The 110804-nt window shown below is 66.5% G+C and carries 112 protein-coding genes, 1 tRNA gene, 1 other RNA gene and 1 pseudogene (2 of these 115 cut by a window edge); 45 read left to right on the top strand and 70 right to left on the bottom strand.

Features of this window, described 5'->3' with window-relative positions:
• Both NMQ14_RS05670 and NMQ14_RS05665 read right to left on the bottom strand, forming a co-directional pair.
• A protein-coding gene (locus NMQ14_RS05670) for a hypothetical protein (protein ID WP_257094251.1) crosses the window boundary here: on the bottom strand, window positions 1-601 show its 5' portion. 119 nt of this gene lie to the left of the window's left edge; only the first 601 of its 720 coding nucleotides appear in the window; its start codon is at window positions 599-601; the stop codon falls past the left edge of the window.
• Between the two features lie 233 nt (window positions 602-834).
• Window positions 835-919 (bottom strand) — tRNA-Leu (locus NMQ14_RS05665).
• An 86-nt stretch (window positions 920-1005) separates the two neighbouring features.
• On the opposite strand from NMQ14_RS05665, the gene NMQ14_RS05660 reads away from it, so the two are divergent.
• The 3 genes and pseudogenes from NMQ14_RS05660 (at window position 1006) to NMQ14_RS05655 (ending at window position 4897) form a co-directional block, all read left to right on the top strand.
• The gene (locus NMQ14_RS05660) at window positions 1006-2727 is read left to right on the top strand and encodes an ABC transporter transmembrane domain-containing protein (RefSeq protein ID WP_257094521.1); all 1722 of its coding nucleotides are present in this window, start codon (window positions 1006-1008) and stop codon (window positions 2725-2727) included.
• A 247-nt stretch (window positions 2728-2974) separates the two neighbouring features.
• Window positions 2975-3466, top strand: a pseudogene (locus tag NMQ14_RS19830) (ATP-binding cassette domain-containing protein); the annotation flags it as partial.
• Window positions 3452-4897 (top strand): ABC-F family ATP-binding cassette domain-containing protein, encoded by a 1446-nt coding sequence (locus tag NMQ14_RS05655; protein ID WP_373457183.1) that lies wholly within the window; start codon window positions 3452-3454, stop codon window positions 4895-4897. The pseudogene NMQ14_RS19830 and the gene NMQ14_RS05655, both read left to right, overlap by 15 nt.
• A 10-nt stretch (window positions 4898-4907) precedes the next feature.
• On the opposite strand, the gene NMQ14_RS05650 is transcribed toward NMQ14_RS05655, so the two are convergent.
• Complete coding sequence (locus NMQ14_RS05650; protein WP_257094247.1) at window positions 4908-5423, bottom strand: antibiotic biosynthesis monooxygenase family protein; 516 nt, start codon at window positions 5421-5423, stop codon at window positions 4908-4910.
• A 200-nt stretch (window positions 5424-5623) separates the two neighbouring features.
• Between NMQ14_RS05650 and NMQ14_RS05645 the strand changes: the two genes are divergently transcribed.
• Both NMQ14_RS05645 and NMQ14_RS05640 read left to right on the top strand, forming a co-directional pair.
• Window positions 5624-6070 (top strand): DUF2141 domain-containing protein, encoded by a 447-nt coding sequence (locus NMQ14_RS05645; RefSeq protein ID WP_257094246.1) that lies wholly within the window; start codon window positions 5624-5626, stop codon window positions 6068-6070.
• An 88-nt stretch (window positions 6071-6158) separates the two neighbouring features.
• Complete coding sequence (locus tag NMQ14_RS05640) at window positions 6159-6773, top strand: TetR/AcrR family transcriptional regulator (RefSeq protein WP_257094244.1); 615 nt, start codon at window positions 6159-6161, stop codon at window positions 6771-6773.
• Window positions 6774-6784: 11 nt separating this feature from the next.
• Here the strand turns inward: NMQ14_RS05640 and NMQ14_RS05635 are convergent, their stop codons facing one another.
• From NMQ14_RS05635 to NMQ14_RS05615, 5 genes are all read right to left on the bottom strand, one after another.
• A complete protein-coding gene (locus tag NMQ14_RS05635) occupies window positions 6785-7504 on the bottom strand; it encodes a hypothetical protein (RefSeq protein WP_257094242.1) in 720 nt (239 codons plus the stop codon).
• A gap of 72 nt (window positions 7505-7576) precedes the next feature.
• Window positions 7577-8044 (bottom strand): BLUF domain-containing protein, encoded by a 468-nt coding sequence (locus tag NMQ14_RS05630; RefSeq protein WP_257094240.1) that lies wholly within the window; start codon window positions 8042-8044, stop codon window positions 7577-7579.
• A gap of 230 nt (window positions 8045-8274) precedes the next feature.
• Window positions 8275-10926: an AAA family ATPase gene (locus NMQ14_RS05625; RefSeq protein WP_257094237.1), complete on the bottom strand. Its 2652-nt coding sequence runs from the start codon at window positions 10924-10926 to the stop codon at window positions 8275-8277.
• Window positions 10923-12056, bottom strand: a complete 1134-nt coding sequence (locus NMQ14_RS05620) for a DNA repair exonuclease (protein WP_257094235.1) — start codon at window positions 12054-12056, stop codon at window positions 10923-10925. The genes NMQ14_RS05625 and NMQ14_RS05620 overlap by 4 nt, the downstream gene beginning before the upstream one ends.
• Window positions 12057-12593: 537 nt before the next feature.
• Window positions 12594-13316, bottom strand: a complete 723-nt coding sequence (locus NMQ14_RS05615) for a class I SAM-dependent methyltransferase (protein WP_257094233.1) — start codon at window positions 13314-13316, stop codon at window positions 12594-12596.
• Window positions 13317-13468: 152 nt separating this feature from the next.
• Here NMQ14_RS05615 and dksA point away from each other — a divergent pair, with 152 nt between their 5' ends.
• Complete coding sequence (dksA, locus tag NMQ14_RS05610; RefSeq protein WP_373457180.1) at window positions 13469-13918, top strand: RNA polymerase-binding protein DksA; 450 nt, start codon at window positions 13469-13471, stop codon at window positions 13916-13918.
• Window positions 13919-14076: 158 nt separating this feature from the next.
• Here the strand turns inward: dksA and infA are convergent, their stop codons facing one another.
• Window positions 14077-14340, bottom strand: coding sequence for a translation initiation factor IF-1 (infA, locus tag NMQ14_RS05605; RefSeq protein WP_069038651.1), 264 nt, complete (start codon window positions 14338-14340; stop codon window positions 14077-14079).
• 595 nt (window positions 14341-14935) lie between these two features.
• Here infA and NMQ14_RS05600 point away from each other — a divergent pair.
• Together NMQ14_RS05600 and NMQ14_RS05595 are read left to right on the top strand one after the other, a co-directional pair.
• The gene (locus NMQ14_RS05600) at window positions 14936-15667 is read left to right on the top strand and encodes a serine protease (protein WP_257094231.1); all 732 of its coding nucleotides are present in this window, start codon (window positions 14936-14938) and stop codon (window positions 15665-15667) included.
• A gap of 94 nt (window positions 15668-15761) precedes the next feature.
• Complete coding sequence (locus tag NMQ14_RS05595) at window positions 15762-16997, top strand: glycoside hydrolase family 2 TIM barrel-domain containing protein (RefSeq protein WP_257094229.1); 1236 nt, start codon at window positions 15762-15764, stop codon at window positions 16995-16997.
• 277 nt (window positions 16998-17274) lie between these two features.
• Here the strand turns inward: NMQ14_RS05595 and NMQ14_RS05590 are convergent, their stop codons facing one another.
• Window positions 17275-18300, bottom strand: a complete 1026-nt coding sequence (locus NMQ14_RS05590; protein WP_257094227.1) for a serine/threonine protein kinase — start codon at window positions 18298-18300, stop codon at window positions 17275-17277.
• An 87-nt stretch (window positions 18301-18387) separates the two neighbouring features.
• Here NMQ14_RS05590 and queE point away from each other — a divergent pair, with 87 nt between their 5' ends.
• From queE to NMQ14_RS05575, 3 genes are all read left to right on the top strand, one after another.
• On the top strand, window positions 18388-19020 hold the full coding sequence (gene queE / locus NMQ14_RS05585; RefSeq protein ID WP_257094225.1) for a 7-carboxy-7-deazaguanine synthase: 633 nt from the start codon (window positions 18388-18390) through the stop codon (window positions 19018-19020).
• Window positions 19021-19117: 97 nt separating this feature from the next.
• Entirely contained in the window at window positions 19118-19483 is a 366-nt protein-coding gene (locus NMQ14_RS05580) for a 6-carboxytetrahydropterin synthase (protein ID WP_257094223.1), read from the top strand.
• Window positions 19484-19518: 35 nt separating this feature from the next.
• The gene (locus NMQ14_RS05575) at window positions 19519-21531 is read left to right on the top strand and encodes a transglycosylase domain-containing protein (protein WP_257094221.1); all 2013 of its coding nucleotides are present in this window, start codon (window positions 19519-19521) and stop codon (window positions 21529-21531) included.
• On the opposite strand, the gene NMQ14_RS05570 is transcribed toward NMQ14_RS05575, so the two are convergent.
• Window positions 21532-22671, bottom strand: a complete 1140-nt coding sequence (locus NMQ14_RS05570) for a class I SAM-dependent methyltransferase (RefSeq protein WP_257094516.1) — start codon at window positions 22669-22671, stop codon at window positions 21532-21534.
• A gap of 83 nt (window positions 22672-22754) precedes the next feature.
• Between NMQ14_RS05570 and NMQ14_RS05565 the strand changes: the two genes are divergently transcribed.
• On the top strand, window positions 22755-23495 hold the full coding sequence (locus NMQ14_RS05565) for a pteridine reductase (protein WP_257094218.1): 741 nt from the start codon (window positions 22755-22757) through the stop codon (window positions 23493-23495).
• 100 nt (window positions 23496-23595) lie between these two features.
• Window positions 23596-24486 carry an adenylate/guanylate cyclase domain-containing protein gene (locus tag NMQ14_RS05560; protein ID WP_257094216.1) on the top strand — a complete coding sequence of 297 codons (891 nt, stop codon included), beginning with the start codon at window positions 23596-23598 and terminating at the stop codon, window positions 24484-24486.
• 21 nt (window positions 24487-24507) lie between these two features.
• Here the strand turns inward: NMQ14_RS05560 and NMQ14_RS05555 are convergent, their stop codons facing one another.
• From NMQ14_RS05555 to NMQ14_RS05440, 24 genes are all read right to left on the bottom strand, one after another.
• Window positions 24508-26892, bottom strand: coding sequence for a serine/threonine-protein kinase (locus NMQ14_RS05555; RefSeq protein ID WP_257094214.1), 2385 nt, complete (start codon window positions 26890-26892; stop codon window positions 24508-24510).
• A gap of 65 nt (window positions 26893-26957) precedes the next feature.
• Window positions 26958-27773, bottom strand: a complete 816-nt coding sequence (locus NMQ14_RS05550; RefSeq protein WP_257094212.1) for a hypothetical protein — start codon at window positions 27771-27773, stop codon at window positions 26958-26960.
• Window positions 27774-27871: 98 nt separating this feature from the next.
• Window positions 27872-28558 carry a hypothetical protein gene (locus NMQ14_RS05545; protein WP_257094209.1) on the bottom strand — a complete coding sequence of 229 codons (687 nt, stop codon included), beginning with the start codon at window positions 28556-28558 and terminating at the stop codon, window positions 27872-27874.
• 142 nt (window positions 28559-28700) lie between these two features.
• Complete coding sequence (locus tag NMQ14_RS05540; RefSeq protein WP_257094207.1) at window positions 28701-29027, bottom strand: PsiF family protein; 327 nt, start codon at window positions 29025-29027, stop codon at window positions 28701-28703.
• A gap of 103 nt (window positions 29028-29130) precedes the next feature.
• Window positions 29131-30066, bottom strand: a complete 936-nt coding sequence (gene hprK, locus NMQ14_RS05535; RefSeq protein WP_257094206.1) for an HPr(Ser) kinase/phosphatase — start codon at window positions 30064-30066, stop codon at window positions 29131-29133.
• Window positions 30035-30523: a PTS IIA-like nitrogen regulatory protein PtsN gene (gene ptsN / locus NMQ14_RS05530; protein ID WP_257078947.1), complete on the bottom strand. Its 489-nt coding sequence runs from the start codon at window positions 30521-30523 to the stop codon at window positions 30035-30037. The genes hprK and ptsN overlap by 32 nt, the downstream gene beginning before the upstream one ends.
• 121 nt (window positions 30524-30644) lie before the next feature.
• Window positions 30645-30965 (bottom strand): ribosome hibernation-promoting factor, HPF/YfiA family, encoded by a 321-nt coding sequence (hpf, locus tag NMQ14_RS05525; protein WP_069038663.1) that lies wholly within the window; start codon window positions 30963-30965, stop codon window positions 30645-30647.
• A gap of 63 nt (window positions 30966-31028) precedes the next feature.
• Window positions 31029-32465, bottom strand: a complete 1437-nt coding sequence (locus tag NMQ14_RS05520) for an RNA polymerase factor sigma-54 (RefSeq protein ID WP_257094203.1) — start codon at window positions 32463-32465, stop codon at window positions 31029-31031.
• A gap of 20 nt (window positions 32466-32485) precedes the next feature.
• Window positions 32486-33226: an LPS export ABC transporter ATP-binding protein gene (gene lptB / locus NMQ14_RS05515; RefSeq protein ID WP_257094201.1), complete on the bottom strand. Its 741-nt coding sequence runs from the start codon at window positions 33224-33226 to the stop codon at window positions 32486-32488.
• A complete protein-coding gene (recX, locus tag NMQ14_RS05510) occupies window positions 33219-33662 on the bottom strand; it encodes a recombination regulator RecX (RefSeq protein WP_257094199.1) in 444 nt (147 codons plus the stop codon). Before recX ends, lptB begins: the two co-directional genes overlap by 8 nt.
• The gene (gene recA, locus NMQ14_RS05505) at window positions 33659-34690 is read right to left on the bottom strand and encodes a recombinase RecA (protein ID WP_257094197.1); all 1032 of its coding nucleotides are present in this window, start codon (window positions 34688-34690) and stop codon (window positions 33659-33661) included. Before recA ends, recX begins: the two co-directional genes overlap by 4 nt.
• A 57-nt stretch (window positions 34691-34747) precedes the next feature.
• Window positions 34748-35242, bottom strand: coding sequence for a CinA family protein (locus NMQ14_RS05500; protein WP_257094514.1), 495 nt, complete (start codon window positions 35240-35242; stop codon window positions 34748-34750).
• Window positions 35242-35688, bottom strand: coding sequence for a phosphatidylglycerophosphatase A (locus NMQ14_RS05495; RefSeq protein WP_257094512.1), 447 nt, complete (start codon window positions 35686-35688; stop codon window positions 35242-35244). Before NMQ14_RS05495 ends, NMQ14_RS05500 begins: the two co-directional genes overlap by 1 nt.
• Before the next feature lie 58 nt (window positions 35689-35746).
• Window positions 35747-36709 (bottom strand): thiamine-phosphate kinase, encoded by a 963-nt coding sequence (gene thiL / locus NMQ14_RS05490; protein WP_257094196.1) that lies wholly within the window; start codon window positions 36707-36709, stop codon window positions 35747-35749.
• A 20-nt stretch (window positions 36710-36729) separates the two neighbouring features.
• Window positions 36730-37224: a transcription antitermination factor NusB gene (nusB, locus tag NMQ14_RS05485; protein WP_257094195.1), complete on the bottom strand. Its 495-nt coding sequence runs from the start codon at window positions 37222-37224 to the stop codon at window positions 36730-36732.
• Between the two features lie 3 nt (window positions 37225-37227).
• Window positions 37228-37701, bottom strand: a complete 474-nt coding sequence (ribH, locus tag NMQ14_RS05480; protein ID WP_069038672.1) for a 6,7-dimethyl-8-ribityllumazine synthase — start codon at window positions 37699-37701, stop codon at window positions 37228-37230.
• A gap of 20 nt (window positions 37702-37721) precedes the next feature.
• The gene (gene ribBA, locus NMQ14_RS05475) at window positions 37722-38810 is read right to left on the bottom strand and encodes a bifunctional 3,4-dihydroxy-2-butanone-4-phosphate synthase/GTP cyclohydrolase II (RefSeq protein WP_257094194.1); all 1089 of its coding nucleotides are present in this window, start codon (window positions 38808-38810) and stop codon (window positions 37722-37724) included.
• Window positions 38807-39415 carry a riboflavin synthase gene (locus NMQ14_RS05470; RefSeq protein WP_257094193.1) on the bottom strand — a complete coding sequence of 203 codons (609 nt, stop codon included), beginning with the start codon at window positions 39413-39415 and terminating at the stop codon, window positions 38807-38809. The genes ribBA and NMQ14_RS05470 overlap by 4 nt, the downstream gene beginning before the upstream one ends.
• A gap of 43 nt (window positions 39416-39458) precedes the next feature.
• Window positions 39459-41339, bottom strand: coding sequence for a protein-disulfide reductase DsbD (gene dsbD, locus NMQ14_RS05465; protein WP_373457182.1), 1881 nt, complete (start codon window positions 41337-41339; stop codon window positions 39459-39461).
• Between the two features lie 56 nt (window positions 41340-41395).
• On the bottom strand, window positions 41396-41737 hold the full coding sequence (gene cutA / locus NMQ14_RS05460; RefSeq protein ID WP_257094191.1) for a divalent-cation tolerance protein CutA: 342 nt from the start codon (window positions 41735-41737) through the stop codon (window positions 41396-41398).
• Window positions 41734-42399, bottom strand: coding sequence for an alpha/beta hydrolase (locus NMQ14_RS05455; RefSeq protein WP_257094190.1), 666 nt, complete (start codon window positions 42397-42399; stop codon window positions 41734-41736). The genes cutA and NMQ14_RS05455 overlap by 4 nt, the downstream gene beginning before the upstream one ends.
• Window positions 42399-42707: a ferredoxin gene (locus tag NMQ14_RS05450; protein WP_257094189.1), complete on the bottom strand. Its 309-nt coding sequence runs from the start codon at window positions 42705-42707 to the stop codon at window positions 42399-42401. The genes NMQ14_RS05455 and NMQ14_RS05450 overlap by 1 nt, the downstream gene beginning before the upstream one ends.
• A 54-nt stretch (window positions 42708-42761) precedes the next feature.
• A complete protein-coding gene (locus NMQ14_RS05445) occupies window positions 42762-43853 on the bottom strand; it encodes a VanZ family protein (protein WP_257094188.1) in 1092 nt (363 codons plus the stop codon).
• The gene (locus NMQ14_RS05440) at window positions 43850-44257 is read right to left on the bottom strand and encodes a YqaA family protein (RefSeq protein ID WP_257094510.1); all 408 of its coding nucleotides are present in this window, start codon (window positions 44255-44257) and stop codon (window positions 43850-43852) included. Before NMQ14_RS05440 ends, NMQ14_RS05445 begins: the two co-directional genes overlap by 4 nt.
• A gap of 116 nt (window positions 44258-44373) precedes the next feature.
• On the opposite strand from NMQ14_RS05440, the gene ilvA reads away from it, so the two are divergent.
• The 3 genes from ilvA to NMQ14_RS05425 all read left to right on the top strand — a co-directional run bounded on the left by ilvA (window position 44374) and on the right by NMQ14_RS05425 (window position 47457).
• Window positions 44374-45885, top strand: a complete 1512-nt coding sequence (gene ilvA, locus NMQ14_RS05435; protein WP_257094187.1) for a threonine ammonia-lyase, biosynthetic — start codon at window positions 44374-44376, stop codon at window positions 45883-45885.
• Window positions 45882-46850, top strand: coding sequence for a beta-propeller fold lactonase family protein (locus NMQ14_RS05430; RefSeq protein ID WP_257094186.1), 969 nt, complete (start codon window positions 45882-45884; stop codon window positions 46848-46850). Before ilvA ends, NMQ14_RS05430 begins: the two co-directional genes overlap by 4 nt.
• Window positions 46851-46929: 79 nt before the next feature.
• Window positions 46930-47457, top strand: coding sequence for an SRPBCC family protein (locus NMQ14_RS05425; RefSeq protein ID WP_257094185.1), 528 nt, complete (start codon window positions 46930-46932; stop codon window positions 47455-47457).
• Between the two features lie 55 nt (window positions 47458-47512).
• On the opposite strand, the gene NMQ14_RS05420 is transcribed toward NMQ14_RS05425, so the two are convergent.
• Window positions 47513-48097 (bottom strand): 5-formyltetrahydrofolate cyclo-ligase, encoded by a 585-nt coding sequence (locus NMQ14_RS05420; protein WP_257094184.1) that lies wholly within the window; start codon window positions 48095-48097, stop codon window positions 47513-47515.
• Between the two features lie 50 nt (window positions 48098-48147).
• Between NMQ14_RS05420 and NMQ14_RS05415 the strand changes: the two genes are divergently transcribed.
• The 3 genes from NMQ14_RS05415 (at window position 48148) to NMQ14_RS05405 (ending at window position 52436) form a co-directional block, all read left to right on the top strand.
• A complete protein-coding gene (locus tag NMQ14_RS05415) occupies window positions 48148-50115 on the top strand; it encodes a lytic transglycosylase domain-containing protein (protein ID WP_257094183.1) in 1968 nt (655 codons plus the stop codon).
• A gap of 118 nt (window positions 50116-50233) precedes the next feature.
• Window positions 50234-51190, top strand: coding sequence for a complex I NDUFA9 subunit family protein (locus tag NMQ14_RS05410; protein WP_257094182.1), 957 nt, complete (start codon window positions 50234-50236; stop codon window positions 51188-51190).
• Window position 51191: 1 nt separating this feature from the next.
• Window positions 51192-52436, top strand: coding sequence for a multifunctional CCA addition/repair protein (locus tag NMQ14_RS05405; RefSeq protein ID WP_257094181.1), 1245 nt, complete (start codon window positions 51192-51194; stop codon window positions 52434-52436).
• A gap of 4 nt (window positions 52437-52440) precedes the next feature.
• Here the strand turns inward: NMQ14_RS05405 and ruvB are convergent, their stop codons facing one another.
• The 3 genes from ruvB to NMQ14_RS05390 are packed head-to-tail and all read right to left on the bottom strand — an operon-like array spanning window position 52441 to window position 54845.
• Complete coding sequence (ruvB, locus tag NMQ14_RS05400) at window positions 52441-53511, bottom strand: Holliday junction branch migration DNA helicase RuvB (protein WP_257094180.1); 1071 nt, start codon at window positions 53509-53511, stop codon at window positions 52441-52443.
• Between the two features lie 4 nt (window positions 53512-53515).
• A complete protein-coding gene (locus NMQ14_RS05395) occupies window positions 53516-54205 on the bottom strand; it encodes a pseudouridine synthase (RefSeq protein WP_069040550.1) in 690 nt (229 codons plus the stop codon).
• 1 nt (window position 54206) lies between these two features.
• A complete protein-coding gene (locus NMQ14_RS05390; RefSeq protein ID WP_257094179.1) occupies window positions 54207-54845 on the bottom strand; it encodes an MBL fold metallo-hydrolase in 639 nt (212 codons plus the stop codon).
• 145 nt (window positions 54846-54990) lie between these two features.
• Here NMQ14_RS05390 and NMQ14_RS05385 point away from each other — a divergent pair, with 145 nt between their 5' ends.
• Together NMQ14_RS05385 and NMQ14_RS05380 are read left to right on the top strand one after the other, a co-directional pair.
• A complete protein-coding gene (locus tag NMQ14_RS05385; RefSeq protein ID WP_373457181.1) occupies window positions 54991-55704 on the top strand; it encodes a glutathione binding-like protein in 714 nt (237 codons plus the stop codon).
• Window positions 55705-55912: 208 nt separating this feature from the next.
• Window positions 55913-56119, top strand: a complete 207-nt coding sequence (locus NMQ14_RS05380; RefSeq protein WP_257094177.1) for a hypothetical protein — start codon at window positions 55913-55915, stop codon at window positions 56117-56119.
• A gap of 22 nt (window positions 56120-56141) precedes the next feature.
• Here NMQ14_RS05380 and NMQ14_RS05375 read toward each other — a convergent pair whose 3' ends face one another.
• The 4 genes from NMQ14_RS05375 to NMQ14_RS05360 form a co-directional block, all read right to left on the bottom strand.
• Window positions 56142-56528: a YchJ family protein gene (locus NMQ14_RS05375; protein WP_257094176.1), complete on the bottom strand. Its 387-nt coding sequence runs from the start codon at window positions 56526-56528 to the stop codon at window positions 56142-56144.
• Window positions 56525-56968: a glycine zipper domain-containing protein gene (locus tag NMQ14_RS05370; protein WP_257094175.1), complete on the bottom strand. Its 444-nt coding sequence runs from the start codon at window positions 56966-56968 to the stop codon at window positions 56525-56527. Before NMQ14_RS05370 ends, NMQ14_RS05375 begins: the two co-directional genes overlap by 4 nt.
• Before the next feature lie 122 nt (window positions 56969-57090).
• On the bottom strand, window positions 57091-58029 hold the full coding sequence (locus NMQ14_RS05365) for a carbohydrate kinase family protein (protein ID WP_257094174.1): 939 nt from the start codon (window positions 58027-58029) through the stop codon (window positions 57091-57093).
• A 51-nt stretch (window positions 58030-58080) separates the two neighbouring features.
• Window positions 58081-59313: a glycosyltransferase family 1 protein gene (locus tag NMQ14_RS05360; RefSeq protein WP_257094173.1), complete on the bottom strand. Its 1233-nt coding sequence runs from the start codon at window positions 59311-59313 to the stop codon at window positions 58081-58083.
• A 126-nt stretch (window positions 59314-59439) separates the two neighbouring features.
• On the opposite strand from NMQ14_RS05360, the gene NMQ14_RS05355 reads away from it, so the two are divergent.
• From NMQ14_RS05355 to NMQ14_RS05340, 4 genes are all read left to right on the top strand, one after another.
• Window positions 59440-59964, top strand: a complete 525-nt coding sequence (locus NMQ14_RS05355) for a TlpA disulfide reductase family protein (RefSeq protein WP_257094171.1) — start codon at window positions 59440-59442, stop codon at window positions 59962-59964.
• Window positions 59965-59989: 25 nt separating this feature from the next.
• Window positions 59990-61087 (top strand): transglutaminase-like domain-containing protein, encoded by a 1098-nt coding sequence (locus tag NMQ14_RS05350; RefSeq protein WP_257094168.1) that lies wholly within the window; start codon window positions 59990-59992, stop codon window positions 61085-61087.
• A 49-nt stretch (window positions 61088-61136) separates the two neighbouring features.
• Window positions 61137-62849 (top strand): ABC transporter ATP-binding protein, encoded by a 1713-nt coding sequence (locus tag NMQ14_RS05345; protein WP_257094166.1) that lies wholly within the window; start codon window positions 61137-61139, stop codon window positions 62847-62849.
• 223 nt (window positions 62850-63072) lie between these two features.
• Window positions 63073-63477 (top strand): group II truncated hemoglobin, encoded by a 405-nt coding sequence (locus tag NMQ14_RS05340; protein WP_257094164.1) that lies wholly within the window; start codon window positions 63073-63075, stop codon window positions 63475-63477.
• A 99-nt stretch (window positions 63478-63576) separates the two neighbouring features.
• Here NMQ14_RS05340 and NMQ14_RS05335 read toward each other — a convergent pair whose 3' ends face one another.
• Complete coding sequence (locus tag NMQ14_RS05335; RefSeq protein WP_257094162.1) at window positions 63577-64437, bottom strand: PEP-CTERM sorting domain-containing protein; 861 nt, start codon at window positions 64435-64437, stop codon at window positions 63577-63579.
• Between the two features lie 255 nt (window positions 64438-64692).
• On the opposite strand from NMQ14_RS05335, the gene NMQ14_RS05330 reads away from it, so the two are divergent.
• From NMQ14_RS05330 to NMQ14_RS05310, 5 genes are all read left to right on the top strand, one after another.
• Window positions 64693-65709 carry a glycosyltransferase family 2 protein gene (locus NMQ14_RS05330; protein WP_306441087.1) on the top strand — a complete coding sequence of 339 codons (1017 nt, stop codon included), beginning with the start codon at window positions 64693-64695 and terminating at the stop codon, window positions 65707-65709.
• A 2-nt stretch (window positions 65710-65711) separates the two neighbouring features.
• The gene (locus tag NMQ14_RS05325; protein ID WP_257078982.1) at window positions 65712-66095 is read left to right on the top strand and encodes a GtrA family protein; all 384 of its coding nucleotides are present in this window, start codon (window positions 65712-65714) and stop codon (window positions 66093-66095) included.
• Entirely contained in the window at window positions 66092-66871 is a 780-nt protein-coding gene (locus tag NMQ14_RS05320; protein WP_257094160.1) for a ChbG/HpnK family deacetylase, read from the top strand. Before NMQ14_RS05325 ends, NMQ14_RS05320 begins: the two co-directional genes overlap by 4 nt.
• A 180-nt stretch (window positions 66872-67051) precedes the next feature.
• A complete protein-coding gene (locus NMQ14_RS05315; RefSeq protein ID WP_257094158.1) occupies window positions 67052-68629 on the top strand; it encodes a glycosyltransferase family 39 protein in 1578 nt (525 codons plus the stop codon).
• 23 nt (window positions 68630-68652) lie between these two features.
• A complete protein-coding gene (locus tag NMQ14_RS05310; protein WP_257094156.1) occupies window positions 68653-70341 on the top strand; it encodes a CorA family divalent cation transporter in 1689 nt (562 codons plus the stop codon).
• Window positions 70342-70559: 218 nt separating this feature from the next.
• Here the strand turns inward: NMQ14_RS05310 and NMQ14_RS05305 are convergent, their stop codons facing one another.
• Window positions 70560-72572 (bottom strand): ribonuclease catalytic domain-containing protein, encoded by a 2013-nt coding sequence (locus NMQ14_RS05305; protein ID WP_257094154.1) that lies wholly within the window; start codon window positions 72570-72572, stop codon window positions 70560-70562.
• A gap of 197 nt (window positions 72573-72769) precedes the next feature.
• Here NMQ14_RS05305 and mgtE point away from each other — a divergent pair, with 197 nt between their 5' ends.
• Window positions 72770-74176 (top strand): magnesium transporter, encoded by a 1407-nt coding sequence (gene mgtE / locus NMQ14_RS05300; RefSeq protein WP_257094506.1) that lies wholly within the window; start codon window positions 72770-72772, stop codon window positions 74174-74176.
• Between the two features lie 12 nt (window positions 74177-74188).
• Window positions 74189-74716, top strand: a complete 528-nt coding sequence (locus NMQ14_RS05295; RefSeq protein ID WP_257094136.1) for a hypothetical protein — start codon at window positions 74189-74191, stop codon at window positions 74714-74716.
• 13 nt (window positions 74717-74729) lie between these two features.
• Here the strand turns inward: NMQ14_RS05295 and NMQ14_RS05290 are convergent, their stop codons facing one another.
• The 10 genes from NMQ14_RS05290 to NMQ14_RS05245 form a co-directional block, all read right to left on the bottom strand.
• On the bottom strand, window positions 74730-75545 hold the full coding sequence (locus NMQ14_RS05290; protein ID WP_257094504.1) for a sulfite exporter TauE/SafE family protein: 816 nt from the start codon (window positions 75543-75545) through the stop codon (window positions 74730-74732).
• Window positions 75546-75661: 116 nt separating this feature from the next.
• Window positions 75662-76666, bottom strand: coding sequence for a 2-dehydropantoate 2-reductase (locus tag NMQ14_RS05285; protein WP_257094134.1), 1005 nt, complete (start codon window positions 76664-76666; stop codon window positions 75662-75664).
• A 98-nt stretch (window positions 76667-76764) separates the two neighbouring features.
• Window positions 76765-78261, bottom strand: coding sequence for a tripartite tricarboxylate transporter permease (locus NMQ14_RS05280; protein ID WP_069038704.1), 1497 nt, complete (start codon window positions 78259-78261; stop codon window positions 76765-76767).
• 30 nt (window positions 78262-78291) lie between these two features.
• Window positions 78292-78801: a tripartite tricarboxylate transporter TctB family protein gene (locus NMQ14_RS05275; RefSeq protein WP_257094132.1), complete on the bottom strand. Its 510-nt coding sequence runs from the start codon at window positions 78799-78801 to the stop codon at window positions 78292-78294.
• A 105-nt stretch (window positions 78802-78906) separates the two neighbouring features.
• The gene (locus NMQ14_RS05270) at window positions 78907-79911 is read right to left on the bottom strand and encodes a tripartite tricarboxylate transporter substrate binding protein (RefSeq protein WP_257094130.1); all 1005 of its coding nucleotides are present in this window, start codon (window positions 79909-79911) and stop codon (window positions 78907-78909) included.
• A 54-nt stretch (window positions 79912-79965) separates the two neighbouring features.
• Window positions 79966-81492, bottom strand: coding sequence for an acyl--CoA ligase (locus NMQ14_RS05265; RefSeq protein WP_257094128.1), 1527 nt, complete (start codon window positions 81490-81492; stop codon window positions 79966-79968).
• Between the two features lie 332 nt (window positions 81493-81824).
• Window positions 81825-82006, bottom strand: a non-coding RNA gene (gene ssrS, locus NMQ14_RS05260) — 6S RNA.
• Between the two features lie 36 nt (window positions 82007-82042).
• Window positions 82043-82360, bottom strand: a complete 318-nt coding sequence (locus NMQ14_RS05255; protein ID WP_069038708.1) for a cell division protein ZapA — start codon at window positions 82358-82360, stop codon at window positions 82043-82045.
• Window positions 82357-82587 carry a hypothetical protein gene (locus NMQ14_RS05250; protein WP_257094126.1) on the bottom strand — a complete coding sequence of 77 codons (231 nt, stop codon included), beginning with the start codon at window positions 82585-82587 and terminating at the stop codon, window positions 82357-82359. Before NMQ14_RS05250 ends, NMQ14_RS05255 begins: the two co-directional genes overlap by 4 nt.
• Window positions 82588-82684: 97 nt before the next feature.
• Complete coding sequence (locus tag NMQ14_RS05245; RefSeq protein ID WP_257094125.1) at window positions 82685-82939, bottom strand: hypothetical protein; 255 nt, start codon at window positions 82937-82939, stop codon at window positions 82685-82687.
• 223 nt (window positions 82940-83162) lie between these two features.
• Between NMQ14_RS05245 and NMQ14_RS05240 the strand changes: the two genes are divergently transcribed.
• From NMQ14_RS05240 to NMQ14_RS05230, 3 genes are all read left to right on the top strand, one after another.
• On the top strand, window positions 83163-83735 hold the full coding sequence (locus tag NMQ14_RS05240) for a histidine phosphatase family protein (protein WP_257094502.1): 573 nt from the start codon (window positions 83163-83165) through the stop codon (window positions 83733-83735).
• A gap of 44 nt (window positions 83736-83779) precedes the next feature.
• Window positions 83780-85528 carry a lipid A export permease/ATP-binding protein MsbA gene (msbA, locus tag NMQ14_RS05235; protein WP_257094124.1) on the top strand — a complete coding sequence of 583 codons (1749 nt, stop codon included), beginning with the start codon at window positions 83780-83782 and terminating at the stop codon, window positions 85526-85528.
• A gap of 98 nt (window positions 85529-85626) precedes the next feature.
• Window positions 85627-85758 (top strand): hypothetical protein, encoded by a 132-nt coding sequence (locus tag NMQ14_RS05230; protein ID WP_257078996.1) that lies wholly within the window; start codon window positions 85627-85629, stop codon window positions 85756-85758.
• A 9-nt stretch (window positions 85759-85767) separates the two neighbouring features.
• On the opposite strand, the gene NMQ14_RS05225 is transcribed toward NMQ14_RS05230, so the two are convergent.
• From NMQ14_RS05225 to NMQ14_RS05205, 5 genes are all read right to left on the bottom strand, one after another.
• Window positions 85768-86265, bottom strand: a complete 498-nt coding sequence (locus NMQ14_RS05225; RefSeq protein ID WP_257078997.1) for a CIA30 family protein — start codon at window positions 86263-86265, stop codon at window positions 85768-85770.
• Between the two features lie 97 nt (window positions 86266-86362).
• Window positions 86363-88837 (bottom strand): FtsX-like permease family protein, encoded by a 2475-nt coding sequence (locus NMQ14_RS05220; protein WP_257094123.1) that lies wholly within the window; start codon window positions 88835-88837, stop codon window positions 86363-86365.
• On the bottom strand, window positions 88830-89516 hold the full coding sequence (locus NMQ14_RS05215; protein ID WP_257094122.1) for an ABC transporter ATP-binding protein: 687 nt from the start codon (window positions 89514-89516) through the stop codon (window positions 88830-88832). Before NMQ14_RS05215 ends, NMQ14_RS05220 begins: the two co-directional genes overlap by 8 nt.
• A gap of 30 nt (window positions 89517-89546) precedes the next feature.
• Window positions 89547-91103: an EAL domain-containing protein gene (locus NMQ14_RS05210; RefSeq protein ID WP_257094121.1), complete on the bottom strand. Its 1557-nt coding sequence runs from the start codon at window positions 91101-91103 to the stop codon at window positions 89547-89549.
• A gap of 165 nt (window positions 91104-91268) precedes the next feature.
• Window positions 91269-92183, bottom strand: a complete 915-nt coding sequence (locus NMQ14_RS05205; RefSeq protein ID WP_257094120.1) for an asparaginase — start codon at window positions 92181-92183, stop codon at window positions 91269-91271.
• 105 nt (window positions 92184-92288) lie between these two features.
• Between NMQ14_RS05205 and dbpA the strand changes: the two genes are divergently transcribed.
• Window positions 92289-93731, top strand: a complete 1443-nt coding sequence (gene dbpA / locus NMQ14_RS05200) for an ATP-dependent RNA helicase DbpA (RefSeq protein ID WP_257094119.1) — start codon at window positions 92289-92291, stop codon at window positions 93729-93731.
• Here the strand turns inward: dbpA and NMQ14_RS05195 are convergent, their stop codons facing one another.
• The 5 genes from NMQ14_RS05195 to NMQ14_RS05175 all read right to left on the bottom strand — a co-directional run bounded on the left by NMQ14_RS05195 (window position 93732) and on the right by NMQ14_RS05175 (window position 96723).
• On the bottom strand, window positions 93732-94637 hold the full coding sequence (locus NMQ14_RS05195; RefSeq protein WP_257094117.1) for a patatin-like phospholipase family protein: 906 nt from the start codon (window positions 94635-94637) through the stop codon (window positions 93732-93734).
• 5 nt (window positions 94638-94642) lie between these two features.
• Window positions 94643-95146: a M48 family metallopeptidase gene (locus tag NMQ14_RS05190; RefSeq protein WP_257094115.1), complete on the bottom strand. Its 504-nt coding sequence runs from the start codon at window positions 95144-95146 to the stop codon at window positions 94643-94645.
• Window positions 95147-95189: 43 nt separating this feature from the next.
• Window positions 95190-95762 carry a YceI family protein gene (locus NMQ14_RS05185; RefSeq protein ID WP_257094114.1) on the bottom strand — a complete coding sequence of 191 codons (573 nt, stop codon included), beginning with the start codon at window positions 95760-95762 and terminating at the stop codon, window positions 95190-95192.
• A gap of 37 nt (window positions 95763-95799) precedes the next feature.
• Window positions 95800-96384: a YceI family protein gene (locus NMQ14_RS05180; RefSeq protein WP_257094112.1), complete on the bottom strand. Its 585-nt coding sequence runs from the start codon at window positions 96382-96384 to the stop codon at window positions 95800-95802.
• 90 nt (window positions 96385-96474) lie between these two features.
• Window positions 96475-96723: an accessory factor UbiK family protein gene (locus NMQ14_RS05175; protein WP_257094110.1), complete on the bottom strand. Its 249-nt coding sequence runs from the start codon at window positions 96721-96723 to the stop codon at window positions 96475-96477.
• 365 nt (window positions 96724-97088) lie between these two features.
• Between NMQ14_RS05175 and NMQ14_RS05170 the strand changes: the two genes are divergently transcribed.
• The 5 genes from NMQ14_RS05170 to NMQ14_RS05150 all read left to right on the top strand — a co-directional run bounded on the left by NMQ14_RS05170 (window position 97089) and on the right by NMQ14_RS05150 (window position 101136).
• Window positions 97089-97886 carry a TorF family putative porin gene (locus NMQ14_RS05170; protein ID WP_257094108.1) on the top strand — a complete coding sequence of 266 codons (798 nt, stop codon included), beginning with the start codon at window positions 97089-97091 and terminating at the stop codon, window positions 97884-97886.
• Between the two features lie 37 nt (window positions 97887-97923).
• On the top strand, window positions 97924-98262 hold the full coding sequence (gene glnK, locus NMQ14_RS05165; RefSeq protein WP_069038722.1) for a P-II family nitrogen regulator: 339 nt from the start codon (window positions 97924-97926) through the stop codon (window positions 98260-98262).
• 13 nt (window positions 98263-98275) lie between these two features.
• Entirely contained in the window at window positions 98276-99790 is a 1515-nt protein-coding gene (locus NMQ14_RS05160; protein ID WP_257094106.1) for an ammonium transporter, read from the top strand.
• Window positions 99791-100000: 210 nt separating this feature from the next.
• The gene (locus NMQ14_RS05155) at window positions 100001-100189 is read left to right on the top strand and encodes a hypothetical protein (protein ID WP_257094104.1); all 189 of its coding nucleotides are present in this window, start codon (window positions 100001-100003) and stop codon (window positions 100187-100189) included.
• Between the two features lie 218 nt (window positions 100190-100407).
• On the top strand, window positions 100408-101136 hold the full coding sequence (locus NMQ14_RS05150) for a hypothetical protein (RefSeq protein ID WP_257094102.1): 729 nt from the start codon (window positions 100408-100410) through the stop codon (window positions 101134-101136).
• Window positions 101137-101139: 3 nt separating this feature from the next.
• Here the strand turns inward: NMQ14_RS05150 and NMQ14_RS05145 are convergent, their stop codons facing one another.
• From NMQ14_RS05145 to ubiB, 3 genes are all read right to left on the bottom strand, one after another.
• Window positions 101140-102642, bottom strand: a complete 1503-nt coding sequence (locus NMQ14_RS05145) for a sodium:solute symporter family protein (RefSeq protein WP_257094100.1) — start codon at window positions 102640-102642, stop codon at window positions 101140-101142.
• Window positions 102643-102743: 101 nt separating this feature from the next.
• Window positions 102744-103325: a chemotaxis protein CheC gene (locus tag NMQ14_RS05140; RefSeq protein WP_257094098.1), complete on the bottom strand. Its 582-nt coding sequence runs from the start codon at window positions 103323-103325 to the stop codon at window positions 102744-102746.
• Window positions 103326-103476: 151 nt separating this feature from the next.
• Window positions 103477-105000 (bottom strand): ubiquinone biosynthesis regulatory protein kinase UbiB, encoded by a 1524-nt coding sequence (ubiB, locus tag NMQ14_RS05135; protein WP_257094097.1) that lies wholly within the window; start codon window positions 104998-105000, stop codon window positions 103477-103479.
• Window positions 105001-105211: 211 nt separating this feature from the next.
• Here ubiB and argS point away from each other — a divergent pair, with 211 nt between their 5' ends.
• Genes argS through NMQ14_RS05115 form a run of 4 tightly spaced genes read left to right on the top strand, consistent with a single transcriptional unit; the run spans window position 105212 to window position 109029 of the window.
• Window positions 105212-106954, top strand: coding sequence for an arginine--tRNA ligase (gene argS, locus NMQ14_RS05130; protein WP_257094095.1), 1743 nt, complete (start codon window positions 105212-105214; stop codon window positions 106952-106954).
• On the top strand, window positions 106954-107553 hold the full coding sequence (locus tag NMQ14_RS05125; protein ID WP_257094092.1) for an SPOR domain-containing protein: 600 nt from the start codon (window positions 106954-106956) through the stop codon (window positions 107551-107553). Before argS ends, NMQ14_RS05125 begins: the two co-directional genes overlap by 1 nt.
• Window positions 107554-107584: 31 nt before the next feature.
• Window positions 107585-108223, top strand: coding sequence for a thiol:disulfide interchange protein DsbA/DsbL (locus tag NMQ14_RS05120; RefSeq protein ID WP_257094091.1), 639 nt, complete (start codon window positions 107585-107587; stop codon window positions 108221-108223).
• 5 nt (window positions 108224-108228) lie between these two features.
• Window positions 108229-109029: an SDR family oxidoreductase gene (locus NMQ14_RS05115; protein WP_257094089.1), complete on the top strand. Its 801-nt coding sequence runs from the start codon at window positions 108229-108231 to the stop codon at window positions 109027-109029.
• Between the two features lie 75 nt (window positions 109030-109104).
• On the opposite strand, the gene hemL is transcribed toward NMQ14_RS05115, so the two are convergent.
• Both hemL and thiE read right to left on the bottom strand, forming a co-directional pair.
• Window positions 109105-110385, bottom strand: a complete 1281-nt coding sequence (gene hemL, locus NMQ14_RS05110) for a glutamate-1-semialdehyde 2,1-aminomutase (RefSeq protein WP_257094087.1) — start codon at window positions 110383-110385, stop codon at window positions 109105-109107.
• 10 nt (window positions 110386-110395) lie between these two features.
• Window positions 110396-110804 carry the 3' portion of a thiamine phosphate synthase gene (gene thiE, locus NMQ14_RS05105; protein WP_257094086.1) on the bottom strand. It continues 194 nt past the right edge of the window, so 409 of the gene's 603 nt are visible here — the last part of the coding sequence; its start codon lies off the right edge, out of view — the gene reads right to left on this strand; it ends in the stop codon at window positions 110396-110398.

Raw genomic sequence — 110804 nt, 5'->3', positions numbered from 1 at the left:
GACTGCGCAGGCGCGTCATCAGAAGCTTCAGGCTGAGCGCACGGATATCGAGATCAACCTGGCCCTCGATCAGCTTGAGCCAGACCGGATCGGTCAGGTCGGGAATGTCGTCTGCCGGTGCGGCAGACGCGACGGACCCGGCGGGCGCCAGATCGACCTGCGGCGAAGCCGGCACCGCGATGGCGGTCTTGCCCTGATCAAGCGAGTATTTGAACTTCCACAGTTCCTGCAGCGGAATGCCGGTGATCATGCAGATGCCGTTCAGCGGCACACCTTCGTTGAACAGCGCAAACACATGCTTGGAAAGCGCCTGGGAAAACGGCATGTCAACGGCCCCCGCCCAGGGCAGCGCGCTCAGATCGGCGCCGATCGGCGCCTGCACATGCACATGGCAGCGCCAGCCCGCGAGGTCGACGTGGCGCCAGACGCGCTCGGGCCCTTCGGCCGGCTGACGCCGCACGCGGGCGAACCAGCCACGCGGCGGCTCTACGCCGACCCAGGCGTCCAGCTTGCGGGCGTCCGGATCGAAGCGAAAATCGCGTACCGTCCACGGCTCGTTCAACTGCAACAAGCGGCCCAGAAGTACTTTGTCCAACGCCATCGGTTTCTCCTCCTCCGACCGAATTCTGTCCCGGTTACATGACCGGAATCTTTTCTGTATTGAGACGGGCCCGGAATTGCGAGACGGATGGTAGCAAAGGGATGCCGCGACACGGTTTGCGCTGCAACATCGCAACCGGTGCCCGGCATGCCTGACCAGAGCGTGGATTTTCCGGCCGGGCCGACCGGAGGGTGAAACACAAGCGTCGCGAGGCGCTTGAGATACTGAATATGTGGTGCGCGGAAAGAGACTCGAACTCTTACGCCTTGCGGCACTGCCCCCTCAAGACAGCGCGTCTACCAATTTCGCCACCCGCGCACTTCGGATAGGGGCCGGAATATACAACAAAACAGCCACGACAAGGAGTCAGCAGTGTGACGGATGTACAGCGAGCGCGACAGGTGATGTTCGAAATGGTGAAACCGCATCGGGGCCGGCTGATGCTGGCCACCATCGGTCTGGTACTGGCGGCGAGCGCCGCGCTGGCGCTTGGCCAGGGTCTGCGCAGCGTGATCGACCAGGGCTTTGCGGCCGGTGACGCGCAGTGGCTGGACCGCGCGCTCGGCGGTTCGCTGCTGCTGGTCGTGCTGCTCGCGGGCGCGACCTGGCTGCGCTTCTACAATGTTTCGTGGCTGGGCGAACGGGTGTCCGCGGACCTGCGCACCCGGGTCTATGCGCATCTGCTGACGCTGCCACCGTCCTTCTTCGAAGCCGGGCGCACCGGCGAAGTCATTTCGCGACTGACCAACGACACGGCGCAGATCGAGAATGTGGTCGGATCGACGCTGTCGATCGCGCTGCGCAACATCCTGCTGCTGACCGGCGGCCTCGTGATGCTGGCGCTGACCAGCGGCCGGCTCACCCTGCTGGTGCTGGCCGGCGTGCCACTGGTGGTCGCACCCATCGTGCTGTTCGGTCGCCGGGTACGTGCGCTGTCGCGCGAGCGCCAGGCCCGGGTGGCCGACCTGGGCACCCATGTCGACGAGAGCGTGCACGCCATCCGCATTGTGCAGGCCTGCGGCCACGAAGACGCGGACCGAGATCACTTCACCGCGCTGGTCGAACGCAGTTTCGACACCGGCGTGAAACGCTATCGTCATTCGGCGCTGATGATCGTGCTCGTCATCCTGCTGGTGTTCGGCTCGGTGGCGGTCATCCTGTGGGTCGGCGGACACGATGTGCTGGAAGGCCGGCTGAGCGCCGGCGAACTGTCGGCTTTCGTGTTCTACGCGGCCATGGTGGCCAGTTCGGTCGGGGCGCTGTCGGAAGTGTGGGGCGAACTGCAGCGGGCCGCCGGTGCCACTGAACGTCTGATCGAACTGCTCGATACGCAGCCCGACATCATGGCGCCGGCGTCGCCGCGCGCGCTGCCCGCGCCGGCGCGCGGCGACATCGCATTCCGCGACGTGCGCTTCTGCTACCCAAGCCGGCCCGACACGCCGGCGCTCGACGGCTTCAGCCTCGACGTGCGTGCCGGCGAAACCGTCGCGCTGGTCGGGCCGTCAGGGGCCGGCAAGTCCACATTGTTTCAGCTCCTGCTGCGCTTCTATGACCCGCAGTCGGGCACGGTGTGCATCGACGGCGTGCCGCTCGCCGAAGCGGATCCGGCCGACCTGCGCGCGCGCATCGCACTGGTCCCCCAGGAGGCCGTCATCTTCGCCGCCAGCGTCGCCGACAACGTGCGCTATGCGCGCCCCGATGCCACGGATGCCGAGGTGCGCGCCGCCTGCGAGGCCGCCTTCGCCGACGCCTTCATCCGCGCCATGCCGGGCGGCTACGAGAGCCCGCTCGGCGAGCGCGGCGTGCGTCTGTCCGGTGGCCAGCGCCAGCGCATCGCCATCGCGCGCGCCATCCTGGCCGACCGGCCGATCCTGTTGCTGGACGAAGCCACATCGGCGCTGGATGCCGAAAGCGAGCGCATGGTGCAGGCCGCACTGGCGCCGCTGATGGCCAGCCGCACCACGCTGGTCGTGGCACACCGCCTGGCCACCGTGCAGCGCGCCGACCGCATCGTCGTGCTCGAGCACGGCCACGCGGTCGAGACCGGCACGCACGCCGAACTGCTGGCGCAGGAAGGCCTGTACGCGAAACTGGCGCGGCTGCAGTTCATCGACGACGTCGCATGACGACGTCAGGGGTCGCGACGGGGCCCCGGAAAGGGGCCGTGCGTGCCGCCTCGCCGGGCGTTCCGATTGACGGCAACCTGTACGGGCGAAGATACTTCGGTCCTTGGCGACCCGTCAGCCATGATTTCCGGTCGCTTGCCCCGTCTTTTCCGCCCCGCCACCCCTTCCCTGGTCTTGCCGCCTGTCGTTGCGGGACGTCCGCTGGAGCTTCACCCGCATGATCACACTCAGGAACGTCACCCTGCGCCGCAGCGCCAAGGTGCTGCTCGACGGCGCCACCGCCACCATCAACCCGGGCGAAAAGGTCGGTCTGGTCGGTCGCAACGGCGCCGGCAAGTCGACGCTGTTCGCGTTGCTCAACGGCACGCTGCATGAAGATTCCGGTGAATTCAACGTACCGGTGCAGTGGCGCATGGCGCAGGTCGCGCAGGACATGCCCGAAACCGACCAGCCGGCGACCGACTTCGTCATTGAGGGCGACACCGCGCTGCTCGCGGCGCAGCAGGAAGTGCATGCCGCCGAGGCGGGCGACGACGGCGAGCGCATGGCCTATGCCTACATGGCGCTGCACGATGCCGGCGCCCACGACGCTCAGGCGCGGGCCCAGTCGCTGATCCTCGGTCTGGGTTTCAAGACGACCGAACTGAACAATCCGGTGAACAGCTTTTCCGGCGGCTGGCGCATGCGCCTGCAGCTGGCGCGCGCGCTGATGTGTCCGTCCGACCTGCTGCTGCTCGACGAACCGACCAACCACCTGGATCTGGACGCGCTGGTCTGGCTGGAAAGCTGGCTGACGCGCTACGAAGGCACGCTGGTCGTCATCAGTCACGACCGCGAGTTTCTCGACGCCATCACCAATGTCACGCTGCACATCGACGCGGCGAAGCTGACCCGTTACGGCGGCAACTACAGCACCTTCGAGGACATGCGGGCACAGCAGATGGAACTGCAGCAGAACGCCTACGCCAAGCAGCAGGACAAGATCGCCCATCTGCAGAAGTTCATCGCCCGCTTCAAGGCCAAGGCGAGCAAGGCCAAGCAGGCGCAGAGCCGCGTCAAGGCGCTCGACCGCATGGAGCGGCTGGCGCCGATGCTGGCCAGCGCCGACTTCACCTTCGAATTCAAGGAACCGGCCAATCTGCCCAACCCGATGCTGGTGATGGAGAACGCCAGCTTCGGCTATCCGCCGCCGGACGACGCGCCGGCGGGCGCGCCTCCGACCACCATCGTGCGCAACGTGAACCGCACCGTGATGGCCGGCCAGCGCATTGGCATCCTCGGCGCCAATGGCCAGGGCAAATCGACCGTGGTGAAGACCATTGCGCGGGCGCTCAAGGCCACCACCGGCATGGTCAGCGAGGGCAAGGGCCTGTCGGTCGGCTATTTCGCGCAGCAGGAACTGGATGTGCTGCGGCCGCAGGACAATCCGCTCGAACACATGACGCGCATGGCGCGTGAAGGCCTGCCGGCCGGACAGAGCGGTCGCGAGCAGGACCTGCGCAACTTCCTCGGCACCTTCAATTTCAGCGGCGACATGGTGAAGCAGGCGGTCGGCACGATGAGCGGCGGCGAAAAGGCGCGCCTCGTGCTATGCATGCTGGTGTGGCAGCGCCCCAACCTGCTGCTGATGGACGAACCGACCAACCACCTCGACCTCGCCACCCGTGAAGCACTGGCGATGGCGCTGAACGAGTTCGAAGGCACGGTGATGCTGGTGAGCCACGACCGATCGCTGCTGCGCTCGGTCTGTGACGAATTCTGGCTGGTGTCGCGCGGCGGCATCGAACCGTTCGAGGGCGACCTCGACGATTACCAGCGTTACCTGCTCAATGAAGCGAAACGCGCACGCGAAGACCTGAAGGAATCACTCAAGACGCCGGCAGCCTCGGCAGCGCCAGCCGCCACAGCCGCACCCGCACCCGTACCCGCTCCGGCGGTGAAGAAAGCGCCGGTGAATCTCAAGGCGCTGAAACTCGAACTGGGCAAGCTGGAACAGGCCATCCTCGACCTGCAGAAGCGAAAGCACGGTATCGAAGCGCGTCTCACCACGTCGCTGCCGCCGCAGGAAATCGGCGAACTGGGCGTGACGCTGCAGAAGATCGACGCCGAACTCGACACGCACGAAGAGCGCTGGCTGGTGGTGTCGGAACAGATCGAATCGGCGTCGTAGCGCCACAAACTCAATCTTTCGTATAGAGGCGCTCGTTGCCCGGCCGCGCCAGCAGGTCCAGCGCCGCCGCCCAATCGCGCGGCACGTCCTTGCGGGCCATGTTCAGCCGCTTCAGCCGGACGGTCACGATCGCCGGCTCGCTTTTCGCGATGGCCTCCTGATGCACGGCCGAGCGGACGAAGCGGGCGCGCGCGGCGTCGCTGGCCCATACGCTCATCGTCCACGCCTCGTTGCCGAATACTTCGCGCCGCGCCGAATAGCCGATCAGGCCGGGCTGTGTCGCCATGCTGTCGATGACGCGGCGCGTCTGGCGGTCGAATTCATCGCGCCGGGCACCATCGACGACGATGTGCGTCAGGACCAGCACGACGGCGTCGTCCGCCTCGTCGGCGACGGCCGTATCGATGCGCGGAAACGGCGTCGACAGCGCGCACGCGCCCGCCAGTGCGGACAGGCCGGCCGCCATCAGCAGGGTGCACAGCGACAGCATGAAAGGGCGGCTTCCCGGTGGCAGGGCAGGTGACATGGCGAAACCTCGCATCAGGGTCAGGGTCGGGGTGACGTGATCGACGCCTTGGGTTGACGCCGTCTACTTCAACCTTCATTATCGGCACCGTACGTTGACAGTGTCAACTGCTGATCATCGGCAGCCATCGAATGCATCCGGCGAAGCCGCGCGCCCGATCCGCTGCCATGCCGTCATGATTCCGCTGCCGGAGGTACCTGATGTCTGTCCAGAGCATTCCATTCGCCCGCCTTGCATGGCTGCTGGCCCTGTCCGCGTTGCCGCTGAACGGAGCGGCCGCCGAAATCGTGGTGCGCGTGAGCGGCGTGACCGCAGCGAACGGCGAGATCGGCTGCGCGCTGTTCGAACGGGACACCGGTTTTCCGATGGACAACACGTCGGCACGCGCGCGCTGGCAAACCGCAGCCGCTGAAGGCGTCACCTGCCGCTTCGCCGACGTTGTGCCCGGGCGCTACGCGGTGTCGGTTGTGCACGACCTGAACGGCAACCGGCGTGTCGACACCAATCTCATCGGCCTGCCGACCGAAGCGTGGGGGGTATCGAAGGGCGTGCGTCCGACGCTGCGCGCACCCCGCTTCGACGAAGCAGCCTTCGTCGTGAAAAACAACGATGGCGACACGGTGCTCGATGTCGCCGTGGGACGATAGTCCGGCTCTTCACGCGGCTCGCCGGGGGCATGCGCGGGTGGTCCGTCGTGTTAACGTTGTCGCCGGATCATTTTGCCTCCCGGACCGGATGCCCCAGACGAAGGACGCCGCACACGCGCCGATCGCCCTGCGCGATGCCTGCATCGTGGCGGCACGCGAAGCCATTGCCGAGCACGGCATCGAACAGCTGAGCCTGCGCGATGTCGCGCGCCGGCTTGGTGTGTCGCATCAGGCCCCGTACAAGCACTACCCGAGCCGCGACCACCTGCTGGCCGAGGTCATGCGGCGCTGCTTCGAAGGCTTCGCCGCCCACCTCGACGCGCGCGGGCAGTTCGACGATCCCGGGGACGATCTCGGCGCGCTGGGTCGGCAATACCTCGATTACGCGCACCGCCATCCGCTGGAATACCGGCTGATGTTCAGCACGCCGTGGCCGGCGTCCGCCGCGCATCCCGACCTCGTGCGCGACGCCGCGCACGCCTTTGACATCCTGCGCCAGGTGCTGCGACGCTTGCATGGCGACGCGCCGCAACAGCAGGCGCTGGTCGATCTCGATGCGCTGTACATCTGGTCGTCGATGCATGGTTTGGCCGGCGTCATGACCGGCAATTGCATCGGCCAGCTCGACCTCGCCCCCGGCGTGCTTGAGCAGGCCACGCGGCATGTCATGTCACGGATCGGCAGCGGGCTGGCTGCACCCTGACGACAGCAAGGTCAGCGCAGAAGTCGGCGCTGACCCGCGCAATCCTTCCTGTAGTCCTCAAGCATCCGGTTATGCGCCTCGACGCGCTGGTCATAATCCGCATGGCGCGTATTGACCGCATCGACGCGCGCGCGCAGCGACCCAACAGCTGCGTTGTACGCCGCGACCGCTTGCCGAAGCACCTCCAGCCCACGGTTATGCGCATCAATCGCGTCGTTATGGCGCCTGACATCGGCGTTGAAGGCGTCAACTGACTGCTTGCGCGCGGCGGCCTGCCTGGCGTCCGCGGGCGGCGTCTTGATTGCCGCTTCAAGGGCCGCGTGGCGCATGTTGATCGCCGCGCCCTTGCGAGTAACCTCTGCGCCCTCTTGCACGGACGTCGCTTCAAGCGTGTCCAGCGCCTCGCGTTGCCGGGCCAGTGCGTCGATATCGGGTTTCAGTGTGGCCGCTTGATCGGTCTGCTGTCCGGCGTAGGCGGCCAGCACCTTGCGCTCGGCTTCGATGATGCGGCGCTGGCCGACACATTCGTTGAGCATGGCCGGATCGAGCGTATCAGGCGGCTCGGGCAATTCGTCAGGCGTGGCGCTGTAACGCAGCACGCTGCGGATTTCCGGAAGCCGGATCGGTTCGGCCAGGACGTCTGCCGGGGCAGGCCCTTGAGCGCAGGCGGTCAGGCAGAACAGCAGTCCCGGCAGCACCAGGAGGCAAGACAATCGGCGCAGATGGCGCATGACGCCGCAGACTTTACCAAAAACATGACAGAACGATGAAGCCTGCCACGCCTGTTTGCGGGTCTGCCTGGATCAAGCGGGATCCAGCGCACCGCCGTCGATGTGTTCCAGCAACAGGCCGAGCGCCGCGACGTTCTTCGGGTCTTCCGCGTCGTCAAGCGCATCGAGCAGTACTTCCCGGATATCGGTGCTTTCGACGAATTCCATGTCCCAATCCGGAAACAGCCGCTCGCGCACCTCTTCGTTGGCACTCAGCTCGACCACCGTATCGTGCCGCGGATCTGACCTCAGCGTCGCCATCAGCGCGGTCACACTGTCGCGCGGGCCTTCCAGCCACTGGAAGAACACCCCGCTGCCAAACACCAGCAGACCGGTGATGCCGGCCGCGGGGTTGTGCCGCCGCGCTGACGCGATGATGCGCTCGACATCGGCTATATCGACACCTTCCACCGCGCGACTGCAATAGACCACGTTGTAGAGCCGCGGAAGCAGCGGATCCAGCGTCGGCTCATCGCCACGCGAAGATTGGAAAGCGTTCATGAGGCAGGTCTTTCCGTGAATGGCCCGGCAGGCGCGAATCGCACTGCACAAAACGAAGGATAAGCTTCCCTTGGGATCAGATGCAAAAAACGAAGTTCCGACAGTCACGGGACGGGGAACTGACCCCGGGCAACGCCCTCGGGATTTGCCCGTAATCTCTGGCAAGCGCCTGCATGCTGACCAAAAAGGGGTTGCAGCGCGTCATCGGCGTCGCGCGCTGGCCCGCGAGATCACACCGCCTTCAGGGCTTCGAGCGACCGGGCCGCCACGCCCATGTCGCGCCAGTTCTCCGGGTGGCAGGTAAACAGCAGGATCTGATGCCGGGTAGCGGCATCGAACAGCACGCGCTTCATGCGCGCCAGCCGTTCATCGTCACTGTGCACCAGCGCATCGTCGAGGATGATCAGCGTCGGGCGGCCGGCTTCGCGCAGCAGGTCGGCATAGGCAAGCCGGCTGATGACGCCCATCTGTTCGCGCGCGCCGAAGCTGAATTCCTCGAAGCGTCCACCTTCCGCACCGGCGGCGCCGGTGCGCTTCAGCGCACCCGGAACCAGCTGGTCGTCGATGTCCAGATTGGCGTGCGGAAACAGCAGTTGCAGATAGCGATCGAGGTGCTTCTGCAACGGCGCCTGCAGACGGCGGGTCAGCGCGCTGCGATGACTTTTCAGCGATGTCAGCAGGTGGTCGAGCGCGGCGGCGCGGTGGCGCAGCTCGGTAGCGCGGCGCACGGCCCGTGCATGGTCGCGCGCGCGCTCGGCACGCCGCTCGTCCAGACCCTGTGCGCCAGCGGCCTGCAGTTCCACTTCGAGCCGGGTCAGTTCGTCGCGGCGCAGGCTGGCTGTGCGCTCCAGCTGCTCGGCGCTGCCACCGAAGCGTCTGATGTCCTGCTCGAGGATGTCCGGACGCACGTCACGGCACTGCGCGGTCAGCGCATCGATGTCGGCAGCCGCAGCAGCCCGGCCGGCGAGCGCTTCGTTCAGCGCACGCTGCGCGGCGGCCAGCCGTGCGGCACGCTCGGGCGCATCGAGCATGGCCTGCGCGTTGCGCAACTCGCGCCGCGCGGCGTCGACCGCGCTCTGCGCGTTGGCGGCAGCGATGTCGGCTGCGGCCAGCTGTTTCGCCGCATCCGCCGCCGAGGCGCGCGCGGCCTCCTCCTGCGACTCCGCTTCGTTGATCGACGGCAGGGCTGCGTCGTCATCGGGCTCCCCGATCAGCCGCGACAGCGACTGCTCGGCTTCGGCCAGACGGCCTTCGAGCATCGCCAGTTCGCCGCGCAACGCATCCAGGCCCTGCGGCGCGCGCGCCTTGAGCGCGGCCTCGGCGGTCTGCGCATCGGCCTGATGCTGCATATATATATGCAGGCGTGCTTCAGCCGCATCGAGCGACCCGACGCCGAGGCGGGCCAGCAACGCCGCATGACGGTCGCGCAACGCGGCTTCCTGACGGCCCAGATCGGCCAGATCGGCGCCGCCCGGGGTGATGTCGAGCCGGCCGAGGCCAGGCAGCGTCACCGCGGTCGCGTCGGTCAGCAGGCGCTCGCCCTGACCGGTCAGGCTTTCTTCACCGATCCGGATGACCCGGCCATCGTCGAGCGTGAAACGCACGCGGGTAGCGGCTGCCTCCTGCCGCAGGCGCAGCGTGCGGATGTCCTGCTGCTGGGCGCGCAGGGTGGCCAGATCGGCGCTGCGCAGCTCGGTGGCCGCCATCTGCTGGCGCGCGCTGCGCAGGCGCCCGGCTTCGGTATCGGCCTGCGCCAGCGTGGCGCGGGCGGCGTCGCGCCGGCGCGTCAATTCGTCGAGCTGGCGCGCCAGCGTGGCCCGGGTGTCGCGCTGGCGAGTGCGGTTCAGTGCCTGTCGCGCGGCGTCGTGGCGCGCCGCCGCGTCGCTGCTGCGGCGCTGCCACTGCTGCGCCGTGGCCTGTGCCGCGACCAGCCTGTCTTCTGCGGCGGTCAGTGCCGCACGGCGCTGTTCGACCTCGTTCTGCTCGGCGCCATGGCGTTCGAGCTGGCTGTGCAGCAGCGCCAGCGTGTCGTCGATGCGCCGTGCACGCTGCTGTGCGTCGCCCAGTCGCGCGCCCAGCGCCCGGGCCTCATCGAACTTGCGGCGCGCCGCCTGTTCCTGCGCGCGCAGCGCGAGCCAGGGCTTTTGTGCGTCGTCGGCCTCGTGTTCGCGGCGCAGCGCGGCGAGCCGGTCGACCTTGTTGCGGTAGGCTGCGATGTCGGCGTCCAGTGCGGCAATCTCTGCGGCAAGGCCGGCTTCGGTTTCGATGGCGTCCTTGTAGGGGCCGCGCGGCGTGGCGTTCGCCGGCGTCAGCAGTTCGTTGCGCAGCGCCTCGACCTCGTCGGTCACCGCGTCGCCGCCGCTGCTGGCCACCTCGCCCAGCGAAGTGTTCAGCGCGGTGCGCAGGTGATCGGTGGCATGCGCAACCGGGTCGCGGATGTCGTGCGCCGTGCCCTGCTGTATCCACAACAGGCCTGGAATGCCCCAGTGCTCGGCCGCACTGGCGCCGCGACCGGCATGGCGGAAGCCGAGCAGGTCGGCCAGCCGGTCTTCGGCGTCAGCGCCATCGAACTGCTGGGCGCCGCTGATCAGCGTGCAGCGCTTGCGGACGAGGAAGCTCTTGCTCAGACGGTAGGCGACGCCGCCGGTCTCGAAGTCGAGTTCGACCGTCGGCGACGCGGAGGCGTCGCCCCACGGACGCAGGTCATCGACGCTGCCCGAACGGTGACGCTCGAAGAAGGCAGCGCGGATGGCTGCGACGACGGTGCTCTTGCCGGCTTCATTCGGACCGGTGAACAGGTTGAGGCCGGGGTCCAGCCCGGCGATCTGCAGCGGCTGGCGGAACTGCCGGAACTGCTCGATGCGGATGCGCGTGAGCTTCACGAAGCAGCCCCGTTGGTGCCGCGCCGGTCACGCAGCAGGCCGGCCAGCAGCACCAGCGCATCGCGCGCCGTCTCGGCCTCGCCGTCGCCGCTGCCCTGAAGGGTGCGCAGTTCGTCGATCACGTCGCCAAGATAGCCGTCGGCCGCCAGCGCGTCGATGTCGTCTTCGGTCGGCGCAATGCGCAGCGCCGACAGGTCCGCCGTCAGGCTGCGCACCCGTCCCTGCGTCTGCGCGAGGGCATCGCGCAGACGGGCGTGTCCGGCCAGATCGGTTTCGCCATCGAGCATGAGCTGCACGACATCCGCACGATCGAAAGCGGCCAGCCGCTCGAGCAGCACATCGATGTCGCTGGCCACCTGCAGCGTCGCGCGCTCGTTGAACCAGCGATACTGTCCGGTCACCACCGGCGTCACGACCGGTTCGGCGCCGGGCGCGGCAATCTCGACGATCAGTGCCCGGCCGGAGTCATTGGCGCGGAAGCGGTCGGTTTCCGGCGTACCGCTGTACCAGGTGCGCGCATCGACCTGCCGGCAGCCGTGCCAGTCGCCGAGTGCGAGGTAGTCGAGCCGCGCCTCGGCGGCGCGCCCGGCGGCGATCGGATTCGACGAATCGATGCCGTCGGCGAGGATGCCCTGCACGCTGCCGTGCGCCAGCCCGATGCGGTGAAAGCCGGCCGGGGTGTCCGTGGCGGCGAAGACGGACGTCAGGTCGCTGTGCGTGATGCGCTGGGTCAGCGGTGCGGCCAGTACGGCCACGCGCAGGGCGTCGAACTGCACGACGCCCGGTGCGAGGCACACCATGACGTTAGGCGGGATCGCGCCCAGTCGCGCGGCGCGCGTCCACACCGATTCGCTCAGCGCGGCGTCATGGTTGCCCGGAATCATTACCCAGGGCCCGGCGTAGCCGCGCAGGCAGTTGAACAGCCGGTGGATCGTCCGCTCGGCCACGCCCTGCGCATCGAATACGTCGCCCGCCACCAGCACCATGTGCACGCCCTGCACGCTGGCCAGCTGCGCCAGCCGCTCCACCGCGGCGAAGCGCGCCTCGGCGAGCAGCGCGGCGTCATCCGGCTCGAACTGGCCGTACAGCTTGCCGATCTGCCAGTCGGCGGTGTGGAGAAGTTTCAGCAAGGTGCGAGGTCTGATGCGATGGTGGGCGGACTATACAGAACGGGTGAGCAGGACGCGGCCGCGTGGTCGTGGTAATTGTTGTGGGAGCGGGGTTGTGGGAGCCGCGGCCTCGCCGCGATCAGTGCAGCGATGGTCGATGATCAACGCGCCGATCGCGGCGAGGGCGGAGCGGGGGTTTCGGCGAGCATTGCTCGCCGCCCGCGAAGCCGGCTGGCCATGCAGGGCCAGCCGTGGAACGGAGCGGGGGTTTCGGCGAGCATTGCTCGCCGCCCGCGAAGCCGGCTGGCCATGCAGGGCCAGCCGTGGACCGGAGCGGGGGTTTCGGCGAGCAGGGCTCGCCGCCCGCGACGCCGGCTGGCCATGCAGGGCCAGCCGTGGAACGGAGCGGGGGTTTCGGCGAGCACTGCTCGCCGCCCGCAGAGCCGGCCGGCCATGCAGGGCCGGCAGTGGATCGCCGCTCCCACAAAACCTGCGCCGCTTCCACACGCCGCCGCTCCCGCAAAGACCGCTCCTGCAGGCGCTCTGCCCACAGCGATTTCAACCCGGCCGGCGGAACACGACGACGTGCTGCCACGGCAGATGGTCGATCGTGCACTCCCATTTCAGCCGGTGCACCGCGGCCTCGCGCCGCACGCGCGCTTCGCTCATCTTGTGCAGCGGCTTGATCGGAATGTCCGGATCCTCTTCCTTGAACTCGACGAACACGATCCGACCGCCCGGCTTCGTGGCGCGCACGATGCTGGCCAGCATTTCGAACGGGAACGACAGCTCGTGATAGACGTCGAGCATGACCGCCATGTCGACCACTGACGGCGGCAACTGTGCGTCATGCTCCCGGCAACGCACGGCCTCGATGTTGTCGAAGCCGTTCTCGCGCGCCAGCCGCCCTATCCTGTTCACCATCATGCCCTGCACGTCGACGGCGATGATCGTCCCGTGCGGCTTCACGGCGGGCGACATCAGCCGCGACAGATAACCGGTGCCGGCGCCGATGTCGGCAATCACCATGCCGGGCCGCAGGTCGAGCGCTTCGACCAGCAGGTCGGTACGCTCCTCGTCCAGCCGCTCCGGGCGCTCCAGCCAGTCGGCGGCCCGCCAGCCCATCACGTCGGAAATTTCGCGCCCCATGTAGAACTTGCCGGTACGGTCGAAATCGAGCGGTGGCTCGATCAGATAGCCGGGCGCACGCGGCGGGCGGGGGCGGTAGTCGGGGCGCTGCGGCGCAGCGTCGGCGCGCGCACGGGGCAGGTATCGGGACATGGCGACGAACATACCATCACGCGCCAGATACGCAGCGCACAAGCTTCGCCTTTGGCGTGTATCGTGACGGTCGCCCTGTGCGCTTCGCCGCGGCGGCGCCGGAACCGGCGTGCCGCACCTTTCATGCAGACCCCACAACGAGGAGGCAGACCATGTCGATTGCCCCCCCCATGCTTCCCCTCTCCCCGGACGAGTTGTCCGAAGCGGAGGCGGCACTGCTGGCAGCGCCCGACAGCGAATACATGTCGGCCGGCCAGCTCGACTTCTTCCGCCAGCGGCTGCGCGCCGAACGTGACGCGCTGCTGCAGTCGGCGCACGACACGACGCAGCACCTGCACGAATTCGAGCGCACGCCGGATCCGTCGGACCGCGCGTCGCTTGAAGAGGACCATTCACTGGAATTGCGCGTGCGCGACCGCGAACGCAAGCATCTGCACACGATAGACGAGGCGCTGGTACGCATCGATGACGGCACCTACGGCTGGTGCGAATTCACTGGCGACCCGATAGGCATCGCCCGCCTGCTCGCCCGCCCGACCGCCACGCTGTCGCTGGAGGCGCAGGAACTGCACGAGCGCAAGCGCAAGATGCGCGGTCGCTAGCGGTCACCTGCCAGGGCGCGATCTGCCCCGGGAAGCGGGAATCGCTCTGTCGATGCTGCGGAGCATACCGCTCCCACAGGCCACAGCTCCGACCAACGGGGTGAGGCCCGGCAGTCAGGAAGCCGGACCGCGCGGCGGGCCAGCCCGTCACCGACCGATCAATGCACCCGGCGGCGCGGCGCGGCGGCGGGGCCGCCACGACCTTCGATTTCGCGGAAGGTGATGCGGCCCTTGCTGAAGTCGTACGGCGACAGTTCAAGCGACACCTTGTCGCCGGCAAGGATGCGGATGTGGTGCTTGCGCATCTTGCCCGAGGTGTAGGCGATGATCTGGTGACCGTTCTCCAGCGTCACGCGAAAGCGCGAATCCGGCAGCACTTCGGTCACGACGCCATTCATGTCTATCAGTTCTTCTTTGGCCATGGGTGAATCTCCAGGTTGAATTGGGTGCGGGCACGCCGACCGCGCGCCGGTGCCGGGGTCTGCCGGATCGATGGCGCGCTGATCAGCGGCGGTCTGCAGGCACACTTGCCCAACAGACAGGTTGAGGCGGATCGTCCGCGCTTTGCCGCATCGAAAGGATTCAGCGCCTGCACGGTGACCGGCGGGTGAGCTCTGCGGACTGGAGCCCGGGGCAATCCCGGAGCGCTGGCGTCCTGCGGCGTCCCTGCCGCGAGTGCCGAAGCAATACACGGCCCTTGCGGGGACGCCGGTTTCAGAGGGTGAAAATCCGGTGGGAACGGAATGCGGATACAACGGGCGGTGTCATGGCCGCGCGACATTCGCCGCCGGCCGATCTACACCGCCCTGTACTATGCCCTGAATCGATGCCTTCTGCAGCGCTTTCTCTCGGATCGCCGACACGCCGCAGGCGCTGGGAGAGGCACAATAGTGTCTCACGGCAGCGCAACAGCAACGACGATGTCGCGCCGTCCCCCCAGGTTTCCTGCGTCTCATCGCACCCTGCCCGCGCCCTGCCACCTCCTGGCGCACGGCCCACTGAATGGACCTTGCCTTGATGATCGAACCCATACTGCTGACTGCCGCGCGCGTATGCACGCTCGAAGGCGCGCGCGTGCTGACCAACGCGAGCGGCTTTTTCTTCGAACGCGACGAACGCCTCTTCCTGGTCACCAGCCGCCACGTGGTGGTCGATGAGCCGAGCAAGCATTTCCCGGACAGCCTCGAGATCGAGCTGCACACCGACTCGTCCAACCTGGCTGAATCCACCGGCTTTTCGATTCCGCTGTACCGCGGCGGCAAGAGCATCTGGCGTCAGGGCCAGGACACGGCGGGCGAAATCGACGTCGCGGTGATCGAGATCGAACGCGAGGCGCTGCCCGCCAAGACGGTCTATCGCGCCTTCACGCCGGCCCATCTTGAGGTCGACGCGCGACAGATCGAGGTCGGCAGCCTGCTGCTGGTGGTCGGTTTCCCGCTCGGCTTTCACGACACGCTGCACCACATGCCGGTGGTGCGCCACGCGGTCATTGCGTCGTCGTTCGGCCTGCGCTTTCAGGGCGAAGGCTATTTTCTGACCGACGCACGCACCCATCGCGGCACCAGCGGCGCTCCGGTGGTGATGCGCGCTCCGGCGGGCAGCGTCGCCAAGGGCGATCTGCCCTGGCAGCTGCTCGGCGTGCACTCGGCCCGGCTCGACGTCGGCACACGCGACCGCAAGCTCGACGAGGCGCTCGGCCTGAACTGCGCCTGGTACGCCGACATCCTGATGACGCTGACCGAAAGCTGACCGGGCCGCCCGGGAACGCGATAGGCGGCACGGGCTCTCACCGGTGTCCGCTGCACCTCGCGGGCGGGCTGATCAGGACTTCCCGGTGCCCGGCATGACCTTGAATACCCTCTTTCGCATGACCCGCCGCCTGCTGCTGCCGCTGCTGGTGTGTGCGGGCGCACCGGCGTGGGCGACCGCGCCGGTCTGGCAGGGCGCCGCCTTCGAAGGCGACCGCGCGACGCTGGAAAAGCTCGCGCAAGCTGGCGCGAGAGTGGTGCGGGTATATCGCGAATCCGATGTGTGGGTGCTCGACGCGGCACACCGGCTGGGTATGAAGGTGGTCATGGGACTGTGGCTTGACCACCCGCGCCACGGCTTCCGGCTGGATGATCCGGCGGCGGTGCGCGCGCAGGAACAGTCGGTGCGCCGCTTCGTCACCCGGTACCGCACCCATCCGGCACTGCTGGCCTGGGGCGTCGGCAACGAGGTGGAAACCGGGGTCGCCGATCCGCAGCCGATCTGGCGGGAGGTGAACAGGCTGGCCGGCATCGTGAAGTCGCTCGACCCCGACCACCCGACGCTGATGGTGGTCGCGGACAACAGCGACGACTGGCTCGCACCGCTCGCCCGCTGTTGCGCCTCAGTGGATCTGCTCGGGCTCAACCTGTACGGCGGCTCGGTATTCCAGCTGCCCGAACGGCTGCGCCGTCTGGGTATCGTGAAGCCAGTCGTGGTGACCGAACTGGGGCCGCTGGGCCAGTGGCAGGCCGGGCGCAAGCCCTGGGGCGCGCCGGTCGAACTGACCAGCAGCCAGAAGGCCGATTTCTTCCGCGACGCGCTGGCCTTTCTGGCCGCCCAGCCACAGGTCGCGGGCGCCTTTCCTTTCCTGTGGGGGGCCAAGCAGGAACAGACCGGCACCTGGCACGGCCTGCTGCTGGCCGACGGCAGCCCGACCGCAATGACCGACGCGCTGTCCGCCGCCTGGGGCCGGCCGGTGACGCAGGCGGCACCGCTGATCCGCGGCATCGGCATCGCGGCCGACGAGTTCTCGCCCGGACAGACGATGTCGGCCGGCGTGGATGCTGCATCCTTCGACGGCTCACCACTCACCACGGTGTGGGAAGTGCGCGCAGAAGCGACCGACCTGCGCGCCGGCGGCGATCACGAAGCCGCGCCACCGCGCATCGACGTCGCGCTGCAGCAGGCCGATGCGCAGAGCGTCCGTTTCACCGCCCCGGCTGCACCCGGCGCCTACCGGCTGTTCATCACCGTGCGCGACCGGCTGGGCAAGGCAGCGACCGCGAACCTGCCGTTCCTTGTGCGTCAGCCGAACGGCGTACGTCAGTAGCGGGTGTGGGCGCTCGGCTCACGGGAGCGGAGGGCTGTGGGAGCGGCGGCCTCGCCGCGATACGGACTCTGCACCTCCACCATCACGGCACTGATCGCGACGGGGACGTCGCTCCCACAGCCCTGCGTTTGCCGCCTCGCCGTGACTCCGGGGGCGCTGCCACACTCCCTGCGCAGAAGGACTGGCCGTGGCGCTGCCCCTGTGGGAGCGGGGGTTTCGGCGAGCACTGCTCTCCGCCCGCAGAACCGCTCGCGCCGGACCGCCCCCACGAAATCGCTTAGCGCATCGCCTGCTCGAGCCACAGGGCGGGTTCTTCCATCGCGGCGACCTGTTCGCGCAATTCGAGAATGCGCGCCTCCCAGTAGCGCGGCGTGTCGAACCACGGAAAGGCGGTCGGGAACGCCGGGTCCTGCCAGCGGCGGGCGATCCAGCCACTGTGGTGGATCAGCCGCAGGGTACGCAGCGCCTCGATCAGCTGCAGCTCGCGCGAATCGAATTCGCAGAATTCCTCGTATCCCGCCAGCACCTTGCCAAGCTGTTCGGCGCGCTCCGCACGTTCGCCGGACAGCAGCATCCACAGGTCCTGGACGGCCGGCGCCATGCGGCTGTCGTCGAAATCGACAAAATGCGGCCCCTGCCCCTCGACCCACAGCATGTTGCCGATGTGGCAATCGCCGTGCGTGCGGATGCGCCGGATGGCGCCGACGCGTTCAAACGCGGCCCGCACGCCGTCGAGCGCCTGTGCGGTGATGCCGCGATAGACGCCTTCCAGCTCCGGCGGCACGAAGTGGTGGTCGAGCACGAAGGCTGCCGGCTCCTCGCCGAAGCTGGCGATGTCGAGCGACGGCCGATGGACATACGGCTGCACCGCGCCGAGTGCATGGATGCGGCCCATGAAGCGGCCGATCCATTCCAGCGTGTCGGCGCGGTCGAATTCGGGCGCCCGCCCGCCGCGGCGTGGAAACACGGCAAAGCGATAGCCGGCATGCGTCATCAGCGTGCTGCCGCACGGCAATTCGAGCGGTGCGACGACCGGAATCTCGTGTGCCGCCAGATCGAGGCAGAAGGCGTGTTCTTCCAGTATGGCGGCGTCACTCCAGCGCGCCGGGCGGTAGAACTTGGCGATCACCGGCGCACCGTCATCGACGCCGACCTGATAGACACGGTTTTCGAAGCTGTTCAGGGCCAGCAGCCGGCCGTCGACCGCGTAGCCGGCGGCTTCCAGTGCATCGAGCACGATTTCGGGGGTGAGCTCCGAGTAGGGTTGCAGCCCGGACTGCACATCGGTATCAGAATCGTTCATCGTGTCTCGTTGAATGAGGGGTGCCGCCTTGAATTCGCGGTCGGCAACCCCTACCCTAGCGCGTTTCCCGCCGCAACTGCGCTCGCTGTGACGTATCAGGTCAAGGAAATCTTCTACACGCTGCAGGGCGAGGGACTGAATGCCGGCCGGGCCGCGGTGTTCTGCCGCTTCGCCGGCTGCAATCTGTGGAGCGGCCGCGAAGCGGACCGCGCCGCTGCGCAGTGCCGCTTCTGCGACACCGACTTCGTCGGCACCGACGGCACGCTGGGCGGCCGCCACGAGCAGGCCGACACGCTGGCCGACGTGATCGCCACCTGCTGGAGCGGCGTCGGCGGCCCTCGTCTGGTCGTGCTGACCGGTGGCGAGCCGCTGCTGCAGCTCGATGCCGCGCTGATTGACGCCCTGCATGCGCGCGACTTCGAAATCGCCGTCGAAACCAATGGCACGCTGGCGGCACCCGACGGCATCGACTGGATCTGCGTCAGCCCGAAAGCCGGCAACGACGTGGTGCTGCGCCATGGCGACGAGCTGAAGGTGGTCGTGCCGCAGGCCGGGCTGGATCTTGCTGCGATGGAACGCTGGGATTTCCGGCACTTCCTGGTGCAGCCGATGGACAATGCGGCAGCAGCCGACAATCGCCGCTGGGCGATCGACTGGTGCATGCACCATCCGCGCTGGCGGCTGAGCCACCAGACACACAAGGCGCTGGGCATCCGCTGATCGACGCCGTAGCCACGGCCATCCGCTTGCGCAGCGTCCTGTGGTGAATCCATGCACCGCGTTTTCCTTCAATCCTGATTTCCCTCACCTTTCAAAGATGGTCGTCGAACTCAGTCAGCGCTTCTACTTCGAAGCCGCACACACCCTGCGCCGCAAGGTCGATACCGACAGCAGCCTGCGCATCCACGGCCACACCTATCATGCCGAAGTGATGCTGCGCGGCGAGCCCGACCCGGTCAGCGGCATGCTGGTCGATCTGGCGCTGCTGCGTGCGGCACTGGCCGGCGTGCGCGATGCGCTCGACCACCGCTTTCTGGATGAAGTCGCCGGCCTCGGCCCGGCCACACTGGAAAACCTGTGCCAGTTCATCTGGCGCGCGCTGGCGCCGCAATTGCCGCAACTGGCGCGCGTCACCGTGGAGCGTCAGGCCTCGGGCGACAAGTGCGCGCTGTGCGCGGCTTGAGTCAGCGGATATCGTGCCGCGATGCATTGCGGTGCGTGCTGTGTGCGATCAGTCTGCTCGCCGGCGCGGCTGCGCACGCGCTGGCGCCCGACTTCGACGCTGTGCGCGATGCCTGGCGCCCGTCGGAAGCGCGTCTGCTCGATCGTCACGGTGAGCCGCTGGCCGAAGTGCGGGTCGACTTCGACGAACGGCGCCTCGACTGGGTCAGCGCCCGTGCGTTGTCTCAGCCCCTGGTGCGTGCGCTGCTGGTGGCCGAGGACAAGCGCTTTCTGCAGCACGACGGCGTGGACTGGCAGGCGCTGGCCGGAGCCACCTGGGACAACCTGTGGCGCGCGCTGGAAGGCCGTCGGCCGCGCGGCGCGTCGACCCTGACCATGCAGCTGGCCGGCCTGATCGACCCGGCGCTGCGCCTGCAGGGCACCCGGCGCAGCGTCGGCCAGAAGTGGGATCAGGCAGCCGCGGCGCGCCAGATCGAGCGGCGCTGGAACAAGGCGCAGATACTCGAGGCGTATTTCAATCTGGCCCCGTTCCGCAGCGAACTGCGCGGCATCGGCGCCGCCTCGCGCGGTCTGTTCGGCAAGGATCCGGACACGGTCGATGCGGTGGAGGCAGTGCTGCTGGCCGCGCTTCTGCGCGGTCCGAATGCGTCGGCCGAGAAGGTCGCGATGCGTGCCTGCGCGGTGGCCAGGCGACTCGACCCGGCGCCGGACTGCCGCGACATCCAGACGCGTGCCGACGCCGTTCTGTCGCAGCGTTACCGCATCGAGCCGCGCTGGCAGGACGCCACCGCGCTGGCGCGCCGGCTGCTGCGCGAACCCGGCGAACAGCGCCCGACCACGCTGGACGCCCGCCTGCAGCGACGCGCCCTGCAGGCGCTGGGTGCCAACCGCGACGACACCTCCGTGGTCGTGCTCGACAACCTGACCGGTGAGGTGCGTGTCTGGGGCGGCGGGCCGGACACTGCCGACACCGTGCTGCAGCGACAGCCGGCCGGCAGCGCATTGCAGCCCTTCATGTATGGCATGGCGATCGAGCAGCGCTGGCTGACGGCGGCTTCGGTGCTCGACGACAGCCCGGCCTTCGTCACGCTGCCGCTGCCGCCAGGCTTGCCCGATGGCGAGCCGCGCGGCGCCGTCAGCGTGCGTGGCGCACTGGGCCTCGGCGCCGACATTCCTGCGCTGCGCGTGCGCGCGCTGATCGGCGACGATGCGCTGGACGCCACCCTGCAGGCGCACGGCCTGGCGGCCGTGTCGAAGGGCGGTACGCGCGCCAGTCTGATCGAGCTGGCAAATGCCTACCGCACGTTTGCCAGTGCCGGCCTGTGGAGCGCCTGGCGGCTCGAACCGGTCACTGCGGCTGACGTGCTTCCCGCGTCGCCGGCGCAACGACTGTGGTCGCCGGCCGCGGCGTGGATCGTCGGCGACCTGCTGACGGTGCGTCCGACCGAAGGCGAACCGGCGCTGCGGCCGTGGGCGGCAATGATGAATGGCCGTTCAGCCGACCGCTCGGTCTGGTGGTCGGTCGGATTCACGCGTCACTACACGGTGGCGCTGCGCGCGCAGCGACCGGTCGCCGCCACATGGCTGGCGCTGATCGACGCGCTGGACGGACCTTCGTTCGAGCCGGCGTTCGAGCGCCCGGGCGCGCCGCCTGGCGTGGAGCGGGTACGCGTGCAGTTCGAGCCGGCGATCGAACCGGCCCGCGACGAGTACTTCCTGCCCGGCACCCAGCAGGCTTTCGTCGATGCCGCCGTGCGCGACGTGGCCGGCCGACCGCGCATCGTGCTGCCGAAGAGTGGCGTGAAGCTGGTCAGCGCGGGCCTGCCGGCCGGCCGCCAGACCCTGCTGTTCGAGGCCCGTCCGCCGCTGCCGGGGCTGGTCTGGCTGATCAATGGCGAACGCCTGCCTGCGGTCGAAGGGCGCGCGCTGTGGAGCCCGCGCCCCGGCCGGCATCGGCTGGCGTTGCTCGACGCCGCCGGCCTGCAGGTCGAATCGATGGAGTTCGAGGTGCGGCTGGACGAGTCCGCTCCGCCAACCTCGGCGCCCTGATCACAGCGTATGGCTGCGATCGCCGCGCGCGAAGCCAGTGAGCGGCGATGCAATGCCGCGCGTCATGCAGATCACCTTGAACAGTTCGCCCATTTCAGCCGGCGAGGTGAGCTGGTTCACTTCTGCGTTGCGCTTCGCACGTGCCAGCGGTTCCGGTTCATCCGACAGCAGCGCAGGCAGGCCACAGTTGAGCAGGAAGCTCGCTTGCGAGGTGTAGCCGGCGAGCGACAGTCCGGCATCGAATGCGCTCTGCGCCACCGCGGTGAAGTCGACATGGGCCGTGATGTCGCACAGGCCGGGCATCCACATCGGATCGGCGTGCGCGTGGTGGCGGTAGTGGCACATCAGCGTGCCGGTGCTGCGGTCGGGATGGTAGTACTCGGCCTGCGGGAAGCCGTAGTCGATCAGCAGCAGCGCACCGCGATCGATGCGCCGCGCCCACTCGGCCACCCAGGCGCGACCGGCCAGGCCCAGTTCGGTCTCGTAGCCGGGCGGCAGGCCAAGCGCGCGCGCGGCATCGGCAATCGCGGGCGGGGCGACGCGCCAGCTCGGCACGATCTGCCCGTCACCATCGAGGACGATGCCGGCTTCCTCGATGCCCTGGACCGTGGTGCGGACGCGCTCGACCGGCAGGGCATCGAGCAGTTCGTTGCCGAACACCACACCGCTGAAGCGCTCGGGCAGCGTATCCAGCCATTCGACACGTCCCGCCAGTGCCGGCACTTCGCGCTCGATCAGCGCACGCTGGCGCGCGCGCAGATCGGCCGACAATTCCAGGATGCGGTAACTTTCGGGGGGGCAGCCGATGCGATCGAGCGCGCGCAGCAGATCGGCGGCGAGCCGGCCACTGCCGGCGCCGGCTTCCAGCAGGTGGGGCGCCGACAACTGCATCAACTCGGCAAGCTGGATCGCCAGACAGCGCCCGAACAGCGGCGACAGCTCGGGCGCGGTGACGAAATCACCGCCGCTGCCGAACTTTTGCAGCGCACCGCTGTAATAGCCGAGGCCGGGCGCATAAAGCGCGAGCGCCATGTAGCGGCTGAACGGCATCCATCCGCTGCCGGCGATTTCGGCCCCGATCAGCGCCTGCAGTCGGGCGCTGTGGCCAAGGGCATCGGCGTCGGGAGGGGGCAGATGCAGGGGCAGGGACATAGGGGCAATGGTTTGGGCGGGCTGCGCATGATGCGGCAACTGACGGGCGCGGCACAATCGGGCAGGACAACATGAACCATGAACGGGTAGTCTTGATCACCGGCGCGGCGCGACGGGTCGGCGCGCAGACCGCGCGTACCTTGCATGGTGCAGGCTGGCGGGTGGTGATCCACCATCACCGCTCCACCGGCGAGGCCCATGCGCTGGTCGAATCGCTGAATGCGCTGCGCCCCGGCAGCGCCGCCGGGCTGGCGGCCGATCTGCTGGATACCGACGGTCTGCCGCCATTGGTGACTGCGGCCACTGCGCTGTGGGGCCGGCTCGATGCGCTGGTGAACAATGCGTCGAGCTTCTTCCCGACGCAGATCGGCAGCATGACCGCGCAGGACTGGGACAGCCTGGTCGGCAGCAACTTCAAGGCGCCGCTGTTCCTGGCCCAGGCCGCCGCGCCGGAATTGCGGGCGCGCGGCGGCTGCATCGTCAACATCGCCGACATCCACGCCGAACGTCCGCTCGCCGGCTACGCGCTGTACAGCGCGTCGAAAGGTGCGCTGGCCACGCTGACGCGGGCGCTTGCGATCGAACTGGCGCCGCAGGTCAGGGTGAATGGGGTGGCGCCGGGACCGATACAATGGCCGGATGATCCGTTGTTCGACGCAACTGAACGCGCGCGCATCGTCGAACACACCCTGCTCAAACGCGAAGGCTGCCCACAGGACATTGCGCGTACGGTACGCTTCCTGATTGAGGACGCGCCGTACATCACCGGTCAGATCATCGCGGTGGATGGTGGGCGCAGCGCACATCTGTGACGCATGCGGCAGCCATCTGGATGATTGCCGCCCAAAAGCCGGACAGATCAGGCGCGCATTTGTAAAATGCGTTTACAGTCGTTCGCCACTCCGGCCACCCATGACCTCCCAACAAAAATCTCTTTGCGTGCTGTTCGCCGACGTGTCGGGCAGTACCCGACTGTACGAAAAGCTCGGGGATGCCGAGGCCCTTCGTGCCGTCGAACGTTGCCTGAACCGTATCCGACGGGTGATCGACAGCCATGGCGGAAAGGTCATCAAGACCATCGGTGACGAAGTCATGACGACGTTTCCGACCGCCGACGAAGGCATCCAGGCCGCCTGCGAAATGCAGCACCGCATCACGGACCTGCCGCCGGTATCGGGCGTCAAGCTGGCGATCCGTGTCGGCTTCCATTACGGACCGGCGATCGAGGAAAACGACGACGTATTCGGCGATACGGTCAATACCGCAGCCCGCATGGCCGGACTGGCACAGGCCGGGCAGGTGATCACGACCGCCGAAACCCTGTCGTCGCTGACCCTTTCGCTTGCCCCGGCGGTACGTGAAATCGACGCGCTGACCGTCAAGGGCAAGGCAGAGGACGTGCGGGTGTGCGAAGTGCTGTGGCAGGAAGGCGCCGACCTCACGATGAAGGCGTCGAGCACCGCACCGCTGTACGTGATGGCGCGTCTGTTCGTGAAGTACCGCGAAATGGAGCGCACGCTGGATCCGACGCAGGGCCCGCTCACGCTCGGTCGGGACATGGGCAACGAGGTGGTCATCAAGGATCAGCGGGCCTCACGCAATCATGCCCGCATCGAGCGCCGGCGCGACAAGTTCGTGCTGATCGATCAGAGCACCAACGGCACCTTCCTGCGCATCGAAGGCGAAAACGAAGTCATCCTGAAGCGCGAGGAAATGATCCTGCGCGGACACGGCACCATCGGCTTCGGCCACAGCGCGATGGAACAGGGCATCGACCTGATGCAGTTCGAGGTGCTGGGCTGACCGGCGTGCCGCCGGACGGCGTCAGATGCTGATCCGCTTCAGCAGCTCCGGATCGCGCACCACGGCCTCGCGCCTTGCCGGTGCAGCGTCCAGCAGCGCAGCCGGTGGCAGCGTTTCCAGCCGTGCAAGCACCGACGGCTCCCGGCACGCCGCCTCGAATTCCAGCGCCACCGCCTCCGGGCTGCTCGACACGATGCGCAGGCAGTTGCGGCCGAGCTTGCGCGACAAGGGCAGCAGGATGCCGGCCTGCACGTTCTGACTGGTCTCGGCCAGTCCGCCCGACATGTCGGCGTTCAGCGCGGCACCCGCCGCGTCCATGCGCAGCACTTCGGTGCCGAGCACCGCCCGCATCGACGCAATTTCGCGCAGCAGCGCCTGCGCTGTGTCCGGACCCGGAAGTCCGGCGATGTCCAGCCTGACCTTGCGACCGGCAAAGTGGAAGTGGCTCAGGAAGAAATCGCGGCTGAATTGCTCGCCGACCCGCTTTCCGATGTCGGCCAGCGCCTTTTCTTCCGACGCCCAGCTGGCACCTTCCGGAATCTCGGTATTCAGATAGACCTCTTCACCAGTCTTGCGGTCGGTGCAGCGGACGGTCCACGAGGTGAGCACCACCTTTTCTATGGTCAGTCCGGACGCCGCCAGCCTGGCGCTCAGTCGCTTGAAGCGCACTTCGCCGTCAATGCTGAAGTCGGCCACCTGCGGGCTACCCGCATCGTCGTTCCAGGTGCGGAAGCCAAAACCCTGCACATGCTGCTTCAACATGTTTTCGGCCAGCGGCGAACGCAGCGCAGGGGCGGACGGGTCACCGTCGGCCCAGCGCGATGACACGGCGACCGAAACCTTCGGATCACCGTTGTTGCGGATGAAATCGACCCGCTCGTCTTCCGACATCTGGTTCAACGACTTCTGCACCTGACGAACGCGCACTGCGGCACGCACGGTGCCTGCCATCAGACCGTCCTTGCCCAGCTCGGGCGGCGCCTCCTCGAGCACCGCCTGGATGAAATCACCGCTGCGACCCAGCAGCTTGTCCTGCAGCAGTGCGTAATGGCTGTTGACCGACTTCGGATCGACGAACAGGGCGACCGCCTTTTCCAGGATCTGGCGCCGCGCGTCGTCGCGCAGTGCGCCCGCCAGCGCAACCTGATCGTTGGCGAAGCGCGGGTCACTCGGGTCGGCCAGCCCGATGGCGCTGATCACCGTGACGCCGGGGTCGAGCGCAAGTTCCGGTGGCGCAGGCTGCGCAGGTGCCGGCACGGGCGCAGCGGCGGGCACGGCGACTTCGATGGCGGCGGTCGGCGCCGGTGCGTCGGCAGCCGGTTGCAGTGCGAACCAGACCCCTGCGCTCACGGCGACCAACGCTGCCGCAGCGATCGCGAAGGGCAGCGGTCCGCGACGCGCGGGCGTATTGACGGGGTGGGCGCGGGGCGGCGACCCGACGGCCGGCGCCCGATCGACCGGCGTTGGCGTTGGCGTTGGCGTTGGCGTTGGCGTTGGCGTAGCAAGCGTCGCATCCGCCTGCGTCACGAGCGTGGCTTCATCGTCGTCCGCCAGGTTCACGACGGTGGCGTCATCGTCGGCGGACGCGACGAGCGCCGCATCGAGTGCTGCGCGGAATGACGCGGCATCCTGAAAGCGGTCGTCCGGACGTTTGGCGAGCGCCTTGCGCACCACGGTATCGAGTCGGGCATTGACGTGAACGTTGAGCACCGAAGGCCAGGTCGGATCTTCCTTCAGCACCTTGTGCATGATGGTGGTCAGCGCGCCGGTGAAGGGCTTTTCGCCGGTCAGCAGCTGATACAGCACGACGCCTGCGGAAAACAGGTCACTGCGGCCATCGACCGTCTGCCCCATGAATTGCTCGGGCGACATGTAGGACGGCGTGCCGATGACCGTGCCGGTCTGGGTGAGATTCGACGATTCGATCCGCGCGACACCGAAGTCCGCCACCTTCACCGTGTTGTCGGCCAGCAGGATGATGTTCGCCGGCTTGATGTCGCGGTGGGTGACGCCATGGCGGTGGGCATGCCCCAATGCGTCGAGCAACTGCCCCATGAGCTGTCCGACCATGGGCAGCGGAATGCGCTCGTCGGCTTCGAACAGATCCTTCAGTTCGCGGCCCTGCACGAACTCCATCGCGATAAAGGCCGTGCCGTCTTCGGCTTCACCATACTCGTAGATGGCGACGACATTCGGGTGATTGAGCCGTCCGGCCGCCTGCGCCTCGCGTTTGAAGCGCGCGATCACCTCGTCGGCTTCGCTGCGCTCCAGCTGCTCGCGCTTGAGCGTCTTGATGGCGACCCGGCGGTCGATGACCGGGTCGCGTCCTTCGTAGACGATGCCCATGGCACCCTGACCGAGCTCGCGCAGGATGTCGTACTTGCCCAGTCTGGCTGGAAGACTCACGGTTTGTGCTCCGGCAGCGGAATGCTTGCTTGTACTTCGCGTCGCTTACTTGTACTTCGCGTCGCTTACTTGTACTTCGCGTCGATTTCCCAGACCGATTTCTGCACCAGCCGCTGCACCATGCCGTCCAGCGTGATGCCACCTTCCTGGCTGCTCGACACACCGAGTATGGAGGTGCCCTTGGCCCCGACTTCCATTTTCTCTTCGGTATAGCCCTGCGCGAGCTGTTCGGTGGTGTTTGCGTCGATGATCTTGTAGCGCATGCCGATGATCCACACGCCGGAGGCGGCGGCGGTCTCGACCGATCCGACCGCTTCGCCCGCGGCGTAGCTGCCGCGGCTGCCGCCGAGAATGCCGATGATGTTGCCGATGGCCCGGCCGCTGATGCCCTCCTTCGCGGCAGCGACCTGCTCGGCCTTCAGGATGTCAAATTTCACGACGTACTTGGTCGTCTTCAGCTTGCCCTTCTGCAGCATCTTGCGCGCCGAGTCGGGGTCGCCCATCGAGTAGGCCAGCTGGAACTCCCCCAGCAGCGGACCGAGATCGGACCGCTCGAGCACCTTGAAATTGGCCTGCGACAGTTCGAGTTCGCCGAAATCGGCGATATTGTTGGACGCGAACTTCTGCGTGAAGGTCGCGTTATTGCTCTTGATCTCTCCCGGCACGACGATGACGGTCGGCCCCTTCTTGTTCTTGTTGCTGTACTCGACAGCCTTGTACATCGCCTTGTCGGCGCTTTCGTTGGCCTTGTCGGAAGTGCTGGTACCGGCCGTCGGCGAAGCGCTCTCGAAGGTCGGTTGTGCGAAAGCCGGCGCCCCGATGCAGGCAAGTGCGACTGCGAGTGCCATCCTGTGGCGCAACATCCCGTGGTTGATAGTCATGACATCCCTTTCATTTGGTCATCCCGATCGATTGCACGCCGGTTCTGCGCCGGCTGGAGATGCTCGGGCCCCAAGGCCCTTGCCCCGGTGTGGACTGCCTATTTTCGTTTTTTCCCGCTGCTCGATGCCGCATTCGCGCAATAGCCGCCCAACAGCGTGTTCACCACGCCGTCGGCCTTTTCTTCCACCAGCGTGCCTGCCATGGCCAGCGTGTCGCTGCCCGAATACGACTCGGCCGATGCCTGGGCATCGGACAGCAACGTACCGTCGGGCTTCATCAGCGCGAAGGCGATCGTCACGTAGACCTCGGGAATGCGGACCACCGGATTCAGCATCGAGCGCGAGGCGATCGTGCCGCGCAGGATCAACTGGGCGCCCATCTTTTTCGAGGCGGCCAGCGCTGCATCGGGATCGTTGCGGAAGTAGGCGTCCACCTCCGCCTGGGCGATGTGGGCGGTGATTTCCTGCTGGGAATAGGTGCGGATGCCCTGCCTGAGCAGGCGCTTGTTGATCGAATTGAAGTGCGGGCTGTAGCGGGCCTGGCTGGCGGTGATGCCCTCGCCGGTGCGCTCGCCCATGACGATCATGATCTTCCTGCGTTTCAGTTCGTCGAGGCAGCCCGCCGGGAGCGACAGCGCGGTATGCGATGCGGCGTTGCGTTCTTCCTCGGCGCGCGCGTCTTTCTCGGCTTCATCGGAAAAACTGAATGCTGCTGCCATCGACGCGGCGGCAAAGAGCGTCACGCCACACAGCAGCCGGATGCCTCCATTGCGATAACGCAGCACGACATACCCCGACAGTCGAACACCGCCGGACTATAGCAAAAGGAAATCGCGCCGCAGCCCCTCCTTGCGGCACGATTCACGGCGGGTTGTTGCATAAGCCACAACCGCCGGTGCCGTGGTTGCGGCACCGGTAACACGGATGTCAGGCCTTGACGCATTCCGCGATGAAGGACTTTCGTTCTTCGCCCTTGAGCGCCTTGTCGGTGGCTTCGGTGCGGCACTGTTTCTTGCGCTCCTTGAGCGCGCTGGCCTCGTCTGCAGTCAGCGTCGGTTTCGCGGCAGAACCCGACGACAGGCAGCCGCTCATGAAGCTGCGGCGTTCGTCACCCTTGAGGGCCTTTTCCTTCGCTTCGGCATTGCAGGCTTTCATCTTCTCCTGCTGAGGCCCCGCGATGGCGGCAGTCGACGAGACAAGCAGCAGGACGGCTGACAGGGCAGTCAGCGCCGGGGACAAGCGGTATGCGGACATGATGTAGCTCCTCACGACAACAATGAATGAATATGCGGATCGACTAGCAAAGGCCAGTCGATCCGCATGATATTCGCATGTCATCGAACAGGGAAGTTCTGTTTCAGCCCTCGTCGCCACCGAGCGCACGACGCTGACGCTCGACGAACTCGAGCGTCGAGTCGATGCCGCGGAAGCGCAGGATCGTGACGCGTACGGCCGCTTCGACCAGCACGGCCAGATTGCGTCCGGCCGCCACCGGTATGACGACCTTGCGTATCTTCACACCGAGGATATCCATCACCTCGTTGTCGAGCGGCATGCGCGTGGCTTCAGGCAGACCGGTCACCTGCTTCTGCAGGTGCACGACCAGCTGCAGCTTCATTTTCCGCCGACAGGCGGTTTCGCCGAATACGGTGCGGATGTTCAGCACGCCCAACCCGCGGACCTCGAGAAAGTCCTTCAGCAGTTCGGGGCAGCGCCCTTCGAGCACGGTGGGTGCGATGCGCGAGATTTCCACGCAGTCATCGGCAACCAGCCCGTGACCGCGCGAAATCAGTTCGAGTGCAAGTTCGCTCTTGCCGACGCCGGAATCACCGGTGATCAGCACCCCCATGCCCAGCACGTCCATCGATACGCCGTGCAATGTGGTCTGGTCGGCCAGTTCGCGCGCGAGATAGGCGCGCACCTGGTCGATGACCGAGGCTGCACTGCGTTGCGTGGTGATCAGGGGAATGCCGTGTTCGGCGCAGCCGGCGCGGATGGTTGCCGGCGGCTGCGCGCCGTCGGCGACGATGAAGGCGGGCGGATGGGCTTCGAGCAGCGCGCCGACGATATCCTCGACCTTGCGCGGACTGACATTCTCGACCCACAGGATTTCCGGCACGCCGATGACCTGGATGCGCCGGATGTGAATGGTATTGAGATGGCCCACCAGATCGGCGGGAGACAGGCCGATCTGGTCGGCAACGATCAGTGTGTTGCCGTCGCCGCACTGCCACTGCAGGCGAAGACGGTCGCGATTGTCCTCAAACAGCCGCGCGACGCTGAGCTTCCGCATGCACCGGTTGCCAGGTGGTGAAAAGAGTGTGGATGGCAGCGGCGTCGGCTGCCTGAAGCAGCTGCTCGCGAAATGTCTTGTCTGCAAACATTTGTGCCAGCTCGGACAATATCTGCAGATGCAGCTCGGTTGCCTGTTCGGGCACCAGCAGCACAAACAGCAGATTGACCGGTCGACCGTCCGGCGCATCGAAGGCGACCGGCGTATCCAGCCGCACGAACCCGCCGATGGCTTCCTTCAGACCCTTGATGCGGCCATGCGGGATTGCAACCCCCTGACCGAGGCCGGTGGAGCCGAGCTTTTCCCGCGCGAACAGGCTGTCGAACACCTGGCTGCGGGCAATACCCTGGTGGTTCTCGAACAGCAGGCCGGCCTGTTCGAACACACGTTTCTTGCTGCTGGCCTCAAGGCCGATACAGACATTCGAAACGGGCAACAGCTTGGCGATGAGCGTCATGTCAGGGGCTACTCCGAACACGCGGCGGGCGCGATCACCGGATTAACGGAAACCGCGCCGTGAAGTTGATTGCACTGCAACAAGACGTAGGATTATACGCTCGTGACAGGCAGCAATCGTGTCATTCTGCCGCTTGGTGCTTGACCGACTCGCGCGTGTGCTCGTTCGATTTTTCCTTGTGTTTGAGCACCTGGCGATCGAGTTTGTCCATCAGGTTGTCAAGGGTGGCGTACATGTCTTCACTTTCCGCTTCGACAAAGATGTCGCGGCCTCGCACGTGCAACGTGACTTCCGCCTTCTGTCGCAACTTTTCGACTGTCAGAATCACGGAAACGCTTGTTACGTGGTCGAAATGGCGGATCACGCGTTCGAGCTTCGACTCGATGTAGTCGCGGATCGGCTGTGTCACTTCAAGATGATGGCCGGTGATGGTGAGGTTCATGCTGCCTCCTGTCGTTGCGGGACGGAATATGCGGGACGATCCGGGCGTTCATCATTGAACGCGTTAGATCGCCTTGCGCACGCTGACCGGCGGGATGTTGAGCGATTCGCGGTATTTGGCGATGGTGCGCCGCGCAACCACGATGCCCTGCTGACCCAGTATTTCCGCGATACGCGAGTCCGACAACGGACGTTTGGCATCCTCGGCACCCACCAACTGGCGGATGAGTGCGCGGATTGCGGTGGCTGAGCAGGCCCCGCCGCTTTCGGTTGCCACATGGCTGCCGAAAAAATATTTCAGTTCGAACAGACCGCGCGTCGTCGCCATGTACTTCTGCGACGTCACGCGGGAAATGGTCGATTCATGCAGTTCGAGCGTCTCTGCGATCTCGCGCAGCGTGAGCGGCCGCATCGCGACTTCGCCGAATTCGAAGAACTGGCGCTGGCGCTCGACGATGGCCTGCGATACACGCAGGATGGTGTCGAAGCGCTGCTGGACATTCTTGATCAGCCACTTGGCCTCCTGCAGCTGGCCGGACAGGCCGCTGCCGCGCTGGCCCTGCAGGATTTCCGCATACAGCCGGTTGATGCGCAGACGCGGCATGGCATCCGGATTGAGCAATGCCGTCCATTGGCCGCGCACCTTGCGCACCACCACATCGGGCACGATGTATCGCGCATCGATCGGCGCAAACTGGGCGCCCGGACGCGGATTGAGCGAACGGATCAGGGTCTGTGCGGCACGCAGCAGTTCTTCGTCGCAACCCACTGCGCGGCGGATCTTGGCGAAGTCGCGTGCGGCCAGCAGATCGATGTGCTGGTCGATGATGACGCGTGCGAGCGTCGACACTTCGTCGGTCGCCAGAAAGTTGAGCTGCATCAGCAGGCATTCGCGCGGGTCACGCGCCGCCACGCCGGGCGGGTCGAAGTTCTGCAACTGGCGCAGCGCGATCGACAGGTCGTCGAGGTCGATATCGGCCTCTTCCGGCAGCAGCTCGACCAGTTCGTCCAGACCCTGGTTCAGGTAGCCGTCATCATCGAGCGCTTCGATCAGCAGGCGGATCAGATAGCGGTCGCGCTCGCTCATCTGCGACAGCGCAAGCTGGCCGCACAGGTGGTCCCTCAGTGATGTGCCTGCCGCCTGCACGTCCTGGTAGTCGCCGTCGTCATCGTCGCCACCACTGCGCGTCCCGTAATTGCCGCCTTCGCCCGACCATTCGTCCATGTCGGCACTGCCCGTGCCCTCCGGGGCACGCTCGTCTGCGCTGGCCTGGGTGCTTTCCTGCGGCGCGTCACGCACCTCGGTCACGCTCTCGGGCGGCGGCTGGAAGCTGGCGGTGGCATCGGGCTCGTCACGCTCGAGCATCGGATTCTCATCGAGGAAACGTTCGATTTCCTGATTGAATTCGATGGTCGACAGCTGCAATAGCCGGATCGACTGTTGCAGCTGCGGTGTCAGCGCAAGATGCTGGGAAAGTTTGAGTTGCAGCGACTGCTTCATGGTGTGCAAATTTCGGCGGGCTACAGGCGGAAATGCTCGCCCAGATAGACCTTCCTGACACTTTCGTTATACACGATTTCGTCCGGCCGGCCGCTCGCCAGCACCTCGCCTTCGTTGATGATGTAAGCCCGGTCACAGATACCCAGCGTTTCCCGCACATTGTGGTCGGTGATCAGCACGCCGATGCCGCGCTCCTTCAGGAAGCGGATGGTTTTCTGGATGTCGATCACTGCAATCGGGTCCACACCGGCGAATGGTTCGTCCAGCAATATGAAGCGCGGCGACGTGGCCAGTGCGCGGGCAATCTCGACACGCCGCCGCTCGCCGCCCGACAGCGCCACGGCCGCGCTCTTGCGAAGGTGGGCAATGCCAAGTTCGCCCAGCAGCTCCTCGAGCCGCTTCGCGCGCACGCCTGCATCCTTCTCATTCAGTTCCAGGATGGCGAGGATGTTTTCCTCGACGTCCAGCTTGCGGAACACCGAATTCTCCTGCGGCAGGTACGACAGGCCCTGATGCGCCCGCCGGTGAATCGGCAAGTGCGTCAGCCGCTCGCCATCGAGGTGGATCTCGCCGCCGTCGGCCGTGACCAAGCCGACGATCATGTAGAAACAGGTCGTCTTGCCGGCACCGTTCGGTCCCAGCAGTCCGATCACTTCGCCGCTGCCAACCTCGAAGGACACATCCTTCACGACCGGGCGCGATTTGTATTTCTTGCGCAGCCGCTCCACCTTGAGCCGGCTGACACTCCGGTTTTCAGTCATCGTCGTCGGGTTGTTCGCGCAGTACCTTGCGTATGCTATCGGCAGAAAAACCGCGCGATTGAAGAAATCTGGCCTGCCGCGCCCAGGCCTTTGCATCCTGCGGCGCGGCATCGAACCTGCGCGCCCATACGGCACGGGCGCGGACCGTTTCATCCTCTTCCAGTGATGCCAACGCGGCACCAGCGTCATCTTCCGGCACACCACGGAGTTTCAGTTCGTGCTGCAGGCGACGCGCACCGAAGCGGGTCGCACGTGACGACACGAATTGTTCCGCAAAACGTGCATCCGAAACGAGGCCACATTCCTCGAAACGGGTCAGCAGAGCCGAGATATCGTCCTGGTTGCCGTCCTCCGACAGTTTTCGAACCAGTTCGGCGCGACTGTGATCACGCCGCGCGAGCAGGCGCAGGGCCTTCTCGCGCAGGCTTGCACTCACGCAGCCTCTTCCCGTCCGGTGACCACGACACTCATTTCCGGCATGCCGCAGGCGACGCGCACCTTGTTCTCGATCTCGCGTGCCATGACCGGATTGGCGCGCAGGAACTCGCGTACGTTGTCCTTGCCCTGGCCGATGCGCTCGGTGCCGTAGGAATACCAGGCGCCCGACTTTTCGACGAACTTGTGCAGCACGCCCAGCTCGATGATTTCGCCTTCGCGCGAAATGCCCTCGCCGTACAGGATGTCGAATTCGGTCTGCTTGAACGGCGGCGCGACCTTGTTCTTCACCACCTTGACGCGGGTCTCCGAGCCAATCACTTCTTCGCCCTTCTTGATCGCGCCGATGCGGCGGATGTCGAGACGGACCGAGGCGTAGAACTTCAGCGCATTGCCGCCCGTGGTGGTTTCCGGGTTGCCGAACATGACGCCGATCTTCATCCGGATCTGGTTGATGAAGATGACCATCGTGTTGGTGCGCTTGATGCTCGCCGTCAGCTTGCGCAGCGCCTGACTCATCAGGCGGGCCTGCAGGCCGGGCAGCGAATCACCCATTTCGCCCTCGATTTCGGCCTTCGGCGTCAGCGCGGCGACCGAGTCGATGACGATCACGTCCACACCGCCGGAACGCACCAGCATGTCGACGATTTCCAGTGCCTGCTCGCCGGTGTCGGGCTGGGAAATCAGCAGGTCGCTGACATTGACGCCGAGCTTGCCGGCGTACTGCACGTCGAGCGCGTGTTCGGCGTCGATGAAGGCCGCCGTGCCGCCGATCTTCTGCATTTCGGCGATGACCTGCAGCGTCAGTGTGGTCTTGCCTGATGATTCCGGACCGTAGATTTCGACCACGCGCCCGCGCGGCAAACCGCCGATTCCGAGCGCGATGTCCAATCCGAGCGAACCGGTCGATACGGCCTGGATGTCGTTTTCGAGCTGGCCGTCGCTCATGCGCATGATCGAGCCCTTGCCGAACTGCTTCTCAATCTGGGCCAGCGCTGCCGCGAGCGCCTTGGCCTTGCTGTCGTCCATGCGGGAATCCTTTCGTTTGCTTTAAGTCGATTATGGCACAGTTCTTGCCATGTGCTTTCAGGTCTGTACTGCCTGCAAAGACAGCAGCACAGTCAGTGTATGACGTACGGATAGTCGGCGCACGGTTTCCCGGTCACCATCGAAATGACGCGTTTCGCTGCGCTCGACACCGCCCTTCACCGCCCAGCCGAAGCACACCGTGCCGACCGGTTTACCCGATGTCGCACCACCCGGACCGGCAATGCCGGTCACCGACAGCGCGATCGTTGCAGCCGAGCGGGCCAGCGCGCCGCGCACCATGGCCAGCGCGACCGGTTCGCTGACTGCGCCGTGCGCGGCCAGCAATTCGACCGGCACATCGAGCAGGCGCTGCTTGGCGGCGTTCGAGTAGGTCACGAAACCGCAGTCGAACCAGCCCGAACTGCCGGCGGTGGCGGTCAGCACTTCAGCCACCCAGCCTCCGGTGCACGATTCCGCGCTGACGATGACATGCCCGGACGTGCGGCAGGCGGCGCCTACCGCGTCCGACAGCGCAGCGAATTCCTCGTCCATCATGCAAAACGCTCCAGCAGCAGCTTGCCCAGCGCCAGCGACACCATGGCGAACAGGGCCGCAATCAGGTCGTCCAGCATGACACCGAAGCCGTTCTTCATGTGGATATCGACCCAGCGTGCCGGCGGCGGCTTGAAGATATCGAACAGGCGGAACGCGAAGAAGGCCGCAAGCTGCCAGAAGAAGTCGGGCGGCGTCACCCACAGCACCAGCCAGAAGGCGACGATTTCGTCCCATACGATGGCGCCGTGGTCGGGCACGCCGAGGTCGCGGCCGGTGCGCTGACAGGCGAGCGAACCGATGATGAAGGCGATCAACAGAAAAACACCGAAGGCGGCGTCGGAAAACGACGGCTTGATCAGCAGATACAGGGGCCAGGCCGCCAGAGTGCCCCAGGTGCCGGACGCAAACGGCACCAGACCGCTGCCGAAGCCGCAGGCCAGCATGTGGGCCGGATGGGCCAGAAAGCGGAAGCCGGGCGGGACGGAGGTCTTGATCATCGCTTCAGGAAAAGTGGTCGTAGCCGCGGTGCGCGACCGGCAGTACGCAACCCTGCGCGTCGATCAGGCTGACATCGCCGGCGCGGCCGACGCACATCGCACCGATGCGGGTCAGCGGCAGCGACAGGGATTCGGACAGCTGGCGCAACGCATCGTGCGCGCTGCTCGGCGCGCAGAACAGCACTTCATAGTCGTCGCCGCCGGCCAGCAAGGCGCGGCGCACGGTCGCCTCGTCATCGCAGGCGGCCTGCAGCGCGGACCAGGGCAAGGCTGCATCCTCGACCACGGCATGCAGGCCGCTGGCCGCTGCCACGTGACCCAGATCGGCCAGCAATCCGTCGGACACGTCGATGGCCGCACTCGCAACGCCCTGCAGGGCACAGCCCAGAGCCACCCGGGGCAGCGGTTTTTCCAGCGCAGCGATGCATTCGTTGCGACGCGCGTCCTGCAACCGCAGGCGGCCGAGCACGTCGGCCAGCCCCAGCGCAGCCCGACCCGGCTGGCCGGACACCCAGATGTCGTCGCCGTCCCGCGCACCGCTGCGGCGCAGCGCATTGCCGGTCGCAACTTCGCCGAATGCCGTCACGCACAGCGTCAGCGGGCCGCGCGTCGTGTCACCACCGATCAGGTCGACACCATATAGGTATGCACACTCGAAGAATCCGTCGGACAAGGCGGCCAGCCATGCGTCGTCGACCTGCGGCAGCGACAGGGCGAGCGTGACCCAGCGCGGGGTGGCCCCCATGGCGGCGAGATCGGACAGGTTGACCGCCAGCGTCTTCCAGCCAAGCCGGCGCGGATCGGTATCCGGAAGGAAGTGGGTGCCGCTGACCAGCATGTCACTGGTGACGGCCAGTTCGCAGCCGGGCGACGGCGCGACCAGCGCACAGTCATCGCCCGGACCAAGCGCATCGCCACGCATCGGCCGGATGAAGTGGCGGCGTATCAGCTCGAATTCCGGGCTCACCGGACTCACTTGAATAGCGACTACCGACGCGGACGGTTGCGTGCCGCCTCGACTTCCACCGCGCGCAGTTGCGGCGCCAGCTTGTCGAGTACGCCATTGATGAACTTGTGGCCATCCGAACCACCGAAATCCTTCGCCAGTTCGATCGCTTCATTGATCACGACGCGGTACGGCGTGTCGATCTGGTGCGCCAGCTCGAAGGTCGCCACCAGCAGGATGGCGTGCTCGACCGGCGACAGCTCGCCGACCGGCCGGTCGAGATGACTGCCGAACTGGACGCGCAGTGCGTCGGCCTTGTCGTGCGCGCCATTGAGCAGCGCGCGGAACAACTTGCGGTCGACCTTCGTGAAGCCGTCGTCTTCGCTCAGGTGCGCGTCGATTGCCGGCAGGTCGTTGCCGGACAGCAACCACTGGTAAATGCCCTGCACCGCGAATTCACGGGCCAGACGGCGGCCCGATTTGCGCGGTGCGTCGGCGGCCTTGATGTCGCCGGTGTCGGAGGAGGTGTTGTCCATGGATCAGTCTGTCAGTGTGGCGATCAGGCGGGCCATTTCGACCGCGGCGCGGGCGCAGTCGGCGCCCTTTTCGTGCATGCGGGCAAGCGCCTGATCGTCGTCTTCGGTGGTCAGCACGCCGTTGGCAATCGGCACGCCGGTCTTGAGCTGCACGTCGGACACGCCGCGCGCCATTTCGTTGGACACGATTTCGAAGTGGTAGGTCTCGCCGCGGATGACCGCACCGAGCGCAACCAGCGCGTCGTACTTGCCGGACAGCGCAAGCCTCTGAAGTACCAGCGGAAGTTCCAGCGCGCCGGGTACGCTCACGATCAGCGTGTCGGCCGGCGCCACGCCCAGCGTGCGCAATTCGGCGCAGCAGGCCGACAGCAGGCCGCTGCCGATGTCCGGATTGAAGCGGGCCATCGCAATGGCGACGCGCAGGCCCTTGCCGTCGAGATTTTCGGCGATTTCGGGAATGTCATTGAAGCGCGGCATGGAGGTTCTCGCTTGTTCGGTCAGTCAGTCAGGTAGCCGGCCAGCTCGAGGTCGAAGCCGGCCATGCTCGGAATCTTGCGCGGATTGGCCAGCAGCCGCATCTTGCGCACGTCCAGCGAGCGCAGGATCTGCGCACCGACGCCGAAGGTACGGGCGTCCCAGCGCGCGGCCGGCGCGGCGCCCGGATCATCGAGCAATCGGCGCAGATCGGCGTCGGTTTCGGTCCGGCGCAACATGACGATCACGCCGCAACCCGCATCGTTGATGATCTGCATCGAGCGGTCGATGCTGAAACTGTGGCGCGGGCTGTCGCCGTCGAGGAAATCGAGCACCGAAATCGGCTCATGCACGCGCACCAGCGTTTCAGCGTCGGGATCGATGTCGCCCTTGACCATGGCGAGATGGATTTCGCCGGTGGTCATGTCCTCGAAGCCGTGCAGCATGAAGCGGCCCCAGGCCCCGCTAACCTCGCGCCGAGACACTTCGCGCACCAGCGCCTCGGTGGCCGCGCGCCACGCGATCAAGTCGCGGATGGCGCCGATCTTCAAGTCGTGTTCCTGTGCGAAGGTGATCAGGTCGGGCAGGCGGGCCATCGTGCCGTCGTCCTTCAGGATTTCGCAGATCACGGCCGCCGGCTCCAGTCCGGCAAGATGGGCCAGATCGCAGCCGGCTTCGGTGTGGCCGGCGCGGATCAGCACGCCACCCTTCTGCGCGGTCAGCGGGAAGATGTGGCCCGGCATCACGATGTCGTCGGGTTTCGCGTTGCGTGCCACGGCGACCTGGATGGTGCGCGCGCGGTCATGCGCCGAAATGCCGGTGGTCACGCCGGTCGCCGCTTCGATCGACGCCGTGAAGGCGGTGCCGTGCGGCGTGCGGTTGTGGCGCACCATCTGTTCCAGCCCGAGCTGGCGGCAGCGCTCTTCGGTCAGCGTCAGGCACACCAGGCCGCGACAGTGCTTCACCATGAAATTGATCGCTTCCGGGGTGACGAATTCGGCCGCCAGCACCACATCGCCCTCGTTTTCGCGATCTTCCTCATCGACCAGGATGACCATGCGGCCGGCCTTGATGTCGGCGATGATGTCCTGCACCGGTGCCAGTGCGCTCATGCGTTGTCCCCCGCAACCATCATGCGCTCCGCGTAGCGGGCGATCAGGTCGATTTCCAGATTGACGCGGCTGCCGGCGGCAAGCGCGCGCAAGGTCGTGACGGCGACGGTGTGCGGAATCAGGTTGATCGAAAACTCGCAGCCCTCGTCGACATCGGTCACGCGATTGACCGTCAGGCTGACGCCCTGCACGGTGATCGAGCCCTTGCGCGCGATGTAGCGCGCCAGCGGGCGCGGCGCGACGATGACCAGTTCATGCGATTCGCCGATCCGGGCGAAGCGGCGCACCACGCCCACGCCATCGACGTGACCGCTGACCAGATGGCCACCCAGCCGGTCCGACAGGCGCAGCGCCTTTTCCAGATTGACCTCGCCCGGTGCGTCCAGTCCGACCGTGCAGGTCAGCGTTTCCTTCGACACGTCGAACAGCGCATGACGGCCGTCGATGCCGACCACGGTCAGGCAGACGCCGTTGTTGGCGATGGAATCCCCGACGATGACGTCGTCGAGCCCGAGGCCGTCGGTGTCCACGGTCAGACGGACGCCCTGCTCAAGCGGGGCGATATGGGTGATGCGGCCGATGGCGGCCACGATGCCGGAAAACATGGGGAGAGGACGTGAGCTGCGAAGGAAAACGGATTTTACGCGATCAGCGCGGGCCGCTGGCGGCGATCGCGCGGCCCAGCGTCGATGAGAATGGACCGGCCGGCACGAAACCGACCACGCGCGTTCCGGCGATCTCCTGTCCCGACCGGTCGAAGAACAGGATGCCGGGCGGCCCGAACAGCCCGAATCGCTTCAGCAGCGCCTGGTGTTCGGCGGAATTGGCGGTCACGTCGGCCTTCAGCAGCGTCATGCCGGCCATCTGCGCCGCAACCTGCGGGTCGCTGAACGTGAAACGCTCCATTTCCTTGCAGCTGACGCACCAGTCGGCGTAGAAATCGAGCATGACCGGTGCCGTGGCCCCGGCCAGACGGGCATCCAGCTCGGCCGCGCTGCCGACCGGCTGGAAGGCGGGTGCCGCTGACGCTGCGGTCGCACCGCCGCGCAGTACCGCCAGCGGCTGCAGCACGTCGCGCGAGCCGGCCGCCGCGCCGATCAGCAGGCTGGCACCGGCCAGCAACGCGATCACACCGACGCCCTTCCACAGCTTGTGCCAGCCGCCGGCATGCGGCGGCAGTGGATCGAGCGCGTGCAGATAGATGCTGGAAGCGATCAGCAGCGCGGCCCACGCCAGCATGGTCACCAGACCGGGCAGCACCGGCGAGGCTATCCAGATGGCGGTCGCCAGCAGCAGCACGCCGAAGAAGCGTTTCACGCCTTCCATCCAGGGCCCGGTGTGCGGCAGCAGCGAACGCGAGGCCACACCGACCGCGATCAGCGGCGCGCCCATGCCGAGCGCCATGGCGAACAGCGCCAGCCCCCCGAGCACGGCGTCGCCGCTCTGCGCGATGTACAGCAGCGCGCCGGCCAGCGGTGCCGCCACGCAGGGACCGACGATCAGCGCCGACGCCGCCCCCATCAGCAGCAGGCCGCCGATCGAGCCGCGCTGGTGGTTGGCCGTGTCGGACAGACGCGACTGCAGTGCGGTCGGCAGTTGCAGTTCGTAGAAGCCGAACATCGACAGCGACAGCGCGACAAACACCAGCGCAAAGCCGCCCAGCACCCAGGCGTTCTGCAGCGCCGCCGACAGCAGGGTGCCGGACAAGCCCGCCGCCACGCCGGCCAGCGCATAGGTCGCGGCCATGCCCAGCACGTAGGCCGCCGACAGCGCGAAAGCGCGGCTGCGCGAAATGTGCACGCCGTGGCCGACGATGATGCCGGACAGGATGGGCACCATGGGCAGCACGCAGGGCGTGAAGCTCAGCAGCAGCCCGAAACCGAGGAAGCTCACCGCAATCAGCCACAGGTTTCCGCTGCGCATCAGGCCGGCGACCATTGACGACTCGTCGCCAGCCGGTGCGGCAGACCGAACGGGCGGTGGCGCCAGCGCAGGCGCTGCCGGTTCCGCCGCCGGCTCGCTGCGCCCGCCCAGTCCGCGCAGGCGGTCGAGCACCGACGCACCCGCCGCCTCGTCGAACCCGGCCGCATTCACCCGCACCCCGGGGTTGGCCGGATCGAGCACCAGTGTCTGTTCGGACGGCGGATAGCAGATGCCCGCGTCGGCACAACCCTGCGAACGCACGGTCAGCGTGATCGGCGTGTCCGGCGTGGAGCCGAGCAGCAGCCGGATCGGCAGCACGCCGCGGTGCACCTCGACGTCGCCGAAGATTTCGTCCTTCTTCATCTTGCCGGGCGGGATGTCGGCCGGGCCGAGCGCCGCCTGCTCGGCCGCAAAGCCCAGCTTGTCGCGATAAAGGTAATAGCCGTCGGCAATGTCGAAGCGCACTTCGACCGTCGTCGCATCGACCACCGTGGCCGACAGCCGGAACGCCTGCTCGAGCGGCAACAGCGCGGGTTCGGCCCGTGCAAAAGCGCTGAGGAACAAGGTCAGCGCGAGGCAAAGCAAGCGAAACAAACGGGGCAGCATCGGGATCATCGGTGGCGCTTCAAGGGCGGACGGAACATCGGTGGGAAAGTCTTGCATCAGACACTCGGCGCAGCGGGTCGCGTGCACTCATCGACCCAGGTCAGGTATTCATCCAGCCCACGCTCGACTGGCACGGCAATGATTTCGGGCAGTTCGTATGGATGGGCGGCGCGCAATGCAGCCGCCAGCGCATCGCAGGCGGCTGCGCTCGTCTTGATGGTCAGCGGTACTTCCCGCGCGTCCTCGACCACGCCCTGCCACCTGTAGATGGACCGGACCGGCGCACCGATGCTGACACATGCGGCCAGCCCGCGCTCCACCAGATCGCGCGCGATGCGCGTGGCCGCGGCTTCGTCGGGCAGCGTGGTCAGCACCAGCAGCATGCGTGCGTCACTCATTGTCCGGCTGGCGCGGTGGCGCGCCACCAGCGTTCGATCAGCAGGCGCAGCACGTGCAGCCGGCCGTGGAAGAAGTGGTCCGCTTCGCCAAGCACGCTGACCGGCAGGTTCTGCGGCGCGGCCCAGGCCAGCACGTGGGCCAGCGGCACGACCTGATCGCGCTCGCCATGGATCACCAGCGCATCCTCGCGCACCGGACCCGGTGCGTAATGGCGGATGCCCTCGACCGTTCCGGCCGCCAGCCCGACCAGCACCATGCCGGCGACCGGCTCTCCGCGCACGGCCAGCGCGTCGGCCACCCGGGTCGTCACGTAGGCGCCGAAGGAAAAACCGGCGACGATGACCGGCAGAGGGCCGAAGCGCGCCCGCGCATGGTCGAGCACCGCCAGCTGGTCATCGGTTTCGCCGCGGCCCTCGTCGTGCGTGCCCTCGGTCCGGCCAACGCCGCGGAACTGCGCGCGCAGCGCGACGCACCCCAGTTCGCGCAGGGCGCGCGCCACCGTCAGCACCACCTTGTTGTCCATCGTGCCGCCGTACAGCGGATGCGGATGACCGACCAGCGCAATCGCACGCGGCGCGCCATCCGGCAGTTCGGTCAGCGTTTCGATCGCGCCGACCGGGCCGGCAATCACGCTGCGTTCGGACTGTATGCGTGCGTTCATCAGACTTTCAGCCGCTCGACCACGCGGCCCTTGACCAGATGTTCTTCGATGATTTCGTCGATGTCTTCCTGATCGACATAGGTGTACCAGACCGCTTCCGGGTATATGACCATGACCGGTCCTTCGCTGCAGCGGTCGAGACAGCCCGCCATGTTGACGCGTGCCTTGCCTTCGCCCGACAGGCCGAGCGCCTTGACGCGCTTCTTGGCGTAGTCGCGCAGCCCGGCCGCGCCCAGGCTGTTGCAGCACTGCTCACCTTCGGACCGCTGGTTGCAGCAGAAAAACACATGATGCTTGAAGTGGCTCATCGGCCAGCCTCCGGATGGGTAAGGCGTCGTAAGTGGACGGTCGTCAGACCGTGATTATCGGTGATCGTGGGCAGCATGTCGGCTGCGCCCTTCGCGTGCCTGCAGCGCCATCAGGTACGGAAGGGCGAAATACGGCCACAGCGCCGACGCCAGCCGCGTCAGGCCGCTGAAGTTGAAGAAATGTCCCGCCCGCCATGCATCCGACACCGCAGAGGGGTAAGGGTTGTCCGGCGCGAGATTCACCAGCGCCACCCCCGCCAGCAGCGCCAGTGCAGCCAGCGCGAAACGCAGCGTGGCCGGGAGCCACAGCACGAGGCCCAGAGCCAGCGCCCCGGCCACGAGACCGACCAGCGCGCCGGGCGTGGCCCACAGCCAGGCGCCGCCGTCGGGTACCAGCACCGCACCCGACCCCGCCTTGACGGCCAGCGCGACGACAAAGCCGCTGGTCAGCAGCCACAGGCTGCGGGCGCGCATGCTGTGCCAGCCGATCACGCCGACGCCCACCATGGCGCAGACGCAGGCGCCGATCTCGACCGCGCGGTAGCGTCGTTCGGTGAAATCGACCGGCGCCGGCAGGCCGAGCAGGTCGCGCAGGTCACCCAGACCGAACAGCGGCGTATCCGGATCGATCTGCGCCACCCACCACAGACACAGCAGCACCAGCGCGATGTCGCCGGTGTGGCCGCGCACGATGCGCCGGGTGCGCCAGCGGGCCAGCGCGCCGCCCTCATTGAGCACGCCGCCCCAGCGCCAGCCGATCAGTGCGCCGATCGCGGCCCCGAGCAGGTTCGACAGCACGTCCAGATTCGAAGGCACACGGCTCGGCAGGTAGTGCTGCAGCAGTTCCAGGCTGATCGACAGCCCGGTCGCCAGCACGATCGCCAGCAGCAGTGCCGGCGTGCGGCGCAGCCGGGGCGCCGCAGCCGGCACCAGCAGGAAGCCGAGCGGCAGGTATCCCAGCGCATTGGCAACGACGTCGAAGCGCGTCCAGTAGCGCGGCCACGGCGCTGTCAGGAAATCGAGCAGGTGGTCGCCGGCATCGCGGAACTCGCCCAGCGGGTGCAGGCTGGCGTAGGCGATCAGCAGCGCCCACGCAATGGCAAGGTGGCGCGCCAGCTGGGTGGTGTGCGGGCCGGATCGGGTCATGCCAGCAGCGCCGCCAGGGCGACGTAGCGCGCGCCCTTGCCCAGCCCCATCATCAGCGCGCTGCGCCAGGGCGGCAGGCGCAGCCAGCCGGCTGCGACGCACAGCGCATCGCCGACGAACGGCGTCCACGACAGCAGCAGCACCGGCGTGCCGTGCCGGCGCACGAATTCGAGTCGTTCCGGCAGCGCCCGCCCCGGAATCAGCCGTCCCATCCAGTAACTCGCCATGCCACCGGCCGTATTGCCCAGCGTGGCGAGCAGCACCGCCGCAACACGCTGCTCCGGATGTGCCGTGACGACCGCCATGAACATCGGCTCCGAGCCGACCGGCAGTATCGTTGCCGCGAGGAAGCTGGCGATGAACAGGCCGCCCAGGCTGGCTTCGGCGCCGGGCATCCAGTCCATCATGGCGATGCGGCGCGCGCGCACGGCATTTGCCGGCAGAGCGCGCGCGCTGCTAGGCTTGCGCCCCTGTGCGCCGGCCATTCCCGCGTCGGCGCGCGCAAGGCTGTATCCCCATCATGCACATCGACTACCTCGAAAAGATCCTGAACGCGCAAGTGTACGACGTGGCGATCGAAACGCCGCTCGACCTCGCCCCGAACCTGTCGCGGCGCATCGGCAACACCGTTCTGTTCAAGCGCGAAGACATGCAGCCGGTGTTCTCGTTCAAGCTGCGCGGCGCCTACAACAAGCTGGCCAACATGACGCCCGAGGCGCGCGCGCGCGGCGTCATCTGCGCCTCGGCCGGTAACCACGCGCAGGGCGTGGCGCTGTCGGCGGCGAAGCTGGGATGCCGTGCGGTCATCGTCATGCCGACGACGACACCGCGCATCAAGGTCGATGCGGTCGCGGCACGCGGCGGCGAGGTGGTGCTGGCGGGCGAATCCTACGACGAAGCCTACGCCCATGCGCGCACGCTCGAAGCGGAACAGGGCCTGACCTTCGTGCACCCCTTCGACGATCCGGACGTGATCGCCGGTCAGGGCACGATAGGCGTCGAAATCCTGCGCCAGCATCCGAAACCGATCGACGCGGTGTTCTGCTGCGTCGGCGGCGGCGGGCTGGTGGCCGGTATCGCCGCCTATATAAAGCGGCTGCGGCCGAACACCCGCATCATCGGCGTCGAGGCGTCGGACGCCGACGCGATGGCGCAGTCGCTGGCGGCCGGCCGGCGCATCCAGCTCGACAGCGTCGGGCTGTTCGCCGACGGCGCGGCCGTCAAGCTGGTCGGCGAAGAAACTTTCCGGCTGGCGCAGCAGTATGTCGACGAAATGGTGCTGGTCGATACCGACGCCATCTGCGCGGCGATCAAGGACGTGTTCGAAGACACGCGCTCGATTCTCGAACCGGCCGGCGCGCTCGCGGTGGCCGGCGCCAAAGCCTGGGCCGCGAAGAACAACGTGAAGGGCGCGACGCTGGTGGCGATCGCCTCCGGCGCCAACATGAACTTCGACCGTCTGCGCTTCGTCGCCGAGCGCGCTGAAATCGGCGAGTCACGCGAAGCGGTGCTGGCGGTCACGCTGCCGGAGCGGCCGGGCGCTTACCGCGAGCTGGTCGCGCTGTTCGGGCGGCGCAACATCACCGAACTGAATTACCGCTACAAGGATGCCAGCGAGGCGCACGCCTTCGTCGGCGTGCAGGTGTCGGGGCGCGACGAGGCGGCCGAGCTGGTGCGCCATCTGGTGGCGAACGGCTATCCCGCGCTCGACCTGACCGACGACGAACTGGCCAAGCTGCATGTGCGCTACATGGTCGGCGGGCGCAGCCCGGAAGCCGGCCAGGAACAGGTGTACCGTTTCGAATTTCCGGAACGTCCGGGCGCGCTGATGAAATTCCTCGAAGCGATGAGCCGCGACTGGAACATCAGCCTGTTCCATTACCGCAACCACGGTGCCGACTATGGCCGCGTGCTGGTCGGCATGCAGGTGCCGGCGAGCGATCGGGCCGCGCTGCAGACCTTCCTCGACGCGCTCGGCTACGCCTATCGCGACGAAACCGACAACCCGGCCTACAAGCTCTTCCTCGGATGAAACCTTCGCTGTTCGCACGGCTGCTGGCGCTGATGTGCGGCGCACTGACCAGCGCCGTCGCGCTGGCCGGTCCGCTCGCCTACATCACGAACCAGGGCTCGCACGACGTCAGCGTGGTCGATGTCGACACATCGCGCGTGATCGCCGCGCTGCCGGCCGGCAAGTCTCCGGCCGGCGTGTGGGTCAGCGAGGCGGCGGGCAAGGCCTTCATCAGCAGCCCGGACAGTGCGAGCATCACCGTCATCGATCTGGCGACGCGTCGGGTCACCGGCAGCATCCCGGCCGGCAAGAGCCCGGTCGGCATCACGGTGACGCCCGACGGCCGACGACTGCTGGTGGCGGACTGGTTTTCGCACCGCGTGCTGGTGTTCGATGCCGCCACACACGCCGCGCTGGGCGAAATCGCGGTCGGCAACGCGCCGGCCGGACTGGTCGCCTCGCCCGACAGTCGTACCGCCTGGGTGGCCAATCGCGACGACAACGCGGTCGGCGTGCTCGACCTCGCGCAGATGACGCAGGTGTCGACGATTGCGGTCGGCAACCATCCGTTCGCACTGGAACTGTCGGCCGACGGGCGCACGCTGTACGCGCTGAACGTGTGGAGCAATGACGTGTCGGTGGTGGACATCGCGCAGCAGCGCACCGTGGCGACGCTGCCGGTCGGCAAGGGACCGTACGGCATCGCGTTTTCGGACGACGGCGCGCGCGCCTATGTGACCAATCAGCAGGGCGACAGCGTGTCGGTCATCGACACCGCGCAACGTCAGGTCATCGCGACCTGGCCTTCGGTCGTTTATCCCGAGGGCGTTGCGGTGACCGGCAATACACTGCTGGTCGTCAGCTGGATGGACGATCTGGTCGGCGTGTTCGACGCGCAGACCGGTGCGGCGCGCGGCACCATCGATCTGGGCCGCAACCCGAGAGGCTTCGGCCGCTTCATCCATCGCCCGCCGCCCGTACATTGATCGCTGCGGCGCTTGCGGCTATCGTCGCGGCCTCTGCAGCACCCAGGCAACAACCGTTTTTGACAACCGAGGAGACACCATGCGCGCAGTTTCGGCGTTCATCATCATGCTGGCCGCATCCCTTGCCGCCACCTTCGCACACGCCCACGGCCCGACGCGCCAGAAGGCGTTCGAGTCGATCACGATCAAGGCCAGCCCGGACGCGGTATGGGCCAGAGTGAGCGATTTCACCCAGCTGCAGAGCTGGCATCCGGCGGTCGAGAGCAGCACCGCCACCAACGGCAGCACCGTCGGTTCGGTCCGCACATTGATGCTCAAGGGCGGTGGTCAAGTCATCGAAACGCTGGAATCCATCGACCCGGCTGCGAAGAAGTTCTCCTACCGCGCCAAGGATGGCAGCGCGCTGCCGGTCACCAACTACAGTTCCAACATGACGGTGAAGGCCGGCGAAGGCGGTACGGCCGTGGTGGAATGGCGCGGCGCCTTCTACCGCAAGTACATGAACAACGATCCGCCGAAGGGCGAGGACGACGAAGCCGCACTGAGCGCCATCACCGGTGTTTACAAGAGCGGTCTGGAAAACCTTAAGGCCGTGCTGGAAAAGTAGGCGGCCCGACTGACGCGAAAGCCGGCGCTTGCACCGGCTTTTTTTCGCCCGTCGCTCATCGGTAGGGCCCGAACACCCCGGCTTCGGTGACGATCCAGTCCATCGGAATGTCGTGCGGCTGCGGGTCGAGATCGTCGAGTCGTCCGTCCTCGATGGCGATGCCGACGGCGCGCGGCGCGGGCGTGAGCGCCGCCAGCGTGCGGTCGAAGTGGCCGGCGCCGTACCCGAGCCGGAACCCGCGCGCGTCGAAACCATTGCACGGAATCAGCAGCAGCGCCGGCACCACCGACGGGCCTTCCACCGGATAAGGAATGCCGTAACGATCGGTCGCCATCAGGCTTTCAGGTGTCCAGCGACGGAAGGTCATCGGCTGGCCCTTTTCCCCGACCACCGGCAGCGCGGCCCAGCGCACCGCATCGCCGGCCAGCCAGGCGCGTACGACGGTCAGCGCATCGAACTCGCCGCGGTAGGGCCAGGTGAAACCGATCGAGGCGGGTGCAAGCTGCGCCAGCAGCGCCTCCAGATGACAAGCGATGTCGGCATGCCATGGAGCCAGCGCGGTCGCCGTCATGGCTTCACGCCGGCTGACCAGCGACAGGCGAAGTGCGCGCCGTCGGGCGCGATCGTCGGGAACATTCACGTGCGGGCGGTATCATGAGTATCAGCAAGCGAAAACGATAGCAGATGCCCATGCAATTCAACCTCCGTGCGCAGGTCAAGCGCGCATGCCGCCCGCTCCTGTTTGCGCTCGCACTGTGCGCACCTGCGGCGCAGGCCAACGGTGACGCCGCCTTCGTCGCCGCGCGCGATGCATTTTCCGCCGGCAACCGGCAGGCGTTCGAACGCCACGCGGCGGGACTGCAGTCGCACGTTCTGGCGTCCTACATCGAGTACTACCGGCTGCGCCTCGATCTCGACCGCGCCTCGCCCGACCGCGTCGCCGCCTTCCTCGAACAGCACGCGGGTACGCTCGTTGCACAGCGCCTGCGTTCGGACTGGCTGCGCCAGCTCGCGAAAGCCGAACAGTGGAGCGACTATCGCGCCGAGTACGCGCTGCTGCCGCAAAGCTCGCCGACACCCGAGGCCGATCTGCGCTGTCACGCGCTGCGCGCCCGGCTTGATGCCGCCGAACAGGCGGCACTCGCCGATGCCAAGCTGCTGTGGGAAACGATGGACGAGCCGCCCTCCGCCTGCGTGCCCGTGTTTGCCGCCCTGTTCGATGCCGGCCGCCTGACCGAGGACGAGGTGTGGCTGCGTGCGCGCCGTCACATGGAATTGCGCCGCCCCGGCCTGGCACGCAGCACGCTCGCCTTGCTGCCGGCGTCCGCCCAGCCGCCGTCCAGCGCACTGGACGACATCGTCAGCAACCCGACGCGCTGGCTCGATCGCCAGCCGGCCAACTTCTCGATCACCCGGCGCGGCCGCGAACTGGCGCTGATGGCCATCGCGCGCCGCGCGCGCAGCGACGTGCGCGGCGCTGAACGCAGCCTCGAAGTCATCGCCCACCGCTTCAGCGCCGGGGAGCGCGGCTATGCCTTCGAGCAGCTCGGCTGGCAGGGCGGGCAGCAGCACGATACGCGCGCGGTGCAGTGGTGCCGGTCGGCCGATGATGCGTTGCAGGGCGAAGAAGCTCTGGCCTGGTGCGCGCGCGCCGCACTGCGCGCGACGAACTGGAAGCTGCTGCGCGACATCATCGGCCGCATGCCGCAGGCGCTGGCCGAAAGGCCCGAGTGGATCTACTGGGACGGCCGGGCGCGCAGCGCGACCGGACACGTCGATCAGGCACACGCCGCGTGGCGGCGCATTGCCGGCGAGCCGCACTTCTACGGCCTGCTGGCGGCCGAGGAGCTGGACCAGCCGCACCGCCTGCCGCCGCAGGCCGCCGCCCCGTCCGTCGATGAAATACGCCGCGCCGAGGCAACGCCGGCGATCGCGCGCGCGCTCAAGCTGTTCGAGCTCGACCTGCGCACCGAGGCGGTACGCGAATGGAACTGGGCCATCCGCGATGCCGATGACCGCTCCCTGCTCACCGCGGCGCACGTCGCGCTGCGCCACAAGTTGTGGGACCGCGCCATCAACAGCGCCGACCGCACGACGCTGGAGCACGACTACTCGTTGCGCTATCTGTCACCGATGCGCAGCGACGTCGAACCGCATGTGCGCGCCCGCTCGCTCGATCTGAGCTGGGTGTATGGGCTGATGCGGCAGGAAAGCCGCTTCATCACGCGCGCGAAATCTTCCGCTGGCGCGCAGGGCCTGATGCAGGTGATGCCGGCGACCGGCCAGTGGGTAGCGAAGAAGATCGGGCTGAACGGCTACAAGCCCTCCCAGATCGCCGACCCTGACACGAATCTGCTGCTCGGCACCAGCTACATGCGCCTGGTGCTGGACAGCCTGGACGATCACCCGGTGCTCGCCAGCGCCGGCTACAACGCCGGCCCCGGACGGGCCAGGAAGTGGCGTGCCACCAGGCCGCTCGAAGGCGCGATCTACGCGGAAACCATCCCTTTCAATGAAACGCGCGACTATGTGAAGAAAGTGATGGCCAACGCAGTGCTGTACAGCCTGGTGTTCGGGCTGCCGGACAGCCCCGGACTCAAGCAGCGTCTCGGCACCATACAGCCAGGCCCGGGCGCGCTGGCGGATGATCCGATATAAGAGTGCGCCAGCGATGGATCGCGCCGGGATCGGCCGGCACACGCCTTGATCCCGGTCACGCATCCCCCGGCGGCGACGCTGGTAGCATGATCGCCGTTGTTCAACCAGAGTGAGCGCGATGTCCCTTTCCACAGTTCTCCTGATCGGCGGCAGCGGTTTCATCGGCAGCCACGTCGCCCGCCTGCTTGCCGAGCGCAATATCCGCGTCATCGTGCCGACGCGCCGGCGCGACCGCGCGAAGCATCTCATCCTGCTGCCCACGGTCGATGTGGTCGAAGCCGACGTGCACGAGGCCGCCACGCTGAACCGCCTGATGCAGGGCGCCGATGCCGTGGTGAATCTGGTCGGCATCCTGCATTCGCGCAGCGGCAGCCCTTGGGGTGCGAACTTCGAACATGCGCATGTCGCATTGCCGCGCGCCGTCGCCGCCGCGGCGAAGGCCGCCGGCGTACCGCGCATGGTGCAGGTCAGCGCACTGGGCGCGGCCGCAGACGCGCCATCCGAGTACCAGCGTTCGAAGGCTGCCGGTGAAGACGCCGTCCGCGCCAGCGGACTCGAATGGACGATATTCCGGCCGTCGCTGGTGTTCGGCGACGGCGAATGCTTCCTGCGCCTGTTCGCGGGGCTGCTGAAGCTGTTTCCGGTGATGCCGCTGGCCGGCGCCGACACGCGCTATCAACCTGTGGATGTTCGCGACGTGGCGCGCTGCATCGTGCATGCGCTCGACAGCGATGACGGCATCGGTCAGGTGTATCCGCTGTGCGGACCCAAGGTGTACACGATGCGCGAACTGGTGCAGCTGACCGGCCGCACCATCGGCCGCGATCCGTGTGTCATCGGCCTGCCCGGGCCGCTGGCATCGCTGCAGGCGCTGGCGCTCGAACTGGCGCCGGGCCCGACGCTGATGTCGCGCGACAACCTGCTTTCGATGAGCGTCGACAATGTGTGCGACGCCGGCTGCACGCTGCCGTTCGGCTTCACTCCGGCGCTGCTGGAAAGCGAGATCGGCCGCTGCCTGGCCGACTTCACGCCCACCGACCGCTTCGAGCGCGCGCGCTCGAAGGCACACAGATAGCATGCGCATCTACCGCGTCGGCGGCTCGGTTCGCGACGAGCTGATGCAGCTGCCGGCCGGTGACCGCGACTGGGTGGTAGTGGGCGCCACACCGGACGACATGCGGGCCGCCGGCTACGCGCCGGTCGGCCGCGACTTTCCGGTCTTCCTGCATCCCGACACGCACGAGGAATACGCGCTGGCGCGCACCGAGCGCAAGACCGCGCCCGGCTACCGCGGCTTCGTGTTCCACGCCGATGCATCGGTCACGCTGGAAGAGGATCTGCAGCGGCGAGACCTGACGATCAATGCGATCGCGCGGGCCGATGACGGCACGCTGATCGATCCGTGCAACGGTCGGGCCGACATCGAGGCGCGCGTGCTGCGTCATGTCGGCCCCGCCTTTGCCGAGGATCCGGTGCGCATCCTGCGGCTGGCCCGCTTCGCCGCCCGCTTCGTCGATTTCACCGTCGCGCCGGAAACGCTGGCGCTGATGCGCGGCATGGTGGCGGCGGGCGAAGCCGGCGCCCTGGTTGCCGAGCGCGTGTGGCAGGAGTTGTCACGCGGCCTGATGGAAGCGCGACCTTCGCGCATGCTCGAGGTGCTGCGCGAGTGCGGCGCACTGGCCGTCGTGCTGCCCGAGCTCGATGCGCTGTTCGGCGTGCCGCAGCCGGAAAAGCATCATCCGGAAATCGATACCGGCATCCATCTGCTGCAGTGTCTGGACTGGGCTGCCGACCACCAGGCGTCACTGGCGACGCGCTGGGCGCTGGTGGCGCACGATCTGGGCAAGGGCACGACGCCGCGCGAAGACTGGCCACGCCACATCGCCCACGAGGCGCGCAGCGTGAAGCTGGCGCACGCGCTGGCCGAACGCCTGCGCGTGCCGGCCGACATCGCCGACATCGGACGGCTGGTGGCGCAGGAGCACACCAACATCCACCGCGCCGCCGAGCTGCGTGCCGACACGCTGGTGAAATTGCTGGAGCGGCTGGACGTGATGCGCAAGCCGGCGCGGCTGGCCGACATGCTGCTCGCCTGCGAAGCCGACCAGCGCAGCCGGCCCGGCTTCGACGGCGCCGGCTATCCGCAGGCTAACATCGTGCGCAGGGCAGCCGCCGCGTTCAGGGCGGTCGACGCCGGCGCGATCGCGCGATCGATGGCAGACAAGGGCAGGACGGGATCGCCGGACAGCGGCCCCGCCATCGCGCGCGAAGTGCAGGCGGCGCGCATCGCCGCCGTGGCGGCTGCTCGCGCGGCCGACTGAGCACTCAGCCGGCGGGTTTCGCGTCGTCCCACAGCGACGCAATCGCCGGTGCGGGCGCGCCGAGGCCGAAGTGGCGATAGATCGCCGCGGTGACGATGCGTCCGCGCGGCGTGCGCTGCAGATAACCCTGCTGGATCAGATACGGTTCGATCACGTCTTCTATCGTGTCGCGCGATTCGCCGACCGCGGCGGCGAGGTTGTCCACGCCGACCGGACCGCCATCGAACTTGTCGATGATGGCGCCAAGGAGCTTGCGGTCCATCATGTCCAGACCCAGGCTGTCCACGTCGAGCATGGTCAGCGCGGCATCGGCCACTTCGCGTGAAATGGCGCCGTCGGCCTTCACCTGCGCGTAGTCGCGGCAACGGCGCAGCAGACGGTTGGCGATGCGCGGCGTGCCGCGCGAGCGACGGGCGATTTCGACGCTGCCGGCGTCATCCATCGGACAGTCGAGCAGGCGCGCCGAGCGGCGCACGATCAGCGCCAGTTCGTCGGCGGTGTAGAACTCGAGCCGGGCGACGATGCCGAAACGGTCGCGCAGCGGATTGGTCAGCATGCCGGCGCGCGTCGTGGCGCCGACCAGCGTGAACGGCGGCAGGTCGAGCTTGATCGAGCGCGCCGCCGGGCCTTCGCCGATCATGATGTCAATCTGGAAGTCCTCCAGCGCCGGATACAGGATTTCCTCCACCACCGGGCTCAGGCGGTGGATTTCGTCGATGAACAGTACGTCATTCGGTTCGAGGTTGCTCAGGATCGCCGCGAGGTCGCCGGCCCGTTCGAGCACCGGGCCGGACGTCTGACGCAGGCTCACGCCCATTTCGGCGGCAACGATGTGCGCCAGCGTGGTCTTGCCCAGACCGGGCGGACCGAACAGGAGCACATGATCGAGTGGCTCGCGCCGCGCGCGCGCCGCGGCGACGAAAATGTCGAGCTGTTCCCGGATCTTGACCTGACCGATGTATTCGTCGAGCCGCTTCGGGCGCAGCGCGCGCTCCAGCGCGTCTTCCTTCACGTCGGCCGGCGCGGCCGACACCAGACGTTCGGCGCCTGCCTGCAGCGGATCGGTATGGATCATGGCGTCACACCTCGGCCGGATCGAACCAGCGCCATTCGCCGGGCGCCAGATCGGCCGGCAGTTCGAGCCGGCCGACGGCGACGCGATGCAGCGCCTCGACCCGGTTGCCAGCGGCCGCCACCATGCGCTTGACCTGGTGGTACTTGCCCTCACCGATGGTGATGGCGATCCGGTGCTCGTCCAGCTGCTCGACCGCATGCGCGGCGACCGACACATCGGGCGCATCGTTCAGCGCCACGCCGCTGCCCAGCGCCTTGAGCATCGCGTCATCCACCGCATGCTTCACGGTGGCGACATAGCGCTTGAGCACACCGTGCTTGGGCGACGTGAGCTTGTGGATCAGCTGGCCGTCGTCGGTCAGCAGCAGCAGGCCGGTGGTGTCTTCGTCGAGCCGGCCGACGCACTGGATCGCGCGCACCACCAGCGGCGACGGCAGCAGCGAAAACACCGCCGGATGATGCTTGGGCTTCTGCGAACATTCGTGGCCGGCCGGCTTGTGCAGCATCACGTATGACGGCTCGTGATAGCGCCAGGCTTCGCCGTCGACGGTGTAGTCGAGGTCAGCCGTGTCCACGTCGACGAACGGGTCGTCGACCATTTCGCCGCGCACGGTGACGCGTTCGAGGCGCACCAGGGCGCGACATTCGCGGCGGGTGCCGAAACCCTGGCTCTGCAGGATGCGTTCGAGCTGCATGTCAGCGTTGTCCAACGTGTGGGTTGTATTGGCGTTCTTCGCCGAAGGTCGACATCGGGCCGTGGCCCGGAATGAAGCGGATGTCGTCGCCCAGCGGAAACAGTTTTTCGCGGATCGAGCGGATCAGGTCGGCGTGGTTGCCGCGCGGAAAGTCGGTGCGGCCGATCGACCCGGCAAACAGCACGTCGCCGACCTGGGCCAGCCGGCCGACGCGGTCGACGAACACCACATGACCCGGCGTGTGGCCCGGGCAATGCACGACGTCGAGCGTCACGTTGCCGACCGTGACGGTGTCGCCGTCGGCCAGCCAGCGCGTCGGCACGAAGGGCCGGCACGGCGGAAAGCCGAACATCTGCGACTGCACCGGAAAGCCGTCGATCCAGAACTTGTCGTCGGGGTGCGGGCCTTCGATCGGCAGGTCGAACTGTTCGGCCAGATCCAGCGTGGCGCCGGCGTGATCGAGATGGCCATGCGTCACCAGGATCTTTTCCAGCGTGACGCCCTGCCGCTCGACCTCGGCCAGCACCCGTTCGAGATTGCCGCCCGGATCGACCACCGCGCCCTTCATGGTTTCGTCGCACCACAGCAGGGTGCAGTTCTGTTCGAACGGGGTGACCGGAATGATGGCGTGACGGAGCATGCGGGGAAACGGGAAAAGGCAACGACCGCCTATTGTACGTGGTGGGTGCGCGAGGCATCCGCCACATGCAGGGCGAGATGCAGCTGGCGCGCGCTGCGGGCAGCGGTTACGGTCGATGGACGTGACCACAGCGGGGCAGCACATCGTGATCGACCTTTATTTCTGGCCCACTCCCAACGGCTACAAGGTATTGATGTTTCTTGAAGAATCCGGCATCGAACACCGCATCGTGCCGGTGAATATCGGCGCCGGGGAACAGTTCCGGCCGGAATTTCTCGCCATTTCGCCGAACAACCGCATGCCGGCCATCGTCGACCATGCGCCGGCGGACGGCGGCGCACCGCTGTCGGTGTTCGAATCCGGCGCCATCCTGCTCTATCTGGCCGAAAAGACCGGTCAGTTCATGCCGGGCGGGCTGCGCGGGCGGGTGCAGACGCTGGAGTGGCTGTTCTGGCAGGTCGGCGGGCTCGGCCCGATGGCCGGACAGAATCACCATTTCGTGCAGTACGCGCCGGAACCGATCGCCTACGCGATACGCCGCTACGTCGACGAAACCTCGCGCCTGTACGGTGTGCTGAACAAGCATCTGGCCGATCGCGACTTCATCGCCGGCGGACAGTACGGCATCGCCGACATGGCAAGCTATCCGTGGACCGTGCCGCACAAGCGCCAGCAGATGAATCTCGATGACTTCCCGCATCTGAAGCGCTGGCACGAAGCCATACGCGACCGTGCGGCCACCGTGCGGGCGTATCTGCGGGGCGTCCAGATCAGCGACAAACCGGTGGTCGACGAAGTCTCCAGCAAGCTGCTGTTCGGGCAGAACGCCGACACCGTGGGCAAGGCTCAGGGCGTCTGACGCGGTAACGCCATGCAACGTGTTCGACGCGCTGCACGATGAAGCGCGGATCGGCCTGTGCTAGGCTTTCCAGCACTGCGTCGGAGTCTTTGGACATTGAAGCGCAGACCACCGCGGAGCCCGGCACATGCGGGTGCCCGCTCCTCCGGTTGGTCATTCGATGTCAGCAGACCCCGGTCGCATCTGTCCAGTCCTTCGGGAGAAAGCAATGAGTGCCGAAAAGCTGATTCACGACGCCGCCGACGAGTGCGAATGGGACCCGGATACCGTCGTCGGCATCCTTGCCGAGTTCATCGACGAATTCACCGACCCGGATGATTTCAAGGCCTTCCTCGAAGCCCGCGTGGCCGAAGAGGCGGTCGATGATTACGACGAGGACGAAGAAGAGGAAAGCGCTGGCGCCGACGACTACTGAGCGCCCGCAGGCGGGTGCAACTTCAGCGCGGTGAGCCGGCGGCGAAGTCGCCGTCGAGATAGAACCAGCGACCGTTCTCACGCACGAAGCGGCTCGTTTCGTGCAGCCGGTGCGCGCGTCCGCCGAGCTTGCTGCGGGCAACGAATTCGACCGTGCCGTGGTCGGCGTCCTGCATCGCGCAGCGACGCACATCCAGCCCCAGCCACTTCAACCCAACCTCGTCGAGCGTCAGGATGGCCGGACGTGTCGTCGGGTGCCAGGTGGCGAGAAGGTAGTCGGTCAGACCGAGCACGTAGGCGCTGTAGCGCGAGCGCATCAATGCTTCGGGCGTAGCAGCCGGTTCGCCGGCGTGATGCCGTGCGCAGCAGTCGGCCGCGAGGCGACCGCTGCCGCACGGGCACACGCTCATTGCGCGCGCGTCACCCGGGTGTTGCCGCTCGCGCCGACCAGGCGGACGCGCTCGCCGATCGCAAATTTCTCGTCGCCCTCCTGTACCACCGCAATCACATTGCCGGTGTCGAGCCGTATCGTGATTTCCTGCCCCTTGCGGCGGGTCGCACCTTCCTCGATCAACGCGCCGGCCACACCGCCGACCACGGCGCCGGCGATGGCGCCTGCAGTGGATCCCTGACCGCCGGCCAGGCCGCCCACCGCCGCACCCGCAGCGGTGCCGATGTTCGACTTCGTGCCCTCGATCGTGATGGCACGGACGCCTTCCACCGTTCCCTGGCGGACCGACATTTCGCGCCGCGCCTGTTCGCGCGAATAGGTGTCTCCCGACAGGCTGGACTGGCAACCTGCGAGAACGATGCCGGCCAGCAGCAGGGCGGGCAATGCGATGCGATTCATGATGCTTCTCCGTATGCGGCCGCGACATCGCGGCCATGCTGACCTTTTACCGTGTGCCGCACAGCGCGTCAGCCGCCCAATGGTGAGCACATGTTTCGGCTCTCACGCCATTTCCGGAGCGCTCAGAACGCCAGATCACTGCCGAACGCCGCGCGATGACGTGCGGCGATATCGTCTCGCGTCGGCCGGTGGTTCTGGCCGCCCCGGCTGGCGATCTTGATCGATCCCATGACCGACGCCAGCCGTGCCGAGGCAATGATGTCGGCACCGCGCGACAGGCCGTACAGCAGCCCGCCGCGGTAGGCATCGCCGCAACCCGTCGGATCGGCCAGCGCATCGGCCGGCACGCAGGCAACTTCGGTCACCGAGCCACCGGTGTAGACACGCGAGCCTTCGGCACCGCGGGTCACGATCAGCGCCTCGACCCTTTGCGCGATCTGCGCTTCGGTCAGGCCGGTGCGCTCGCACAGCAGGCGTGCTTCGTAGTCGTTGACCGTGCACCAGCGTGCAAGATCCAGGAAATTCAGCAGATCTTCGCCGCCGAACATCGGCAGTCCCTGACCCGGATCGAACACGAACGGGATGCCGGCGTCGGCAAACTGGCGCGCGTGCGAAATCATGCCGTCCCGACCATCCGGCGCAATGATGCCCAGCTTGACGCCGGTGGCGTCGGACACACTGTTTTCGTGCGACACGTTCATCGCACCCGGGTGGAAGGCGGTGATCTGGTTGTCGTCGAGATCGGTCGTGATGAAGGCCTGCGCGGTGAAGGCGGTGTCTATCCGTCTCACATGCGTGGCCGGAATGGCGAGCGATGCGAGGCGGTCCATGTAGGGGCCGGCATCGTGGCCGACCGTGGCCATGATCAGCGGCTCGCCGCCGAGCAGCTTCAGGTTGTAGGCGATGTTGCCGGCACAGCCACCGAATTCGCGCCGCATGTCCGGTACGAGGAAGGCCACGTTCAGGATGTGTATCTGGTCGGGCAGGATGTGCTGCTTGAAACGATCGGGAAACACCATGATCGTGTCGTAGGCAATGGAGCCGCAGATGAGGACAGACATGAAGGCAGACCGGTGGCAAAAGGCCCGAGTATACGGGCTTCCAACGCCGTTTTAGCGTCGCACGCGCGCAACGCGCAGCGCTTCGGCGTTGTGCACGGTGGCGCGCAGCCGGGCGGCGAAGGCGTCCACCACGCTGTCCCAGCCCAGCTGTTCGACGCTGGCACGCGCATGCACCGCCATGCCGGCGCGCAGATTGTCGTCGAGCCCGGCGCGCACTGCCTGCGCGATGAAGGTGTTTTCGTCGCCCGGCTCGGCCAGCAGTCCGTTGTGCTCCGGCACCACCAGTTCAGCCGCAGCCGCCTGCGCATAGCTCACCACCGGCAGTCCGCTGGCCAGCGCCTCGGTCAGCACATTGCCGAAGGTTTCGGTCAGGCTGCCGAACAGGAACAGGTCGGCGCTGGCGTAATGGGTGGCCAGATCGTCGCCGCTGCGCATGCCGGCAAACAGGTGATGCGGATACTGCCGCGCCAGCGACTCGCGCGCCGGCCCGTCGCCCACCCACAGCATGCGCGCGTCCGGGCGCTGCGCGCGCAGCGCCTCGACGGCGCGCGCCACGAGGTCGAGGTTCTTTTCCGGCGCCAGCCGGCTGACGAATGCCACCACCGGGTCGCGCTCGCCGACGCCCCATGCGGTGCGCAGTGCCGCGCTGCGCCGCTGCGGCGAAAACAGCCGCGTATCGACGCCGCGCGCCACCACTTCGACGTTGCGGTAGCCACAGTCGATCAGCTGCGTCTGCATGGCACGGGTCGGTACGAATGTTTCGTGGCCCATGTTGTGGAAACGGCGCAGGTAGGCGGAAATCGGGCGCTTGAGCCAGCGGATGCCGTAATGCGCACTGTAGGCGTCGAAATTGGTGCGGAAGTCGCTGGTCACCGGCAGCTTCAACTTGCGCGCGCCCGCCATGGCTGACCAGCCGAGCGGGCCTTCGGTGACCAGGTGTACCAGGTCAGGCCGCTCGACCGCCCACAACCGGGCCAGCTTCTGCTTGGCAGGCAGGCCGACGCGCAGCGTTCCGTAGCGCGGAATGGGCATGCCGCGCGCCAGCACTTCGCGCAGCGCGCCCGACTGCATCGCGGTATCGTCCGCGTGCTGGCGCGGCCGGATCAGCTGGATGCGATGACCGCGCGCCAGCAGACCGTCGAGCATGCGCTTGAGGCTCATCGCGACGCCATTGATTTCCGGCGGGTAGGTTTCGGTCACCACGGCGATGCGCAGCGGTTCGTCTGCCGCGTGCAGTCGTTCCACGGTGAAGGCGAGTTCGTCGTCGGTGTCGTCCGGTCGCATCCGCGCAGTGTCGCGAACGGCCAATGCAGCAACATGACGGCACGGTGACGCAACCATGACAGCCACTTGATGTCTGTCGGCGCAACACAAACCGGCACTCGAACAAAAGGGAAGACGAAAACTTCGATGTGGGCGACACTTCGCGGCGCCGCAAGGGGCGCGCTGCCACCCTTTCTGCTCTGGCTTGCCCTGTGCGGCACGGCGACAGCCGCCGGGTCGGTTGCCGGATTGGTGACCGAAACACCGACGGCGGCCCCGGTGGGCGACGATGTACGGCTGGCGCAGCAGCTTGCCCGCCATGCCGGTCAGCCGCTGGTGATCAATTTCTGGGCGTCGTGGTGCGAGCCCTGTCGCGAAGAAATGCCTGCGCTGGCGCGCCTGCCGGAAAGGCTGGCGGGCACCGGACTGGTCGTGCTGACCGTGGCAGTGGCCGACCGCGAAGCCGACGCCGCACTGTTCATGCAGCGCGCCCGCCTTGCGCTGCCGGTGCTGCACGACCGCGACCAGCGGCTGAGCCGGCTGTGGGGTGTGCGTCTGCTGCCCTGTACGGTGGTCCTGGACCGGCAGCATCGCATCGTGGCGCGTGCGCAGGGCGTGATCGAATGGGAGGACGACGCAGTGCTGGAACGGCTGCGGGGTCTGCTGAAATAGTTATTGAATGGATCGGAGTGTCATCATGGATCGTCGTCGTTTCATCCAGTCTTCCGCACTGGCCGGCCTGTCCGGCATGCTGCCGCTGGCCGGCTCTGCCGCGCAGCCCGCCTTCAATCCGTCGCCGGACGCCGGCTGGCGCACCTTCGAGGTGACCACCGTCGTCACGCCGGTCACGCGCGGCGAAGTGGCCACGGCGTGGATTCCGTTGCCGTCGATCGACAACCCGGACTGGATCAAACCGCTGGCCAGCGACTGGCAGGGCAACGCAGCGCGCGCCGGCATCGCGGAAGACACCGTGTATGGCGCCAGGATGCTGGTGGCGCAGTGGCGCGCCGGTCAGGAGGCGCCGGTGATCGAACTGGTGAACCGCTTCGCGACGCGCGATCGCGCAATCGATTTCAGCCGGCCAGGCGCCGTCGCGCCGCTCGATGCGCAATCGCACAAACTCTACACGCAGGCCACCGAACTGCTGCCGACCGACGGCATCGTGCGCGACACCGCGCTGAAGATCACCCAGGGTGCGGGCAACGACATCGAGCGCGCCCGCGCGCTGTACGAGTGGATCTGCGACAACACCGAACGCAACCCGAAAACGCGCGGCTGCGGTCTGGGCGACATCCGCAGCATGCTGGAGAGCGGCAACCTGAGCGGCAAGTGCGCCGACCTGAATGCGCTGTTCGTCGGTCTGGCCCGCGCCGCCGGCCTGCCGGCGCGCGACGTGTATGGCGTGCGCGTGGCGGATTCGAAGTTCGGTTACAAAAGCCTGGGCAAGGCGGGCGACATCACGAAGGCGCAGCACTGCCGCGCTGAAGTGTGGCTGGCCGGCTTCGGCTGGGTGCCGGTCGATCCGGCAGACGTGCGCAAGGTGGTGCTGGAAGAGCGCCCCGGCCTGACGTTGAAGGACGACGTCGTGGTGGCTGCGCGCAAGGCGCTGTTCGGTTCGTGGGAAATGAACTGGCTGGCCTACAACGTGGCGCACGACCTGAAGCTGCCGGAAGCGACCGGGCCGGCCATCCCCTTCCTGATGTATCCGCAGCTGGAAACATCCGCCGGGCGCGCCGACAGCCTCGATGCGGGCAGCTTCGTCTATGCCATCACATCGAAGGAACTGACCGCCTGAGCCTGACTGCATCCGCCGGCGCGGCCGTCCGGCGCGCCGGTTCGTCATCGTGAACGATTCCCGCCTCCTGAGCGCAGACGCGCACTTCCGCCTGACCGACGTCCCGCGCGCCATCCGGTTCTTTCTGGACACGGACCGGCGACGCTATCTGCTGTTCATCTGCGTGCTCGGCGTGGTGCAGTTCTACCCGATGCTGCCGCCGTTCCTGATCGGTCAGGTCGCCGACTTCCTGATCGGCTGGCAGCGCGGCGATTCGCTGACGCCGATGTACACGCTGATCGCCACGCTGGGCGTGGCGCATGCGGTGGTTGCGCTGGTGCGGCTGTCCACCAAGCGGGTGATCGGCCGCATGTCGATCGATGCGCGCATGCGCGCCAAGGTGTGGGGCTTCGAGCGCCTGCTCGGCTTTTCGCTCGGCTGGCACCAGAAGGAAAGCACTGGCAACAAGGCACAGCGCGTGCTGACCGGCGCCGACGCGGTGCGCGACTGGACCAGTGACCTGGTGAACGCGCTGCTCACGGCATCCGGTGCCTTCTTCGGCGCGCTGATCGCCTGCATGCTGCTGCACCCGGCCACGGTGTTCTTCTTCCTGTACTACTGCGGCGTACTCGGCTTCATCGAGTGGTATTTCTACCGGCGCATCGCGAAGCTGTCGGACCAGATCAACGCGTCGATGGAAAACGCCAGCGGCAGTTTCGTCGAAAGCGCCGCCAACATCCTGTCGGTGAAGGCGATGAATGCGGGCGCCGACATGACGGCGCGGGTCGCCGCGCGCGAACAGGCAGCGCGCGACTTCGCCTACCGTCGCCTGCGCCTGACCAACACCAAGTGGATGCTGTTCCAGCTGCATACCGCGCTGGCCTGGTCACTCTACATACTGGGTGTGGCCTGGGGCGTGATGGAAGGCGGGCTGTCGGTCGGACTGGTACTCACCTACACCGCCTACTTCAACACGCTGCGCGAAGCGTCGATGGACATGACCGACCGCGTGCAGACCATGATCGAGCGCACGTCAAACCTCGGCCGCATGATGCCGCTGTTCGCACCGCAGACGGCGCAGCACGGCACACTGGACTGGCCGGCCGACTGGCAGGTGCTGCACGCCGAAGCGCTGACCTTTGCGCACGACGGCCGGCGCGTGCTCGGCCCGCTCGATTTCACGATACGGCGCGGCGAGCACATCGGCATCGCCGGGCGTTCGGGTTCCGGCAAGAGCACGCTGGTCAAGCTGCTGCTCGCGCTCTACCCGCCGGAATCGGGACGGCTGGCGGTCGACGAGGTGCCGCTGTCCGGCATCCGGCACGAGGCGCTGCTGCACCAGATCGCCGTGGTGCCGCAGGAAACCGAACTGTTCAGCCTCTCGCTGCGCGACAACCTGACGCTGGGCCGCGACGTGAGCGAACTCGATCTGCTGAATGCCTGCCGCATCGCGCAGCTCGACGACGTGATCGCGCTGCTGCCTGACGGCCTCGACAGTCCGGTAGGGGAAAAGGGGCACAGCCTGTCAGGTGGCCAACGACAGCGCGTCGGCCTCGCGCGCGCCGTGCTGCGCGATGCGCCCGTGCTGCTGCTCGACGAAGCCACGTCGGCGCTCGACGCCGACACCGAAGCGCGCGTGATCGACGCGCTGATGAGCGATCACGCGCCCGGCCGCACGGTCATCCTGATCGCGCACCGGCCGCGCGCCTTCGAGCGCATGGACCGCGTGCTGACGATGGACGCCGGGCAATTGGTTGGCCCCTCCGCGGCGATTCCGGCCTGATAGGGGTTGCGCCGCTGCGGTCGGGATGCGGCGGCGGCTTGCGAAGGTCAGAGTTGGGCATCGCTGCGCTCACCCCAACCCACGTGCGACGGTGCTGGGCGGGTACCTCCACCGGGGTATTGCGGCGAGTGGGCGGGGCAGCGGATGCTGCAGGCGTCTGCGATAAGTGTAGGTTGGGGTGAGCGCAGCGATGCCCAACAAGCAGCCTCAACCAGGAGCCCCCATGAACAGCGGCGCGACCCGACCGCCCAGCATGTTCCAGCAGATCGGTGGCGAAGCGCCGCTGCGCCGGCTGGTCAATGCCTTCTACGACATCGTCGAAACCCACCCGGACGGGGCGCCGGTGCACGCCCTGCACCAGCACGGTTTCGGCGTCGCCCACCTGCGCGAGGCGCAGTTCGAGTTCCTGTGCGGCTTTCTCGGCGGCCCCCGCTACTACGCCGAGCGCATGGGCCATTCCAACCTGCGGCAGATGCATGCGCACGTCGCCATCGGCCAGGAGGAAGTCGTGTCCTGGCTGCGCTGCATGGTGCATGCCATCGAGGCGACCGACATTCCGATGGACGTCGCGCCGAAGCTGATGCAGCACCTGACCCGCGCGGCAGAAGCGCTGAAGAACAGGCACTGAGCAGACATGCGCCCCGGCAAGCGGGGCGTCGACGAAAAAGGGGCCGCCGAAGCTGCCCCAAGGCGAAAGTACGTCGAGCGGAGAGTGTGCGTCGACGACTCAGGCCATGCGGCGGCGCATGAACGCCATACCGGCCAGGCCGAGGCCCAGCAAACCCAGTACGCCCGGTTCCGGGATCGGCTGACCGATCGCTTCGCGGAAGGTGGTCGCCAGCACGACGCGGTCGATCAGGACGTTGTCGCCCGGATCCAAATTCGCAGTGCGGATGCCGACGCGCGTAATCTGGTTGATGCCCGAATTGCCGACGAAGCTGGCGTCCGGCGTGCCGAGGTCACCTGCAGTCGGGTTCAGCCAGGCGTCGAAGTTGGTGTAGTTGCCGGCCGCGTTGCGGTACAGGTGACCGACGATCTGATGGGTCCGGCCAAGCATCACGTTGCTGGACGCCAGAAAGTCGCCACTGCTGCCGGTGGTGCGCACGAACAGGTCGTTGCGCGACGCGTCGTTGGTCACCTCGTTGCCCTTGAGGCCGAGCGTCGGGCGATTCGAACCTTCGTTGGCAGCGCCGTTCTGCAGCCACAGACCCAGAAAATCGTTGTTGCCGATGTCCGAACCGGTCGCCACCTGAATGAAGAAGCTGACGAATACGCTGTCGCCGGTAAAGGCCGATGACAGGGCGCGGTGCGCCGCGTTGCCCGCGTTCGAGGTGAAGGATGCTGCGCGGTTGCCGTCCAGATCAACCGCCGGATCGCTGACCGAAGCAGCACCCGTGGCGCTCCAGCCGCCGCTCCACCCGGTACCGCCGTTGGCGCCGTTGAGCGCGCCGGTCGCGTAGGAAAAATCATCCGCGGCAATGATGGCGGCGGAAACGTGGCTGGCCGATGCGGCAAGCGCCAGTGTCAGTGCAATTTTCGAGAATTTCATCATGGTGTCCTGATCGTGGCGGGCGAAAAGCCAGAGCATGCCCGCGTCATCCTTGTGTAGCGACTCGACGTCCATCTCTTCGAGCCTGACAGGACGCGGTTAGCAATCGCCATGCCAAACCGGTGAACTATGTTTGTTTTCAAGCATTTGAAATTGCAAACAACTGCGCACGCTTGGCATCGACCGGCGCTGTAAAGCCTCCCGACAGCGTCCGCAGGCCGGTACACTGCGCACCTTGCCAACCCTGCTCACCGCATTCCGGCCCGGCGCTGACATCCGCGCGGGCACCCCACGATGATTCCAACCGACCCCGCCGGCACCCGTCTGCAGCCTTCCTCACGACGCATCGGCCCGCCCGCCTGCGTCAGCATCGTCATTCCGGCCTACAACGAAGCGGGCGCGCTGGCCGCCACGCTCGACATGATTGCCCGCCACCTGTCGGCGCTGACGCCCGCCTTCGAACTGGTGGTGGTCGATGACGGCAGTCACGACGCGACGGCACGCATCGCCTGCGACTGCGCGGATCGCCTGCCGGTGACGCTGGTGCGCTTTTCGCGCAATTTCGGCAAGGAAGCGGCGATTTCCGCCGGGCTGCAGTACGCGCGCGGCGATGTCGTGGTGTGCATGGACGCCGACGGCCAGCATTCGTCCGAATTGCTGGCCGACATGCTGGCGCGCTGGCGCGACGGCTACGACATGGTCTATGCCGTGCGCGCCGACCGCGGCGAACAGGGCCTGTTCAACCGGCTCGGCTCCCGGGTTTTCTATGGCCTGATGAACATGGGCGGCCGGCTCGACATTCCGCCCAATGCCGGCGACTTCCGGCTGATGGACCGCTGCGTGGTCGATGCCCTGCTTGCGCTGCCGGAACGCCAGCGCTTCATGAAGGGCATGTACGCTTGGGTCGGCTTCCGTTCGATCGGCATTCCCTACACGCCACTGCCGCGCGCAGCCGGCGTCACCACCTTCAACCGGCTCAACCTGATGCGGCTGGCGTGGACCGGGCTGACCAGCTTTTCGGTGCTGCCGCTGCGCATGGCCAGCCTGACCGGACTGCTGCTGTCGACACTGGCCTTCGCCTACGGGCTGTATGAAGTGATCGAGAAGCTGGTGTTCGGCATCGACCTTCCAGGCTGGCCGACCGTGGTGGTCAGCATCATGTTCTTCTCCGGCGTGCAGCTGCTGTTCATCGGCATCCTCGGCGAATACCTGGCGCGGGTGTACGAAGAGGTGAAGGGCCGCCCGCCGTATGTCGTGGCGGAACTGGTGCGGCGCGAGGCGGTGCCGCACGCAGACCGGTTCGAAGACTGAACATGCGCGCCTCCGTTCTGCTGTTCCTCATCGTCGGCGGCTGCGCCGCGGGCGTGCATTATCTGGTCACGCTGGCGGTGGATGCCGCCACCGGCGTGGATCCGGCGTGGTCAAACCTGATCGGCTTCGTGTGCGCCTTTCCGGTCAGCTACCTCGGCCACCGGCGCTTTTCGTTCGCCGGCACGCAGGCCAGTCACCGGCAGGCGCTGCCGCGGCTGCTGGCAGTGTCGTGCACCGCCTTCGTCGGCAACCAGTTGATGCTGGCTGCGCTGCTGCGCTACACGCCGCTGCCGCTGTGGATCGCACTGGCCATCGTCCTGGTGTGCGTCGCCGTCAGCACCTGGGTGCTCGGCCGCTACTGGGCGTTCGCACACCGGACGGCATGAAGACGGTGTATCTGACCGCCGACGACTACGGCTGCCACCCGGCCGTCAATGCGGCGGTGCTCGACCTCATCGACGCCGGCCGCCTCAGTGGCGCGGCCTGCATGACGCGCGCGCCGGGCTGGCCGGCTGCGGCCACTCGCATCGGCGCCCGCCACGGCGCCGCGGGGTTTGGCCTGCACCTGGATTTCACCGAATTCGCGCCGGCACGCCGCAGCCTGTGGCCGCTGATTGCCCTGAGCCTGAGCCACCGCCTCGATCAGATGCCGCTGCGCGACGAGATCGCCACCCAATGCGCACGGTTCGAAGACGCCACCGGCCACGCGCCGGACTATGTCGATGGTCACCAGCATGTGCACCAGCTGCCGCAGATCCGCGACGCGCTGATCGACGTGCTGCTGACGCGCTATGGCAGCCGGCTGCCCTGGCTGCGCATCAGCGGCGCGCGCGCGGGCGACGGCTTCAAGCCGCGCTTCATTGCCGCGCTCGGTGCGCCAGCGCTGTTGCGCCGGGCGCGCGCCGAAGGTTTCCGCGTCATGCCGCGCCTGCTGGGCGCCTACGGTTTCGACTGCGATGCCGCCGGCTACCGCAAACGGCTGGCGCACTGGTTCGCCACGGCCGATGACGGCGACGCGGTGATGTGCCATCCGGCGACGCAGGCCATGCCGGGCGATCCGATCGGCCGCGCGCGCGTGGTCGAACACGGCGTGCTGGCCGGGAGCGATTTCGACGACCGGCTCGCAGCGACCGGCATTCAGATCGGGCGGCTGCGACCGTGAACAGCTGGCATCCAGCCACTCACCCTTGACGCCCCGCTTTCCAACCCATTCATCGACTGCACTGTCAGCGCGCGCGCAGGCAGCGCGTTATGCCTCTGCCCCCGTCTCCCGGCCCGCTCCATGCATCCTGTGACCCCGACCGCTACAACGTTTCACCCTGCAACACGCAGCCTCCCGCGCGTGACTGCCCACGCCACCGGACTCGCGCTGTTGGCGCTCATCGCGTTGCATATCGCACTGACCTTCGGCCAGCACGGCATCAGCAACGACGAGTGGGTGCAGCACACATACGGCCGGCTGCTGCTCGACTACTACGCGTCCGGGCTGACCGACATGTCGGCCTTCCACTACAAGGACCTGTATCTGTATGGCGGACTGTTCGACCTGATCGCTGCCGCGCTCGAACGCGTGCTGCCGATGAATGTGTGGGACATGCGCCACTTGCTGTCGGCTGCATTCGGTTTTGCCGGCATGGTCGCCGTGTATCGGCTGGCGCGTCACCTGCTGAACGACACCGCCGCCTGCATCGCGGTGGCGCTGCTGATGCTCACCGGTGCCTGGAGCGGCGCACTGTTCACCCATACGAAGGACATCCCGTTCGCCGCCTGCATGGCGTGGGTGACCTGGTACACGACGCTCATCGTGACGCGCCTGCCGGCACCGCCACTCGGTCTGGTGCTGAAGCTGGGCGTGGCGATCGGCTGCGCCTTCGGACTGCGCGTCGGTGCGGTATTCGGCGTCATGGTGCTCGGGCTTGGCGTGCTCGCTTCGATAGCGCTGGTCGACGGCGACTGGCGCGCCCGCCTCGCGCATCTGGGCCGCTCGCTGCGCGCGCTGCTGCCCGCCGTGCCGGTCGCGCTGGCGCTGATCGCGCTGTTCTGGCCCTGGGCCGCGCAGGCACCGGGCAATCTGGTCAAGGCGCTGACCACCTTTTCGCACGTCACCTTCGCGATCCAGACCGTGCTCGACGGCCAGGTCATGGCGATCACCGAAGTGCCGCGCAGCTATCTGCCGATCTATCTTGCCGTGCGTCTGCCGGAACTGGCGCTGGCCGGACTCGCTGCCGCGCTGAGTATGGCGCTCTCCGCGGCGCTGGCCGGACCGCACCGCACGTGGCGAACGCAGCTGTCGTGGCTGTCGGTCATTCTGGCGGCGCTGTTGCCGCTGGCGCTGGCCATCGCGACCCGGCCGGCGCTGTACAACGGCATCCGCCACTTCACCTTCCTGCTGCCGCCGCTGGCGGTCATCGCCGCCGCCGGGTTGTACGCCCTGTGGCGGCACGCCCGCACTTCGCGCCGTCTGGCGGCTGCCTTCATCGCGCTGTGCCTTTTCGGGGCGCTCGATCCGCTGGTCGCACTGGCGCGGCTGCATCCCTATCACTACGTCAATTACAACCGGCTGGCCGGCGGCTTCGAAGCGGCGGTCGCCGGGCGCTGGGAAGCCGATTACTGGTCGAATGGCGTTCGCGAAGCGACCAGTCTGCTGCGCGACCATCTGAAAGGCACGACCCGGCCGTCCGCGCCCTGGCAGGTCGCGGTGTGCGCCGACCCGGTCGAAGCCGACGCCTGGCTCGGCCCGGAATTCATCATCACCCGCGACTGGGTGAGCGCCGACTTCTTCATTTCGACCACGCACATGGACTGCGACAGCGTACTGGCCGGCCGCGTCATCGGCCAGGTGGCACGCGAAGGACTGCCGCTGACGATCCTGAAGGACCGGCGCATGCTGACGGCGGAACAGCGCCGGCTGCTGCGCTAGGGTCTGTTGACATTGAATCGCCCATGAGCCGCACCGATCCGCCGGTCGCCCGACATTTCCGCCAGATCCTGATGTGGCCGCTGCGGCTGATGCCGCTGCGCAGTGGTGATCAGGTGCAACGCCACCCGCAGGCACTGGCCGCCATCACCGAAGGCAATCCCTGGCGCGAACAGCGCGACGAATTCACCGGTTCACCGGCCGACTTCCATGAGCGGCACTACCGCGAATTCGTCACCTTCCTGCCGCATGTGCAGCGCTTCCTGTATGGCCAGGGACGGTCGAGTTCGACCCAGCCCGGCTACGGCGAATCGCCGATCCGCGTATTCCGGCGCAACGATGTGGCCGCGGTGCGGCTCGGCTGTGAAGACGGCAGCACGCTCGACCTCGCGGTTCAGCACATCGACCTGTACTTCTTCTACGACGTGGATGTGGTCATCCTCGCGATGGAAGTGCATGCCGACAACCTGCCGCTGGCCCGCGTGCAGGAGCTGCTGTTCCGCTTCGGACGCGCCTTTCCGGCGAAGTGGAGCAATGCCGATACGGATGGGCGCGCAGCACAGTGCATGCGCACCGTACAGTGGGTCGGCCACGACGGTGCAGTGCTGGCCGAGTCCGACTATGGCGACCGCGAACGCTATCTGCACCATGCCTGGGAGCACCGTGCCTCGTGCATCGGCCGGCACTGGGAATACCTGCTGCAGCCCATGGTGCTGCACCATTCGGAAGCGGTCGGCGATATCCGCTACCGGCAGCTGGAATACCACCGGCTGCCGAAGATGACCTTCCTGTCGTTCGACGACCCGTTCGCGCTGAACCGCGAGGATTTCGTGCGTCTGGGCCAGGCCACCCAGCCGGACGACGGCCATCCGCTGCCGTATTCGGAACAGGTGATGGACGAGTTCGAACGCACCGCCTGCTACGACCGCTTCTGGGTGCCGTCGCGACGCAGCGACAACGCCAGCACGCGCGTCATCTGCACCGGCCCCTCGATGGTGATGGTGGGCAAGCATGGCCTGACCGGCTATTCCGACCCGCAGAACGGCCTGCTGGCGGAGTTCCGCCACCAGTACTTCCTGATCGGCCTGATCGCGCACTTCCACCGCGCGTCGCTGCTGATGCTGATGGACCGGCTGGTGGTCGCGGTCAGCCTGCTCGATGCCGACGACGTCGATTCGCGCCGCCGTTTCAAGCGCGGCATCCGCCAGACGATGGAAATCTTCCTGCGCTTCAACCACCGCTACTGGTTCGGCGAAGTGTCGAAGCAGTCGATGGCCAAGGACCTGTTCGACCTGTGGACCCGCAACCTCGGCAATGAGGCGCTGTACAGCGAACTGCGCGCCGAGGTGCTGGACATGGACAACTATCTCGAGGCGGACGACAGCCGGCGCCAGAACGAAACGCTGCTGCGCCTCACCGTGGTGACCATCTTCGGTCTGGTCGGCACCATCGTCACCGGCTTCCTCGGCATGAACATCTTCGACGGCCCGCCGGCCACATTGGCCGGCAAGATCGGCGCCGTGCTGGTGGTGACGGTACCGACCGTGCTGCTCGCTTTCTACACGCTGAAGAAATCGAGCGCGCTGTCGGAATTCTTCGACGCGGTGTCGGACGACACGCTGACCCGGCGGCAGAAGTTCAGGTCCTTCCTGCGCATCTGGCGCGGCCGGCCGACCGGGCGACGGCGCAACGACCTGCGGGCGCGCAAGCCCTGAGGCTGCGGGTGGCGCGACAAGCCTGTTGGGCATCGCTGCGCTCACCCCAACCTACGTGGGTGCGGTGAGCGCAGCGAAATCCGATACCCGCGTCAATAGGCGGCGCTCGCCGAACGAGCCGTAGGTTGGGGTGAGCGCAGCGATGCCCAACGGACGAACGGCGCGCCGGCGCATGCCTGCAACACCCTTCCCGGCTGCAGCCCCCTGCAAAACCCCGCTCAGTCCGCTTCACCGCTCTCCGGTGCGGCCACCGGCAGCTCAGGCACCGGCGCGTCTGCCGCTGGCGTCTCGGGCGGCAGTTCCGCCTCGGCGATTTCTTCTGCGAGTTCTTCCTCGGACACCTGTGCCGCACCGGCCAGTGCAGCCAGATCACCGACCCAGCGGGCGCGCGCGTCGTTGTCGAGCAGATTGAGCTGGTCGATCTCGACCTCTACGCGCGAGCGCGGGTCGCGCGCCGGCAGGCTGGGCGAACGCAGCACCAGCGGCACATGCTCCAGCCGCACCAGCGATTCGCGCAGCACGATGGCCGGCCACACGGTATTGCCTTCGCGCGCCTGCTGGCGCAGCCAGCGCAGGCACCAGTAACGCTCCATGCCGCGCTGGAAGTCGGCGTAGGCCGCGTAGGCCAGTTCGAAATCGCGCAGCGCTGACAACAGCGCTTCGGACTTCGGCGGAAACACCGGCTCCTCGCCGCGCAGCAGCGCAATCATCTGCCACTGGTTCACCAGGTCTACATAGCGGCGCAACGGCGAGGTGGACCACGCGTAGCAATCGACGCCCAGCCCCTCGTGCGGTGCGGCGACCGTGGTCATGCGCACCTTGCCTGCACCCTGGGCGCGATACAGCGCCGGAATGCCGGCATCACGCAGATCGCTGCCCCAGGTATTGTTGGCGACGATCATCAGTTCGGCGACCAGCTTGTCGAGCGGGCTGCCGCGCGCGCGACGCTGGATGTCGACGCGGCCTTCGCCGTCTTCCGTCGTCTGTGCCCAGTCGACGTAGAAATTGAAATCCATCTGGCCGACATTGGCCGACGGCTTGCCGCGCCCGGCTTCCAGCACTTCGGCCAGGCGCCACAGCAGCAGCAGTTCGTCGCGCCACTCGAATTCCGGCAATTCGCCGCCGGTGATCGTGTCGTCGTTGAACAGCGGTTCGATTTCGTGGTGGCGCAGATTGGCGGCCACGGCAACCTGTTCGATGCGGCTTTCCTTCGCCGTGACGCGCAGGTCGGTCTCGACGTCGAGGTAGAGCGACAGCGCCGGACAGCTGCGGCCGGCCTGCAGCGTGTAGGTGTCCACTGCCTCGTCCGGCAGCATGGTGATCTTGCGGCCGGGGAAATACACCGTGGACAGCCGGCTTCGCGCGATGTCGCCCAGTGGCGTGCCCGGCTGGATGCCGAGCGACGGCGCTGCAATATGTATACCGATGCGCCAGCCACCGCCGGCCTTCGGCTGCACCGAAAAGGCGTCATCGATTTCGGTCGTGGTGGCGTCGTCGATCGAAAAGGCGCGCACGCCGGCCTCGGGCAGATCGCCGGCCGGCGGCACCTCGTGCGTCGGAAAGTCGGTGCCGCGCGGGAAGTATTCGAACAGGAAGCGACCGAGGTGGTACTCGTGGCTGGACGCAAATGCGCCGGCCTTCGCCATCAGCCCGACCACCGACAGGCCGGCCGACGCGGCGGCCGCTTCCACCGCCTTGGTTTCGAGCCGGTTGCGGTCCGGCTTGTACAAGATCTGCGCGCTGCAGGCCGCGATGTCCGGCGGCGTGCGCCCGGCGAGCAGCTCGGCGACCCAGCCATCGACCTGCTCCTGCTGCAGGCGCTTCTTTTCCAGGCCGGCCAGTGCGGCTTTCAGGATGTCGGGCGGCGCCTTGCGGAAGCGACCCTTGCCCTTGCGGTGGAAATACACCGGCGCGGCGTGCAGGCACAGCAGGATGGCGGCGGCCTGTTCGGCCGTGGGTGCGGCACCGTGATACTCGCGCGCCAGTTCCTCGAACGGGAATTCATCGTCGCCGCACACGTCCCACAGAAACGTGGCGTCGAGATCGGCCGCCTGCATCTCGGCCGCAGCCAGCAGGGCTGCCGGATCGGGGCTGGCGAAACGCAGCAGCACGTTGGCTGCCTTCACCTTGGAACGCTTGCCGCTCGGCAGTTCGACCTGCAGCGAGGACACGCTGTCGGTCATCACGGAGCCGGCGCGGAAGTGGCCGTCCTCTTCGAAAAGAACATTCATGAAGCGGGTACGCAAGAACTCGGACCGCGATTATCGCGGATAAGCGCCGCCCGGGGTCTGCGCGTTGTCGCATTGCGGCAAAAACCCGGAGCCGGCGGACAGTCGACGGCTACAATCGCCTGCCAGCCGCTGCAACGATCGCCCTGCCTGAACGACACCCTGTGGACGAACACGACGAAATCCTGCCGCTTGATGCAATGCACCGTCGCCTGAAAGAGGTGAGGTCGCTGCTCGACCGTCAGAAGCGGGTCGAAAGCCTGCTGCATCGTCAGGAAATGCCGCGTCACGACCTGGTGGAAACGCTGGTCGCCAAGCAGCACCACAGCGAGCTGACGAAAAAGCTCGACACGATGCACCCGGCCGACATCGCCTACATCCTTGAGGCCCTGCCGCCGGAGGACCGGCTGCTGGTGTGGGATCTGGTGCGCGCCGACCGCGACGGCGAAATCCTGCTCGAAGTGTCGGATGCGGTGCGCGAATCGCTGATCGATGCGATGGAGCCGAAGGAACTGGTGGCCGCGGTCGAACAGCTGGACGCCGACGAACTCGCCGATCTCGCACCGGATCTGCCGACCGAGGTCATGCAGGACGTGTTCAGCGCGCTCGACGTGGAAGAGCGCGAGCAGCTGCGTTCCGCCATGTCCTACCCGGACGATTCGGTCGGCGCGCTGATGGATTTCGACATGGTCACCGTGCGCGAGGACGTGACGCTCGAAGTGGTGCTGCGCTATCTGCGCCGCTTCGATGAACTGCCCGACCACACCGACCAGATCTTCGTCGTCGACCGCGAAGAGAAACTGCGCGGCGTGCTGTCGCTGAGCACCCTGCTGATCAACGACGGCGAAGTCGAAGTGGCGGCCGTGATGCGTGAGCATCCGCTGGTGCTGCACGCCTCGGACGACGCCGAATCGGCCGCCCAGGCGTTCGAGCGCTACGACCTCGTGTCGGCGCCGGTGATCGATCACCACGATCAGCTGATCGGCCGGCTGACGGTGAACGAGGTGATGGACTTCATCCGCGAACAGTCGGAAGAAGAGCTGCTGGCCCAGGCCGGCCTGCGCGAGGAAGAAGACATCTTCGCGCCCATCATGGATTCGGTGCGCAACCGCTGGGCCTGGCTGGCGATCAATCTGGGCACCGCCTTCTTCGCCTCGCGCGTCATCGGCGCCTTCGAAGGCTCGATCGAGAAACTCGTCGCGCTGGCCGCGTTGATGCCCATCGTGGCCGGCATCGGCGGCAATTCCGGCAACCAGACCATCACGATGATCGTGCGTGCGATCGCGCTCGGCCAGATCGCACCCGATGCGGCACGCCGGCTCTATCGCAAGGAAATGGGCGTGGCGCTGATCAACGGCATCGTCTGGGGCGGCCTGCTCGGCCTGCTGGCCGCCTGGCTGTACGATTCGTGGGCACTGGGTGCCGTGATGAGCGCGGCGATGACGCTGAACCTCCTGCTGGCCGCCTTCATCGGTGTGACGGTGCCTATCGTGTTGGCGCGGCTCGGCCGCGACCCGGCGGTCGGCGGTTCGGTGCTGATCACCGCGGTCACAGACTCCGGCGGTTTCTTCATCTTTCTCGGGCTGGCCACCCTTGTTTTGCTCTGATCGGGAACGTCCATGCGCCTCCGGCTCTTCACTGCCAGCCTTGCCCTGATGATCGCAGGCGCCTGCGCCGAAGCGGCCGACCGAGCGCTGACCGTCACCTGCGCCGAAGCCGGTGCGCTGGAACTGACCGTGCCGGACACCTGGACCGTCGAGGAAAGCCGGCACGATGTGCGCATGCCGCCAACCCTGACCGTGTCGGCGCCCGACGGCAAGGCGCAGTGGGTGGTGACCGCGGTGTGGAAGGCGGCCGATCGCAAACCGCCTTCGACACTGGATGAAATCCGCACCCGTGTGACGCGCACCGCGCAGACCGTCGGTGCGGCCGATGCACCGCTGCAACCGGTGCCGGCAAGCGCACCCGCCGGCTACTTCTTCGACGCCGGTGGCGCCATCACGCCGGAGCCGTTCTCCATGCTGCGACAGGGCATGCTGAAGGTGGGCGAGCTGACAGTGAGCTTCACTGCCATGGGTGCAGCGGGCCGCAGCGCCGATCAGGACGCGCTGGTGGAGCGGCTCGCCCGGGCCAGCCATCGCCGCTGACGCCCGGCGCGGATCAGGCGTTCCAGAGCTTCCACAGCATGCGCACGGCCAGCGCAACCAGTAGCAGCGAAAACAGCCGCTTGATCAGCGGCACCGGCAGCCGGTGTGCGGCGCGCGCGCCGAGCGGTGTCGTGAACAGGCTGCCCGCGACGATGGCGACCAGCGCCGGCAGGTGCACATAGCCCAGCACCTGCGGCGGCATGTCCGGCACGCCCCACCCATTGAAGATGTAGCCCGCCGTGCCACCCAGCGCGATCGGCAGGCCGAGCGCGGCCGAGGTGCCGATGGCCTGGCGGATGTCGCGATTGCACCAGGTCAGGAAGGGCACCGTCAGCGCGCCGCCGCCGATCGCAACCAGCGCAGACACCACGCCGATGCCGCCGCCAGCTGCGATCAGACCGCCCGGCCCGGGCAGCTGACGCGACGGCTTCGGCTTGAAGCCGATCAGCATCGTCAGCGCGACATAGCCGATGAACACCGCGAAGATCAGCGACAGCACCTGGGTCGACACTTCGCGCGCGATGAAGGTGCCCAGCAAGGTGCCGATCAGCACGCCTGTGGTCATCGTGCGCACCGTCGGCCAGTCGACGGCGCCATGCGCATGGTGGGTGCGCAGGCTGATCGCGGCCGACGCGACGATGGCCGCCATCGAGGTGCCGAGCGCCAGATGCAGGATGTGGTCGGGCGTGACGTGCAGCCGTTCGAACAGGCTGACCAGAATCGGTACCAGCAGCGCGCCGCCGCCGATGCCCAGCATGCCGGCGAAGAAGCCGACGACGGTGCCGAGCAGCAGGCAGGCGAGCACGAATTCGGTATCGGGGAAGAACATCATGGTGCGCTGCAAAAATCGCTATCTGAACACAGGCGGCAGTGCGACCGCAAAGCCCGCGTTGCGCTTAAGCACACAGGGCACCCGCAGGTGCCCTGTGACGGCAGCGCGCCGGGTCAACCGGCGATGGCCAGCTTGCCGCGCTTGTCCGACAGCGTGCGCGCCAGCAGCGACACCAGCGCATAGACCGCATCGATGTTCGGCGTCGGAATGCCGGTGATGCGGCCCAGTTCGCGCACCGAACCGACCAGCGCCTCGAATTCGAGCGGGCGGCCGGCTTCGACGTCCTGCAGCATCGAGGTCTTGTGCGCGCCGACCGCTTCGGCGCCGGCGATGCGCTTGTCGAGCGCGATCTTGAATTCCACGCCGAGCTTTTCGCCGACCGACTGCGCCTCGCGCATCATGTTGGCAGCCAGTTCGCGGGTCAGCGGGAAACGGCAGATATCTTCAAGCGTGGCATGCGTCAGCGCGGAAATCGGGTTGAAGCTCAGATTGCCCCACAGCTTGACCCACATTTCGGAGCGGATGTCCTTCGACACCGGCGATTTGAAGCCGGCGGCGATCATGGCCTGCGACAGCGCCTCGATGCGCGGCGAGCGCGAACCGTCGAGTTCGCCCAGCGTGAAGCGATTGCCTTCGATCAGCTTGATGACGCCCGGTTCGACCAGCTCGGACGCCGGATACACCACGCTGCCGATGACCCGCTCGACTTCGATGTTCGCGGCGACGATGCCGTCCGGGTCCACCGAAGTGACCGGTGTGCCTTCGTAACCCCCGGCCAGCTTGTGGAAGTACCACCACGGAATGCCGTTCTGCATCGTCACGACCATCGTGTCCGGGCCGAACAGCGCCCGCATGTCGGTAGCGACGTCCTTCACCTGATGCGCCTTGAGCGTCAGCAGGATCACGTCCTGCACGCCGGCGTCCGTCATCTTCTGCACGCCGCGGATGTCCGGCGCGTGCTCGACCGTACCGTCTTCCAGCATCAGCGACATGCCCTTCGCCTGGATGGCGGCGAGGTTGGGGCCGCGCGCGATGCAGGTGACTTCATTGCCGGCACGCGACAGCTTCACGGCCAGATAACCCCCGATGGCACCTGCGCCAACGACTGCAATCTTCATCTTTTCATCTCCCTCGAGAGCGCGGTGGCACGCCGGACACCGGTCACGCCGCCGCCGGCCGCGCCCGGCCGTCATGCGGCGGGCGCGGCGGTTTCAGATCAAGTACGGCGGCGCAGCTGGTGCTTGAGCACCGGCACGATGGGCCACAGCAGCATCACGAACGACAAGGCCATCAGGCCGCCGACCAGCGGATTCGCCCAGAAGATGTCCAGGCTGCCCTGCGACAGCAGCATCGACTGGCGGAAGCTCGATTCGGCCATGTCGCCCAGCACCAGCGCGAGCACCAGAGGCGCGAGCGGATAGCGCAGCTTCTTGAACAGGTAGCCGAACACGCCGAACACCAGCATCATCACCACGTCGAAAATCGAGCTGTGCACCGTGTAGGCGCCGATCGCGCAGATGACGATGATGATCGGGCCGATGACCGAGAACGGAATGCGCAGGATGGCTGCCCACCACGGCACTGTTGTCAGCACGATGATCAGGCCGACGATGTTGCCCAGATACATCGAGGCAATGAGGCCCCACACGAAGTCCGGCTTTTCGGTGAACAACAGCGGCCCCGGCTGCAGGCCCCAGATCAGCAGGCCGCCCAGCAGCACGGCAGCGGTCGGCGAACCCGGAATGCCCAGCGTCAGCATCGGCAGCAGCGCCGACGTGCCGGCTGCGTGCGCTGCGGTTTCCGGCGCCACCACCCCTTCGATGTTGCCCTTGCCGAACGAATCCTTGTCCTTTGCACCGCGACGGGCCAGGCCGTAGGCCATGAAGGAGGCCGGCGTGGCACCGCCCGGCGTGACGCCCATCCAGCAGCCGACCAGTACCGAACGGATCGAGGTCTTCCAGTAGCGCAGCAGTTCAGCCCAGGTCTTCAGCACCACGTCGAGCTGGATCTTCGCGCTCTTGCCCTTGAAGGCCAGGCCTTCTTCCATGGTGAGCAGGATTTCACCGATGCCGAACAGGCCGATCACCGCGATCAGGAAGTCGAAACCCTTCAGCAGTTCGGTCACGCCATAGGTCATGCGCAACGTGCCGGTCACCGTGTCCATGCCGACCGCGGCCAGCGCGAAACCCAGTGCCATCACAGCCAGCGTCTTGGCCGGTGGTTCCTTGCTCATGCCAACGAAGGAACAGAAGGTGAGCATCTGCACCGCGAACATTTCCGCCGCACCGAATTTCAGCGCGAACCTCGCCACCAGGGGCGCGAGGAAGGTGATCAGCAGCACGGCGAAGAACGCACCGACGAAGGACGACGTGAATGCCGCGGTCAGTGCGGCACCCGCCCGACCCTGCTGCGCCATCGGATAGCCGTCGAAGGTGGTCGCGACAGACCACGGCTCGCCCGGAATGTTGAACAGGATCGACGTGATCGCGCCGCCGAATAATGCGCCCCAGTAGATGCAGGACAGCATGATGATGGCCGAGGTCTGGTCCATCGAAAAGGTCAGCGGAAGCAGGATGGCGATGCCGTTGGCGCCGCCCAGACCGGGCAGCACGCCGATCAGGATGCCCAGCGTGACGCCGAGCACCATGAAGCCCAGGTTGGGTAGCGTCATCGCGACGCTGAACCCGTGCATGAGGTTGTTGAGTTCGTCCATCTCGGTCTCGGAGGATGAGTTCTTGTGGTGTCACAGACCGAGCATCAGCTCGATCGGACCTTTGGGAAGCGGCACGAGAAACCAGCGCTCGAACAGCAGGAAGGCGCCCAGCGGCACGCCGATCGAGGTGATCACCGTAGCCAGCCAGCCGAATTTGCCATGCACCTTCATGAAGAAGGCAATCAGCACGAACGACGACAGGTAGATACCCAGGAACACGACCGCCACCACGTAGATGGTCAGCGGAACCAGCATCTGCATCACCGAGCGCAGTTCCGTCCAGCTGGCGAACTGCGGCTGCGCGCGCTTGAACTTCATCAGCGCGGTGATCAGGATCCAGCCGCTTGACGCCAGCAGGATGCAGCCGATGTAGAACGGGAAGTAGCCGGCGCGCGGGCCTTCGCCCTCTTCCCAGCCTATGCCGACGCGGATGCTGTCGATGACCGCGATGATTCCCATGACGAACAGGAACAGCGCGACCAATAGTTCCGGCCAGCGGTTGGACAAGCCGGCTTCAGCGGCTTCCTCGGATCGCTCCATCACGAATCTCCAGAATGAAAACAGGGCGCATGCATCTTTGCGGCGGGCGATTAAATGAACACGGGCGGGATGACCCGCCCGTGTGACTGACTTGCTTGAGGCGGATTACTTGGCGAGGAAACCGGCGTCCTTCATCAGGCCGTAGTGCATCGCTTCGGTCTTGCCCACCCAGTCGGCGAATTCCTTGCCGCTCATGAAGGTCTGCTTGAACGCACCCTTCTTCATGAAGTCGGCCCATTCGGGTGTTTCACGCACCTTCTTGAACAGATTGACGTAGAAATCAACCTGCTCCTGGGTGACGCCCGGAGCGAGGAAGATGCCGCGCAGCATCAGGTATTCGATCGGCACACCGGCGCTCTTGCAGGTCGGAATGTCAGCCCAGGACTGCGTGTCCGTCACCTTTTCGGTGTAGCTCAGCTTTTCGGTGTCCATGATGCACAACGGGCGCAGCTTGCCGCCGCGCCAGTGGGCTTCGGCTTCGATCGGGTTGTTGACGGTCGAATTGACATGGCCGCCAACCAGTTGCACCGCCACATCGCCGCCGCCCTTGAACGGCACGTAGATCATCTTCTTGCCGGTAGCCTTGTCGATCATCGCGGTGATGATCTGGTCTTCCTGCTTCGAACCGGTACCGGCCATCTTGAACGTGCTGGCCGGCTTGGCCTTGATGTCGTCGATGTATTCCTTGGCCGTCTTGTACGGCGCATCGGCATTCACCCACAGCACGAACTGGTCGAGTGCGAGCATCGCGCCCGGCGTCAGGTCACGCCAGTTGAACGGAACACCGGTCGCCAGCGGCGTGGTGAACAGGTTCGACAGCGTGATGATGATCTTGTGCGGGTTGCCCTTGGCACCCTTCACTTCCAGAAAGCCTTCGGCACCCGCGCCACCCGACTTGTTGACGACGACCAGCGGCTGCTCCATCAGCTTGTTCTTGGCCACGATGCCCTGGATGAAACGGGCCATCTGATCGGCGCCGCCACCCGTGCCGGCCGGCACGACGAACTCGACCGGCTTGGTCGGTTCCCAGGCGTGTGCCGCGCCGGCCAGACCGATCGCTGCAACCGCAGACACCAGGGCTCTTGCGGCCCAGTTCTTGAACTCGATCATTGCGCTCTCCTCAGTGGATATTGTTGATGACGGTACTGCGGGAAAGGTCGTGGATCAGACACCCAGACCCAGTTTCTGTGCCAGCCCGATGCGTTGCAGCTTGCCGGTCGCACCCTTGGGAATTTCGTCCATGAACAGGATCTTGCGCGGCACCTTGAAGTCGGCGAGCTTCGTTGAAGCGAAGGCCTGGATTTCCTTGTCGGTCGCGCTCTGCCCTTCGCGCAGCACGACGACGGCGCCGACTTCCTCGCCCAGCTTCGGGTGCGGAATGCCGAACGTCACGACCTGGGCGACCGCAGGGTGGTCCATCAGCACTTCGTCGACCTCGCGCGGCGAAATCTTCTCTCCACCGCGGTTGATGATTTCCTTCAGACGACCGGTCAGCGACAGATAGCCTTCTGCGTCCTTGCTGCCCTGGTCACCGGTGCGGAACCAGCCGTGGGTGAAACCTTCCTTGTTCGCCTTCTCGTTGTTTTCGTAGCCGGGCGTCACGTTGGCGCCGCGGATGACGATTTCGCCGATCTCGCCGGCCGGCAGGATGTTGCCGTCGTCGTCCATGATTTCCACTTCAGGGCCGGCCGCCAGGCCGACCGCACCAGGCTTGCGCGGGCGCGGCGGCAGCGGGTTGGACGCCATCTGGTGCGACGCCTCGGTCATGCCGTAGGCTTCGATCAACGGCGCGCCGAACACCTCTTCCAGCTCGCGGATGACCTGCGGCGGAATCGACGACGACGACGAACGCAGGAAGCGCAGGGGGTTGCGGGCAATCGTTTCCTTATTGCGCGACGCGCGCGACAGGATGGCCTGGTGCATCGTCGGCACAGCGGTGTACCAGGTCGGATGCGCTTCATCCATCCAGGAGAAGAACTTCAGCGCGTCGAAGCCGGGCGTGCAGAACACCGACGCACCGGCGGACAGCGGCGCCATGATGCCGGCGATCAGGCCGTGGATGTGGAACAGCGGCATGATGTTCAGGCCGCGGTCCTTTTCGGTGAAGGCGAGGGTCGCGCAGATGTTCCGCGCCGAAGCAGACACGTTGCGCTGGGTCAGCGGCACGATCTTCGGACGTGAGGTCGTACCCGAGGTGTGCAGCACGAGTGCCACATCATCCGGCTGGGCGTTGCCCGGGTGCACCGGTGCGGACACGTCGGCCACTTCGCGCGGTTCCAGCAGGAAGTCTCCTGCGGCGTCCTGCGCCACCAGATCGATGACGCGCACACCCAGCTTCTTCGCCACCTCGATGGCCGGCGACACGCTGCCGCGATCGACCACGAGCGCCTTGGCGTTCAGATCGGACAGATAGAACTCGAATTCTTCGGCGCGATAGCCGGCGTTGAGCGGTGCGGCCGTGGCGCCGGCGGCGATGCTGATGAATGCGCTGGCCATGTCCGGGCCGTTCGGCAACACGATGGCGACGCGATCATTGCGGCCGATGCCGAGGGCGTTCAGGCGCGCAATGGTGCGTGCCATCAGGGCACGCAGCTGACCGAAGCTCAGGTCCGAACGTGCCGGCGCGGACAGCGCGACGGATGCATCGGCACCGGTGGAAAACAGCTCGATCAGCGTAGAAGTGGCCGACATACAGACTCCGTAAGACAGTTTGAAATTCAGGAAGACGCCAATGGCGCGCTTCGGGGTTCCGCAGACGCAAGCCGACAGGTCACCGCGGACAACCGCTGCTCCGCAAAAGCAAAACAATGGGCGATATGAGTGTCGTCCATAACGAACGATCGTTCAAGCCATGCCCGCACCAAGCGATCAGCTTATGCAAAACTCTGCTGCAAAAATCCTGAGTTGGAACAGTCTGTGGCAGATAAGCCACAAGACCTTGGTTGCGATGTGTCTCATCGCCAACCAGAGGCGGTCACCTTGGTGACCGTACCGCGCGCCCGGGGTGGTGGGCTGTCGGTAGGGGGACCCCCGCGCATGTCGCTAGGCCGGCATCCTGAACCGTGGGTTCAGAGCGGCTGCGTTCCTGCCGCATCAGGCCAGCCCGTTAAGGGCCGGCACAACAGCGGCGTCCTAGGTTCGCAACCTCATGCCAATCAACATTGGTTCAAGGAATCTATGACCTTGGCGAACACCGCAGGGGATTAGTGCTCAGGGCGTTCAGCCCTGACGCGACCGGCATCTAGAAAAGCTTTTCCTGACTGGAAAGCACCTCTTCGATGCGCGATTGCATGGAATTTATTCTACGCCGCAGCGGCACCAAATCAACACCGCCGGTCGCCTGCATCTGAAAAATTTCGTGTGCCAGATTGAGCGCGCACATCACCGCAAGCCGTTCACCGGACGCGCGCGTCGTTTCCGCAAGATCGCGCATGCGGCGCTCGACCAGTTCGACTGACGCGTTCAGCGCGTCGCGATCACCTTCCCGGCATTGCACCCGGTACTCGCGTCCGAGTATCGTGATTTCAGTGGTTTCCGCCTGCGCGGGTTCGCGACTCATTCCTGTGGCAACCTTTCAAGCAGACTGCTCACCTTCTCGCGCGCCGCTTCGATCTTGTCGCCGAGCACCCTGTTTTCGCCTTCCAGCGCCGCCACACGATTGCGCAGGACGATGTTTTCATCGTGCAGCGCCCCGAATCGACCCAGCAGGATGTCGAGGCGGTCGCCCAGTTGATTGATGTCGTGGTCCATCGGCGAACTATAGGGGGGCGCCCATCGGGCGGTCAAGACAAGCGCCGATCGGGCGGCAGCGCAAAGGAAAAAGCCACTCGCAAGAGTGGCTTTTTCCTGTGGGCGGCGGGGTCAAACCCGCCGGATCCTGCGATCAACGCGACAGTTCGGCCGTATCGACGCGCTTGTCGGTGGATGTTTCGGCGACACGGCCGCCATCCACCTTGCGGGTGAATACCCAGCGCGACGGCGTACGCACGAAGGCGAAGCCGGTCTTGGCATCGATGAACACCTTGTAATCTTCAGGGTGTCCGACTGCCTTCGACGACTCGGTGGTGTCGGCCGATGCCGCAAAGGCCGAAAGTGAAAGGCTCGCAGCAAGCAAGATACGGAGTGCAGTGGTTTTCATGATGAAGCTCCCAGCAAGTTAAAAAGCAGTTGTTGAATTGAATGTAGTGCACTGCAACAACTCTTTCAACCCCTTACCAGTATTGGATCGTGAAGAAAATCGTGTTTTATTTTTGCAGCGCAGCACAGTGGGACGCAAGCTCAGCACAGTGTGTCAGCGCTGCGCCTCGGGCCTGCGCGCCGGGCTGTTCGGGTGTTGTCACAGGCGGCACACGATGAGCGGAATGTTCCGTTTGAGTGATCCGCTCCAGCTCTATCTGGTGCGCCATCCGAAGCCGGCCGTGGCGCCGGGGCTCTGTTATGGCGTGACGGACCTGGACGTCGCCGAAGATCCCCTGACCTGCGCCGACCGGCTGCGCCTGCTCCTGCCGGCCGACGTGCGCATTGTCAGCAGTCCGTTGCAACGCGCGCGATTGCTGGCTCACGCCCTCGATCCGGCGGTCGAAACGGACGAGCGGCTGCGCGAACTCGACTTCGGCGACTGGGAAATGAAGCCTTTCAGCGACATTCCGCCGCACGGTTTCGACACCTGGGGCAATGCGCTGATCGACTTCCGGGCGCCGGCCGGCGAGCTGTACGCCGACATGGCCGCGCGTGTCTGGGCTGCCTTCGAGGCGCACCGGCGCGGCACTGATGCGCTCGTGCTGGTCGGCCACAACGGACCGATGCGCGCGCTGACCGGCACCCTGCTCGGGCTGCCGTCCGAACGCTGGCTGAATCTCGAATTCGACTTCGGCCACCTGACGCATCTGGCAATCGGCCCGCTCGGCGCCAAACTGCGCGCATTCAACCGCTGAGCGGGCTGCACCTATAATCCGCGCTTCTCCGCACCTGACCCGCCATGACTTCAGTCCAGGTTTCCAGCCGCGCGATCTATGTGCGCCTGCTCGGTTATGTGCGTCCCTACTGGGTGGCTTTTGCCGTTGCACTGCTCTGCATGGCGCTCACGGCAGCCGCCGAACCGGTGTTTCCGGCCATCATGAAATCGCTGCTCGACGGCGGTTTCGGCGGCACTGACCCGGATGCCGTGTGGTTCTATCCAGTGCTCATCGTCGCGCTGTTCGCCGCGCGCGGCATTTTCGGCTTCATCGCCGACTACGCCTTCGCCTGGGCCGCCAACAACGTCGTACTCGACCTGCGCCGCGCGATGTTCGGCCGCCTGCTGGCGCTGCCGACCGAGTTCTTCGACAACCACAACTCCGGCGCGCTGATTTCCAAGGTCGCCTACGACGTGCAGGGCGTGACGCAGGCGGCGACCAATGTCATCACCGTGTTCGTGCGCGACACGCTGACCGTGGCCGGCCTGCTGGCCTGGCTGCTGTGGCTGGACTGGAAACTCACGCTCATCGTGCTCGGCATGCTGCCGCTGATCGCCATCGTGGTGCGCCTCAGTTCGCGCCGCATCCGCGAATCGGCGCGCGGCGCGCAGACCGCCATGGGCAGCATCGCGCACACGCTGGAAGAAACCATCGAAGCACACAAGGTGGTCAAGATCTTCGGCGGCCAGGACTATGAAATGGGCCGTTTCGATGCGGCCTGTCGCAAGCAGCGGCGGCAGAACATGCGCAACATCGTCGCCGCATCGCTGGTGTCGCCGATGACCCAGGTGCTGACCGCGATGGCGCTGGGCATCGTCATCGCGGTGGCGCTGCACGACTCGGCGAGCAATCGCACGACGGTCGGCAGCTTCATGGGCTTCGTCACCGCCATGCTGATGCTGCTGGCGCCGCTGAAGCGGCTGACCGACGTCAATGCGCCGCTGCAGCGCGGCCTGGCGGCAGCGGAAAGCGTGTTCCAGCTGATCGACGAACAGGCCGAGCGTGACACCGGGACGGTCGAAATCGAGCGCGCGCGCGGGCGCATAGACTTCGACCAGCTCGGCTTCGGCTATCCGGGGCGCGACGAACGCGTGCTGCAGCACATCGATCTGGCGATCGCTCCAGGCGAGACGGTGGCGCTGGTCGGCGCATCCGGCTCCGGCAAGACCACGCTGGCCCATCTGCTGGCGCGCTTCTATACGCCGGGCAGCGGGCGCATCCTGCTCGATGGTCACGATATCCAGAACATCCGGCTGGCCAGCCTGCGCGCCAACATGGCACTGGTGAGCCAGGACGTTGTGCTGTTCAACGACACGGTGGCGGCCAACATCGCCTACGGCGCGCTGCGCGACACCGATCGCGGCGACATCGAAGCCGCCGCGCGCGCGGCCTACGCGCTCGATTTCATCCAGGCCATGCCGGAAGGTTTCGACACGCTGATCGGCGAAAACGGCGTCAAGCTGTCGGGCGGCCAGCGCCAGCGGCTGGCGATCGCGCGCGCGCTGCTGAAGGATGCACCGGTGCTCATTCTCGACGAGGCGACGTCGGCGCTCGATACCGAATCGGAGCGGCAGGTGCAGGCGGCGCTCGAAGTGCTGATGAAGAATCGCACCACGCTGGTCATCGCACACAGGCTGTCCACGATCGAACGGGCCGATCGCATCGTCGTGATGGACCGCGGGCGCATCGCCGAAATCGGTCGCCACGCAGAGCTGCTGGCAGCCGGCGGCATGTACGCCAACCTATACCACTCGCAGCTCGGCGGCGACTGAGCTCCACCCGTCATTTCGCGCCGCACGGCCGCATCGGCTTATAGTGGTCGGGCCGAGCCGTGCGCCCACTGCGCCGGCGGCACTCGAAAGGTCACACCATGAGCAAGGAACGAAACAGCGTGAAGGCGACGAAGAAACAGCCGGCGTCGACACCGAAGGAAAAGAAGGCCGCCAAGCAGGCGAAGAAAAATGCGTCCGAACTGATGCAGCCGCTGATCAAGCCGCACTGAGCACGACGTTCATTCGACCCGGATCGCGCGGATGCCGAGCGAGAAGGTGCCCGCCTGACGGTCGGCGATCATCAGGCCGATCTGGCGTGCGCGTGACGGGTCGAGCGGCGGTGCGCCCATCACGTTGCGACCGCGGAAGGTGGCGCGAAACGCCGCCACCGGCAGGTGCACGGTGGCCCACTGACCCGCCGGGGGTTCAAAGCTGATCTGGTGGCTCAGGCCGTCGAAGTCGTCGTCGCAGCGCAGGCTGAGCTTGTAGCGCTTGCCGTCGCCGAGCACCACGAGCGCATAGTGGGTCGCACCTGCTTCGGCGATGTTTCCAGGCTGGGCGCGCACCGAGGCGAAGCCGCCGTTGCGTTCCAGCGACACGATGCCTTCGAATACCGCGTGCCCGGCCGGGTCGGGTCGCAGCCTGCTGCGCGACATGCCGCCCATTACGCCATCATCAATCGGCGACCAGTCATCGACTGCGCCGGCGTTGCCGAAATCAAATAGTTTGCGCGCCATGGGCGCATTGTAAGGTGCTTGGCGCCGCGGGCAATCGCCGCGCGCCGAAGCACCGCCCAACCCGGCTGCCCGACCGCCGCATCCGCCTGCTGTCTGTTCAGTCATCCAGCTTCACCGCCCGCACCGCCGCGACATCCAGTGCACCACGTGCACCCAGTATCGCCGCGAGCGTCGAGGCCGCCAGCATGGCGAGCACGATGACGGCCAGCCAGCCCCAGGGCACCACCCAGTCCATGCTCCAGTGGAAGGACTGGCGATTCACCACTTCGATCAGCAGCGCGCTCATCGCGAACCCGGCGACCAGACCCAGCAGCAGCCCGGGCAGCGCGGACAGCAGACCTTCGGCTGCCAACTGCGCAGCGATCTGCCGGCGCGTGCAGCCGAGGTGGCGCAACAACCCGAATTCGCGCGCGCGCGCGCTGGCCGACGCCGCAAACGCCGCCGCGATGCCGGCCAGGCCGATCAGCGCCGATGCCGCCTCCAGCGCATAGGTGGCGGCGAAGGTGCGGTCAAATACGCCGAGCGACAGGCGGCGCACCTCTTCGCTCGACGTCAGTTCCAGCGCCTCGCCCTTGCCGCTGGCATCGCGCAGCGCTTGCGCGACAGTCCCTTCATCGGACCCTGCGTCGAGCCACAGTCCGAAGTCGTCGGACACCGTGTCGCCGGTCAGCGCGCGGTAGCGCGCCAGATCGATCACCACCGCGCCGTGCTGGCGCGCGTAGTCGCGCCACAGGCCGGCGACCTGCACACGCAGCCGCTGTCCGGCGAGCGGCAGTTCGACTTCGCGGCCGGCCGTCCAGCCATACAGATCCGCCATCGCCTCGGACGCCCACACCTGAGGCAGCGCGCCCGGCGCCACCGATGCGCCGACGCGCGGCAGCACGCGACCGGCGTCATCCGGCAGCGGCCGGGCGATCAGCGCCACCGCCGGCAGTTCGGCGCTCAGCAGCAGGCTCTGGTGCCGGATGGCTTCCAGCCGCTCGACACCGGGCACTGAGGCCAACCGCGCTTCGATATCGTACGGCCACGGTCGATCGCGATCGCCGCGCAGGTAAAGCTCGGCCGGCAGCACATCGGTCAACCAGCGGTCGACCGAGCTGCGGAAGGACGACACCATCACGGCCATCGCGACGATCAGTGCCGTAGCGGCGAGCACGCCGGCCGCGCTGCGCGACGCGAACCCGGGCTCGGCCATCAGCCGCGCCCGCGCCAGATCCAGCGGCACCGCCGAGAACGTCGGCACGCGCCGCGCCAGCGCCCGGGCCAGCGGCGGCACGGCGAGCACGGCGGCCACCAGCACGCAGGCGATCGCCGCATAGCCACCGAGCGGCAGACCGGCCAGCGGCGGCAGCGATGCGGCAGCCAGCGCCAGCAACAGCGCACTCAATGCCGCCACGGTACGGCGGTCGTTGCCCAGCGTGCGCAGCGCAGGACCGAAGTGACCGGCCCGCAGCGCCTGTGCCGGCGCAATCTGCAGCGCATCGCGCGCCGGCCAGCCCGCGCCGGCCGCCGCGCTGGCCACGCCGAGCAGACCGAAGCCCGCGCTGGCCGCGAGGTCGAACGACAGCGCCGGCGCCACACCTGACACCAGACCGGCGCCCAGATCGGCACCGATCAGCGTCAGCGCGAGCGCCGCCAGTGCGTGTCCGAGCGCGATGCCCAGCAGCGCGCCGCACGCGCCCAGCAGCGCCCCCTCACCGATCAGCATGCGGAAAAGCTGCGCGCGCGTCAGTCCGGCTGCCCGCAGGAAGGCGATTTCGGCCGTGCGCCGCGCAATCGCCGCGGCCTGCGTCGCCGCCACCAGAAAGCTGCCGACCGCCAGTGCGATCAGCGCCAGCAGACCCAGATTGACGCGATAGGCGCGCGACAGCCGGTCCGCCCGTTCCAGCGCCTGCGCGGGCGTCTGCCACTGCACGCCCGGCGGCAGCATGGCGGCGATGCGCGCGGTCGCCTCGGCGCGATTCACGCCTTCGCGCAGGCGCAGCGCGACGCGGCTGATCTGACCGAGTGTGGCCAGCCGCCACTGCGCCTCGCCGATGTCCATCACGGCCAGCGCGGCGCCACTGCCGGCCGACGGCAGCCAGCCGGCAACGGTGAAGGCGGTGTTGTCGCGACCGAGCTTCAGCGTCTGCCCCGGCTGGACGCCGAGCGCCTGGCCGGCAGCATGACTCAGAAAGATCGCGCCCGGCTCCATCAGCCGTGCGATGTCACCCGCCGGCGGCAGCAAGGTCGGCTGCACCGCCGCCGCGCGAAAGGCATCAAGGCCGATGACCCGCAGCTTCAGCGCGCGCGCGTCGACCGCGACGTCGAGTTCGCGCTCGACCAGCGGGCTGGCGTATGCCACGTCGGGCAGGCGGGCGAGCAAGGCATAGACCGACTCATCCATGCCGCGCGCCGCCACCACTTCCAGATCGGCCGAGCCCGACACCGCACGCAGGCCGGATTCGAACTCGTCGAGCGCCGCCCGGTGAATGGCGGACACCGCGACGCCGAGCGCCACACCGAGCGCGATGGCCAGCAGCGCAAGCCGGCTCGCACCACGCCAGGCCGAGCGGCACAGCAGCTCAAGCATCGACGTGCGCGTCGGCCGGATGCAGGCGGCCGTCGCGGCCCAGCCTGAGCACGCGGTCCGCAGTGGCGGCGACGGCGGCCGAATGGGTGACCAGCAGGCCGCAGGCAGCGCCCGACTTCACGGCATCGCGCAGCAACGCGGCGATCCGCTCGGCGTTGTCGGCGTCAAGATTGCCGGTCGGCTCGTCGGCCAGCAGCAGGCGCGGCCGGTGCACCAGCGCGCGCGCGATCGCCACGCGCTGCAGCTCGCCACCGGACAGCTGCGTCGGGCTGTCGTCGGCACGGTTCGCCAGCCCGACCGCGGACAGCTGCGCACACGCCCGCTCGCGGCGCTCGCGCGCCGACACACCGGCCAGCGCCAGCGGCAGCGCCACGTTGTCGCGCAGGCTCAGCCAGGGCAGCACATGGAAGGCCTGGAACACAAAGCCGACCCGGGTGCGCCGCCACACGGTGGCGGCGTCATCGTCCAGCGCCGACACCTCGACGCCGTCGAAACGCACCGAACCTGCATCGGGGCGATCGAGTGCCGCCACGACGTTGAGCAGCGTCGATTTGCCGGAGCCGGATTCGCCGATCACCGCGACGTATTCGCCGGCGGCGATGTCGAGATCGAGCGCCTGCAGCAGCACGCGCGGCGGCGTACCAGGCAGGGTCTTGTCGAGGGCAGTCAGGGAAAGCACGGCGGATGGACTGCGCGCCGCGCCGTACGTTCAGGCGCGCGTGGCGAGGAACTGACGGAATTCGGCGGCATCCATCGGCCGCGCGTACAGGAAGCCTTGCGCAATCTGAACGCCCTGCTCGCGCAGATAGGTCGCCTGCTGTTCCGTCTCGACACCCTCCGCCACCATCTGCAGCTTGCGTGTGCGGGCAATTTCGGCGATGTGCGGCACCAGCGGTGCGTGCGGCGAATCGGCACCGATGGTGCCGACGAAGGCGCGGTCGATTTTCAGCGCATCGACCGGCAAATCATGCAGGTAGGACAGACTGGAGTAACCGGTTCCGAAGTCGTCGAGCAGCACCTTGTGGCCGGCTTCGCGCAACTGTGCAAGCACGAGACCGGCCGATCCGGCCTGGATCAGGTTGCGTTCGGTCAGTTCGAGTTCGATCTGGCTGCGCCGGATGCCGTTGCCGTCGAGCACGTCGGACAGCAGCTCGCTCAGGCCGCCGCTTTCCAGATCGTGCGACGCCACGTTCAGCGACACCGTGAGTTCGGGCCGGCGCTGCAGCAGGTCTCCGATCTCGGCAATCGCGGTACGCAGCACGCGCGAGGTGATTTCATGTTCGAAGCCGGAGTGTTCGGCCAGATGCACCAGATCGTCGGTGCTCATGACCGGCTCGTTCTGGTCAGGCCAGCGCACCAGCAGTTCCGCGCCGACGCAGCGGCCGTCGGACAGGCGTATCTGCGGATGGTAGGCCACCCGCAACTCGCCACGCCGGATGGCCGCCAGCAGCGCCGTGGCCGGCGAGAAGAACTGGCGCGTAAACCGGCGCACCGCCCACACCATCAGCGTACTGACCAGTACGCCGAACAGCGTGGTCATCACCAGCGGCTCGGTCCACGCCGCGAGCAGCTGGGCGCGCGACTGGGCCGCCACCGCCACGATGGGCAGCTGGCCGGACTGCGCGACGGCATACAGGCGGTCACCCTGGATATGCTCGCGGCCGGTCATCGCGGTATCGATCATGCTCGACACCAGCGGCTCGTCGACCACGGCGAGAGGAAGCCAGTCGGTGATGCTCAGCACGACCAGACGGGTGTCGGCGATGCTGCGTACCTGAAAATGGCTGGCGTGGATCAGCGCAAGGTGCGAACCGCGACCGATGGCGACAGACGGTCGTGCATCGTCGAGCGGGTGCGTCAGCCGGAACCATATCTGGCGTCCCTTGCCATCGGTCCAGTCGGCAGCAGGCAACGAACGGATACCGTTTTCCTCTCCAGGTCCCATGCTGCTGCACTGTATGCGGCCATCGCGGGTATAGGCGATCTCGCGCACGAACGGCGTGCAATAGGCGATCTGGCGCATGCGCTCGATATGGGCCGGCGAGCACGGCGTGTCCGGAACCGCATCGAGGCCATGCAGTTCGGACTGCGCTTCGTCGAACACTTGCTCGGCGCGCAGCAGGGCCTGCTGCGCCAGCGCGTCGAGGTGCAGCGTTTCGACCCTGAGCGTATAGCTCCAGGAAAAATAGAGCGCTGCAGCGAGCGGCAGCAGCCCGGCAAACAGGGCAGCGACCGTCAGCAGCGTAATGAATGCGCGGCGTCGCATCAGGGCGTTCTTCAATCAACAGTCGCTTGGGCGACTTTATTGTGTGTGTGCACGATGCCGCAGTGTAAGCGCATCGTGTCGTTTCACTTACGTGGGCTGCGTGAAATTCACGATGCGTCGTGACGGGCGAACGCACGTCCAGTGCGGCAGCCCCGCCGCCGTGTGTTACATCAACCGCAACATCAACTCGACGCGCGCCTGCACCGACGTGAGCGTGCCGGCGTCCGGCAACGCAGCGCCCGGGGTGTCGATGACACTGCCGCGCGCGGTCCGGCTGGTACGCAGCACGGCGACGCCGCCCGTCTGCGCACGCAGCAGCGCCGCCTCAAGGGGTGCGCCAAGAGTGCCGTTGCCGGTGCCCGCCGCAACAATGCCGCGCACACCGAGCGCGCACAGTGCATCGACCAGCGCGTCGTCGGCACCGGCGTAGTTCAGCACGATGTCGACGCGCGGCCAGTCGTCGCGCAGCACATGCGCCAGACCCAGTGCGTCGCCGCGCGGCCAGTCGCGCAGGCGGCGCAGCACACCCTCTTCGAGGTAGGCGAGCGGACCGGCATCACCGGAATCGAAGGCGTCGACACGATACGGATGCGCCTTGCGCACCTCGCAGCCGGCATGAACGGTGCCCGCCATGCAGACCAGTACGCCACTCGCTTCGGGCGACGCGGCCAGGCGCACGGCGTCGAGCAGGTTCTGCGGTCCGTCGGCGGCCAGCGCACCCGCCGGGCGCATCGCGCCGGTCAGCACGACCGGTCTGGCCGGCGCCAGCACACGATGCAGGAAGTAGGCGGTTTCTTCCAGTGTATCGGTGCCATGGGTGATGACGATGCCTGCGACATCCTTGCGCGCAAGATGATGCGCAACGCGCTGCGCCAGCGCACGCCAGATAGCGAAAGTCATGTCCTTGCTGTCGGTCTGCGCGACCTGCTCGGCATCGATCGCAAACGCCGCCAGCGGCGGCACGGCAGCGACCAGATCCGCCACGGCGATCGTGCCGGCGACATAGCCGGTGTTGTCGGCGGCGCTGCGCGCCTGGCCGGCGATGGTTCCACCGGTGCCGAGGATGACGATGCGTTTCATCGGTTCGCTGCCTGTCGGATGCTGTCGGCGCATTCTGGTGGAGCGGCGCGCCACGGCGCAAGGGCGATGCACACGCCGGCCCGGCACGGGCCCTTATAATCGCGCATGACCGAATCCACAGCTTCCGAATCCACCTCGCCCGACGTTGCACCGTCGACGCTGACTGAAACCGCGTTCGACACCTTGCCGCTGGCGCCCGAGACGCTCGCCAACCTGACCACGCTCGGCTACCTCGCGATGACGCCGGTGCAGGCGGCCACGCTGCCGCTGGCGCTGGCCGGGCGTGACCTGATCGCGCAGGCGAAAACCGGCAGTGGCAAGACGGCGGCGTTTGCATTGCCCTTGCTGGCCAAACTCAATCCGCGCTGGTTTTCCCCACAGGCGCTGGTGCTGTGCCCGACGCGCGAACTGGCCGATCAGGTGGCGAAGGAAATCCGCCGTCTGGCGCGCGCTACCGACAACATCAAGGTGGTGACGCTGTGCGGCGGTGCGAAGATGGGGCCGCAGATCGGCAGTCTGGAGCACGGTGCGCATGTGGCGGTCGGCACGCCGGGCCGCATCATGGATCACCTGGAACGCGGCACGCTGGACATGCGCGGCCTGAACATGCTGGTGCTCGACGAAGCCGACCGCATGCTCGACATGGGCTTCTTCGACGACATCGTGTGGATCGCGCAACAGTGCCCGGCCGCGCGCCAGACCCTGCTGTTCTCGGCCACTTTCCCGCCCGGCATCGAAAAGCTGGCGTCGCAGTTCCTGCGCGAGCCGGAACGGGTGCAGGTCGCGACGCAGCATGCGGCCGGCAAGATCCGCCAGCGCTTCTATGAGATCGACAACACCGAACGGCTCGACGCCGTGGCGCAGCTGCTGCGCCACTTCCGGCCGGTCAGCACGCTGGCTTTCTGCAACACCAAGGCACGCTGCCGCGAACTGGCGGACCGGCTGAGCGCACAGGGTTTCGAGGCGCTGGCCCTGTACGGCGACATGGAGCAGCGCGAACGCGACCAGGTGCTGGTGCGTTTCGCGCACCGCAGTGCGTCGGTGCTGGTGGCCACCGATGTGGCCGCGCGCGGTCTGGACATCGACAAGCTCGAAGCAGTAATCAACGTCGACGTGACGCCCGACCCGGAGGTGCACGTGCACCGCATCGGACGCACCGGGCGCGGTGACGCCGAGGGCTGGGCACTCAGCCTGGTCAGCCGCAACGAGATGGGCCGGGCGCTGCGCATCGAAAAGGCGCAGGGCGTGGCGCTCGAATGGCAGCCGCTGGCGGAACTGGAGCCGGCCGGTCATGCACCGCTGGTGCCGCCGATGGCCACCTTGCAGATACTGGGCGGGCGCAAGGAAAAGATACGGCCGGGCGACGTGCTGGGCGCGCTGACCGGCGAAGCCGGCTTCACCCGCGAGCAGGTGGGCCGGATCGACGTGACCGACTACCTCACCTATGTCGCGGTGGAACGCAACATTGCCGACGAGGTGGTGCGCCGGCTCGATGGCGGGCGGGTGAAGGGGCGCGATGTGAAGGTGAAGCGGCTCGGCAGCGACTGATCAGGGCGACGGCGGCCCGCCTCGCGCGCCGGTCGACGCCTCCAGCCGGTCCAGCGCGTCGCCAGCGAGTCGGCGACCGTACTCGATCAACGGCGTCGCCAGATGGAATTCGTGGAAGCGACAGGTATTCTTCGGCACGCTGATCACCACATCGGGCCAGAACACCGCGAGATTGCGGCGCGTCAGGGCGGCCTGCATGGTTTCCAGCGAACGCATCAGCACATCCGACATGGCCAATCCCGATTCGGCAACCTTCACCGCGCCATTTCCGTTGCCGCCGGGCAGGTAGCTGCGCAGTCGCGCCAGCAGGCCGGTGTCGTTGTCCGCACGCTGCAGCGGAGGAGGCTCGACGGATTCGCCATTCAGATCGACGATGACCGTCAGATCGGTCAGTGTGCGCAGGGTCGGCGCCACCGGAACCGGATTCAGCAGCCCGCCATCGACCAGAAGGCGACCGCGGTAGGCGTGCGGCGTGAACACCGATGGCACGGCCATCGAGGCACGGATCGCTTCGAACAGCGAGCCGTCCGACAGCCACACTTCCCGCCCGCGTTCGATGTCGACCGCGACCGCCGTGTAGTCCAGCGGCAGGTCTTCGATATTGCATTCGCCGACCAGCTCGCGCAGACGCTGGATCAAAACCTCGCCACGGATCAGGCCGCCACCGGACAGCGTGAGGTCGAGCAGGCGGAGCATGTCCGACTGCCCCAGCGCGGTCACCCACTTTTCGTAGGCATCGAGTCCGCCCAGCGCGTGAATGCCCCCGACCAGCGCACCCATCGACGAGCCCGAGATGGCACGGATGTCGTAGCCGCGCGATTCCAGTTCGCGGATGACGCCGATGTGTGCCAGCCCGCGCGCGCCGCCGGAGCCGAGCACTAGCGATACGGTCGGTCGGCTGCCCATCGGATTCAGGCGGGCCCGCCGCACAGGTCGAGCTGGGTCAGGTGCAGCCGCAAGTCGAATTCATACTGGTGATACTGCGGTTCCATATGTGTACACAGCTGGTAGAACGCCTTGTCATGCTCGCGCGACTTCAGATGGGCCAGTTCGTGCACGACGATCATCTTCAGGAACTCCGGCGGCGCATCGCGGAACAGTGTGGCAACCCGCAGTTCGTGCTTGGCCTTCAGCTTGCCGCCCTGCACGCGTGACACCGTGGTGTGCGTGCCGAGTGCCCGGGCCGTCAGACCGAGGCTGCTGTCGTACATCACCTTGTTGATCGGCGCGCCATTGCGGAGATGGCGCTGTTTCAGCGCCATCACGTAATCGTACAGTGCGCTGTCGCTGCGCACCGCATGAGTGTCCGGGTAGCGCGCCTTCAGTGTTTCGGCGAGGCGACCCTGCTCGATCAGCGCGCGCACCTGGTCCTGGATGTGTGGCGGGTAGCCGGCCAGGTACGTAAGGGTATTCATTCAGGCCAGGCGGGGACGGCGCGCACGCCGTCCGCCGTCTCACTCAGTCGCGGAAGGCCTCGACCGGAATCTCGATGTAGACGATGTCGCTGATGCCGGGCAGGTACTTGGTCATGCCGAAGTCGGAGCGCTTGATCGTGGTGGAAATGTCGGCGCCGCACAGTGCCTTCTTGTTGATCGGATGCGTGCCGCAAGCGAAGCCTTTCACATCGAGCTTGACCGGTCTGGTCACCCCGAGCAGCGTCAGGTCGCCTTCGGCACCGACCAGCTTGTCGCCGTCGAACATGAGCTTCGTGGATTTGAAGGTCATGGCAGGAAACTGCTCGGAATTGAAGAAGTCTTCGCCGCGCATGTGCTTGTCCCACGCTTCGAGCCCCATGTCGATCGAGGCGGTGTCGATCTTGACCTCGATGCTGCCGCTGTTCTGCGACGGCACCAGCATGATCTTGCCGCTGGCGCTGTTGAAGCGGCCGCGCTGCGTCGAAAAGCCGAGGTGGTTGATTTCGAAGGTCGGGAAGGTGTGGCGGGAATCGATGGTGTAGCTGTCGGCGGCAATCGCACCGGTGGTCAGCGAGGCGCCCATCAACAGGCCAAACAGAGCGGAAGTGAATTTCATGTGGATTCCAGAATTGTGTTGAACGGAAAGCAGCAGCTTACTTGCCTGCGACGGCCAGCTTGAAACGGATCTGAACTTCGTCGGCGACCACCGAGGTATCGCCCCAGGCGCCGGTACCGACGCCGAATTCGAGGCGCTTGAGCGGGAAGCTGCCCTCCAGCAGCGCGCCGGTGCCGTCAGGCTTCAGCGTGAAGGGTGCAGCAACCTCTCGTGTCTTGCCCTTGATGCTCATCTGCCCGCGCACCTCGTAACGGTTGTTGCCGAGCGGCTTCACCGAACTCGACACGAAGCGCGCCCTCGGGTGCTGCTTGACGTCGAACCAGTTCTTGCCCTTGACCTCGTCGTTCGCTTCCGGACCGCCGGCATCAATCGACGCCAGTTCGATGTCGAGCGTCGCGCTGCCGGCTTCCGGCTTCGCGAGATCGAAGTCGAGCGTCGCCGAAAAGCGGGTGAACCGGCCGTCGACCGATACACCCATCTGCTGCGACACGAAGGCAAGCGAACTCTTTTCCGGGAGTACACGCGAATAGCTGCCTGCCGCCTGCACGGCGGACGACATCAGCGCAAGGCCGGCGCCGAGCGTCAGCACCCGGCGCGCGAGCTGCGAAATTCCCTGCTTCATCGACTGCTCCAGACTGTGAAAGACAATGGTGTGATGTCACCGGGGCCAAAAAATTCCGCAGCGAGGGCCGGCCGCCACGGAGCCGGGCGATCAGCCGGCACCCGCGGCGAGCTGCTTTTCCAGCTCGGATACCCGCGCTTCGAGCCCCTCTAGCTGGGCCCGGGTGCGGGCCAGCACATCCTTCTGCACATCAAATTCCTCGCGCGTAACCAGATCGAGGCGCGAAAACATGGCGCTTGCCATCGCCTTGGCGTTTTTCTCCAGATCCCTGGCCGGGCTGGCGGCGAGCAGTTCGGAAAAGCGCGACGACAGTTCTTCGAGCATCTTCGGATTCAACATAGGTTTCTCTCCAGGCTATGGCCGGTAAAACGCAGTACAGCGGGTCTGCGCCGACCGGGAAGCTCCGCATTGTGCCGTCACACCGCGGAACGCGCGATCCCGGCGTGACGGAATTCACGACAAATGGGTGCAGATGCCGCGCGGCGAGCACCGATAGTGCGCAAAGCACCCCCGCCAGACCGATCGCGCACCGCATTGGTGCAAAGCCAGATCGAAGTGCGTGCATTTGGGGCGGGTGATCCCGCCCGACCGTCTCCGATATTCGTTGTACTGCATCAAATCATTGAAAAACAAGGCGTAAGACCGTCTGGCACGGTCTGTGCAAGACAAGCCGGGCAGTTTCCCTAAATCAAGGAGTAAACCCAATGCAAAAGACTTTGATCGCCGCTGCCCTCGCCAGCGCACTGGCCGTGCCGGCCTTCACCGCTCAAGCCGAAGAACCGGCCAGCCCGCACACCTTCACCGGCAACGTTGGTCTGTTCAGCCAGTATGTGTTCCGCGGCATCAGCCAGACCAACGAAGACCCGGCGCTGCAGGGCGGTTTCGACTACTCGCACGCCAGCGGCTTCTACCTCGGCACCTGGGCATCGAACATCTCGTGGCTCAAGGACGCTCCGGCAGGCGTTGATTCGGCCTACTCCAGCTCCAGCATGGAAATCGACGTTTATGGCGGCTACCGCGGCGCCTTCGGCGAAACCGGCATCGGCTACGACGTCGGTCTGCTGCAGTACATCTACCCGGGTGACCGCAACCCCGGCATCACCAAGGCCGACACGCTCGAAGCCTACGCCGCCCTCACCTGGAGCTTCCTGAGCGCCAAGTACTCGTACAGCCTCGGCGACACCTTCGGTGTGAACAACTCGTCAGGCACCTGGTACCTCGACCTCTCTGCCAACTACCCGATCACCGAAGCCCTGACGCTGAACCTGCACTACGGCATCCAGGACTTCAGCGGCTCGACCGCAGGCGTGCAGAACGACGACTTCGCCTCATATGAAGACTGGAAGATCGGCCTGTCGTACGCCCTTCCGCAAGGCTTCACGGTCGGCGCCTTCTACACCGACACCAGCATGAACACCACGGAAAAAGCCTTCTACACCAATCTCAAGGGCAAGTACCTGGGTGACGACCAGTACGTAGTGTTCCTGTCCAAGACGTTCTGATTCAAAAACGCTTCACGGTATCTGCCAGGGGAATGTCATGAAACTAGTCACAGCCATCATCAAGCCTTTCAAGCTTGACGAAGTACGCGAGGCACTTTCGGCCATCGGCGTGCAGGGCATCACCGTTACCGAGGTGAAAGGTTTCGGTCGCCAGAAAGGTCACACCGAGTTGTACCGGGGTGCCGAGTACGTCGTCGATTTCCTGCCCAAGGTGAAGATCGAGGCTGCAGTCAGCGACGAGCTGGTCGACAGCGTGGTCGAAGCCATAGAAAAGTCTGCCAGCACCGGCAAGATCGGTGACGGCAAGATTTTCGTTTTCGATCTGGAACAGGTCGTCCGCATCCGCACCGGTGAAACCGGCGTCGATGCGCTTTAAGGGAGAACACAAGATGAAACGTTTCCTGGGCATCCTGTGCGCAACCTTGGCTATCGGCCTGGCTGCGCCTGTCATGGCAGAAGATCCCCCGGCAGCTCCGGCTGTCGTAACCGAAGAAGCCGCTGCCGCTCCGGCGGATGCGGCAGTTGAAGCACCGATGGCGGCGGAAGCTGCGCCGGCCGAGGCCGTTCCTGCAGAAGCGGCCGCTGCCGCCCCCAGCTTCAACAAGGGCGACACGACCTGGATGATGGTTTCGACCATCATCGTCACCATGATGGCTGTACCCGGCCTTGCCTTGTTCTACGGCGGTCTGGTCCGTTCGAAGAACATGCTGTCGGTGTTGATGCAGGTGATGACGGTGTTTTCACTCATCGTCGTGCTGTGGTTCATCTACGGTTACTCGCTTGCCTTCACGGCCGGAAACCCCTTCATCGGCACGCTCGACAAGTTGTTCCTGAGCGGCGTCACCGGCGAATCGGCTGGTGCGACCTTCAGCAAGGGTGTCTATATCCCGGAAATGATCTTCGTCGCCTTCCAGTCGACGTTTGCGGGCATCACCGCCGCGCTGATCATCGGAGCCTTCGCCGAGCGCGTGAAGTTCTCGGCAGTGCTTCTGTTCTCGGTGCTGTGGTTCACGTTCAGCTACATCCCGGTTGCCCACATGGTCTGGTACTGGGACGGTCCGGACGCGATTACCGACGCTGATACGCTCGCCGCTGTCACGGCAAATGCAGGCTTCCTGTGGGCCAAGGGCGCACTCGATTTCGCCGGCGGCACCGTGGTACACATCAACGCGGGCGTAGCCGGCCTGGTCGGTGCCTACATGGTGGGCAAGCGCATCGGCTACGGCAAGGAATCCATGGCGCCGCATTCGCTGGTGATGACCATGGTCGGCGCCTCGCTGCTGTGGGTGGGCTGGTTCGGCTTCAACGCCGGCTCGAACCTGGAAGCGAGCGGTACCGCCGTCATGGCCTTCGCGACCACCTTGCTCGCCACGGCTGCCGCGACCGTGTCCTGGCTGCTGGGTGAATGGGTCATGAAGGGCAAGCCGTCGATGCTCGGTGCAGCCTCCGGTGCAGTGGCCGGTCTGGTTGCCATCACGCCGGCCTGCGGGTTCGTCGGAGTGATGGGTGCCCTGGTGATAGGTCTTGTTTCGGGCATCGTATGCCTGTGGGGCGTGAATGGGCTCAAGCACATGCTGGGTGCGGACGACGCGCTCGACGTGTTCGGCGTCCATGGTGTCGGCGGTATCCTCGGTGCCATCCTGACCGGCGTGTTTGCTTCGCCTTCACTCGGCGGCTCCGGCATCTACGACTACGTCTCCAACAGTGTCGGTGAAGGCTACGACATCATGGGTCAGGTCATGATCCAGGCCACGGCGGTGGGCGTGACGATAATCTGGACAGCGGTGGTTTCCTTCATCGCCTTCAAGCTGGTCGATATCTTCATCGGCCTGCGTGTGCCGGAAGACGAAGAGCGCGAAGGCCTCGACATCACTGCTCACGGCGAAACTGCGTATCGCCTCTGATCTGCCGTCCATCCTCTCCTCTGCAAAGTTCGGGCACCTTCGGGTGCCCGTTTTTTTTGGGCGCGACCCGTGTCACGGATGGGGCGCGCGATGATGCGGTCAATGTCCGAAATCGCACGGAATACCGGGTGATCGTGGCGCTATTCTTGGCTTTGTCCATGGTCAAGCCCTGTGACACTCAGCACTTGATTCGTTTGAGGAAGAATCACCATGCCGACTCCAGTCAATCGATTCCTGCGCGCCGGACGCCGATCTGCGACCCGACAGGCCACACCGCTGTGCGCAGTGGGGGCCGTGGCATCCATGGCAGCCGGTCTGCCGACCGGCATCGCGCTGGCGCTCGGCGGGCTGGCGATTGTCAGCTATGTGCTGCGGCCTGCCCCGACCGTGCAGATCTGAACGTCCTGCCTCCCGCCCCGCGCCGCCATTGCATCCGGCAGCGACGCGGGCTGCCCCCTCCCGGGGACCCTTGGCGGACATGTCCTGTCCATCGGTCTTTGCCCTGATGCGTTGATCGTCCTTTGCATGTCGAAGGCTCGTCAGCCGGGTTAGCATCGCGGCCGATGGACCGCGCGGCGCAGCCCGGCGCCGACGTTCATTCAAGGATGAGGACGCTCGTGAACACTTTTGCCGCACACCTGCTGGCGGGACTGATTGCCCTGACGGCAAGCGGTCTGGCTGCGGCTGGCTCCGCCGCAGCCAACGACACCCCTGTTGCAGAGGCTGATGCCTTCCCGGCCGAGGAACGAGACCTGCTTCGCCAGCGCGCCAGCGATCTGAAGAATCAGGCACGCGAATTGCGGCGCAAGGCGGATGCCGACCGGGCGGCCGCGGACGCGCTCTGCTGGCAGCGCACGCTGGTGTCGTCCTGCATCGAAGAAGCCGACGAAACGCTGCGTCTGCGCGTGACCGAAGTGCGCAAGCTCGAGCTGGAGGCACGCGACATCGAACGTGACGTGCGCACGCGGTCCGCGCAGGCGCGACGCGCGGAAAAGCAGCGGGCAGCCGATGAACGCCGGCTCAAGTCGATCGAAATGAGCGTGAAGACGCGTGAAACCGAGCAGGCGCTGTCACGCCAGCGCGAGCAGGAAGCCCGGGAGCGCGCGCAAAAGGACGCCGACGCGGAAGCACGCGCACGGCTGAAGGCACAGGACGCCGCCCGCAAGGACGCCGAACAGGCCGCCGGACGACAACGTGAGGACGCGCGCGCTGCCGAACGTGCGGCCGACCAGCAGCGCCACGCCGACAAGATCGACGAACGGGTGCGCCGGAAGGAAGCGCAGCGCCTGCAGCGCGAAGCCGAAGCAGCCGCCAAGGCCGCGGCTCAGCCTCAGCCCGCACATTAGCGATCAGCGCGGCGGCGGGGTATGACCGGTGGCGGCGTGATGCGTGCCGGCGGCGGCATGGTGATGCAGCGCTGCGTGGTCCGGCTCATGCGGCAGACGATGGCCCACCCACTGCGGCAGCAGCGAGCCGACGATCATTCCGGTTGCACTGACCGCCAGACCGATCAGTTGGGCCGGTACCGCACTGGCCTCGCCCACCAGTATCTCGACCAGCAACCATGAGCCCAGGCCGCCGATGATCGCGGCCAGCGCGCCCTGGGTGGTGGCGCGCTTCCAGAACGCACCGAAGAACAGCGGCACGAAGGCGCCGGCCAGCGTCACCTTGTAGGCGTTCTCGACCATTTCGAAAATGCCCGCTTCGGAATTCAGCGCCACCACCAGCACGATGCTGGCGAAGCCGACGATGGCACCGCGCATGACGAACAGCAGCTGGCGATCACCCATCCGCGGGTAGAAACCCTTGACGATGTTCTCGGCGAAGGTGACCGACGGTGCCAGCAGCGTGGCAGACGAACAGCTCATGATGGCCGACAGCACCGCACCGAAAAAAAGGATCTGCGCGATCAGCGGCGTGTGCTGCATGACCAGCGTTGGCAGCACGCGCTGCGAATCCTCCTCGATCAGCGCGTTGAAGGTACCGGGGTCGATCAGCGTCGCCGAATAGGCGATGAACATCGGCACGAAGCAGAAGCAGAAGTAGATCGATGCACCGAGCACCGAGCCGCCGATCGCGACCTTCGCACTCTTCGCCGACGTGATGCGCTGGAACACGTCCTGCTGCGGGACCGAGCCCAGCATCATGGTCAGCCAGGCGCCGAGGAAGGTGATCCACAGCCACGGGTCGGCCGGCGGAAAGAAGTCCAGCTTGCCGGCCGCCGACGCGTGGTCGATGACCGGCGCCACCCCCCCGGTCAGGCCGCTGATGACGTAGGCAATGTAGAGCAGGCCGCCCATCGACACCGCCATCTGCACGAAATCCAGAATGGCCACCGAGAACATGCCGCCGAAGGTGGTGTAGGTCAGCACGATGAGGGCACCGAGCACCATGCCGGTTTCCTGACTGACCGCGCCATCGGTCACCATGAAGAAGATGAGGCCCATGGCCTTGATCTGCGCCGCCACCCAGCCCAGATAGGACACGACGATGCACAGCGACGTGATGACTTCGACGGTACGGTTGTAGCGCAGGCGATAGTAGTCGCCGACGGTCATGATGTTCAGCTTGTACAGCTTGGTCGAATAGAAGATGCCGGCGATGATCAGGCACATCGATGCGCCGAACGGATCGGCGACCACGCCGCCGAGGCCTTCGGTGACGAACTGCGCCGACACCCCGAACACCGCCTCGGCACCGAACCAGGTGGCGAACACCGTGGCCGTCACCACCGGCAGCGGCAGGCTGCGCCCGGCAACGGCGAAATCCCTGGCGTTATGGACCCGTGTCGCGGCGTACAGACCGATGCCGACCGACACCATCAGATAGAGCACTACGAACCAGATCAGCATGCACGCCCCGGAGCAACATTTCGCGGCGCGGCACGACACCGCGCAGGCTCAATGATAACGGCGCACAAGCCTTGCGGGCACTGGATTTGCGGGGTTTTCGATCAGGCGTCGAGGCGCCGCGCCGGCAGCATGGGCAACCCGGCGAGGGCGGTCATTTCGAGCACGACAAGACCATCGACGCGCAGGCCCGACAGATGCATGCGCAGATGAGTCACCAGCGCACAGCGAACGGATTCATCCATGCCGAACAGCCGATCGGGTACCGACAGCGTGACGCGCGGCTGGGCCGCCTCGATGTGCCAACCCAGCGCTCCGGCCAGCACACCGGAGCAGGCGTCGATGACGATGTTGCCGACTTCGGCGAGTGCGTCCTGTTCGAGTTCGCCCGGTTCGGCAATGTCACCCGGCAGACCGAGCATGCGCCGCACCAGCGCCAGACCGCCGATCTGCGGCAGCACCAGCATGGCTTCGGCGCCACAACCGTCGGTGGTGCGCATGCGCTGGGCGACGCCGCACAGGCAGCTGTCGAGGCTGGCCAGGCAGAGATCGAGGCGGGCGCGGTCGGCGATTTCGACATGCGAAACCGACATGCCCACCTGCTCGGACACGATCTGCGTGAAGGTGGACGCGGCGCCATGCACCGATCGGCTCATCGAGCCGGCCAGTTCGCCGAATGCCTTCATGTGTGGAGGAATCATGTTCCCGCCCCTGCGCTGCCCCGTGCAAGCCCCGCCGCCGCTACCGTGGTCGTTTTCATCGTTGGCATCTCCCGGTATGAACAGGGGCTAACGACTTTCGTGGCGACATCTTTAGGGAAGACATCCCGAGCGAAGCTCAGGCGAAGGCGTGCCACACCTCGAAGCCGATCAGCAGGGCGACCAGCAGGCACAGGAACTGTATCCAGCGCAGCTGCCGGCGGCTGCGCTGTTCGAGATCGACCGCCTCCTGCCGCACGTCCTGCGCGGCAGACTGGCTCAGTACCTTGTGCGCCAGCCGCGGCAGCTCCGGCATCATCATCGCCCACGCTGGCGCCTCGTCGAGCAGCTTGCGGCGCAGCGCGCGCCAGCCGACCTGTTCGCTCATCCAGCGTTCCAGAAAGGGCTTGGCGGTTTTCCACAGGTCCAGCTCCGGGTCGAGCTGGCGCCCCAGACCTTCGATGTTGAGCAGGGTTTTCTGCAGCAGCACAAGCTGCGGCTGGATTTCGACATTGAACCGGCGCGACACCTGGAACAGCCGCAGCAGCGTGCGGCCGAACTCGATTTCCTTCAGCGGCTTGTCGAAGATCGGCTCGCAAACGGCACGGATCGACGCCTCGAACTCATCCACCCGGGTGCCGCGCGGCACCCAGCCGGCATCGACGTGCGCCTGCGCCACCCGCTTGTAGTCGCGCTGGAAGAACGCGAGAAAGTTCTGCGCCAGGTAGTTTTTGTCCACATCGGTGAGCGTACCCATGATGCCGAAGTCGAGCGCGATGTACTGGCCGTCTGGCGCGACGAAAATGTTGCCCGGGTGCATGTCGGCGTGGAAGAAACCGTCGCGGAACACCTGGGTGAAGAAGATTTCTACGCCGGCGCGCGACAGCGCCGCCATGTCGACACCCTGGGCACGCAGCGCGTCGGTGTGCGAAATTGGCAGACCATACATGCGCTCCATCACCATGGCGGTGGGGCCGCAGAAGTCCCAGTAGACCTCAGGGACGGCGAGCAGCGGCGAATCGCGGAAATTGCGGCGCAGCTGCGAACAGTTCGACGCCTCGCGCATCAGGTCGAGTTCGTCGCCCAGATGCTTGGAAAACTCGGCCACCACCTCGCGCGCCTTCAGCCGGCGTCCTTCCGACCACACGCGCTCCAGCAGGCCGGCGGCGGTTTCCATCAGCAGGATGTCGTTGGCGATGATGTGTTCGATGCCGGGGCGCAGCACCTTGACCGCCACGTCCTCGCCATTGGGCAGCACCGCAAAATGCACCTGCGCTACCGACGCGGACGCCACCGGCCGGGTTTCGAAACTGCGGAACACCTGGTCCAGCGGCTTGCCGTAGAAGGCCTCGAGGCGGGCGATCGCCTGTTCCGACGGGAATGGCGGCACGCGGTCCTGCAGCTTGGCCAGTTCGTCGGCGATGTCCGGTGGCAGCAGGTCGCGCCGCGTCGAAAGCATCTGGCCGAACTTGACGAAAATCGGGCCGAGCGCCTCCAGCGCTTCGCGCAGCCTGACTGCACGCGGGTCAGTGAAGCGCCGCCCCATCCGGGTAATGCGCAGCAGGCCGGCAAAGCGCAACTTGCTGCCGGCGTCGAGCAGCATCTGGTCCAGCCCGAACCGCAGGCTCACCGTGAGGATCTTGAGCAGTCGCAGCCAGCGCATGCGGCTCAGCCCTCGGCCGCACGTTGCGGCGCAGGAACAGACGGTCTGGGGGGTTGAAACCTCATGTTGCGGGGACTCGACAGCGGCGTGCGGAGCGCGCACTGTACAAGAAGCACCGTCACGCCGGAAGCGGCTTTCCGGGCTGAATGCGGGCTCGCGCTATACTTCGCGGTCTTCAAATGCACTTGCGCATTGCGCTTCCGTTTCACTCATGACCCCCGAACTGCGCCGAGAACTGACCCGTCTGCTGCATGCCGCACTGGCCAGTGTGGCGCCCGACACCGCGCCACCCGACATTCTTCTTGATCGCCCGAAGCAGGCGTCGCACGGTGACCTCGCCTGCAACGTCGCGCTGCAGCTGGCCAAGGCGCTGAAACAGAACCCGCGCGTCATCGCCGAACGCATCGTGCGCGAACTGCCGCCATCGCGCATCGTCGAGCGCGCCGAAGTGGCAGGTGCCGGTTTCATCAATTTCTTCTTCAGCGCATCGGTCAAGCAGGCCATCGTCGGCCGCATCCTGAGCGAAGGCGAACGCTACGGCCGCTCGGACACCGGCGCCGGCAAAAAGGTGCAGGTCGAATTCGTGTCGGCCAATCCGACCGGACCGCTGCACGTCGGCCACGGTCGCGGTGCCGCCTACGGCTCGGCGCTGTGCAACCTGCTCGACGCTGCCGGCTACGCGGTGACGCGCGAGTTCTACGTCAATGACGCCGGTCGCCAGCTGGACATCCTCGCTGTGTCGGTATGGCTGCGCTACATGGAAACGCAGGGGGCGGCGGTGAAATTCCCGGCCGACGGCTACCGCGGAGACTATGTGCGCGACATCGGAGCGGAACTGTTCATCCAGCAGGGCACCCGCCTGAATCGGCACACGGCCGAACTGCCCGACGCCTCGGTTGCCGGCGATACCGCCGACGCCATGCTCGACGCATTGATCGCCCACGCCAAAACTACGCTGGGCGAGGACTGGTGGACGGTACATCGCTACGCGCTTGATGCCATGCTGGCCGACCAGCGCAATGATCTGGGCGAATTCCGCGTGCATTACGACGTGTGGTATTCGGAACAGTCGCTGCACAGCAACGGTGCCGTGGACCGCGCGGTGAAGCGCCTGCAGGACGCCGGCTACCTGTACGAACAGGACGGCGCGCTGTGGTTTCGCTCGACCCGCTTCGGCGACGAGAAGGACCGCGTCGTGCGGCGCGAAAATGGCGCCTACACCTATTTCGCGTCCGACATCGCCTATCACGCGGAAAAGTTCGCGCGCGGCTTCGACCTTGTGATCGACGTCTGGGGCGCCGACCATCACGGCTATATCCCGCGCGTGAAGGGTGCGCTGGCCGCGCTCGGCGAAAACCCGGACAAGCTCGAAATCGCGCTGGTGCAGTTTGCCGTGTTGTATCGCGGCGGCGAGAAGGCTGCCATGGGCAAGCGCTCGGGCGACTTCGTCACGCTGCGCGACCTGCGCGCCGAAGTCGGCAACGATGCGGCGCGCTTCTTCTACGTGCTGCGCAAGAGCGACCAGCACCTCGATTTCGACCTCGACCTTGCCAAATCCGAGTCGAACGACAATCCGGTCTACTACATACAGTACGCTCACGCACGCATCTGCTCGGTGCTGCGCGAGGCAGTGGCCAATCACGCGCTCGACCTGACTCTGCTGCCCGGCATCCCGTTCGATGCGCTGACCGGCGAGCGCGAACTGCTGCTGGCCCAGCGTCTGGCGGAATTCCCGGACGTGATTACCCAGGCGGTGGCCGACCGCGCACCGCACTCGGTCGCCTTCTACCTGCGCGACGTGGCGTCCGATTTCCACGCCTTCTACAACGCCTCGCGCATGCTGGTCGACGATCTGGCGGTGCGCGAGGCCCGTCTGGCGCTGGCCGCCGCCACGCGGCAGGTCATCGCCAACGGGCTGTCGCTGCTAGGCGTGTCCGCACCGGAATCGATGTAATGGTCAAAGCTGCGCAAAAGAAGGCGCCCGCGCGCAAGCATCGCGGTGGCACCATGGTCGGCATCTTCATCGGCCTGGTACTGGGCGTGGTGCTGTGCGCCGGGGTGATGTGGTACATCAACGGCTCGGCGCTGCCGCTGCAGTTGCGTGAAGCGGCGCCCGCGGCGGCTGCACCGGGGAGCGAACCGGTCGCACTTCCCGGCAAACCGGGTGACAAGCCCCCCGCGAAGCCGCGCTTCGACTTCTATGAAATCCTGCCCGGCAATCAGAGCGCACAGCCTGCTCCGGACCGGACGCCGCCTGCGGCAGCACCGACGCCGCCCGCAGACAGCCCGGCGCCCGCGGTCGCGCCGGCACCGGCTGCTGCCCCGGAATCGCTGGTTCTGCAGGCCGGCGCCTTCTCGTCGGAAGAAGAAGCCGACAACCTGCGCGCCCGTCTTGCGTTGATGGGTCTGGAGTCGAACGTTCAGACCCATGCCGTCGCCGGCAAGGGCACGCTGTACCGCGTGCGGCTCGGCCCGTTCGCCAGCCCGGAAGACATGGGCCGGGTGCGTGCCGAACTGGCCCAGAACGGGATCGATACTTCGCTTGTCCGATGACCGGACTTGCCATGCATACACAGGAGACAGCATGAAATTCGGATTCAAGCAGATTGCCGCGCTGGCTTTTGCCGGCTTCATGGCCAGTGGCGTCGCTGCCGCCCCGTTGAATGAAAAGGACTTTCGCGAAATCAAGCCGGCGCAGTCGGTCGAACCGGGCCCCAAGGTCGAGGTGATCGAGTTCTTCTGGTACGGCTGCCCGCACTGCTTCGAGCTCGAGCCGTCATTGAAGAAGTGGCTCGACCGCAAACCGGACGACGTGAGCTTCAAGCGGGTACCGGCCATCTTCAGACAGTCCTGGGTGGCCGGTGCGCAGACCTACTACACGCTGGAAACCCTGGGCGAGCTGGAGCGCATGCACAGCAAGGTGTTCGACGCCATCCACATGGAGCGCCAGGCGTTCAACGACATGGCGACCATCAGCAGCTGGATGGGCAAGAACGGCATCGACGCGAAGAAGTTCGAAGACACCGCCAAGTCCTTCGCGGTGTCGGGCAAGGTGCAGCGTGCGCAGCAGATGAGTGCCGCCTATCAGCTGACCGGCGTGCCGGCGCTGGTGGTCGATGGCAAGTACATCGCACTCGGCAACAGTTTTGAAGGCATGCTGGCCATCGTCGACCAGCTGATCGAGCGCGCCCGCGGCGAGCGCGCAGCGGCCGCAAAGAAGTAAACCGCATGGACGCAGCGCGTCCGGCGGCAACGGGTGCCCGCGCGGCACCCGTTGTCTTTCTGACCGGCGCATCGAGCGGCATCGGCGAAGCGCTGGCCCGCCATTACGCCGCGGAGGGCGCCACGCTCGGCCTGGTGGCGCGGCGGGCGGCGCAGCTCGATGCGCTGGCTGCCAGCCTGCCCGGACAGCATTTCACCTTTGCCGCCGACGTGCGCGACGCCGCCGCGCTGCAGGCGGCGGCCGAATCCTTCATGCAGCAGGCCGGCGTGCCGGACATCGTCATCGGCAACGCCGGCGTATCGGTCGGCACATTGACCGGCGAGCAGGAGGACCTGCCGGCATTCGAAACCGTGTTCGACATCAACGTTCTGGGGCTGGTGCGCACCTTCGCACCCTTCGTGAAACCGATGCAGGCGCGGCGCAGCGGTGCGCTGGTCGGCATCGCCTCGGTCGCCGGCATCCGCGGACTGCCGGGCGCCGGCGCCTACTGCGCGTCCAAGTCTGCGGCGATCACTTATCTGGAAAGTCTGCGGGTGGAACTGCGCGGCAGCGGCGTGAAGGTACAGACGATCTGCCCCGGCTACATCGACACGCCGATGACCGCCATCAACCCCTACCCGATGCCCTTCCTTCTCAGCGCCGACGAAGCCGCCCCGCGCTTCGCCCGTGTCATCGCACGCGGCACGTCCTACGCAGTCGTGCCCTGGCAGATGGGCGTGGTGGCCAGGCTGCTGCGCCTGCTGCCCGACCCGGTATTCGACTTCGCGTTCGCAAAGGCCGGCCGCAAACCGCGGGGCACGCTGTAGGACAGATGCAAGTTACAAGTTTCAAGATGCAAGGAAGGGCGGCGCCCACTTGAATCTTGCATCTGCGGTCAGCCGTCATGCCTTCGCGAACGCAGCCTTCGCCCGCGCCAGCGTCTGCGCCACGTCATCCTCGCTGTGCGCACCCGACACAAAACCGGCTTCGAACGCCGACGGTGCCAGATAGACGCCGGCATCGAGCATGGCGTGGAAGAAGCGGTTGAAGCGTTCGCGGTCGGACTGCATCACTTCGGCGTAGCTGGCCGGCGCCGCGTCGCGGAAATACAGGCCGAACATGCCGCCGACGGACTGCGCTGAAAACGGCACGCCTGCTTCGCGGGCCGCGGCGACCATGCCGTCGGTGAATTGCTTCGTGCGGGCGGCGAGCCGGTCATGGAAGCCGGGTACGTCGATCAGCTCCAGCGTCTTCAGACCCGCCGCCACGGCGACCGGGTTCCCGGACAGCGTGCCGGCCTGATACACGGCGCCGATCGGCGCGATGGCGGCCATGATGTCGCGTCGGCCGCCGAAGGCGCCGACCGGCATGCCGCCGCCGATCACCTTGCCCAGCGTGGTCAGATCGGGCGTGATGCCGAACAGGCCCTGAGCGCCGACCGGACCGACGCGGAAACCGGTCATCACCTCATCGAAGATCAGCACCGCACCATATTGTGTACACAGCGCGCGCATTGCATCGAGGAAGGCGCGCGTCGGCACGATGAGGTTCATGTTGCCGACCACCGGCTCGACGATGACGCAGGCGATGCGCTCGCCGTGGTTGCGGAAGCAATCTTCCAGTTGCTGCGGGTCGTTGTAGTCGAGCACCAGCGTGTGCTTGGCGAAGTCGGCCGGTACGCCGCCCGAACTCGGATTGCCGAAGGTGAGCGCACCGGAGCCGGCCTTGACCAGCAGGCTGTCGGCGTGGCCGTGATAGCAGCCTTCGAACTTGACGATGGTGTCGCGGCCGGTGAAGCCGCGGGCGAGGCGGATCGCACTCATCGTCGCTTCGGTGCCGGAACTGACCAGGCGCACCTGTTCGATCGACGGCACGCGGGCGCACAGCAGTTCGGCCATCAGGATTTCGCCTTCGGTCGGCGCACCGAAGGACAGGCCGCCCACCGCGGCCTCCTGCACGGCCCGGATCACGTCCGGGTGTGCATGACCCAGGATCGCCGGCCCCCAGGAACCCACATAATCGATGTACTCGACGCCATCGGCGTCCCACAGCCGGCTGCCCACGCCGCGCGTAAAGAAGCGCGGCGTGCCGCCGACCGAGCGGAAGGCCCGGACCGGTGAATTGACGCCGCCCGGAATGCTGCGCTGGGCGCGTTCGAAAAGTTGCTCGTTGCGGGTGGTCATGGCGATTCCTTCAGAAAAGCTGCGCATAGGCACGTGCCCGCGCGGAAATATCGGTTGCGTCGAACAGATCGGACACCACGGCGAGCAGATCGGCTCCGGCTTCGATCAGCAGCGGTGCCCGATCCAGCGTGATGCCGCCGATGGCGCAGCGGGCAATGCCCAGATCGGCCACTTCGGCGAAGCGCGCAGGGTCGGCGACCGGCGCAGCGGGTTTGGTTGTCGATGCAAACATCGCGCCGAAGGCCACGTAATCGGCGCCGGCACGCCGGGCCTCGCGCGCCAGCCCGGCATCGTTGTAGCAGGACACGCCGATCAGCGCCGCCGGACCCAGCCGCCGGCGGGCCGCCGCCGGATCGCCGTCGTCGCGGCCGACGTGCACGCCGTCGGCGCCGACTTCGTGCGCCAGTTCGACATCATCG

The sequence above is a fragment of the Methyloversatilis sp. XJ19-13 genome (genome assembly GCF_024580155.1).
Classification (GTDB): Bacteria; Pseudomonadota; Gammaproteobacteria; order Burkholderiales; family Rhodocyclaceae; genus Methyloversatilis.
The sequence above is the reverse complement of the archived record's forward strand: the minus strand, read 5'-3'. Positions and strand labels throughout refer to the sequence as shown.

What these genes read in the sequence shown, in the direction of transcription:
- NMQ14_RS05660 (WP_257094521.1), top strand. Translation starts at nt 1,006, where the DNA reads ATGTTCGAAATGGTGAAACCGCATCGGGGCCGGCTGATGCTGGCCACC.
- NMQ14_RS05650 (WP_257094247.1), bottom strand. Translation starts at nt 5,423, where the DNA reads ATGTCACCTGCCCTGCCACCGGGAAGCCGCCCTTTCATGCTGTCGCTG.
- NMQ14_RS05645 (WP_257094246.1), top strand. Translation starts at nt 5,624, where the DNA reads ATGTCTGTCCAGAGCATTCCATTCGCCCGCCTTGCATGGCTGCTGGCC.
- NMQ14_RS05640 (WP_257094244.1), top strand. Translation starts at nt 6,159, where the DNA reads ATGCCCCAGACGAAGGACGCCGCACACGCGCCGATCGCCCTGCGCGAT.
- NMQ14_RS05635 (WP_257094242.1), bottom strand. Translation starts at nt 7,504, where the DNA reads ATGCGCCATCTGCGCCGATTGTCTTGCCTCCTGGTGCTGCCGGGACTG.
- NMQ14_RS05630 (WP_257094240.1), bottom strand. Translation starts at nt 8,044, where the DNA reads ATGAACGCTTTCCAATCTTCGCGTGGCGATGAGCCGACGCTGGATCCG.
- NMQ14_RS05615 (WP_257094233.1), bottom strand. Translation starts at nt 13,316, where the DNA reads ATGTCCCGATACCTGCCCCGTGCGCGCGCCGACGCTGCGCCGCAGCGC.
- dksA (WP_373457180.1), top strand. Translation starts at nt 13,469, where the DNA reads ATGTCGATTGCCCCCCCCATGCTTCCCCTCTCCCCGGACGAGTTGTCC.
- infA (WP_069038651.1), bottom strand. Translation starts at nt 14,340, where the DNA reads ATGGCCAAAGAAGAACTGATAGACATGAATGGCGTCGTGACCGAAGTG.
- NMQ14_RS05600 (WP_257094231.1), top strand. Translation starts at nt 14,936, where the DNA reads ATGATCGAACCCATACTGCTGACTGCCGCGCGCGTATGCACGCTCGAA.
- NMQ14_RS05595 (WP_257094229.1), top strand. Translation starts at nt 15,762, where the DNA reads ATGACCTTGAATACCCTCTTTCGCATGACCCGCCGCCTGCTGCTGCCG.
- NMQ14_RS05590 (WP_257094227.1), bottom strand. Translation starts at nt 18,300, where the DNA reads ATGAACGATTCTGATACCGATGTGCAGTCCGGGCTGCAACCCTACTCG.
- NMQ14_RS05580 (WP_257094223.1), top strand. Translation starts at nt 19,118, where the DNA reads ATGGTCGTCGAACTCAGTCAGCGCTTCTACTTCGAAGCCGCACACACC.
- NMQ14_RS05565 (WP_257094218.1), top strand. Translation starts at nt 22,755, where the DNA reads ATGAACCATGAACGGGTAGTCTTGATCACCGGCGCGGCGCGACGGGTC.
- NMQ14_RS05560 (WP_257094216.1), top strand. Translation starts at nt 23,596, where the DNA reads ATGACCTCCCAACAAAAATCTCTTTGCGTGCTGTTCGCCGACGTGTCG.
- NMQ14_RS05550 (WP_257094212.1), bottom strand. Translation starts at nt 27,773, where the DNA reads ATGACTATCAACCACGGGATGTTGCGCCACAGGATGGCACTCGCAGTC.
- NMQ14_RS05540 (WP_257094207.1), bottom strand. Translation starts at nt 29,027, where the DNA reads ATGTCCGCATACCGCTTGTCCCCGGCGCTGACTGCCCTGTCAGCCGTC.
- hprK (WP_257094206.1), bottom strand. Translation starts at nt 30,066, where the DNA reads ATGCGGAAGCTCAGCGTCGCGCGGCTGTTTGAGGACAATCGCGACCGT.
- ptsN (WP_257078947.1), bottom strand. Translation starts at nt 30,523, where the DNA reads ATGACGCTCATCGCCAAGCTGTTGCCCGTTTCGAATGTCTGTATCGGC.
- hpf (WP_069038663.1), bottom strand. Translation starts at nt 30,965, where the DNA reads ATGAACCTCACCATCACCGGCCATCATCTTGAAGTGACACAGCCGATC.
- NMQ14_RS05520 (WP_257094203.1), bottom strand. Translation starts at nt 32,465, where the DNA reads ATGAAGCAGTCGCTGCAACTCAAACTTTCCCAGCATCTTGCGCTGACA.
- lptB (WP_257094201.1), bottom strand. Translation starts at nt 33,226, where the DNA reads ATGACTGAAAACCGGAGTGTCAGCCGGCTCAAGGTGGAGCGGCTGCGC.
- recA (WP_257094197.1), bottom strand. Translation starts at nt 34,690, where the DNA reads ATGGACGACAGCAAGGCCAAGGCGCTCGCGGCAGCGCTGGCCCAGATT.
- NMQ14_RS05500 (WP_257094514.1), bottom strand. Translation starts at nt 35,242, where the DNA reads ATGGACGAGGAATTCGCTGCGCTGTCGGACGCGGTAGGCGCCGCCTGC.
- NMQ14_RS05495 (WP_257094512.1), bottom strand. Translation starts at nt 35,688, where the DNA reads ATGCTGGCCTGCGGCTTCGGCAGCGGTCTGGTGCCGTTTGCGTCCGGC.
- nusB (WP_257094195.1), bottom strand. Translation starts at nt 37,224, where the DNA reads ATGGACAACACCTCCTCCGACACCGGCGACATCAAGGCCGCCGACGCA.
- ribH (WP_069038672.1), bottom strand. Translation starts at nt 37,701, where the DNA reads ATGCCGCGCTTCAATGACATTCCCGAAATCGCCGAAAATCTCGACGGC.
- ribBA (WP_257094194.1), bottom strand. Translation starts at nt 38,810, where the DNA reads ATGAGCGCACTGGCACCGGTGCAGGACATCATCGCCGACATCAAGGCC.
- NMQ14_RS05470 (WP_257094193.1), bottom strand. Translation starts at nt 39,415, where the DNA reads ATGTTTTCCGGCATCGTGGCCGCCATCGGCCGCATCACCCATATCGCC.
- dsbD (WP_373457182.1), bottom strand. Translation starts at nt 41,339, where the DNA reads ATGCTGCCCCGTTTGTTTCGCTTGCTTTGCCTCGCGCTGACCTTGTTC.
- cutA (WP_257094191.1), bottom strand. Translation starts at nt 41,737, where the DNA reads ATGAGTGACGCACGCATGCTGCTGGTGCTGACCACGCTGCCCGACGAA.
- NMQ14_RS05455 (WP_257094190.1), bottom strand. Translation starts at nt 42,399, where the DNA reads ATGAACGCACGCATACAGTCCGAACGCAGCGTGATTGCCGGCCCGGTC.
- NMQ14_RS05450 (WP_257094189.1), bottom strand. Translation starts at nt 42,707, where the DNA reads ATGAGCCACTTCAAGCATCATGTGTTTTTCTGCTGCAACCAGCGGTCC.
- NMQ14_RS05445 (WP_257094188.1), bottom strand. Translation starts at nt 43,853, where the DNA reads ATGACCCGATCCGGCCCGCACACCACCCAGCTGGCGCGCCACCTTGCC.
- NMQ14_RS05440 (WP_257094510.1), bottom strand. Translation starts at nt 44,257, where the DNA reads ATGGACTGGATGCCCGGCGCCGAAGCCAGCCTGGGCGGCCTGTTCATC.
- ilvA (WP_257094187.1), top strand. Translation starts at nt 44,374, where the DNA reads ATGCACATCGACTACCTCGAAAAGATCCTGAACGCGCAAGTGTACGAC.
- NMQ14_RS05430 (WP_257094186.1), top strand. Translation starts at nt 45,882, where the DNA reads ATGAAACCTTCGCTGTTCGCACGGCTGCTGGCGCTGATGTGCGGCGCA.
- NMQ14_RS05425 (WP_257094185.1), top strand. Translation starts at nt 46,930, where the DNA reads ATGCGCGCAGTTTCGGCGTTCATCATCATGCTGGCCGCATCCCTTGCC.
- NMQ14_RS05415 (WP_257094183.1), top strand. Translation starts at nt 48,148, where the DNA reads ATGCAATTCAACCTCCGTGCGCAGGTCAAGCGCGCATGCCGCCCGCTC.
- NMQ14_RS05410 (WP_257094182.1), top strand. Translation starts at nt 50,234, where the DNA reads ATGTCCCTTTCCACAGTTCTCCTGATCGGCGGCAGCGGTTTCATCGGC.
- NMQ14_RS05405 (WP_257094181.1), top strand. Translation starts at nt 51,192, where the DNA reads ATGCGCATCTACCGCGTCGGCGGCTCGGTTCGCGACGAGCTGATGCAG.
- ruvB (WP_257094180.1), bottom strand. Translation starts at nt 53,511, where the DNA reads ATGATCCATACCGATCCGCTGCAGGCAGGCGCCGAACGTCTGGTGTCG.
- NMQ14_RS05395 (WP_069040550.1), bottom strand. Translation starts at nt 54,205, where the DNA reads ATGCAGCTCGAACGCATCCTGCAGAGCCAGGGTTTCGGCACCCGCCGC.
- NMQ14_RS05390 (WP_257094179.1), bottom strand. Translation starts at nt 54,845, where the DNA reads ATGCTCCGTCACGCCATCATTCCGGTCACCCCGTTCGAACAGAACTGC.
- NMQ14_RS05380 (WP_257094177.1), top strand. Translation starts at nt 55,913, where the DNA reads ATGAGTGCCGAAAAGCTGATTCACGACGCCGCCGACGAGTGCGAATGG.
- NMQ14_RS05375 (WP_257094176.1), bottom strand. Translation starts at nt 56,528, where the DNA reads ATGAGCGTGTGCCCGTGCGGCAGCGGTCGCCTCGCGGCCGACTGCTGC.
- NMQ14_RS05370 (WP_257094175.1), bottom strand. Translation starts at nt 56,968, where the DNA reads ATGAATCGCATCGCATTGCCCGCCCTGCTGCTGGCCGGCATCGTTCTC.
- NMQ14_RS05365 (WP_257094174.1), bottom strand. Translation starts at nt 58,029, where the DNA reads ATGTCTGTCCTCATCTGCGGCTCCATTGCCTACGACACGATCATGGTG.
- NMQ14_RS05360 (WP_257094173.1), bottom strand. Translation starts at nt 59,313, where the DNA reads ATGCGACCGGACGACACCGACGACGAACTCGCCTTCACCGTGGAACGA.
- NMQ14_RS05355 (WP_257094171.1), top strand. Translation starts at nt 59,440, where the DNA reads ATGTGGGCGACACTTCGCGGCGCCGCAAGGGGCGCGCTGCCACCCTTT.
- NMQ14_RS05350 (WP_257094168.1), top strand. Translation starts at nt 59,990, where the DNA reads ATGGATCGTCGTCGTTTCATCCAGTCTTCCGCACTGGCCGGCCTGTCC.
- NMQ14_RS05340 (WP_257094164.1), top strand. Translation starts at nt 63,073, where the DNA reads ATGAACAGCGGCGCGACCCGACCGCCCAGCATGTTCCAGCAGATCGGT.
- NMQ14_RS05335 (WP_257094162.1), bottom strand. Translation starts at nt 64,437, where the DNA reads ATGCTCTGGCTTTTCGCCCGCCACGATCAGGACACCATGATGAAATTC.
- NMQ14_RS05330 (WP_306441087.1), top strand. Translation starts at nt 64,693, where the DNA reads ATGATTCCAACCGACCCCGCCGGCACCCGTCTGCAGCCTTCCTCACGA.
- NMQ14_RS05325 (WP_257078982.1), top strand. Translation starts at nt 65,712, where the DNA reads ATGCGCGCCTCCGTTCTGCTGTTCCTCATCGTCGGCGGCTGCGCCGCG.
- NMQ14_RS05320 (WP_257094160.1), top strand. Translation starts at nt 66,092, where the DNA reads ATGAAGACGGTGTATCTGACCGCCGACGACTACGGCTGCCACCCGGCC.
- NMQ14_RS05310 (WP_257094156.1), top strand. Translation starts at nt 68,653, where the DNA reads ATGAGCCGCACCGATCCGCCGGTCGCCCGACATTTCCGCCAGATCCTG.
- NMQ14_RS05305 (WP_257094154.1), bottom strand. Translation starts at nt 72,572, where the DNA reads ATGAATGTTCTTTTCGAAGAGGACGGCCACTTCCGCGCCGGCTCCGTG.
- mgtE (WP_257094506.1), top strand. Translation starts at nt 72,770, where the DNA reads ATGCACCGTCGCCTGAAAGAGGTGAGGTCGCTGCTCGACCGTCAGAAG.
- NMQ14_RS05295 (WP_257094136.1), top strand. Translation starts at nt 74,189, where the DNA reads ATGCGCCTCCGGCTCTTCACTGCCAGCCTTGCCCTGATGATCGCAGGC.
- NMQ14_RS05290 (WP_257094504.1), bottom strand. Translation starts at nt 75,545, where the DNA reads ATGTTCTTCCCCGATACCGAATTCGTGCTCGCCTGCCTGCTGCTCGGC.
- NMQ14_RS05285 (WP_257094134.1), bottom strand. Translation starts at nt 76,666, where the DNA reads ATGAAGATTGCAGTCGTTGGCGCAGGTGCCATCGGGGGTTATCTGGCC.
- NMQ14_RS05280 (WP_069038704.1), bottom strand. Translation starts at nt 78,261, where the DNA reads ATGGACGAACTCAACAACCTCATGCACGGGTTCAGCGTCGCGATGACG.
- NMQ14_RS05275 (WP_257094132.1), bottom strand. Translation starts at nt 78,801, where the DNA reads ATGGAGCGATCCGAGGAAGCCGCTGAAGCCGGCTTGTCCAACCGCTGG.
- NMQ14_RS05270 (WP_257094130.1), bottom strand. Translation starts at nt 79,911, where the DNA reads ATGATCGAGTTCAAGAACTGGGCCGCAAGAGCCCTGGTGTCTGCGGTT.
- NMQ14_RS05265 (WP_257094128.1), bottom strand. Translation starts at nt 81,492, where the DNA reads ATGTCGGCCACTTCTACGCTGATCGAGCTGTTTTCCACCGGTGCCGAT.
- NMQ14_RS05255 (WP_069038708.1), bottom strand. Translation starts at nt 82,360, where the DNA reads ATGAGTCGCGAACCCGCGCAGGCGGAAACCACTGAAATCACGATACTC.
- NMQ14_RS05245 (WP_257094125.1), bottom strand. Translation starts at nt 82,939, where the DNA reads ATGAAAACCACTGCACTCCGTATCTTGCTTGCTGCGAGCCTTTCACTT.
- NMQ14_RS05240 (WP_257094502.1), top strand. Translation starts at nt 83,163, where the DNA reads ATGTTCCGTTTGAGTGATCCGCTCCAGCTCTATCTGGTGCGCCATCCG.
- msbA (WP_257094124.1), top strand. Translation starts at nt 83,780, where the DNA reads ATGACTTCAGTCCAGGTTTCCAGCCGCGCGATCTATGTGCGCCTGCTC.
- NMQ14_RS05230 (WP_257078996.1), top strand. Translation starts at nt 85,627, where the DNA reads ATGAGCAAGGAACGAAACAGCGTGAAGGCGACGAAGAAACAGCCGGCG.
- NMQ14_RS05225 (WP_257078997.1), bottom strand. Translation starts at nt 86,265, where the DNA reads ATGGCGCGCAAACTATTTGATTTCGGCAACGCCGGCGCAGTCGATGAC.
- NMQ14_RS05220 (WP_257094123.1), bottom strand. Translation starts at nt 88,837, where the DNA reads ATGCTTGAGCTGCTGTGCCGCTCGGCCTGGCGTGGTGCGAGCCGGCTT.
- NMQ14_RS05210 (WP_257094121.1), bottom strand. Translation starts at nt 91,103, where the DNA reads ATGCGACGCCGCGCATTCATTACGCTGCTGACGGTCGCTGCCCTGTTT.
- NMQ14_RS05205 (WP_257094120.1), bottom strand. Translation starts at nt 92,183, where the DNA reads ATGAAACGCATCGTCATCCTCGGCACCGGTGGAACCATCGCCGGCCAG.
- dbpA (WP_257094119.1), top strand. Translation starts at nt 92,289, where the DNA reads ATGACCGAATCCACAGCTTCCGAATCCACCTCGCCCGACGTTGCACCG.
- NMQ14_RS05195 (WP_257094117.1), bottom strand. Translation starts at nt 94,637, where the DNA reads ATGGGCAGCCGACCGACCGTATCGCTAGTGCTCGGCTCCGGCGGCGCG.
- NMQ14_RS05190 (WP_257094115.1), bottom strand. Translation starts at nt 95,146, where the DNA reads ATGAATACCCTTACGTACCTGGCCGGCTACCCGCCACACATCCAGGAC.
- NMQ14_RS05185 (WP_257094114.1), bottom strand. Translation starts at nt 95,762, where the DNA reads ATGAAATTCACTTCCGCTCTGTTTGGCCTGTTGATGGGCGCCTCGCTG.
- NMQ14_RS05180 (WP_257094112.1), bottom strand. Translation starts at nt 96,384, where the DNA reads ATGAAGCAGGGAATTTCGCAGCTCGCGCGCCGGGTGCTGACGCTCGGC.
- NMQ14_RS05175 (WP_257094110.1), bottom strand. Translation starts at nt 96,723, where the DNA reads ATGTTGAATCCGAAGATGCTCGAAGAACTGTCGTCGCGCTTTTCCGAA.
- NMQ14_RS05170 (WP_257094108.1), top strand. Translation starts at nt 97,089, where the DNA reads ATGCAAAAGACTTTGATCGCCGCTGCCCTCGCCAGCGCACTGGCCGTG.
- glnK (WP_069038722.1), top strand. Translation starts at nt 97,924, where the DNA reads ATGAAACTAGTCACAGCCATCATCAAGCCTTTCAAGCTTGACGAAGTA.
- NMQ14_RS05160 (WP_257094106.1), top strand. Translation starts at nt 98,276, where the DNA reads ATGAAACGTTTCCTGGGCATCCTGTGCGCAACCTTGGCTATCGGCCTG.
- NMQ14_RS05155 (WP_257094104.1), top strand. Translation starts at nt 100,001, where the DNA reads ATGCCGACTCCAGTCAATCGATTCCTGCGCGCCGGACGCCGATCTGCG.
- NMQ14_RS05145 (WP_257094100.1), bottom strand. Translation starts at nt 102,642, where the DNA reads ATGCTGATCTGGTTCGTAGTGCTCTATCTGATGGTGTCGGTCGGCATC.
- NMQ14_RS05140 (WP_257094098.1), bottom strand. Translation starts at nt 103,325, where the DNA reads ATGAAGGCATTCGGCGAACTGGCCGGCTCGATGAGCCGATCGGTGCAT.
- ubiB (WP_257094097.1), bottom strand. Translation starts at nt 105,000, where the DNA reads ATGCGCTGGCTGCGACTGCTCAAGATCCTCACGGTGAGCCTGCGGTTC.
- argS (WP_257094095.1), top strand. Translation starts at nt 105,212, where the DNA reads ATGACCCCCGAACTGCGCCGAGAACTGACCCGTCTGCTGCATGCCGCA.
- NMQ14_RS05125 (WP_257094092.1), top strand. Translation starts at nt 106,954, where the DNA reads ATGGTCAAAGCTGCGCAAAAGAAGGCGCCCGCGCGCAAGCATCGCGGT.
- NMQ14_RS05120 (WP_257094091.1), top strand. Translation starts at nt 107,585, where the DNA reads ATGAAATTCGGATTCAAGCAGATTGCCGCGCTGGCTTTTGCCGGCTTC.
- NMQ14_RS05115 (WP_257094089.1), top strand. Translation starts at nt 108,229, where the DNA reads ATGGACGCAGCGCGTCCGGCGGCAACGGGTGCCCGCGCGGCACCCGTT.
- hemL (WP_257094087.1), bottom strand. Translation starts at nt 110,385, where the DNA reads ATGACCACCCGCAACGAGCAACTTTTCGAACGCGCCCAGCGCAGCATT.